Raw genomic sequence first — 113,143 nt, 5'->3', positions numbered from 1 at the left:
GGCGCGGCGCCCGCGTGGAGCCGCGCGGCTTGCCCGGTGGCGCGACGTCGTGTCAGGCTACCTGACATTAGTGTTGCAGGGCGACCCCAGGAGACCGCATGACCATCGAGTTCGCCACCCGCTACCGCAGCGCCTCACGCATCCCCGCGGAACCCGGCAAGCCCTACTTCGTAGAGAAGGGCGAGGGCGACCGCGCCCACCTGTTCGGCGACCTCGTCACCGTCTACGCGGGCGGCGAGCAGACCGAGAACACCTTCAACTTCTTCACCGTCGAAGGCCCCAAGGGCGACCTCATCCCGGCCCACCTGCACTCCGACACCCACGAGGTCTTCTACGTCACCCAGGGCGCGGTCCGGCTGTTCGTCGAGGACACCGAAGGCAACCAGCAGGAGAAGCTGCTGACCCCCGGCGACTTCGGCTTCGTACCCAAGAACTGCCCGCACTCCTACCGCATGGAACGCCACCACAGCCAGGTCGTCGGCGTCGCGGCCGGACCCGGTGGCACCTTCGAGCGGTTCTTCGAGAACCTCGGCGCGCCCACCGGGGAACTCGGCCTGCCGCGCGAGCCCGTCGTCCCGGAAGCGGGGAAGTTCGAGACCGTCCCGCAGCAGTACGACGTGCGCTTCCTGCCCGGTCACCGGTGGCGTACGCGGTGACGGGTCCGCCTGGATGCGGGCCCCTGGTGGCATGAGAGGTCCGTGTTCGCAGGGGTGGGCGGGGGAAAGGCGGGTACTCGCGGGACATGCCTGAAAAGCGCGTGGTGTCCACCATTCTGCGGCCCTTGACCAGGCGCGGCCGGCACCGGCGTCCGGGACGGCGCAAGGGCCGCTGGCACCGGCGGCTGATGGCCTACCGCGACGTGGAACTGGTCCACTCGCCCGCACCGTCCCCGGCCGGAGCCGAGTGCCTGCTGCTGGTACACATCCGGCGCGTGGTCGGGCAGGTCACCTATCAGGTGTGCGGCCGCTGCGAGTGCGGGGTGATACTCCAGGCGGAGGTCTGCGGACCGCTCCACGGCAGCGGCCTGCGCACCCGGGCCCTCTCCCACCTGCGTTCCAGCTACCCGGACCTGGCGTGGCGCAGCGCACTGCCCCGGCGCCAGGCCCGGGACCTGACGCACCGGCTGAGCATCCCCGACGCCACGCGCCGCACGCCCTGCCCGCACCTGGACACCACCTCGGCCGCTTCCTGAGGCCCCGTCACCGGCCCGCGCCTTGTCGCCACAGCCCTCCGTCCCGTAGGGCGGCTGTTCGAACAGGGTTACGCTGACCAGGTACAGCGGGCGACCGAAGAAGGAGGGCCGGTGGGCGCGCAGGAGTCGTTGTCACGGATGCCGCAGCTGCGACTGGACGAGTTGCTGGAGGAACTGCAGGCACGCATCGACGCGGCTCGCGGCACCCGGGACCGGGTGCACAGCCTCCTGGAGGCCGTGGTCTCGGTGGGGCGGGAGCTGGATCTGCCGCAGGTGCTCCGGCGCATCGTCGAAGCGGCCGCGCTGCTGGTGGACGCGGAGTACGGGGCGCTGGGCGTGATCGGCCCGGACGGCCGGCGGCTGTCGCAGTTCCTGACGGTGGGCCTGACGCCGCAGGAGATCGCCGCGATCGGGCCGCTGCCGGCCGGCCACGGCCTGCTGGGCGAACTGATCCGCAACCCCGAGCCGTTGCGGCTCACCGACCTCGGCACCCACCCGTCCTCGTACGGTTTTCCCGCCCACCACCCGCCGATGCGCACGTTCCTGGGCGTGCCGATCCGGGTGCGCGACGAGGTCTTCGGCAATCTCTACCTGACCGACAAGCGGGGCGGGCACGACTTCGACGCGGAGGACGAGTCGGTGATCGCCACGCTGTCCGTCGCGGCCGGCGTGGCGATCGACAACGCCCGGCTCTACGAGGGGTCGCAGCGCCAGCAGCGCTGGCTCAAGGCGGGCGCGGAGATCACCAACAGCCTGTTCTCCGGCAGCCCGCGCCTGGAGGTGCTGGAACTGATCGCCCGCCGGGCACAGGAGATCACCCGGGCGCGGCTCGCGGACGTCTCCGTGCCCGAGCGGGACACCGGCGGCCTGGTCGTCGAGCTGGCGCTCGGCGAGGGCGGCGGCAAGCGCCGCGGCCTGGTGGAGCCGGTCGACGGCACACTGGCGGGCGCCGCCCAGCGGACGGGGGCGCCCGTCACCACGTCCGATGTGGCGCACGACGACCGGTACGCCGCCGGGGCGCGGGGGTTCGAGGGCCTCGGGCCCGCCGTGGCGGTCCCGCTGGGCAGTGAGGGCGGCAGTACCCGGGGCGTGCTCCTCCTGGCGCGTGCCGAGGGGGAGGCGGTGTTCACCGAAGAGGAGCTGGAACCGCTGCGCGCCTACGCGGGGCAGGCGGCCGTGGCCCTGGAACTGGCCGAACGGCGGCGCGACGCCGAACAGCTCGCCCTGCTGGAGGACCGGGACCGGATCGCCCGTGACCTGCACGACCTGGCCATTCAACGGCTGTTCGCCACCGGTATGACGCTGCAGAGCGCCGCCAAGCTGGTGGAGCACGCCGGTGCCGCCGAGCGGGTCACCCGGGCCGTCGGCGACCTGGACGAGACCATCAAGATCATCCGGTCGACGATCTTCGGTCTGCGGGTCAGGGAAGAGGACGCGGGACCGAGCCTGCGGGCCCGCGTGGCGCGCGCCGTCGGCGAAGCCGGCACGGCGCTGGGCTTCCCGCCGCGGCTGAGCATGGAAGGGCTGCTGGACACGGACGTACCGCCGCAGGTGGCCGACCACGTCATGGCGGCCCTCACCGAACTGCTCAGCAACGCGGCCCGGCACGCGCACGCGACCCGGGTGGAAGTGGCCCTCCGGGCCACCGGCGACGAGGTGGTGCTGAGCGTGACGGACAACGGCAGGGGCATCCCGGAGACCGGGCGCCGCAGCGGGCTGGGCAACCTGGCCGAACGGGCGGCGAACGTGGACGGGACGATGGAGATCCACATCCCCGCCGGCGGCGGCAGCCGCATCGTGTGGCGCGCCCCGCTGCCAGCGGGCGGCTGACCGGGCACCCGGCCCGGCGGCTCAGCGGCCCTCCGGCCCCGCGGCGCACACCGCGTGCACCGGCTGGGGGACCAGCCGGAACCCGGTGACCAGGTCAGGGTGGATGCGCAGGGCGGCGCTCATGGTCCGGGCCACCCACGGGCGCAACAGCTCCTGGTAGCGGGCCTCTTGGGCCGGGTCGGCCACCAGGCGGGCGTATCCGGTGACGACGACGCTCCAGCCCAGGTGGGTCAGCGGGTCGATGGCGTCCGCTTCGTAGGCGACCACGAGGCCCGCTTCGCCGGCGGGCGGCGCGATCGACGTGAGCGTCGCCCCGTCGTTGAGCCGGACGATGATGTCCTCGCCGTCCAGCAGGTGGTTGACGGGCCGGATGGCGGGCAGGGCGTTCTGCGTGAACACGAGCCGCCCGAGCGAGACGCTGCCGAGCAGCCGCAGTGACTGGCCGCGGCTGAGCTGCTTCATGTTCCGGGGTTCCACCGCCTCGTGAGGACCCTTCGGTTGCCGTGTGTCCGCGTGGTTCATCATGCACACCCTTTGCTCCGGCCGCGTTCGCCCGGGCATCTCGTTGCCTGACCTGCCAGCCTTCCCGGGGCGGGCCGTCGGCGACAGGGCCGAACGGTCCTCTTGGGGGGCCGTGCCGGTGCCCGCCGGCGGGTCTGCCTCGTCGGCGCGGACCCGCGCCGGACGCGTGCGCAGCCGTCTCCCCTCCCGTTTCGTGCTCTGGAAATACCTTGTCAAGTGCCCTCTGTCCAGGGCCTTTCGTACCATCAACGGTCATTGGACGATGTCCCGCCGATGAGATCAACAAGCCTATGACTTCGGCATTTGTCGGGGTAGTGTGACCGCGCGTCGTGCACTTCGCCGCCTGGCCGGACATTTTTCGGCCGAAGCGCGTATGCACAGGAGATGACCCCCACATCCTCCGGAGGTACAGGAATGACTGCTGCATCCGGCTTACCTGCCCGGTCTGTCGTACCGGCGGTCACCGCCCGCCCCGGGCGTCCCGCCGTCCAGCCGCTCGGGCCGGACGCGGTGGCCTGGCGGATCGGTGGCGACCGCCGACTGCTTCTGCTCTCCGGTTACCTGCTGCTCCTCCAAGGGGCGCACCCCGGCATCGGGGCCGCGACCCGGGAGCACCCCAACCCCGTGGGCGCCGGGCCGTGGCAGCGGCTGGACCAGCGGATGACGTCGGTGTTCACGCTGATCTTCGGCGGCCCCCAGGCCTTCGGCGAGGCGGACCGGCTGCGGGAGAGCCACAAGACGATCAAGGGGGTCGACGCCCAGGGCAAGCGGTACCACGCGCTCAACCCCGAGGCGTACTGGTGGGTGCACGCCACCCTCTACCGGGCCCTCGTCCTGTCGCAGCAGTGGTTCGGGCGCCCCCTGAGCCCCGCCGCCCAGCAGCGCCTGTACCAGGAGTGGCGTCAACTCGGCCTGATCCTGGGGCTGCGCGAGCACCACATGCCGCCCACGCTGGACGGCTTCGACGCGTACGTCGCCACCATGGTCGACGAACGCCTCGGCGACAACGAGACGGTGCGCGACCTGCTGGGCATCGTGAACGTGTCCGCGCTGCCGCCGCCGGGCTGGTGGCGCCTGCCCCGGCGGGACTGGCAGCGTCTGTGCCGGACCGCGGAGCCGCTGGCGTACGCGCTGGTCGTCGGCTTCATGCCCGCGCCGCTGCGCGACCGCCTCGGCCTGCGCTGGACGCGGGCCGACGAACGGCGGCTGCGCCGGTTCGCGGCCGTCGTCCGTACGGCGGCGCCCCTGGTGCCGCAGCGTTGGCGGCTCCACCCGGTCGCGTACCGGTTCAAGCGCTCGAAGCGGCCGTAGCGCCTCCGAGCGGTATCCAGTAGGTCTTCCGAACAGCCCTGGAGCTGTCGGGCCTTCGGCGGCGCCGGCCGTGCAGCGGCGATCCCCCCGGCCGCCGGGAACCCAGCAAGAAGTCGGAAAGGAACACAGTCATGCGCGAAGTGCTGTCCTCCACCGCAGGCGAGAGTCCGCAATCACCCGACCTGTCCCGAAACGAGCCCGGCGGTGGCCTGGTCGGCCTGTTGCTTGACGCTGCCGGGTCCCACCCCGCCTCGGGCGTGCTGAGCCTGTCCGGTGACGGTGCGAGCGCGTTACCCCTGACGACGTATCCGGAGCTGCTCCAGGCGGCGAGCCGCACGCTGGGCGGGCTGCGGACCGCGGGCCTGCGGCCCGGCGACAGGGTCGCGCTCCTCCTGGAACACTCCCAGGACTTCATACCGGCGTTCTGGGCCTGTGTGCTGGGCGGTTACGTCCCCTGCCCGCTCGTGCCGCTGAGATCGGACGCCGAACGGTGGGCCGCGCAGCTGACGCATGTGAACACCCTGCTCGACGGGCCGTTGCTGGTCACGACCGAGGCGTTGAAGGGCGAACTGCCCGACGTCGCGGGCCTGGCCGTGGCCTGTACGGAGGACCTGGCGACGGCGGCTCCCGCGGCGGACTTCCACCGCGCGGACCCGGACGACCTCGCGCTGCTGGTGCTCACCTCCGGCTCCACGGGCGCCGCCAAGGCCGTGATGCTGTCCCACGGCAACCTGCTGGCGTCCATGCGCGGCAAGAACGGGCACCACCGGCTGCGCTCCGGCGACACCACGCTGAACTGGATATCGTTCGACCACGTGGCGGCCCTGCTGGAGTGCCACCTGCTGCCGCTGTCCGTGGGCGCCACCCAGATCCACGTCGGACCGGAGGCGGTCCTGGAGGACCCGCTGCGGTTCGTGCGGCTGATCGATACCCACCGCGTCACCGTCACCTTCACCCCCAACTTCCTGCTCGGCCAGATCAACCAGGCACTGGAGCGGCCGCCGGCGGACTTCGCCCCCGACCTGACGTGCCTGCGCCACATCGTCAGCGGCGGCGAGGCCGTCGTACGCACCACGGGCCTCACCTTCCTCGACCGGCTCGCGCCCTACGGACTGACCCAGGAGGCGGTGTGGCCCGCCTTCGGCATGACGGAGACCTGCGCCGGCAGCATCTACTCGCGGGAGTTCCCCGAGGCCGACGCCGGGCAGGAGTTCGCCTCGCTGGGCACCGCGGTCACCGGCCTGGAGATGCGGGCCGTCGACGACGAGGACGTGCCGCTCGGCGACGGCACGGCCGGCGAGCTCCAGCTGCGCGGCCCGATGGTCTTCACCGGCTACTACAACAACGAGGCGGCGACCCGGCAGGCGTTCACGGAGGACGGCTGGTTCCGCACCGGCGACCGGGGCAGGATCGCCGGCGGCCGGCTCACGCTGGTGGGGCGGAGCAAGGACAGCGTCATCGTCAACGGCGTCAACTACTTCAGCCACGACCTGGAGACGGTGCTGGAGCAGCTCGACGGCGTGGAGCCGTCGTACGTCGCCGCCTTCCCCCTCCGCAAGCCGGGCAGCGACACCGAGCAGCTCGTCGTCGCGTTCGCCCCGTCGGCCCCGCTCGACGCCGCGGGCCCCGGAGGAGAGGCGGAACTGCACCGTCTGCTCGTGGCGATCCGCGGCAGCGTGGTGCTGCACTGGGGATTCCGACCCGCGCTGGTGCTGCCGCTGCCGGCCGAGGAGTTCCCCAAGACCAGCCTCGGCAAGATCCAGCGTGCGCTGCTGCGCAAGCGCCTGGAGTCCGGCGGGCTGGCCGTGTACGAGCGCCGCGCCGCCGAGGTGACGGAACGTCAGCTCGGTGACCACGCGGCGCCGGAAGGCGCCACCGAAACGGCGCTGGCCAAGATCTACGCCGAGCTGTTCGAAGCCGACCCCGCAGCGGTCGGCGCCACCGTCAGCTTCTTCGAACTCGGCGGCACCTCCCTGGACATCCTGCGCCTGAAGAGCCAGGTCGAGCGCACCTTCGGCATCGCCGACCTGCCGGTGCTGGACATCCTGCGCGCCTCGTCCGTACGCGACCTGGCCCGCCGGCTGGACGCGGGCAAGCCGGCCGTCCCCGGCGCCTACGACCCCCTGGTCCCGCTCCAGACCACCGGCGACAAGACCCCGCTGTTCTGCGTGCACCCCGGCGTCGGCGAGGTGCTGGTCTTCGTCAACCTCGCCGCGTACTTCACGCGCGAGCGCCCGTTCTACGCGCTGCGGGCCCGCGGCTTCAACGCGGGGGAGAACTACTTCACCGAGTTCGACGAGATGGTCCAGTGCTATGTGCGGGCCATCCGGGAGCAGCAGCCGCACGGCCCTTACGCGGTCGCCGGGTACTCCTACGGCGGCGCGGTGGCCTTCGAGATCGCGAAGGTGCTGGAGTCGCAGGGCGAGCGGGTCGACTTCGTCGGCATCTTCAACCTCCCGCCGCACATCAAGCCGCGCATGGAGGAACTCGACTTCATCGAGGGCGCCGTCAACCTGGCGTTCTTCCTGGACCTGATCAGCAAGGAACAGTCCGAACTGCTGCCGGGGCAGCTGCGGAACCTCCCGCCGGGACAGGACCCCATCAAGGCCCTGCTCTCCCACGCGCCCGCCGGGCGGATGGCCGAACTCGACCTGGACCAGCCCGCGTTCACCGCCTGGGCGGAACTCGCCCAGTCGCTGCTGGCCATGGGGCGCACGTACGAACCGAGCGGCAGCGTGGAGCGGCTCAGTGTGTTCTACGCGATCCCCATCCGCGGCACCAAGGAGGACTGGCTGAACCTCCAGCTCAAGAAGTGGGACGGCTTCAGCCGCAGCCCGGTGAAGTACATCGACGTACCCGGCGAGCACTACACGCTGATGGGACACCGGCACGTCGCCGCCTTCCAGGACATCCTGCGCCGGGAACTGGACCAGGCGCTGGACGGCAACTGACCCGCCCACCCAAGCACTCGTGCCAAGCGACGACAGCGAAGGAGAACCCGTGCTGGCGGGAAAGAAAATCCTGATCACCGGAGCCACCGGCCAGGTGGCCAGGCCGGTGGCCGAGGCCCTGGCCAAGGACAACGAGGTGTGGTGCCTGGGCCGGTTCGGCGACGCCACGGCCGAACGCGAGCTGAGCGCACAAGGCATGCACACCAGGCGCTGGGACATGGCAACGGACGGCCTCGGCGGCCTGCCGGACGACTTCACCCACGTCCTGCACTCGGCCGTACACCGCGGCGACGGCACCGACTTCGAGGACGCGGTGGCCGTCAACTCCGTCGCCACCGGCCGCCTGATGACACACTGCCGCCGCGCCGAGTCCTTCCTCTTCGTCTCCACCGGCGCGGTCTACGCCTCCCAGGGCCTCGGCCACCACTACACCGAGACCGACCCGCTGGGCGGCCGGGCGCCCTGGCTGCCCACCTACCCCGTGGGCAAACTCGCCACCGAGGGCACGGTGCGGGCCTTCGCGGCGACGCTGGGCCTGCCCACGACCATCGCCCGCCTCAACGTGGCCTACGGCCCGTACGGCCACGGCGGCGTACCGGTGCTCTTCTACCGGCAGATGCTGGCCGGCCGCCCCATCGAGGTGCCCCGCGGCGGACAGCACCTGTGCAGCCCGATCCACACCGACGACATCACCCGCCAGGTGCCGCTGCTGTGGGGCGCGGCAGGCGTGCCCGCGCAGGTGGTGAACTGGGGCGGCGACGAGGCCGTGGGCATCAAGGACCTGATGGCGTACGTCTCGGAAGTGACCGGGACACCGGTCGGCTTCACCGAGGCCGAGGTGACCCGCGAGACGTACGCCTACGACAACACCCGGCGCCGGGCCCTCATCGGCGACTGCCGCGTCGACTGGCGCACCGGTGTCCGCCGCGCCCTCGCGGCCCACTTCCCGCAGCTCGACACCGGCACCCCGCTGTCGTGACCACGGCCCCTGGAGGAAACGCAGACATGCCCACGAGCACCGACCTGATCCGCTCCGCCTACGCCGCGTTCCACCGCCGCGACCTCGACGGCGTCCTCGCGTTCTTCGCACCCGACATCCTGTGGACCCACCCCGACGGCATGGACGCCTACGGGCTCGGCGGGACCAAGAAGGGCCACCGCGAGGTCCGGGAGTTCATGGCCCGTGTACCGGGGGTGTTCAGCGAGATGCGCCCCGAGCCCGAGGAGTTCGTCGGGTCGGGCGACCGGATCGCGGTCTTCGGCACCCACCACATGCGCGGCGCACGCAGCGGCGTCAGCGGCACCGTGAAGTTCGTGCACTCCTGGCGCATAGCCGACGGCAAGGCCACGCACTTCGAGGACCACTTCGACTCGGCCCAGGTACGCAACCTGCTGGAACCGCCCGCCGACGCCGACCCGGTGGGCCGTATCCTCCAGACCGGCCTGGGCTTCTGGCACTCCAAGGTGCTCATGTCGGCCTGCGAACTTGGCGTCTTCACCGAGCTGGCCCGCGCGGACCGCCCCCTGGACGCCGAGGAACTGCGTACCCGCATCGGCATCCACCCGCGCGGCGCCCTCGACTTCTTCGACGCCCTGGTCTCGATGGACCTCCTCGACCGCGAGGCGGGCCGCTACCGCAACACCGCGGCCGCCGGCGCCGTCCTCGACCGGGGAAAGCCGGAGCACTACGCCGGCGCCATCCTGGAGTTCGTCAGCGAGCACGACTACGAACCCTGGGGCCGGCTGACCGAGGCGCTGCGCACCGGCGAGCCGCAGACCAACGTGCCCGAGGACGGCACCGACCCGTTCGCGGAGCTGTACGCCGACCCGGAGCGGCTGCGCCGGTTCCAGCGGGCGATGACGAGCGGTTCGCTGCCGACCATCACGGCGCTGGCCGAAGCGTTCGACTGGGGCCGGTACCGCACCGTGGCCGACATCGGCTGCTCCGAAGGCGCCCTGCTCTCGCACGTCCTGCGCGCCCACCCCCACCTCACCGGGACCGGCTTCGACCTGCCGCCGGTCGGCCCCACCGTGGACGAGACGGTGGCCGCCGCCGGGCTCGGCGACCGGATGGCCTTCCGCCCCGGCAGCTTCCTCACCGACGAACTGCCCCGCGCCGACGTGCTCGTCTTCAGCCAGATCCTGCACGACTGGGACCTGGAGACCAAGCGGATGCTGCTGCGCAAGGCGTACGACGCGCTGCCCGAGGGCGGCGCCGTGGTGATCGCCGACGCGCTGATCGACGACGAGCGCCGGCACAACACCTTCGGCCTGCTGATGAGCCTGCACATGCTCGTCCAGAGCCCGGGCGGCTTCGACTACACGGGCGCCGACGGCATCGGCTGGCTGACGGAGGCCGGCTTCCGCGACTGCCGGGTCCAGCCGCTGCCGGGCCCCCGCTCGCTGGTCGTGGGCGTCAAGTGACCGGCGGTCCGCACCGCACCCGCGGGCAGCACGAAGGAGCGACAGCATGACCACAGCCCTGATCATCGGCGGCGGCATCGCGGGTCCGGCCACCGCGATGGCCCTGCACAAGGCGGGCATCCGGTCCGTCGTCCACGAGGCGTACGACGCCGCCGCCGACGAGGCCGGTGCCTTCGTCACCCTCATGGAGAACGGCCTGGACGCGCTGCGGGCGATCGACGCCCTGGAGCCCGTGCTCGACCGTTCCTTCGCCGCCGCCGGCGTGGACTTCACGAGCAGTTCGGGCCGCGAGCTCGGCCACGTCCCCATGGGCGACGGGCGGCCCGGCGGAGCGACCCCGCGCACGCTGCGCCGCGCGAGCCTGTACCGGGTGCTGTACGAGGAGGCGGCCAGGCGCGGCATCGACGTCGTACACGGCAAGCGGTTCACCGGAGCCACGACCACCGCCGGCGGCCGGGTCGTGGCCTCGTTCGCCGACGGCAGCACCGCCGAAGGCGACCTCCTCATCGGGGCCGACGGGCTGCGCTCCACCACCCGCCGGGTCATCGACCCCGATGCGCCGGAACCCCGCTACACCGGCCTGAACACCGTCTTCGGGTACACCCGCGACAGCACCGCCCCGGCCTCGCCCGACGGCTACCGCATGATCTACGGCAAGCGGTCCTTCGTCGGCTACACCACCGCCCCGGACGGCGAGACCTGGTGGTTCGTCAACATGCCGGGCCCCGAACTGTCCAGGGCCGAGATCACCGGCACCACGTCCGACCAGTGGCGGGAGCGGCTGCTCGCCCTCTTCGCCCAGGACCGGACCCCCGCCGCCGACCTCGTCGCCGCCACCGGCAACACCATGATCAGCAGCAACACCTACGACCTGCCCGCCCTCCCCGTCTGGCACAACGGGTCGATGGTCGTCATCGGGGACGCCGCACACGCGGCCGCACACGCCGGCCAGGGCGGCTCCATGGCCCTGGAGGACAGCGTGGTCCTCGCCAAGTGCCTGCGCGACATCCCCGGCATTCCCCGGGCACTGACGGCGTACGAAGGGCTGCGCAGGGAACGCGTCGAGCGCGTCGTGGCGATGAGCGCCCGCATGGGCGACGACAAGATGCCCTCCCGCCTCAAGGGGGCCCTGCGGGACGCCATGATGCCCCGCCTGCTGGCCCGCGGCCGCCCGGGAACCCCCGGCTGGCTGGCCGGTCACCGCATCGAATGGCAGGAACCGGTGACGGTCTCCTAGGAAAAATGCCTCTCGCGGGCAGGAACACCTCTGCTACGGTCCCCGGCATGAAGCGCGCCGGAATGACGACGACGCCGGAGAGAGTCCCGGCGCGCTGACCGATGTCCTAGTCGAAGCCCCGGGGCGAGTGCCCCGGGGCTTCGCCATGGGAGTCACTCGCCCGATGTCCGCGAGGAGACCACCATGTACGACCACCGCAAGCTCGGCCGGGAACTGGGCCTGTTCGGCACCGACCCGCTGATCGGCTCCGGGCTGCCGTACTGGCTGCCCGACGGCGCGACCGTGCGGCACACCCTGGAGGAGTACGTCCGCGACGCCGAGCGCCGGGCGGGATACCGGCACGTGTACTCCCCGGTGCTCGGCAAACGGGAGCTGTACGAGATCTCCGGGCACTGGTCGCACTACGGCGCGGACATGTTCCCGCCGATGGACCTCGGCGGCGAGCAGGTCGTGCTGCGCCCGAGCCTGTGCCCCCACCACGCGGTGATCTACCGCTCCCGCTCCCACAGCCACCGCGAGCTGCCCCTGCGCATGGCCGAGCTGGGCGGCATGTACCGTGCCGAACTCTCGGGCGTGCTCGGCGGCCTGGGCCGCGTCCGGGCCATCCAGCTCAACGACGCACACATCTTCTGCACCCCCGGCCAGGTCGCCGAGGAGGCACAGGCCGCCCTGGACATGATCCGCCAGGCGTACGAGGCGCTCGGCATCCGCCCGTCCCGCTACCGGCTCTCCCTCCCGGGCCCCGGCGGGAAGTACGTCGCGGCGCCCGGCCTGTGGGAACGGTCCACCGCCGTGCTGAGCGAGGTCCTCGACCGCGCCGGACTGCCCTACGAGGCGGCCGAAGGCGAGGCGGCGTTCTACGGCCCCAAGATCGACGTCCAGGTCACCGACAGCGCGGGCCGGGAGTCCACCCTCTCCACCGTCCAGGTCGACTTCCACCAGCCCGAGCGGTTCGACCTGCACTACATCGGCCCGGACGGCGCCAGGCACCGCCCCGTCATGCTGCACCGCAGCATCATCGGCAGCGTCGAACGGGCCGTCGCCCACCTGGTCGAACAGCACGGCGGCGCCTTCCCTGCCTGGCTCGCCCCCACCCAGCTGGCGGTCCTCCCGGTCTCCGACGCACAGGTGCCGGCCGCCGAGGCGTTCGCCGAAAGCTGCGCGGAACGCGGGCTGCGCGCCCGGCTCGACGGGCCGGAACGCGGCAGCCTGGGCGCCCGCGTCCGGGAGGCCCGCCTCGTGCCGTACCAAGCGGTCGTCGGCGCCAGGGAAGCAGCCGCCGGGCAGGTGGCACTGCGCCTGCGCGACGGCCGCCGGCTCGGCCCGCGGCCCGCCGACGCCGTCCTGGATCGCGTCGGCGCCCTGGTCGGAGCGTGCCGTACCGAGCTGTGGGACTCCGAAGACGCGTCGTAGCGGGTGAAGGGGCCACGGCGGGGTACGTGAGCGGAATCCAAGAGGCAAAGAAAGGGCGGACGGCGTGCGCAGTGTGGGTGTGGAGGAGGAATTGCTGCTGGTGGACGCCCGGACAGGGGACCCCCGTGCCCTGTCGGCCGCGGTCCTCGCGGCGGCCTCGCGGGACCCGTGGGGCAACGAGGAGATGTTCGAGAGCGAGCTGCACCGGCAGCAGCTGGAGTTCGCCACCCGGCCGCAGACCGACATGGGCGATCTGGACCAGGAGATCCGGCGGTGGCGGGCGGAGGCGGCCCGCCACGCCGAGGGCCTGGGCGCGTCGGTCGCCGCCCTGGCCACCTCGCCGCTGGCCGCCGACCCGGCCATCGGCACCGGCGAGCGCCACCGGTGGCTCGCCGAGCACTACGGCCTCACGGTCCAGGAGCAGCTGACGTGCGGCTGCCACATCCACGTGTCGGTGGAGTCGGACGAAGAGGGCGTGGCGGTGCTCGACCGGATGCGGCCGTGGATGTCCGTGCTGCTGGCGATGAGCGCGAACTCGCCGTACTGGCAGGGCGCGGACAGCGAGTACGGCAGCTACCGCAACCGGGTGTGGGGGCGGTGGCCCTCGGCCGGCCCCGTCGAGGTGTTCGGCTCGGCCGACCGGTACCACGAGCAGGTGGGCGAGATGACGGCCAGCGGCGTGCTCAAGGACGAGGGCATGGTCTACTTCGACGCCCGGCTGTCCTACAACTACCCCACCGTCGAGATCCGGGTCGCCGACGTCTGCCTGGACGCCTCCACCACGGTCCTGCTGGCGGCCTTGGCCCGGGGCCTGGTGGAGACGGCGGTACGGCAGTGGCGCGACGGCGAGCCGCCCGCGCGCCACAGCGTGGCGATGCTGCGCCTGGCGACGTGGCGGGCGGCCAGGTCGGGGCTGGAGGGGCAGCTGATCCACCCTGCCACGATGCGCCCGGCGCCGGCCGAGGCCGTGGTGCGGGCCCTGTTCGACCACGTACGCGACGCCTTGGAGGACACCGGAGACGTCCTGCCCACACAGGAGGCGCTGACCGCCCTGCTGAAAACGGGCAACGGCGCCCGGGTCCAGCGGGACCTGCTGCGCAGCACCGGCAGCCTGCGGGGTGTGGTCACCGAGTGTGTGCGCCGCACGCTTGTCTGAGACGGGGAAGCGCCCGCCCGACACCCTTGCGTCGGAAGAGCCGCGTGTAGTGCGCTACTTCCCATGGTGAAAAAGAGAGTAGCCACACTGATCGCCGCTCTGGTCACGGGGACCCTCGTCACGGGCACCGCCCCTCCGCACGCGGAAGCCGGCCGGTCCGGCGCCGGCAGTCCACCGCCGGCGGCCGGGCCGTCCCCGCTGCCGGGAGTCGATCTCGACACCGTGACGATTCCGCAGCTCCAGGCCCGCATGGCGGGCGGCTCGCTGACCTCCGCCGCGCTGACCCGCGCCTATCTGAGCCGCATCGAGACGGTCAACCCCAAGATCAACGCGGTGCTGCGCACCGACCCGACGGCCCTGCGCCAGGCGGCCGCCAGCGACGCCCGGCACCGGCGCGGCGACACCCTGGGCCCGCTCGACGGGATACCCGTCCTGCTCAAGGACAACGTGGACACCCGCGGCCTGCCCACGACGGCCGGGTCGCTGGCCCTGGCCGGCAGCCCGCCGGACACCGACGCCGCCCTGGTGACCCGGCTGCGGGAGGCGGGCGCGGTGATCCTCGGCAAGACCAACCTGTCGGAGTGGGCGAACTTCCGCTCGACGAAGCCGACGTCGGGCTGGTCGGCGGTGGGCGGCCAGACCCACAACCCGTACGTACTGGACCACAACCCGTGCGGGTCGTCCGCCGGGTCGGCCGCCGCGCTCGCCGCGTCGTTGTCGCAGGTGGCGATCGGTACCGAGACGGACGGCTCGATCGTGTGCCCCGCCGGGATGAACGGCGTGGCCGGCCACAAACCGAGCCTTGGACTCGTCAGCGGAGCCGGCGTCGTGCCGATCTCCGCCGAGCAGGACACCGCGGGCCCCATGGCGCGCAACGTCACCGATGTCGCGCTCACCCTCTCGGTGCTCAGCGGCGGGAAAACCACCTGGCCCGGCGCCTCCGGGCCCACGGACGGGCCGCGGAACCCCCACGGCCTGCGCGGCAAACGGATCGGCCTGTGGCGGCTGCCCTCGCTCGGCGCCGAGGTGGACGCCCTGATGACCCGTACGGCGGCGCGGCTGCGCAAGGCGGGAGCCGAGGTCGTCGAGGTGACGCCCCCGTACCAGGAGCGGCTCGCGGAACTCGAATTCCCGGCGCTGCTCAGCGAGTTCCACCGGGACATCGACGCCTACCTCGCCACCCGCAAGGGTCCCAAAGACCTCGCCGGACTGATCGAGTTCAACCGCACCCACCCGGCCGAGCAGACCTGTTTCGCCGGTCAGGAACTGTTCGAGCAGGCCCTCGCCGCGCCTCCCACGACCGACCCCAAGTACCTGGCCATGCGCGCCGAACTCAAGGACCTCTCCCGGCGGTCCATCGACGAGACCCTGGCCGCCCACCACCTGGACGCCATCGCCGCGCCGACGAACCCGCCCGCCTGGACGACGGACTGCGCCCGGGGCGACAACGACGTGATCCCGTCCTCCACCCCCGCGGCGGTGGCCGGCTACCCGTCACTGTCGGTGCCCGCAGGATTTGTGGGCGAACTGCCTGTGGGCCTCCTCTTGATGGCCGGAAACCACCAGGACGGCAAGCTGCTGTCGCTGGGAGCCGCGGTGGAACGCCGGCTGGACGCCTGGCGGGCGCCGCGCTACCTGCCGTCGGTGGGGAGCGGCGCCTCCCGGTGAACCACCGCTCCCCGTACGGTCCTAGCCGCCCTGCTTGACGCAGGTCTCGTCGCCCGCCGGCAGTTCGCCGGTGGCCAGGTACCGGTTGACCTTGGCGTCCACGCAGGAGTTGCCGTATTGGCCGTAGAGGGCGTGGCGGTTGGCGCCCTTGAGGGTGAGCAGCTTGGAGCTCGGCAGGAGGCCGTGCAGGTCGAGGCTGCTGCGGTACGTGGTGCACGGGTCGCCGGTGGCGGCCACGATCAGCGCGGGGGCGTCGTGCCGTACCCGGGTGGGTTCCTCACGCGGCCGGTCCCAGAAGGCGCACGGCCCGATGTTGTTGACCAGCGGGCCGAGCAGCGGGTGCTTCGCGCGGCTCCGCTGGAAGTCCCGCCAGTAGCTCTCGGGGTCGCGCGGGGCCGGCTTGTCGCCGCAGAGGAACGCGCTCTGCGCCTCACCGGAGTGCTCGCCGGTCAGCATGAGCCGCAGCAGGGCGGCGAACTGCGGCGACAGGCGGGTCGGCTGACCGGCCGCGGCCTTGCGGAGCACGACGAGCTGCTCGCCGAGCTGCGCACGTGCCGGGTCGGTGTCGTCGGCGATCGCGACGAAGAGCAGCAATGGCACCTGCGTGTCGTCGAGCCGGAAACTCTCCTGGCCGGTGCCGACGGTCAGCGGGTGGCGCGCGGACGCCGTGACGATCCGGCCGATGGTGGCGAGCACCTCGGCACGGGTGCGGCCGAGCCCGTAGGTGCCGTCACGGCGCGCCGCCCAGTCGGCCCAGGCGGACAGCGCCTGCTCGTTCTCCCGTAGTGCGTTTCGCAGCGGCCGAGGGGTGTAGTCGTCCGGGGCGAGGGCGCCGTCGAGCACCACCCGGTCGTAGCGACCGGGGAACAGCTGCGTGTAGACGGTGCCCAGGTAGCTGCCGTACGAGTAGCCCAGGTAGGAGATCTTCCGCTCGCCCAGCGCGCCCCTGATGACGTCCATGTCGCGGGCCGTGTTGCGGGTGGTGACGTGCGGCAGCACCGACGCGTTGGTGGTGCGGCACTTGTCGGCCAGGTTCTTCTGGAAGGCGACCTGGCGCTCGAAGCTCGCACGGCTGAGGCCGGCCGACAGGATGTTGGTGCCGACGGGCCAGCCGCAGTCCAGCGGGGTGCTGCGGCCGGTGAAGCGCGGGTCGAAGCCGACGATGTCGTAGCGCGGTCCGACGTTCTTCATCGCCTGGCGTATCGCGGGAGGGCTGTCGATGGCCGTGCCGCCGGGGCCGCCGTTGTTGAGCAGGATCGCGCCGATGCGGTGGCGGGTGTCGGTGGCCTTGAGGCGGGAGATCGCGACGGTGATGGTACGGCCGCCCGGAGCGGCGTAGTCGAGCGGCACGGTCACGTCCGCGCACTGGACGCCGGCCTTCTCCAGGTCACGGCCCATAGTGTCGTCGGGGCCCTTGACGCAGGTGCCCCAGGCGAGGTGCTGCCGGTAGTAGCGGTCGAGTCCGGTGGCGTTCCGGTCCGTCGCCGCCGAGGCCACGGCGGGGGAGACGGTGAGACAGGCGGCGAGGGCGAGGCCGGCGGCCGCGGCACGGCGCACGGCCGGGCGGGGGGCTATCACGTGGTCTCCTTGGTCCGGTGCTTGCGGTCGGTGGTGCACAAGGCGGTGTCCACGGCCGCGCGGAAGTCTTTCGCGGCCTCCTCGCCGGACGGCACCGCGGTGAGGGCGAGGGAGACGCCGCGGCCGTCCGGGCCGACGGCGCCCAGCGCACGGTGCCCGCCGGGGACCGTGCCGGCGTGCCCCCACCACCGGCCGCCGCACTCCAGGGGCGTGGCGATCAGGCCGAGTCCGTACCGGGCGCCGGGCCACAGCCGCTCCGGGTCGGCGGCGACGGTGCGCTTCATCTCGGCGAGCCAGCGTGCGGGCACCAGTTTCCCGCCCAGCAGGGCCTGGTAGAAGCGGTTCACGTCGGCGGGCGTGGAGATCAGCGCGCCGCCCGCGCCGCCGAAGGTCATGTTCCAGGCGGTGCCGTCGACCAGCGGCGAGCCGCCGGTTCCGCCCTGGTCGGAGTCGGTGAAGTAGCTGTGCGAGTGCGGCCCTTCGATGCCCGTGTCGTCACCGGGCCAGTAGGTGTCGCGCAGGCCGAGCGGCTTGACGATCCGGCGGTTCACCTCTGCCTCGATGCCGTGCCCGGTGATCTTCTCGACGATGAGCCCGGCGATGAGGTAGTTGGTGGTCGCGTAGTGCCACGGCTTGTCCGGCCGGGGCATCGCGAGCGCGGTGGCGATCAGCTCGCGGGGCTCGGCGTGCTTGAACCTCCACTTTTCCAGGGGGAGTTGGACGAGAGCTTCGGTGTAGTCGGGCAGGCCGCTGGTGTGCTGGAGCAGCTGTCGTACAGTGATCGTGCGGCCGTCGTGGCCGTTGCCCCGGATCAGCCCGGGCAGGTAGCGCTCGACCGGGGCGTCCAGCCCGATGCGGCCCTCGGCGGCGAGCTGCACGACGACCGTCGCGGTGAAGGTCTTGGTCACACTGCCGATCCGCAGCCGGTCGGCGGCGCGCATCGGGCGCCCGGTGCGCAGGTCGGCGACGCCGCGGGCGGTGGTCAGCCGGCCGCAGCGCGGGTCGGCCGTCTCCGCGGCCGCGCCCGGTATCCCGTGGCGGGTGACGAGCGTGTCCAGGGACGCGGTGAGCGCGTCGCGCACCGCGTCACAGCCGGCCGGCGCGGCCGGGCGGGCCGCCGCGTCGGCCGCGGGGGCGGCGACGGCCAACACCGCGGAGGCCACGGCGAGGGCCGTCGCGCGCCACGCCGACCGGTGCTTTCCGGCGGGAAGTCTCTGTGCTCTCTTCGGTATGTGTTCCACACCGTCAGACGCTAGAGGCACAGGCATCCGCACTTCACTAGGGGTTTCCCCCCGAACACGAGTGGTGTCAGCACCACTTGGCCGCACCGCTTGGCTGCACCGCGGGGCCCGCCGGCGGTCAGTCTGCCGGTGCCATGGCGGCGAGCGCGTCCCGCAGCGCGGCGTTGAACACGGCCGGGCGCTCCTGGTGCGGCAGGTGGCCGGCGCCGGCGAGGGTGGTGACCCGGGCGCCGGGCGTGAGCGCGGCACACGTCCGCGCGACGTCGAGCGGGATTTCGGTGTCCAGCTCACCGTGCAGGTAGTGGACCGGAACCGTCAGGCCGGGCAGCAACGGACGCGGGTCGTACGCGGCCAGCGGCGGGAAGTGGTCGTCGATGAAGACGCCCGAGTCGAGCACCTGACGGACGGTCCAGTCCACCAGCGCGGGGGAGGCGCCGGGCGCGAACCAGGCGGGCACCCACCGTGCCAGGCAACCGGCCCGGTCCTCGCGCAGCCCCTCGCACAGCTCCCGGATCGGCACCGCACCCTGGGACGGCCAGTACGCGGGCCCGCTCACCGAGACCACGCCGGCGGTGCGGCCGGGGTGGCGCGCGGCCAGCTCGGTCGCGAAGGCGGCGCCTATCGACGAGCCGACGACGACCGGCCGGCGCAGGTCCAGCGCCTCGACGAGCGCGGCGAGGTCGGCGACGACGCCGGCGACGGTGTTGCCTTGCGCGGGCCTGGCCGACCGGCCGCAGCCGCGCCAGTCGACGGTGACGACCCGGTGGTCCCGGGCGAACTCCGGCAGCTGGCCGCCCCAGACCCGGCCGCTGGTGCCCCACCCGTGCAGGAACAGCAGGGGCGGCCCGCCGTGCCGCCCTTCGCCCTCCCGGTGGTCTTCGTAGTACAGGGTGGTGCCGTTGACCTTCAGGTACGGATGCGACATCACGGTTCCTCGCTCGCTCTGCGCTCTGCGGTGCGGTACGCGACCACCCCATCGCGGTCGCGGGCACCGGCCAACGGCCGATCCGCGCACACACTCATCACGAAAAGTGATCAGTTGCGAACGAAAAGGCCCGGCCGGTGTCCGCCGGCCGGGCCCAGAAAGAGTGCCGCCGCCGCGGCACGGTCCCTCAGTTCTCGGAGTAGCTGAAGTCGCCCACGGTCCAGCCGCTGACGTCCTCGATCGAGACGCGGTACATCCCGCCCGTCTCCGGGATCCCGATGGAGCCCTGCAGGATCCGGGCGACGTGGAAGTGCAGGTGTGTGGGCGGCCCCTCCTTGCGCTCGGAGGACGTGAAGACACCGGCGAACTCGCGCAGGCGCTCCGAGTCCGTCAGGATTTCCGATACGCGCTGCCGCCACACGGCTTCGGGGGCCAGCCGCCCGGTGATCACAGAGCCTCCGGTGATCACGGTCAGGGACATCTGATTGCTGTGCCCGGACTCCACCATGGCGGCGAGGTCAACGAGCAACTCGTCAGGCTTCGACATGAGAGCAGATTCTATGCAGCCGGCGCGCCCGGGGCCGCTCCGGCGGTCCGGTTTCGATACCGGCGTCGTCGCGGGGCGGCGCCGGGACGGGCGGCCGTACCGGTGTCAGCCGGCGTGCGGCTGTCCGGCCGGGTACGACAGGTGGCCGGCCGCGAGCTTCCACTCCCGGTGCAGGGCGCCCAGGGGAACGCGCTTCTGGAACAGCGGCGTGCCGAAGACCGTCAGCTGGGCCTGGAGCGCACCCGACAGGTCCAGCCCGCCGAAGACCTTCCAGTCGGCCGAGGCCGAGCCCTTCCCGTCGGACGAACCGGTGGCCACGGCGCTGCCCTCGCCACGCAGGTACGGCGCGATGTCGGCGCTCACGCCGGCCATCCCGTACAGCCCGACGCTCGCCTCGGCGCCGAGTGCCGCCTTTACCCGGCCGGCCGCCGTGACGCCGGCCCGGACCGGGGTGGAGGTCAGCCCCGACTCGCTGACCGGCTGCCAGCCCTTGGCCCACGAGTAGCTGCCGCCGACCCGGAAGCCGCCCTTGAGGTCCTGCTTGACGTCCACGCTGATCCGGCCGTCGGCCGCCACCGTGAGGTAGCAGGTGAGATCGAGGTTGACGACGACCGGCACCGGGCCGACCTGGACGACCGGGTCGGCGTGGAGCTTGGCGAACGGCGTCCGCAGCGGCTTGTCCCCGGTCGAGGCCGCGGCCTGCCCCTTGAACTGCCACTGGGAGGACCAGTCGCCGGACAGCCCGATGAACGCGCCGCCGGGGGCCGTGCCGGTGCCCGCCCCGGTGCCGGACTTCGCGTGCGGCCGGCTGCCGTCGTAGGCGAACTCCACCGTGGGGGAGAGCTGGACGAAGCCGGCGACCGAGGCGGCGGCGCTCGCCGGGGCGCCTTCGGCGGTGGCGACCGACGCGCCGACGTCGAGGCGCAGGCTGCCCAGCGGCAGCGCAGCGCCATGGGGCCCAAAACGGCGCCCGCCGTTCTTCGCCCAGGAGACCTTTACGCCCTTGACCAGCGGTTCCACGGAAACCCCCGCCGGGTCGACGGGCACCTTCCCGTCGGCCTTGCCCTTGCCCAGCAGCGCGTCGAGCGTGGCCGGGGCGGTGTTGACCTCGGTCCCCTCGCGCGTCGTGCCCAGCACCTTGGTGACCTTGGCCAGCACGCCGCTGGGGGCGCCGGGAGCGGGCGCGCTCGCGATGACGTCGCCGACGGCCACGGCCGAGTTCTTCCCGGGGGAGGAGGGGGAGGGCGCGGGGGTGGCGGAGGGCGCGGGGGTGGCCGGCGGGTTCTTCGGGGGGTCCGCCGGGCCGGCGATGACCGCGTGCCCGCTGTGCTGGTCGTACGACGCGATGCGCAGCGAGGACTTGTGGGCAGGGCGCCCGTCGCGCGACGGGCGCGCCACGGCGGTCGCGCCGGCCGGGCCGGACGGGGCCTGGGCCGCGGGGGCGGGGCGCCCCCGCCCCGCCGGGGGGGGGGGGGCCGCCGGGGGGCCCCCCGGCGGGGGCCCGGCCCCCCGCGGGGGGGGGGGGGGGGGGGGGGGGGGGGGGGGGGGGGCCGCGGCCGCGGGGGGGGGGCCCGGGCGGGGGGGGGGGGGGGGCCGGGGCGGGGCCCGGCGGGGTGTGGGGGGCGGGGCGCCGGCCGCGCCCGGGGCGCGCCACGGCGGTCGCGCCGGCCGGGCCGGACGGGGCCTGGGCCGCGCCGACGGGCAGCCGCTGCCCGTCGGCGGTGGTGCTGCCGACGGGGGTACCGTCGGCGGAGTCCAGTTCGGCGGCCGGTGCGGCGGGTTGTCCGCCACCGGGTCCGGCGGGCTCGGCGGTGGCGCCGGGGCCGGCTGCCGAACAGCCGGCGGCGAGCAGGGAGATGGCGGTCAAGGCAGGTATGAGTGCCTGCTTGGTGAGCTTGTGCACAGGGGGCCCTTGGGGACGTGGGGTGGGGTGCGCGGCATGGAGTCGCCTCCTGCCGCGCCGCACGGCAACGGGACCGTCGCGATGACTCGCGGAACGGATCTGCGTGATCATGCCATGATCGGCGGGCCCGGGTGTACGGATGTCCACGGCCGAGGGGGCGATGCTCCTTCTCAGCTGCCGCAAGCAAGTTGAGGGATAAACAGCATGGTGACGCGCCGCGAGCACAACAGCCGCCGGAGGCTCCTGGCGACGGGAGTGGCGGCGGCGATGACGGCGATGACGGCGGCGGTCGCGACGGGAACGGTCCTCGCCTCAGGGCCGGCCTTCGGCGTCCTCGCCCACCTCCACGCCGTGCGGGAGGCCGGCGTGCTCAAGCCGTGACGGCCTCCCCGGCGCCCGCTCGCGTACGTCAGCCGTCCAGGCACGTGCGCACGGCGGCGACCAGGCGGTCGGCGCGGGCGTCGCCATGGCCGATCATGCGGTTGGCGAGGTACGCGAACCCCACCCCGAACTCGTCGTCGCCGAAGGCGAACTGGCCGCCCGCGCCGTCGTTGCCGAAGCTGCGCTCGCCCAGCATCGGCCGGAAGGCGGGGGAGCCGAGCAGGAAGCCCGAGCCCCAGCGCGCCCCGGCGTCGAAGCCCAGCCACCCCGCGCCGGAGGACACCTCGCGGACCGCGTCCGTCACGGTGTCCCGGGTGAGCAGCCGCTCTTGGCCCCCGATGCCCGTGGCGGCCGCCGCGTACAGACCGGCGAGGCCGCCGGCCGACGCCGTGGCGCCCGCTCCCGGCAGCTCCATGCCCAGCAGCGCCGGATCGTTCCAGCCGTGCGGCACGTCGAGGCCGGGGAAGACCAGCGCCCCGTTCATCGTCACGATGCGGGTGAGCAGGTGCTCGGGTCCCGGCATCGCGGGCCGCCCCGCGGCCTCGACGAGCCGGGCACGCCCCGCCATCTCCTCCTCGGGCAGGCCGAGCCAGGCCCGCAGGCCCAGCCGGTCGCCCACGGCGCGGCGGAAGTACGCGCCCGGGGTGAGCCCGGTGACGCGCCGGACGACCTCGCCCACGAGAAAGCCGAAGACGTGGCCGTGGTATTCGTAGGAAGTACCGGGCTCCCACAGCGGTTCCTGCTCCTCGATGGCGCGGATCACCGGAGTCCAGGCGGCTATCTCGTCGAAGCCGAGCACCGGGTCGAGGGCGGGAATTCCCGCCCGGTGCCCGAGGGCCATGCGGCAGGTGACGGCCTCCTTGCCGTGCCGCGCGAATTCGGGCCAGTACCGGCCGACCGGGGCGTCGAGGTCGAGACGCCCCTCCTGCGCGAGGAGATGGGCGCACAGGCTCACGATGCCCTTGGCACAGGAGAAGGCCGGTACGACGGTGTCCTGTTTCCAGGGCCTGCCGGTTTTCTCGTCGGCGGCCCCGCCCCACAGGTCCGCCACCTTGCGCCCGCCGACGTACACCGTGACCGCCGCCCCGAGTTCGGGAAAATCGGTGAAGTTCCGCGAGAACGCGTCGGCGACGGCCCCGAATCCCTCGTCGGCCCAACCCTGATACTGCTCCACTGCTCCGCTCCCTACCGTGGTCAACCGGGTCACAGTACGGTGAGGTGCGTTTCGGCACGACCGAATTCCCGGCGCGGCCGCCGCGGAGCGGTTCGCTCAGGTGATCAGCAGGCAGCGGACGTACACGATTCCGGGCGCGTCCGCCGTGACGTGCCAGCCACGGGCACCGGCCGGGCGCGACTCGAAAGCCCGGCCGCCGTCCTGTAGGTCGAACCCGCCACCGGTGGCACGGGCCCGCCGGTCGGGGCAGACGGCATCGCCCTCGAAGGAGCCGTCGGTGTCGAATTCGAGTGTTGCCCGGTGCGTGTTCACCGAGACGGCCCGCGGGGCGGGCCCCTTCGTGCGGGCGGGGATTTCCGGCGGGCCGGCCTGCGCGGAGCCCGCGCACACGGCCATTACCATGGCACTCGCCAGAGCAGCCGTAGCAATGTGTTGAAGACGGGCACGGCGCATATACGCGCTCCTCGGGTTGTCCGCTGCGTTATTGCCGGAGAAAGCATCGGCCGGGGAAGCCGCGTTCAACCCGGGTGCACATCCCCTTCCCTCAACATGGGGAACGGGTGAACAGAGTTGTCGGCGGACCGGAACGCGAACGGCGGTTCCGGAATCGCGTCGAGAAGAAGGAGCACCGTGAAGCGGAACCTGCGCGGCAAGGCACGCGCGCCCTGGTACGTACAGTGACCGCCGACATCCTCAAGGGCCTGGACGCCCTGCGCCGGTCCGCCGGCGAGACGGCCCCGCACGGCGTCGTAAGGGAGCTGTCCTCCGACGGCTCCGAATGCCGGATCGTCCATTCGCGGTGTACGGACGGTGAGTTGGACGCGGTAATCGCCGAGGAGGCCGCGCGCGCCAAGGAGGCCGGCTACACCCTGGAGTGGAAGGTCTACGAGTACGACACCCCGGCAGACCTGGGGGACCGCCTGCTCGCGGCGGGCTTCGCGGCCGACGACACCGAGAGCGTGCTCGTACTGCCCGTGGACGAGGAGCGGTTGGCGGCCTTCGGCACCTCCGCGTACGAGATCAGGCGGGTGGACGACGAGAAGGGGCTGGGGGACTACGCCGAGATCTCCCGCGAGATCGGCCGCGAGAACGCCGAGGAGGAGGCACACCGGCTGCTCCTGACGCTGCGCGAGGCGCCCGGCGGGACGAGTGTGTACGTCGCCTACGTGGACGGCGAGCCGGCGGCCTGCGGGCGCATCCACTTCCCCGACGGCAGCGGGTTCGCCGAGCTGGCCGGCGGCCGCACCAGGACGACGCATCGCAAGCGCGGGCTGTTCACCGCCCTCGTGGCCGCCCGCCTGCGGGAGGCCCGGGCGCGGGGCCGCACGCACGTGCTGGTGGACGCGCTCCCCACCTCGGAGCCCATTCTCAAGAAGAGGGGCTTCCGGTTCGTCACCCGCACCCGGCCCTTCGTCCTCGAACCGGGGGACTGAGCCGCGCGGGCCCGGTCGGTGCGGGTGCCGGGGCCCGCCGCGCACCGTCGCCCGAATGGCCGAGCGAGCGAGCCCGTGACGTGTCAGGAATGCGACCCTGGGCACCCGGAGGGGACTGTTCCAGCCGCGTGCTCAGGGAGTCACCGTGACCTGTTTCGACCGACGAGATCTGGGCCTGCTGCTGCTCCGTGTGGGCACCGGCGGGGTGCTGGCCGCGCACGGTGCGCAGAAGCTGTTCGGCTGGTTCGGCGGCGGCGGGGTCGAGGGCACCGGTCAGTTCATGGAGTCCGTGGGCTACGTACCGGGCAAGGCCAACGCGGCGGTCGCGGGGCTCACGGAGGCCGGCAGCGGTGTGCTGCTGGCGCTGGGCCTGGCCACCCCCGCCGCCGGAGCGGGCGCCGCGGGAGCGATGGCGGGCGCCGCCGCCGTGCACACGCCCAACGGGTTCTTCGCGCAGAGCGGCGGCTACGAGCACCCGGCCTTCCTGGGCCTGACGGCCGCCGCCCTCGGCGTCACGGGCCCCGGCCGGATCTCCCTGGACCACGCTCTCGGCCACTTCGCCAACCGCGACTGGATGGTCCCGGCGGCGTTGGCGGTGACGGGGGCGGCCACGGCGCTGGTCGTGGGCGCGCGCAACAAGAGGGTGCGGCAGGTGGCCGAGGAGGACTAGCCGAGGACGCTTGGAAGCCCGGCCCCGGCGGGTCGGTTCCTCCGGCATCGCGTCCCGGACGGACTTGGCAGAGTCGTGCTCAATGGCGACTCGGTACCTGGTCGGCGCATGAGCTGCGATACCGCACTCTTTGCTGTGAAACGTCGGGTTTTGCGCCCTCCTTCCGGTGTATCTCCTCCGGTGGGAGCCGTGGGGCAAGGGGGATTTACGGCGTCGCTTGTGAATCCTTTGTGAGAAAGTTGCGGGAACCTGTGGTGCGGTCCAGACCAATCGCACCAACCAGTGACCTGTTCAGGGGGATTCACATGACTTTCGCCAAGCGTGGTCGCGCGTTCAAGCGCGCGCTCGCCGCCACCGCGTTCGTTGCCGCGGTGGCCGCCACGGCCGGTACCGCCACCGCCGCCGGCAACCCGGCCGGAGCCGAAAAGGCCCGCGCCAAGGCCGAGGCGGAGCACCGGGCCCACGCCCCCAAGGGTGCGGTGGCCGCTCCCCGCGTCGCCGCGCCCGGCCAGGTGCAGACGCCCAGCTTCTCGATGACGGCCGTCGACAAGCAGACCGGGAACCTGAGCCTGTACTTCCCGGACTACAACGGTGGCTTCAAGTCCGCTTACGACGTCGGCGTCAACTACGACTTCGCCGCCGCCGTCGCCGAGGTCGACAACGACAAGGACGGCTACAGCGACGGCACGTGGAACTTCCAGAAGGACGGCCTGCTGACCTACACCTGGTCCGAGGACATGGAGGCGCACACCAAGGACATCGGCTGGGGCTGGCAGATCTACAACAAGGTCCTGTCCCCCGGGAACCTCGGCGGCGCCCCTGAGGCCGACCTCATGGCCGTCGACAAGTCCGGCGTGATGTGGGTGTACCTCGGCTACCCGGACGGCCGGGTGTCCGACCGGGTGCGCATCGGCGCCAACTGGGACCAGTACACCGAGATCGCCGGCCAGGGCGACCTGACCGGTGACGGCAAGCCCGACGTCGTCGCCCGCGACAAGGCGGGGACGCTGTGGCTCTACAAGGGCACGGGCGACTACAAGGCGCCCTTCGAGCCCCGCACCAAGATCGGCGGCGGCTGGAACATGTACGACCGCCTGCTGTCCGTCGGCGACCTCGACTCCGACGGCAGGAGCGACCTGGTCGCCCGCACGCCCGGCGGCGACCTGTACCGGTACTCCGGCACCGGTGACGCGAGCGCTCCGTACAGCACGCCGGTCAAGATCGGCTGGGGCTACGACATCTTCAACCTGCTGTAAGCCGGTCGCCTGACCCATAGGGGCGGGCCCGGGACCACCAGCGGCGGAGGAAACTCCGCACGGAGGTTCCCGGGCCCGCCCTTTTGTCGTTGTTCAGGCCGTGCTGTGCCAGTTCGTCGTCAGGCCGTGCTGTGTCGGCGTTGGTCGCCGAGGACCGTGCTGCGGTCGGCTTCGTCCTGGACGAGCAGGGAGAGCAACGCGGCCACGGTCAGGCCCGCTTCGGCCGGGTGGCGCAGCACCTTCCCGGGGTCGATCCGGTACGTGTTGCTGCGGCCCTCCCGTGTGTGGGAGAGGTAACCGTCCCGCTCCAGGTCGGAAATGATCTTCTGGACCGCGCGTTCGGTCAGTCGGCAGTGAGCGGCGATGTCACGGATGCGGGCGCTGTGGTTGTCGGCGATGGCCGCCAGCACCCGGGCGTGGTTGGTCACGAACGTCCATCCGGTATGCGGCTCAGGCACTCCGTTTTGCGACTCGGGCACTCCGTTCATGCTCCAAGTCTACTGATCGGGTATTCGCGCACCAGAAAACACGTACTATGTTTCATGTATTTGTTAGCGTGTAGTGGTGGTGGGCGAGCCTGGGAGCCGAAGCGGGCGAGCCGAGAACGGGAGAGGAAGGCCATGCCCGAGCCTGCGCCAGGCGTGCCGCGGACCGATGTCCTCGCGCACGGCGACCGGATGCGCGTGGCGGTGCGGGGAGAGCTCGATCTGGACGCCTGCCGGCGGATCGAACGCGATCTGTACGACGTCCTCAGCCGCTCGGCACGGGGCGTCGAACTCCACCTCGACGGGGTGCCGTTCTGCGACTGCTCCGGCCTCAACATGCTGCTGCGCTTGCGCCTGCGGGCTCTCGTGCAGAACAAGACCGTCGTCATCAGGACGGGCAGCCGTGCCGTCGAGCGGCTCCTGGACCTGACCGGAGCACGGGAGTTGCTCATGTACCCGACCCCGGACGGCCCGGACGCGCCGAGCGCCGCCGCCCCCAGCCGGAGTTCACACGAGGACACCCACCAGGAAGACGGCCGAGACCACGACCGGAACCATCATCGGGACCTCCCTGCCGAAGTGGCCCAGCTGCGGCGCGCCATGCAGACCCGGCCGGCCATCGACCTGGCCCGCGGCATATTGATGGCCACCTTCGGCCTGAACCCGGAGGAGGCCTGGTCCGTGCTGGTCACCGCGTCCCAGAACACCAACACCAAGCTGCATCTTCTGGCTCAGGACCTGGTGGACGGCGTTCAGGGCACCGTGCTGCCGGAGCCCGTCAAGAAGCAGTTGGCGGCCGCGGTCGCCAAGGCGAAGGCGGCTCCCGCGGCCACGCGGCAGGCGGACGGCTGACGGCGTGCTGCCGCGCGCGGCGCAGGCGGCCGAGCCGCCCGTGGTCAGACCATCGGCAGGGGAGCGGCGGCGTGCAGGTGCCGCGAGGCGGCCAGGGCGCGCGCGAGCGCGGCGAGCGCCAGGAAAACTGCGAGACCAGTCACCGCAAAGGCCGGGAGAGGCGGCAGGAAAGTGTTGTGCAGCAGGTGCGGGAAGGGCGAGCGGGCGAACAGGCCGCTTTCCAGCAGGTGCTGCGCGAGTACGGCCGCGGACAGCACGACGGCGGCAGCCAGGCGCGGAATCGTGTTCTTGATGAACAGCAGGGTGGCCAGCAGGGCGCACACCGCCGGCAGGCCGATGGCCGCGGTCTCCGCGGACACCGAAGAACCGCTGCGGATTCCCATCGGGAAATGGGCCGCGCCGCACAACAGCACTCCCGCGCCCGCCAGCCACGGGAGCCACTTGTCCGCGACCGCAAGGGAACCAAGGCCACGCGCCGCCCCGTGCGACGCGGGCTCGTCATCGCCGTCGACCGGGGCCGCGGCATGGGCGGAAGGCGAGTGAGCGGTGGCTTTCGCGCGCTCTTCCGCGAGCGTGTCGATGAGTTCCGCGAGTTCCTCCACCGGCCGGCGGCCCGCCACCGTGCGCGTCGTCTCCGAGCCGGAGCGCGCGGCGTGCGGAGGCTGGTGCAGCAGCGTCATGAGGTGGCTCACCTCCGCGACGGGCCGTTGTTCCGCCGCGGTGCGCAGCACCTGGTCGGCGCCGTCGTACGGCCGTGGCGGTTGCGACAGCAGGTGCACCAGCTGCGCCACCTCGTGCACCGGCAGTTCCGTCGCGGCCGTGCGCAGCGCCTCGTCGACGGCGCACCTGCCGTGGGGTGAGCGCTCCAGCAGATCGACAAGGCGCGCGACTGCGTCCAACGGCTGACACACGACAGCCGTATGCACCAATTCACTCACTGGGTCCGCGTAGCCTGCGGGGGGCATGCCCTCCGCCCCGGCGTCTGGCCTCATTGACTTCCTCTCTGATCCCGAGAAGACCGGTCATGTGATGGCTCGCTCGGTGGACGTGCGAAAACCGGACAAAACACAGTTCTAGTTCATGATCAGGTGGTCTGCGACTTTTGCTGGCCCTGGGTGCCTGATCGCACTCGCCGGCACGGTCCGGGCGCCCGGGGCGGAGGGGGCGGGGGTGCGGAAGATCGTGGCGGCGCGCCGTGCGACGGCACGCCGCTCGACGAGCAGCGCTCCGCACCCACTCGCTCAACCGGTCCAGCGCCCGGTCAGGAAGGTCAGGGCGAACACGATGCTCAGCGGCGCGACCAGGCAGAGGTACGCGCTTTTTACGCGCGGGCGGCGCAGGCTCCAGGCGGCCAGGCCGACCCACAGCGGCCACCACAGGAGGACGGCGCGGGGAATGGACGTGTACCAGTAGGAGGTGCCCAGCGCGCACAGGCTGAGTGCGACGTAGACGAGCTCGGGCCAGCGGCGTTTGCGCGCCAGCACGACGAGCAGGACCAGGCCGGTGAGCATGGCCGCCAGTTCGGCCTGGAACATGAAGCCGTAGCCCGTGCTCTGGGCTTGGCCGAAGGCGTTGTGCCAGGTGTTGGCCCAGGCTTCCCACGGCGTGTGGAATTCGCGGTACCAGCCGCGTTCTTGCGCGCTCTTCCAGGCCATCCAGTCGCCGGTGTGGGCGTGGAGGTACCAGCTGAACAGGGCGAGGGGCAGCGCGGGCAGGGCCAGCCAGGGCAGCGGGCGCAGGTTCCGGGTGCTGCGGAGGGTGAGGAGGAAGTGGGTGGCGAGGGCGGCGGCGAGGAAGAGCCCGCTGACCCGTACGGCGGTGGCCGCGGTCGCCAGGACCGCGGCCAGGGGCCAGTTGCGGCGCTGCGCCGCGAGCCACGCGGGCAGGGCCAGGGCCAGGAAGAGCGCCTCGGTGTAGCCGACGCTCAGGAAGACGGCGCACGGGGAGAGCAGGAGGAACAGCACGGCGCGCTTGCCCGCTCCGGCGTCGGGCAGGTGGAGCCGGGTGATGCGGGCCAGGGCCAGCACGGCGACGGCGCCGGAGACGAAGGAGACCAGCAGCCCGGCCAGGGCCCAGTGCGGCACGACGAAGTGGACCGCGCGCAGCACGAGGGGGAAGCCGGGGAAGAAGGCTTCCCGGTTGTCCCAGCCGGACTGCCACGGCCCGGCCTGGTCCGGGAAGTAGCCCTCGCGCGCGATGTGCAGGAAGTGGTCCCAGTCCCAGTGCTGGAACGGCGCGAGGGTGGGGCCGGGGTCGTGGGTCGCGGGATCGCCGGGGAACAGCCACCGCGCGCAGTAGGCCGTGATCCAGATCGATATTCGGGTCAGCAGGTACAGCCAGAGGACGTCTCTGTCGGCCGGGCTCGGACGCCAGGCCATGCGCTTGCCCCAGCTCGCCCGGCCTTTCCGCGGGGCGGACGGCAGGCGCCGGGGCGCTGCCGGGGAGCGGGGCGCGTCTCCGGGGTGTTCGCGTACGTCGAAGGGCATAGCAGGCATGACGGACTCCATGAGGGGGTTGCGGCGCGCTGGATCACCCGGTGGCGTTTCGCCGGGTCACTGCGGAGCGGGCCGGATCAGGGAGGTTCCGTCGCCGTGGGGTGCGTGGTGCCCGAGGCGGGGGCGCTGATCGAGGACTCCGGGGTGGCAGGGGGCGTCGGGTCGAGCCGGGGCGCCGTGGCCGTGGCGGTGGCCGCGGGGGAGGGCAGCCCCTTCGGGGCCGGCCGGCCGGGAGGGGGAGTGCCGGCCGGGCCCACGGGCGCCGGTTCGCCGGGCAGGAGCGCGGCGACGGCAACGGCGCCGCCGCCGAAGACCAGGCATGCGATCACGGTCAGCGCGCCGAAGCGCCGCCGGCGTGCCCGGCGCCCGCGCGCGGCGATCAGGGCGACCGGCGCGGTCACGGCGCTGTCCTGCCCGGCGCCGGCCGCTTGCTGGAACAGGGACCGCAGCGGGTCCTGGGTTTCAGGCACCGGGCGCCTCCTCAATACGCGGGTCGTGCAGGCGGTGAGCGAGTGCCTTGCGGCCGCGGCTCAGGTGCGTCTTGACCGTGCTCGCCGACAGCCCCGTCTCACTGGTGATCTGTTCGACGGTGAGATCGCACAGGTAGTGCAGGGTCAGCGTGCGGCGCTGCTGGGCGGGCAGTTCGCGCAGCGCCTCGACCAGCGCGACCTGCGCCGGTCCTGGCCCTTCGACGTGGGGTGGCGCACCGCTGCGCTGCCACGCGTCGGCGCTGCGGCGCAGGTACCGCCACCGGCTCACCGCCAGCCGCCAGGCGACCGTGCGGATCCACGCCTCCGGCTGTCCGCCCCGGTCCAGTTGGCGGCGCCGGCTCCAGCCCCTGACGAACGCCTCCTGCACCACGTCCTGCGCCTCGTGCAGGTCGCCGAGCATCACGTACAGCTGTCCCGTGAGCCGCGCGACCGTCTGGGCGTAGAACTCCTCGAACTCCTCGACGGTCAACAGCCACTCCCGGATCTCTCGCTTCACCTGCCATACGCCTCGCGGGAGGCGTTCGGTCGACATGCAGGGCGAGGAAACATCGTGAGCGTTGTCACGGAACCGAACCGGCCCGGTGCGCATCGCCCTTCGGGCGGCGCTGGTTCCGAGTCGTTCCTTGTCATGCAGCCATCCCGACAAGGTTCGCAGGTGGAGTGCGGTGCGGTGCGGCCGGGGGTTCGTGTCCCGGGCGCGGGGATCACGAAGACGCGGCGGACAGGAGGCCGGCCCAGTCCTGGGTGGCGGCCCAGTCGGCGAAGCCGTGCCAGCCGACCTCGGGGTGGTCGCGGCGCAGCCCGGCCACGTCGACGTCGAGCCCTGTGGTGTCGAAGTACGCGAACATGGCCGCCAGGTCGGCCGACCTGGCCCTGACGTGGGTCAGCGGCACTTCGTGGTGGGTGATCGTCCGGCCGGTGGCCACCGTCAGGACCTGCGCGATCCGGCGCGGCGTGCACGTGTCGGAGGCGATGTCGACGCGCCGGCCGGCGAACGCGTCGCGGCGCCGGAGGACCAGCGCGGCGAACGCGCCGATGTCGGCGGCCGGGATGAGCGCCAGTGGCCGGTCGGCGGGCATGGGCCAGGCGAACGAGCCCTCGCGCAGCCCGTCGAGGGTCCAGCCGCTGGTGTAGTTGTCCATGAACGCCGCCGGAGCGATCACGGTCCAGGGCACGCCGGCCGCGCGCAGATGGCGTTCGACCAGGTGTTTGCTCTCGTAGTGCGGAATGCCGGTGCCGCGGTCGGCGTGTGCGGCGGAGGTGAGGACGACGTGCCCGAGGCGCGCGGCCGCCGCTGCGTCGACCAGGGCCCTGCCCTGTCGGGACTCGGCCGCGGTGTCGGTGCCGAACGGGGTGGTGACGGCGAAGAGGGAGTCGGCGCCGGTCAGGGCGGCGTCCAGGGACGCACGGTCGTCGAAGTCGGCGTGCCGGACCTCCGCGCCGAGGCGGCGCAGGGCGTCGGCGGCGGGTGCGCCGGTGTGGCGGGTGAGGGCGCGTACGCGGTGTCCGGCGGCCAGCAGGGCACGGGCGGTGGCTCCGCCCTGGACTCCGGTTGCTCCGGTGACGGCGACGGTAAGCATGGCGGGTACTCCCTGACGTAATATCGCTGCGTGGCGCAGTTATTGCGCCGCACAGCAGACTAGGGGATATCGCTGCGCCGCGCAGTGATTTGGAGTGTGATCCACGTGACGGACTCGCGCCGGGCGCGGCTGTGCCGGGAGCTGTCGGCGGAATCCCGCCGCTACATGGCGGCGTACGTGCTGTTCAACCAGGCCGTCGCCGACCACCTCGGGCTGCACCCCACGGACGTCCAGTGCCTGAACCTGCTGACGGCCGGGCCCGAGCCGCTCACCGTCCGGCAGATCGCCGACCTGACGGGTCTGACCACGGGCTCGGCCACCCGGCTGGTGGACCGGCTCGAACGCGGGGGGTACGTGGCCCGCACCCCCGACCGGCAGGACCGCCGCCGGGTGCTGGTCACTCCGGTACCGGACCGCGTCGCCCGCGTCACCGAGGTGTGGGACGACCTCGGCCAGGGCTGGCAGGCCCTCCTCGACGGCCAACCGAAGACGAGCTGGAGGCCATCACCCGGCACATGCGCCAGGTCGGCGACCTCAGTCACACCCAGATGCGGCGCCTGCGGTCGCGGCCGAAGCCGGACTGAGCGCGGACCGTGAACTCGGCGGCGCACGCCTGCTCTTCGCGCGGCGGCGCCCGGAGCCGGCGCAGTGGAGGCGGGCCGATGTTTCCGTGTGATCACGGTCTTGCCGCCTGCCCGAAATACCGTGATGCACAGGTAAAACGACTGGTAATGTCAACGACTTGTCTCTTTCGGACTATTTCAAGGACTGTGCATGACCGTGTCCACTCCGCCTGGCGACCAGAAGCCCGAGGACCAGGCGCCGGACGACCGCAACCCGTGGAGCCCGCCGCCCGCCGGAGCGGCTCCCGCCGACCCGGCGGCGTACCCGGCGGCGCCGGTTTGGGCGCCGCAGCCCCAGCCCCGTAACGGCCTGGGCATCTCGGCCCTGGTGCTCGGCATCGTCGGCATCCTGCTCGGCATGTTCATCATCCTGTTCTGGCTGTCCTGGCTGCCGGCCGTGCTGGCGCTGGTCTTCGGCTTCATCGGGCTGAGCCGCGCACGCAAGGACCAGGTCAGCAACAGGGGCCTGGCGCTGGCCGGCGTGATCCTGGGCGGGATCGGGCTGCTGGCCGCGATCGGCGGCGGCATCTTCACCGTCGTGGCGGTGAAGAAGGCGGCCGACGACGTGCGCGCGGGGGTCGAAGAGGTGAAGTCCTCGGCGGCGGCCGAGGCGGAGAAGGAGAAGAAGGAGAAGGCCGCTGAGGCGGCCGAGGAAAACGCCCGGCACATCACGTTCGGCCGGACCTACACGTTCGAGAAGGGCCTCAAGGTCACGGTCGCCAAGCCGGAGACGTTCATCCCGGACAGCATGGTCTTCGGCCACGCGAAGGGCAACAAGGCGATCCAGGTGACGGTCACGGTGGTCAACACCAGTTCCGAGCGCATCAAGACCGAGCCGGGACTGCCGACCGTCAAGGACGCCAAGGGCACCTCGGCGGAGCTGGTGATCGACGGAAGCGGCCGGCAGAAGCTCATCAGCGGCTCCGTCGAGCCCGGCAAGACCGTCGTCGGCAAGTACGCCTTCTCGCTGCCGCCGGACGCCGCCGACAGCGCCGAGGTCGAGTTCAACCCCAACGTCGGTGACTTCGACTTCGACGACGTCTACTGGAGCGGCCCCCTCAACCTGTCGTAGGGCTGAGGCACTTCACCATCGCAGCCGGCAGGCCGGTCACAACACGCCTGCCGGCTCACGCGTATTCGGTGTACGCGAGGTGGGTACCGCAGACGCGGCACCGGAAGAGGTAGGCGGTCGGCTGCCGGTCCTTGTGCAGGACGTTGAGGTAGTGCTCGACGTCCACAGGGGACCAGCCCCAGCCGCCGGCCTCCTGCCGCAGGGTCTCGACGGCGTCCGGATAGGGCGCCAGTTCCTCCGTGCCCACCGCGCCCATGAACGCGGCGCCGTCGCCGCAGTGGGCCAGCCAGTAGCCCCTGTGCCGGGCGGGATAGCCCGGCGTCCTGGTGGCGATCGCCTCCCACGCCCCGTCCGGCACGTCGCTGTCGCCGGTGAACTCGGCGCCGAACCGCGCGGCGGCGGACCCGTCGGCGATGCACCAGGGGCACAGCGTGCCGATGGCGGCCTCTTCCTTCCGGACGTAGACGGGGCCGGGATAGACGTAGCCGCGGGCCCGGCCGCAGCAGGCACAGGGGAAGTCGGACCGCACGACGGACCCCGTGGCCACGGGGTCGGGGTGGTACGGGAATGCGGGCAGCGCTTCGGTCACGGTCAGCGACCGTAACAGGCAGCACCGACATCCCGGCGGTCATCGCCGTCGGCTAGATCACAGAGAAACCTGCCGTAAGGCGAGCAACTGTGAGCCTATGTCCGTAATTGCCTACCGGCGTCGCAGATGAGGGCGCTCACCGCGGACGCAATTCACTACCACGAGCCCTTATTCCGGTCATACGATCACAGGTGCCCGCCCCGTGTGCACCGCCGATGCGGCCAGGGAGCGGGGCCCCTTTCTCTCTGACCAGGAAAAGGCCTCAGTGAACCTTCGTCGTGTTCTCGCGACCGCTGCCGTCGCCGCCGTGACCACCCCCGCTGTCCTGCTCTCCGCGGGTTCCGCGGCTCTGGCCGATGCCAACCCCTCGGCACAGACACAGCTGAAGCCGACCTTCGCGGAGCTGAAGAAGGCGGCCGACGACGCGGACGAGGCGTACAAGCGCGCGGTCGCGGCCAAGGAAGCCGAGGACAAGAAGATCGAGGAGACGCTCAAGGCCATGGACAAGGGCGGGTCCCACCCGCTCAGGTTGGCCGCGCTCGCCGCGGACAAGGAGGCCGAGGCCGCCAAGTCCGGCAAGGCGGCCGCCGACAAGGCCGTCACGGACGCCAAGGCCAAGCTGGCCGAGGCCGTGGACGAGGCCGCAAAGGCCGCGGCGCAGAAGGAGTTGGCGGCTGCCGAGACGGCGGCCGGCAAGGCCGCCCAGGCCGTGACGGAGGCGGACGCCAAAAGCAAGGCGGCCTGGGACGCGCTGACCGACGCCCGGGTCGAGGCGTTCCGGGAGCTCGGCAAGGCGCAGCGCGCCCTGGACGAGGCCCGCAAGGCGAAGAAGACGGCCAACGACGCGTTCGCCGCCGCCAAGGAATGCATCCGCGTCCCGGGCCTGACCGTCCTCGCCGACAACCTGCCCTCGAAGGTCGTGGCCGGAACCACGGTCGACTTCTCCTTCACGGTGGCCAACAACACCGACCGCACCCTGGACGTGGACCCGCTGGTCTTCTTCAACCTGCGGGCCAAGAACGACCAGCAGCACTTCATGAAGGTGCAGTGGTCCGACGGCTCCGGCTGGAAGGAACTGGACTCCAAGGGCCACTCCTACACCGAGCCCGTCAAGGGCATGAAGCCCGGCTCCCGTGCCGACGTGAAGATGCGCATGACGATCGAGGCCGGTGTGCCGGCCAAGGAGGCCCTGGCCCTGTTCGCGGGCGACGCCTCCGACCAGTACAACCCGTGCGTGCTCGGCCCCATGAAGCGTTACGACTTCGAGGTGCTCCCCGCCGGCAGCAAGCCCGGCAAGGTGGACGACGCCAAGCCCGGCAAGGTCGACGACAAGGACCGCAAGGAGCCCGGCAAGTCGGCGCAGGGCGGCAACTCCGCCAAGCCGGTGCCCGGCGCGGGTGACGACACCTCCGCCAAGCCCACCCCGGCCGGCGGCAGCCTCGCCAGCACCGGTGCCTCCTCCGCCGTGCCGCAGCTCGCCCTCGCGGGCGGCGCCGCCGTACTGCTGGGCGCCGGGGCGGTCTTCGCCGCGCGCCGCCGCGGAGCCAAGACCGGCAACTGACCCGGCCGCTTCGCCGCACGAGCCCGTATCCGCCCGCCGGATGCGGGCTCGTGCCGCGCCGGCCGCCAGGGGGCCGCTCCCGCGCCCGGCACCCGGCGCCGGGGAGAGCGCCGGCGGCGGCTCATGACATCCTGTGATCTCGCAACGCGCCGGGCAGGCCCGGCGGATTACAAGGATGATCGATGAGGCTCTGCTTCCTGGTGGAGGAACAATACCGGCACGACGGCATGCCGAACGAGGTGATCCGTCAACTGACCAGCTGGGGACACCAGGTGGACGTGCTGCGGCCGGGCGGTTCCCTGCTGCGCATGACCGAGGCGGTGCGGGCGGGGACCCACGACGCGTGGGTGCTCAAGACGGTGTCCGGCGGCCCTGGGCTCACCTTGCTCGAAGCGGCGGCCTCGGCCGGGATGACGACGGTCAACGACGCCCGCTCCATCCGGCGCGTACGGGACAAGGCGCTGGCCGCGGCGATCGGCCGTGGCCGCGGGCTGCCGATCCCGCCGACGTACGCCGTGGCGCGGCCGGAGCTGCTGGCGGAGATACCGGCCGCCGAGTACCCGTTGGTGGTCAAGCCCGCCGACGGCAGCTCGGGGCGGGCCGTGCACCTGGTGGCGTCGCCGGACCGACTTGCCAGGGTGGTACCCGAACTGGCCCGTGAGGGCCTGCTCATCGCCCAGCCGTACGTGCCCAATTCGGGCATCGACGTCAAGGTGTACTGCGTCGGCGGCGAGCTCTACGCCACCGAACGCTGCTCCCCGCTGCACCCGGAGCGCTCCGTGCGGGAACGCCGCGTGCCGCTGCCGGCCGAGGTGGCCGCGATCGTCGACCAGGTCGGTGCGGTCTACGGCCTCGACCTGTACGGCGTGGACGTACTGCTGGGGCCCGACGGCCCCGTGGTCGTCGACGTGAACGACTTCCCCAGCTTCCGCCAGGTGCCCGACGCGGTGGCCCGGGTGGCGCGCGCCGTGCTCGGGCTGGCCCGCGCGGACCGGCCGTTCACGGCGGCCGCGCTGCCGGCCGCCGCCGGCCCGCTGCCGCAGCACGGCGCTGCCGCGCAGCTCTCCGCAGCGGGAGAGGGCACGTGAGAATCGGCCTGATCACGAGCGATCCAGGCCATCCGCTGCTGGCCGCCGCGACCGCCCTGCTCACTCCCGAACACCACGTGGAGACGCTGGACCCGGAAAGCACCGCGGCCGTCCCCGGCCCGGGCGCGGACGTCTACCTGCTGAAAGCCCGTACGCCACGGGCCCTGGCCCTCGCCCGCGACCTGGAACGGCGCGGCTCCCGGGTGGTGAACTCGGCCGCGGCGACCACGCTGTGCCAGGACCGTACGGTGATGGCGCAACGCGCCCTGGACGCGGGCCTGCCGTTCGCGGCCACCCGCACCTTCGCCACGCTCGCCCGATTGGCCCGCGGGCCGCGGCTCCCCGGCCCGGTGGTGGTCAAGAGCCGGCACAGCCGCAAACACGACCTGGTGGCCCGCGTCGACAACGGCACGCAGCTGGGGGAGCTCGCCGCCACGCACCCGCAGGAGCCGGTCGTGGTCCAGGAGTTCGCCCCGAACAGCGGCTGGGACCACAAGCTGTGGGCGATCGGCGACCGGGTCTTCGCCGCCCTGCGCCGTTCCGAACTCTCCCCCGAAGGGCGGGGCCCCACCGTGTCGCTGGCCCTGGACGACCTGCCGCCCGGCTGGCCCGCCCTGGTGCGCCGGGTCGGCGAGGTCTTCGCGCTGGACGTCTACGGGGTGGACGTCATCGACACGGGTGGCGGCGCCCCGCTCATCGTGGATGTCAACGCCTTCCCCGGCGTCCGGGGGCAGGCCGGCGCCCCTGAGGCCCTGGCGGCCCTGGCGCTGTCCCGTACCTGAACCGTCACCCGCTGACAGCCCCCTGACAGTCTCCTGTTGTCGCCTACAGCCCCGTACGGCCCCCTACAGCCACATATGGCCCCATACGGTCCCCTAAAAGTCATACCCACTTGCCTAAATCCTTTAGGCAAGTGCACACTAGGTTATGGCTAACGGAGGGAAGGTTATGGCACGCGTAGGGCTGACCACGGAACGTCTCACCCGGGCGGGTGCGGAGATGGCCGACGAGACCGGCTTCGAGCAGGTGACCGTCTCGGCGCTCGCCAGGCGGTTCGACGTCAAGGTCGCGAGTCTGTACTCGCACGTGAAGAACTCCCAGGACCTCAAGACCAAGATCGCCCTGCTCGCCCTGGAGGAGATGGCCGACCGGTGCGCCGCCGCCCTCGCCGGGCGGGCCGGCAAGGACGCCCTGGCCGCCTTCGCGAACGTCTACCGCGACTACGCCCGCGAGCACCCCGGCCGCTTCGCCGCGGCCCAGCTGCGACTCGACCCGGCGACGGCCGCCGCGAGCGCCGGTGTCAGACACGCACAGATGACGCGGGCGATCCTGCGCGGCTACGACCTGACCGAGCCGGACCAGACGCACGCCGTCCGGCTGCTGGGCAGCGTCTTCCACGGCTACGTCAGCCTGGAGCTGGCGGGCGGGTTCAGCCACAGCGCCCCCGACAGCCAGGAGAGCTGGTCGCGGACCCTGGACGCCCTGGACGCCCTGCTCCGCAACTGGCCCGCGGCGTGACACCCCACTCACTTACACCGACAGGTTGACGCAATGCACACCGAACACGACTGGATCACCACCCCCGTCACCGAGGACCTCTTCCGCGGCGCCCTCGAAGTGGAGCACACCGGGCGCGGCGTACTGCCGCACCGGCTGCCCGCCTGGGCCCGCTCCCAGAACGCCGACGGGCAGCTGGCCATGGCCGAGTCGCAGCCCTCCGGCGTACGGCTGGCCTTCCGCACCCGGGCCACCGCGATCGAACTGGAAGCGGTGCGCACCAAGCGGGTCTACGTGGGCGCCCCGCCGCGCCCGGACGGCGTGTACGAGCTGCTCGTCGACGGCAGCCCGGCCGGCCGGGCCAGTGTGCCCGGCGGCAACACCCTGACCATCGACATGACCGCGGGCACCGCCGAGCACCGGCCAGGCCCGCCCGGCACCGTGAGCTTCACCGGCCTGGCCGACGGCAGCAAGGACGTCGAAATCTGGCTGCCGCACAACGAGACCACCGAACTGCTCTCCCTGCGCACGGACGCCCCCGTCGAGCGCGCGGCGGACCCGGGGCGCCGCGTGTGGCTGCACCACGGCAGCTCGATCAGCCACGGCTCCGACGCCGCGAGCCCCACCACCACCTGGCCCGCCCTCGCCGCCTCCCTCGGCGGCGTGGAACTGATCAACCTGGGCTTCGGCGGCGGCGCCCTGCTCGACCCGTTCACCGCCCGCACCCTCCGGGACACGCCCGCCGACCTGGTCAGCATCAAGCTGGGCATCAACCTGGTCAACTCCGACCTGATGCGCCTGCGCGCCTTCACCCCCGCGGTGCACGGCTTCCTCGACACCGTCAGGGAAGGCCACCCCACGACACCGCTGCTGGTCGTCTCGTCCGTCCTGTGCCCCATCCACGAGGACACGCCCGGCCCCGCCGTCCCGGACTTCTCCGGCATGAGCGACGGGCAGCTGCGCTTCCGCGCAGTGGGCGACCCGGCCGAGCGGGCGAGCGGGAAACTCACCCTGAACGTCATCCGGGACGAACTGGCCAGGATCGTCGCACAGCGGGCGGCCGAGGACCCGAACATCCACTACCTGGACGGCCGCGAACTCTACGGCGAGGCGGACGCCGCCGAGTTGCCGCTGCCCGACGGGATCCACCCGGACGCCGCCACCCACCGCCGCTTGGGCGAACGCTTCGCCAAGCTGGCCTTCGCCGCCGACGGCGTCTTCGGGGACGGCGGAGCCTGACGGGCGCCGTCGAACGGCTCGGCGCCCATGCGCCGGCCACGCTGAATGCGACTTGCTCCTCACGTAACGGGAGGTCCTACGGTCTCGAACCATGAAGATAGTTGTTCACGACACAGCGTCCGCCATGCTCGACATCCTCCAGCGACCGTTGGCGGAACGGCCCGACGCCCTACGGGACATGCTCGGCCCCGTCCAGCGGGTGATGTCCGCTGTGGGCATCACGGACCTGACCGAAATGCACCGCGGCCAGGGCAGCGGCTTCCGGCTGGACCGCGAGGACCCGCGGTACGTGCCCGCCCTTCGCCGGATGCGGGACGCGGCGGTGTGGAACCGGATCGAGGACACCCTCGGCGCCGCGTGGGAGCGGATCAGCGGCGCGGTCCCCGGCATCCGGCACGCCGACACGGTGCACGTCGTCCTGGTGCTCGGTGACCCCGACGACGACCACCTGACGGTGCGGAGCGCCGGTTACTTCGGCCTGGGCGGTATTCCCGGCGCGATCCACCTGACGATGTGGCCCACCGAGACCAGCCTGGCAAAGATCGGCTATGCCGCCGCGCACGAGCTCCACCACAACGTGCGCTACGCCAACGTCACCTGGGACCCCACGACCGTCACGGTCGGGGAGCACGTCGTCGCCGAAGGGCTGGCCGAGGCGTTCGTGCGGGAGTTGGGCGGTGAGCAGGCCATGGGGCCGTGGTCGCAGGCGCTGACCGGTGCCGCGCTGGACGGCGCGTACGAGAAGATCGCCGCCGACGTCGACGTGGCCGGGATGCAGCATTTGACGGCCTACGTGCTGGGCGACGCCACCGCGCGGCGCATGGGGCAACCGGCCGTGGGGCTGCCGGACTTCGCGGGGTACGGGGCCGGTTTGCGCATCGTGGACGCGCACTTGGCCGCCTCCGGCCTGACCGCCGCCCAGAGCACCGCCCTGACGGCACGCGAGATCCTCGTCAACGCGGGCGTACCGACCGGCGCGTGAGCGGTCGGGCCGCCCGGCCGGGTCAGCCCTCGGCAGGTGCGGAAGCGATCCTGCCGAGGAGGGCGGCCAGTTCGGCGGGGGCGGACAGGAAGGGGGAGTGGCCGGTGCCGAGCCGTTCGACGTGTGAGGCGCGCGCGGACATCTTCTCCTGCAGCGCGGGCGGCAGCGCCCGGTCACCTTCGCAGATCACGTAGGTCGAAGGCACGGTCCGCCACGCCGCACGCGTCACCTGCTGCTGGAACGACCGCCGGCTCTGGTCGACGAGTTCGCCGAGGGCGTGCTCGGCCTGGTCGTCCGGCAGGTCCCCATACAGCGACGTACGGGGGTCGTCGAAGACGATGGGCGCGATGCCACTGAGGTCCTCGTCCTCGGGCTTGACGCTCCGGCCGCCGTGGACGGTGGCGAGGGACTGCCCCTCCTCCGGCATGTAGGCCGCGAGGTAGACGATGCGGGTGACGCCGAGCCGGTCGTCGGCTGCCTGGGTGGCCGGGATGCCGCCGTAGGAGTGGGCGACGACGATCACGGGGCCTTCGGTCTGCCGCAGGTGTGCGGTTATTTCCTCGGCGTCGTCGTGGACACCGGCGGTGGGCGTGCTCTGCGGGCCGGCACTGGGCAGGTCGGCCGTACGGGACTGCCAGCCGTCGGCGGCAAGGGCGTCCTGCAGAGCGCTCCAGCACGTGGGGCGGTGCCAGGCGCCGTGAACGAGGAGGAAGGTCGGGCGGGTTGCGGGAGAAGACATGACGTGCTCCTAGCGGGGGCTGTCGGTGGCGAGGAAGGCCGTACCGGCGGTGGGGGCCGGTGCGGACACGGCCCGGTTCTTTCGCAGGGTGCCCGGTACGACGCGGATATCGTACGGCGTTGCCACGCGCGGCCTCTTCCGGATATTGCCGTGACTTTCTGCCGGTTGGGTCGTTCGGCAGACGGGGCGGCGAGGAGGGGTGGCCCGTATGCGTAATGCTTTCTTCACGTATTCCGCTGTGGCGTTGGCGGGTGCGGTGCTATGGGCCGGGGGACCGGCCCTCGCCGCACCACCACCGAGGGACGAGGCCCGGCGCCTTGCCTGCGAGGGGCCGGTGGCCGGCTGCGTCCGGCAAGCCCGCCGCGCCCTGACCGAGGTGCGCGACGCGCTGGGCTGCGATCACCGGGCGCCTTTTCCCGTCATCTACGTGCAATTGGAACGCGCGTTGGAAGCGGCCGCCGCGAAACCGGGCTCCTTCGACGAACCGGAATGGCTGGCCGGGGACCTCAACACCGGATTCGTCAATCTGTACCTGGACGCCTATCGCGCGGACCAAGGGGCAGGAGCGGTCCCGCAGGCGTGGAAAGCGGCCTTCGACGCGGCGCGTACGGGGGACGTGAACGCCGGCCAGGACGTTCTGCTCGGCGCCAACGCCCATATCCAGCGGGATATGCCCTACGTGCTGGCCTCACTGGGGCTCGCCCGCCCCGGAGGCGCCTCGCGCAAAGCCGACTACGACCGGTTCCAGAAAGTCCTGGACCGGGCCTACGCGTCCGCCGTCCAAGAGATCGCACGGAACTACGACCCCGTGGTCGCCCTGGCCGACTCGCGCTGGAATCCCATTGCCGGCTACACCGCGAGCCAGTTGTTCCGCATGTGGCGGGAACAGGCGTGGACGCACGCACGGCAGCTCGCCGAGGCCGACGGCCCGTCCGCCCGCAAGGAAGTCGTGCGACGGATCGAAACCAATGCGGCCCGCTGGGCGTCATTGCTGAACACCGTCCATGTCCCCGGCTATCGGCAGGTGCGCGACGCCTATTGCCAGGCGCACCACCGCGGCGGCGCGGACAGGAAGCCTGCGAACCGGCGCGCAGCGCGGCCGGCTCACAGGCTCACGGGTGTCACCACCGTCCCTCACCGTAACGACGGTGCAGTTCGTTGATTTCCTGTTCGTCGCGAGCGGTCATGGACCGCGCGCGGCGCAGTCCGGCTTCTACGATGAACACCACCAGCCCGCCGACAAGTACCGAGGCGAGCAACAACACCACTGCGAACTCCACGCTTTCCTTCTACCCGCCCAGCGGTTGTTCAACAGAGTGCCGCAGATTTGCGACGGGTGGTTTCGGAAGCCCGGCCGGCCCGGCCGCAGCCCTGGGCCGATCCCCGCTTATCGTCACGGTGGTGGGTGGAACGAGTAGGCGTGGCCGCAGGCGTCGCAGGCGAAACGGCCGTTGAGCCCGTCGTTGGCCGTCTGGCACCGCGGGCACGGGGCGGTCGTGAAATACGTCGGCCCCCGCCCGACCGCGTCGCCGGTGCCCGCGCTACCCGGGCTTGATTCGGGTTCTGTCATCCGGACGCTCCGCAGTTGCACGACCAACCGCCGTCCGGGCCTTGGATAACCTGAGCACCACACCGGTTGCAATACATGACGACTCCCTCGGCCCGCATCACCCCGCGCTCAGACCGAGTACACCCATCACAACATCAGCACGCCGTTTCTCGGAAAACGTCCGGAAAAGGCGCGCCATTTCACCGGTGAAGCGCCACACGCTGCCCTGGCGCACGACGCGGTGCCGCCTGCCACAGCGGCGCGGTGCCGCCGGCGGGTCTGGCGGGCGGCTTCCGGCCAGCGGACGTTCCCGGGCGGCGTTGTCAGTGGTCGGAAGTATGTTCAGTCGTGCCTCGCCGATGTGGCGCGGCTGGCTTCTTGGTGCAGAGGAGATGGTGCGTTGTCGGACTGGGAGAGGTCGAGTACGGCGCGGGTGGTGCCGCCCGCGCGACCGCGCAAGCTGGCCAAGGTTCCGTTCGTAGAGCTGGCCGACGGGCGTCTGCAGGGGGTGGTGTCCAGCGGCTCGGACATCGAGCGGGTCTACGTTTCGTCGGTTGCCGCCGGTACGTACGCGTACGCCTGTAGCACCAACAACAACCGGCCCTGCGGCGGCGCGCGGGGCTCGTTCTGCAACCACATCCGCGCCCTGATCAAGGAGGCGGTGCTGCAGTACGGCGTCGATCGGGTCGCCCGCTACCTGAGGGTCGAGACCGCCGGCGAAGAGCCGACCGCGCAGTCCCTCACCGACGGCATGGTCGGCACACGGCCCTCGCCGGGGGACGCCAAGGCTGCCGCGCCCGCCGTATTCAGCCGGTTCCTGCGCCACCTGGCCTACCTTGAACTGGCGCCGGTCACCGCGCCATTGCCGGAGATGCAGTGGTTCCCGCCGACCAGGGCGGCGACGCCGGGAGTGCCGTCGAGCGAGCCCGGCCCGAGCGTGGAAGAGCCCGCCGGCCTGCTTGCCGACGCCATCGACGGGCTCGGCGAAGCGCTGGCCGCCGTCGACGCCTTCGACCAGGCCCTCGTCGCGGGTCTGCGCCGTCCCCAGCCCGCCGGGCTGGCCGACCTCGCCCACGCCGTCGCGGGCACGCCGCTGGCCGCCAGGGCCGCCGAGGCGGCCGGGAAGGCGGCGGCCGGAGCGGCGGGCGAGGACCACTTCGTCGCGCTCGCCGCTGCCCGCACCGCACTGCTCGGCTCCGTCCACGACGCGCTGCTGGTCAGGGCCGAGGAGGTGACCGGCCGGGCGCGCGGCGAGGAGGCTGGTGCGTCCCCCCGCGGGCAAGAGGCGGTCAACCTGCTGGCCGCCGCCCGCTCCTGGCTGTCCGACGTGGCGCGTTCCGGCTGGCAGGGCATCGACCACGACCTCGTCTCCGGGGCGGCGCACGTTGTCTCCGCGCTGCTCAAGGACCCGGACCTGCGCCGCCTGGCGACGCTTCTCGACGGCTTCGCCGCCGAACTGGCCGCATCCTGTCCGGGCACGGCCTTGGAACGTGTTCCGGCACGCCGCTGGGCCGACCTCTGGTCCCGCGCGATGCTGCTGACGGTGCCCGGCGCGGCCGAGGCGTCCGCGAGTGGTGAGGCCACCGGCCGCCTCCTGCCCCTCGGCGTCGACCTTCAGGAACACGCGACCGCCGTGCAGGCCCAGGTCCACGCCGTGTTCGAACCGGCGGACGGCGGGGTGCCGCGTCTGGTGCGCGCGAGTGTGTCGGCGCCGAAACCCGACACGGTCGTCGGTGCCGGTCTGTGGCAGCTGCTCCGCCCGCACATGTCGCTCCTGCAAGCCGTCAGCGAGGGCCGTTCGATGGACCTCGACGGTATGCCGGTCACCGCCGGGGGCGACCTGATCTGGAGCGACGAGCACGCCCGGCAGGGCGAGCCGGCCGACGCCTTCGCCGTCGCCCGCGTAGCGCTGCCCACTGCCACCGACGCGGTCACCGCCCCGCTCGACCGGCACCCCGCGCGTATCGCCGTGCCCGTCTTCATGGAGGGCTACGCCGCGCGGAAGGACGGCGACGCGGTCACCTTCGCCGTCGCCGGGCGGCCGCTCGCCGTGGACACGGACCGCATTCCGGCCGCGGGCCCGCTCACTCCTCAGGCCGTCGCGGCGTCCGGCGCGTGCATAGGGCTGCTCCGCTGGGACGCGGGGGCGTTCAGCGTCCAGCCCCTGGCCGTCGAGACGACCGTACGGAAGAAGGCCGTCGCGGTGCACGCCGGGCAGTGGGCCGGCGGCACGGCCGACAAGGCCGGCGTCAAGGCCGAGAAGGCCGCCACCGACGCCGTCCACGTGCTGCGGGAGCGTGCCGGAAGGTTGCTGCGGAAATGACGGAGCACATGAGCGTGAGCACGACAGGGCCCGGCGTGGACCCTGACGAGAACCGCCGGCAGGTTCTCTACTGGCGGCTGCTGGCCCGCCTCTTCGACCAGGAGGAGCAGGCCACGCTGGAGTCGGCGAGCCTCGCCGTCGTCAAGGACATCGGTCTGCCGTCCGCGCTGCTGGACCCGCAGGCATCCGTCGACTCGGTCGTGCAGCGCCACCCGGAGCTGGCCGCCGAGTTCGACGGCCTGATGACGCCCGAGCCCGACGACGAGGGCACCCGCGACCGGGCCGCCGAGGTACGGCGCGCGGCGCTGGCGTCGAAGGTGCTGCTCAACGTCTTCGCCTCCGGTTCCGGCACGGTCAGCGCCGGGCAGCTGGCGCGGTGGCAGTCCGATGCGGGCTGGCTGGAGCGCGCGTTCGGCTGCCGGCCCGGTGAGCTGCGCGGCGGCCGCGCCGGGCAGGGAGCCGGGCAAGGGGCCGGGGCGGGAGCCGCCGGACAGGGCGTCAGCCCGACCGGCACCGGAGGCCGGGGCGTGACGCCCGATCTCGGCCGGCTGATTCCGGAGATCGGTCCGGAGCTGGGTGCCATCGAAGCCGACCTGGTCAAGCGGATGCATCTGCGCGAGGTGCTGGCCGACTCCCGGCTGGCCGCCCGGCTCACCCCGAGCATGTCCCTGATCGAGCAGCTGCTGCGGGACAAGAACAACCTTTCGGGCGTGGCCCTGGCCAACGCCAAGGCCCTGATCCGCCGTTTCGTCGACGAGGTCGCCGAAGTCCTGCGTACCCAGGTCGAGAAGACGACGGTGGGCGCCCTGGACCGTTCGGTTCCGCCGAAGCGGGTGTTCCGCAACCTCGACCTCGACCGCACGATCTGGAAGAACCTCACCAACTGGAGCCCGGAGGAGGAGCGGTTGTACGTGGACCGCCTCTACTACCGGCACACCGCACGCAAGACGACGCCCCAGCGGCTGATCGTCGTGGTGGACCAGTCGGGATCGATGGTCGACTCCATGGTGAACTGCACCATCCTGGCGTCGATCTTCGCCGGACTGCCGAAGGTGGACGTCCACCTGATCGCGTACGACACGCAGGCGCTCGACCTCACCCCGTGGGTGCAGGACCCCATCGAGACCCTGCTGCGCACCAACCTCGGGGGCGGCACCGACGGCACGGTCGCCATGGCACTGGCCCAGCCGAAGATCGCCGAGCCCCGCAACACCGTCGTCGTGTGGATCTCCGACTTCTACGAATGGCAGACCGAGCCGCTGTTCGAGAGCATGGCCGCCATCCACCGCTCGGGAGCCAAGTTCATCCCCGTCGGCTCGGTGACCAGCTCCGGCCGCGGCAGCGTCAACCCGTGGTTCCGGGACCGCTTCAAGGACCTCGGTACGCCGGTGCTCTCCGGTCACATACGCAAGCTCGTCCGCGAGCTCAAGACGTTCCTCGCCTGACCTGCCGGCGATTCACGACCGATCGCGACCGATCGCGACTGGTTGCGACTGGTCACGACCGATCAATGCCCTGTTCGACGTGCTGAACCCTGCCCGCATTCTCTCTGAAAGGCCCGATATGTCCGATCTGCTGCGCGCTCCCGCCGAAATCAAGTACGCCGAAGAGCTGGACTGGCTCGAATCCGTCGACGACCACCCCAAGCCCTTCTCCTGGCGGCTGTCCCCCAAGATGGTCCGCCTGTTCATCCTGGGCTCCGAGCGCTCCGACGGCCTGGACCGCGAGATCCCGCAGAAGTGGTTCGGCGACCGCAGCTTCGTCGAGCGCTCCATCGTCACGCTGGCCTCCGACCGCGGCCTGCTGCTCATCGGCGACCCCGGCACCGGCAAGAGCTGGCTGGCCGAGCTGCTGTCCGCCGCGATCTCCCGCAACTCCACCCTGGTCGTGCAGGGCACGGCGGGCACCACCGAGGACCACATCAAGTACTCGTGGAACGTGTCCATGGTCATCGCCAAGGGCCAGTCGCGGGAGTCGATGATCCCCTCGCCGATCATGACCGCGATGGAGGGCGGCGCGATCGGCCGCTTCGAGGAACTGACCCGCTCCACCAGTGACGTGCAGGACGCGCTGATCTCGATCCTGTCCGAGAAGTACATCTCCGTTCCGGAACTGGACAGCGACAACATCGTCTTCGCCAAGCCCGGCTTCTCCGTCATCGCCACGGCCAACAGCCGCGACCGGGGCGTCAACGACCTCTCCTCGGCCCTCAAGCGCCGCTTCAACTTCGTGCGCATCCCGGTGGTGACGAACAAGAAGAGCGAGGCGGAGATCGTCCGCTTCCGCACCGAGGAACTGCTCCGCCGCCACCAGATCGAACTGGACGTCCCACCGACCCTGCTCGACGTACTGCTCCAGAGCTTCGCCGACCTGCGCGCCTCGGCGGCCGCCGCCGGCAGCGACGACGAGAAGCTGGAGTCGGCGCTGTCCACCGCCGAGCAGATCGGCGTACTGGAGGACGCGATCCTGCACGGCAACTTCTTCGGCGAGCGCGCCCTGACCGCCCGCACGCTGGCCTCCTCGCTCGTCGGATCTCTGGCCCGGCGCGAGCCCGAGGACCTGGCCATACTCAACAAGTACCTGCACGGCGTCGTCGAGCCGCGCAGCAAGGAGGAGGGCGGCTCCTGGCCGGAGTTCCTGGAGGGCGGCCGCGACGCGATCGCCACCCTGTCATGAGCGGCACGTACGAGGGCGTCCGCGAGGAGACGTTCACCGCGCTGCGCACGCAGCTGCAGGAGGCCGCCGCGGCCTTCTCCGACGGGCCCGGCGCCCTGGAAGGCATCCTCCTCGGCCTCGTCGACGACGTCGACCGCGCGGTGCGCGAGCCGCTGGAGATCTTTCCCGTCTGCCACCACTCGCCCGCCTCCGCCGTCGCCATGGCACGCCGCCTGCGGGAGAAGCAGCCGAAGGTCGTGTACCTGGAGCTGTGCGAGGACATGGCGCCGCTGCTGACCGAGCTGCGCAACTGCAGGCTCCCGGTCGCCGTCCAGGCGTTCGCGAGCGAGGTCGACGGCTTCCCGCCCGAATGGTCGCCGCTGTCGGTGGTCGCCCCGATCACCGAGGCATCGGCCGAGTACCAGGCGATCGCCTACGCACTGGACACGCCGGGCGTCGAGCTGGTCCTCGTGGACCGTTCCTCCGACCACGTCTTCCAGTGGGACGCGCGCGGGAGGCCCGCCGCCCCACCGGCGGACCCCGGCGCGCCACCCGCGGAGGAAGAGGCCGCGCTGCACGGCGAGGCGGTCGGCCTGGAGATCGGCGACCTGCGGCCGCGCTTCGCCGAGCTGGAGGAACATCTGCTGCGCCACGGGCGGGTGCGCCACTGGTCGGAATGGTGGCACCAGTACGTCGAACTGCCCCTCGGCGACAGCGACCACGACACCTACCGCCAGGTCATGCTCCTGATCGGCAGCCTCTTCAGGCGTCTCGCGCCCGGCGACCCCCACCGGGTGCGCGTGGACGAGGACCGCGAGCGCTACATGTGGACCAGGATGCGCGAGCACCTGGCAGCGACCGGCGCCGACCCAGCCGACTGCCTGTACGTGTGCGGCGCCTTCCACGCGGCCAGCCGCGTCGCGGAGTTCGGCGTCCACGGCACCGACACCTTCGAGATCGGCCCGCGCACCGCCACCACCTGGCAGCACGGTCTGATCCCGTCCAGCCACGCGGCGATCGAGGCGCAGTTCGGCCTCGCCGCCGGCTCGGTGTCGATAGCCGCGACGCTCTGGGCGAAGAACGTCAAACGCACACGCGTGGAGCCGTACCGCTTGGCGGGGCAGGCGGGCACGAAGAAGACGAGGGTCAAGAAGACCGTGGCCGTGCCGGCTCCCGCACCGGCGGCCCCGGCCTCGGACCAGCTGACCGGCTTCCTCCAGCGGCCACCCGCCCTGGACCGGCTCGACGAGGCCGAGCTGCTCGGCTGGTCGGTGGACATCGTGCGCGCCGCGCGGCGCAACGGGTACCTCGCCTCCACCGCCGACGCCATCGCGGTGTTCGAAACGTCGATCCTGCTCGCCGGGATGCGCGACCGGGCCAAGCCGACGCCGTACGACTTCCGGGACGCGGCCGTCACCTGCATCGAGAAGGACACCGTGCCCGGCCGGCGGGACGTGCGCCGCCTCGTGGACATCATGATGGGCGGCGACCGGATCGGCCAGGTCGGCTACGACGCGCTGCCTCCCCTGGCCCGCGACGTGCACGACCGGCTCGCGCCCCTGGGCCTCAAGCTCCAGCAGCGCGGCGTGCAGCGGGCCCTGCTGGACGTGGCCGGCCGGCCGGAGCTGGAGCGGTGTTCCGACGTCCTGTGGATGCTGCGCCACCTGCTGCCGCACGGTGCCGCCCGCCCGATCATGGGCGAGCGCAGGCTCGGCGAGCGGTCGCTCCAGGAGTCGTGGGACCTGGCACTGGGCACGCACCAACGGGCGCTCATCGAACTCGGCTACGAGGGCGTCAGCATCGAACAGGTCCTGGAGCAGCGCCTCCGCCGCACGGCGTACTCCCCGCAGGCCACCGCCGCGACCGTCCTCCGGTGCGTCGAGGAAGCGACGCTGTACCTGCGCAGCCGCCGCCTCGCCGACGAACTGGGCACCCGCGCCCTGGAGGTCCTGTCGGCCGAACGCAACGTCGACGGCGCCCCGGAGGTGCTGCGCCGCGTACGCGCGCTGCTGGCGTACTACCGCACCAGCGAGCCGGTGCTGCCGCCGTGGATCGAGACCTTCGCCACCACCGGGTACGCGCACTACTGCACCCTGCTGCCGACGGCGTTCACCGACGACGACGCCACCGTCCGCCACGTGGCCGCCATGCTGGGCTTCCTGTTCAGCATGGAGAGCCTGGCTCTGTCGCTGGGCTGCGACCGCACCCAACTGGAGCTGGCGGTTGCCCAGTCGCATCCGGAGGACCCGTCCAAGACGGCACTGCTGTGGGCGGCCAAGACGCACCTCGGTGTCCTCTCCCGCGCGGACCTCGGGGCGAAGTGCGACGAACTGCTGGGCAACCCCCTGGTGGTGCCCTCGTATCCGCGGTACCTGAGCGGTTTCGTGCACGCCTTGGAACCCGTCCCTGGCCTCACCGATTTCGTCGTGGAAGCGGTGTCGAACGCCTTCGCGCGCCTGCCTGACCCGGTGCTCCTGCCCTGGTTGCCGACCTTGATCACCACCCTGCGGTCGGGCGGCGCCGAACTGGCCCCGCTGCTGATCCGCGAGGCCGGGCGGATCTTCCCAGGCAGGCTGGCGGCGCTGGACGAGTGGGTCCCGCCCTGGCGGGACCGGCCGGAGCCGGAATCCCCGTACGCGGCACCGCGTACGGATGGCGCCGGCGGGTGCGCGCTGCTCGCGGCGCACCCCGGGGCGTGCGACGCGGTGGCACAGCTGCTGGGCTGCGACGGGACGTGGGAACCGGCGGGTCCCGGGCCTTCGGGCGCGGTATTGATCAGTGCCTATCCGGCTACGGCTGCGGCGCTGGGAGCGTTGATGGCCGTCCCGTAACGAACAGCCGGGCTCTCGGGGGATCACTCCGAGAGCCCGGTTCCGCTTGATCCCGGCCGCGCGGCGGCGCGGGACCGGTAGACGATGTACGGGCGGCCCAGGTAGCCGACCGGTGCGGTGAAGGCGTGGACGAGGCGGCTGAACGGCCAAAGCGCGAACAGTGCCATGCCGAGCAGGGCGTGCAGCTGCTAGACGAAGGGCGCGTTGGCCATGGCGGGTACGTCAGGGGCGAACGTGAACAGGGAACGGAACCACACCGAGACCCCCTGGCGGTAGCCGTAGGGGTGGGAGCTGGTGGTGGTTGCGGTGGCTGCGATTCCGGCGAGCAGGACGCAGAGGAGGACGGGGTACATGATCCGGTCGCTGCGCCGGGTGGCGTGGCGTACGGCCCGGACCGTCAGGCGGCGGTGGATCAGAACGGCGAGGCCCGCGGTGGTGGCCAGACCGGCCACGCCGCCGATGGCGAGGGCGTTGGCGTGGTAGAGCCACTCGTGGATGTGCACGTATTCGGTGAAGGATGCCGGAATGAGCAGGCCGGAGATGTGCCCGGCGATGACGAAGAGCAGGCCGTAGTGGAACAGCGGCGAACCGATGCGCAGGAGCGCGCTCTCGTGCAGCTGGCTGGAGCGGGTCGTGAAGCCGAAGCGGTCGTAGCGGTAGCGCCAGGCGGTGCCCGCGACGAGCAGGGTCGTGACGAGGTAGGGCAGGATGTCGCTGTAGGGGCTGCGGTGTTCCTCCAGCGCCATACGGAGGAGTTCCAGGGCGGCCCGGTGCTCGGCCAGCAGCCGGCATCCGGTTTTTGGTGTGCGGGCCGCGAATTCCAGCAGCAGCGGGAGATGGTCGGGCAGTTCGTCAGGGGGTGGCTGCCAACCGGCGGCGCGATAGCGGCTTTTGAGATGGGCGAGGGTGGAGCCACGGCGGCGGGTGTCACCGTCGGTGTAGTACGTCACGTGCAAGGTGCGGCGGGGGCTGCGGTCGAAGGTGTCGACGTATAGGGCGGCGAGGGCGAGCGGTGGTACGTCCTGTACGCGGGTGCAGAAGCGCAGCAGGAGCGCGGCTTGCTCGCCGGGCATGGGGCGCAGCGCTTCGTGTACGGCCCGGTGCCGGGCGGGCCAGCCGGTACCGGGGTAGCTCAGTAGTAGGGATGCGGCCTGGTGGATCAGCGGTGTGTTCATGAACGGTCCTGCCGACGGGGAGAAGGATCGTCTGAACGGCGAGGGAAGAGGCCGTTGGGGCGTCCGTTGCCGTTCCAGTTGAGGAGGTTGAACCGGCCGCGCGAAGAGGTGCCGGTTCCGGATGCCGGTACGGCGGCCGGCGGGGCGTGGAAGCCTTCCGCGTCGTACGTTCCGCCGTACATGCCGGGGCCGCCGTCGCCGTCGAGACTGCACCCCTCGTCGGTGTGCGGGGCCCCGGAGCCGGTGTAGCCGGTCGGAATGACGTAACACTCTTCGTACTTGGCGATGGCCAGCAGCCGGTACATGGCTTCGACGGCCTCGGTGGACATGCCCACCGACGTGGCGATGGCCGGGTCCGGGTCCTCGCCGTCGTGCCCGGTGGCGGTCAGGGATTCCACCACGGGCGACAGCGGGGGCACGTACCAGACCATGGGCATGGTGCGGTACTCGGGATGCAGGGGCAGCGCGACGCGGTAGTCGGTGATCAGCGCGCGGACGGGGGAGCGGCGGGCGGCGGTGACCCAGTCGTGCGGGATGCCGGAGGCTTCGGCGGCGCGGGCGACCCCGGGGTCGCGGGGGTCGAGGAAACAGGAGAGCTGCGCTTCGTACAGGTCCTGCTCGTCGGCGGTGGCGGCGCCGACGCGGTCCGCGTCGTACAGGACGACGCCGAGGTAGCGCAGCCTGCCGACGCAGGTTTCGGAGCAGATGGTGGGCTCGCCCGCTTCGATGCGCGGATAGCAGAAGGTGCACTTCTCGGCCTTGCCGGTCTGGTGGTTGAAGTAGACCTTCTTGTACGGGCAGCCGGTCACGCACAAGCGCCAGCCGCGGCAGCGGTCCCGTCCACGGCTGGTAGCACTCGTCCAGCGCGGGCAGCCGGGGGTTGGCGAACAGCCGGGCCAGGCGCCGGGCGCGGCCGCCGCTGCGCGGGACCAGCCGGCCGTGTTTGAGCTGCCAGCCGTCCTGCCAGCGCTCCTGGTCCTCGTAGCCGCGGGGGTAGCCCTGTCCCGGTCTGGTCTCGACGTTGTTGAACCACGCGTACTCGGTGCCGGAGCGGTTGGTCCACGTCTGTTTGCAGGTGACCGAGCAGGTGTGGCAGCCGATGCACTTGTCGAGGTTCATGACCATCGCGACCTGTGCCATCACGCGCATCAGTAGCTGACCTTCTGGGAGCGGCGGCGGATGGTGGTGACCGCGTCGCGCTGATTGCCGGTGAGGCCCCCACCGACGGGTAATCCGTCGCCTGCGTCTCCCAGGTGATCAACCCGTCCTTGACGTACACGTTCCACGAGCACGAGCCCGTGCAATTCACCCCGTGGGTGGAACGCACCACCTTGTCGTGCGCCCACCGCTCCCGGTGCGGCGCGTCATTGACGCGCTGGTCCCCCCGGAAAACGGCCCGCCCGTCCGCCGTCACCGGCGCCCGGTGCAGCAGCCGTCCGGCCGCCAGCAGCCGTTCGGCCGCGTCCGCCGCGGCACGCTCCGCCTTCGTTTTGCCACGCCACATACGAGCGGCTCCTTATAGGGCCACGGCCACGTCTTACGACGCACGCACTCCAGATTCCTCTTGCCGCGGGCGGGTACAGGGATGCTTTTTCGCCAGTTGGGCAGCTTTGGACTACATTTTTGCCGCGCTTTGCGTTGTTACTCAGAGGTCACCCGGACGGCACGCCGTGGCCGGCGGCTGCCGGTGTCCGGCGCGCACCCCCGGGAAGGGGTGCCAGGCGGCAGCCTCTTCCTTAACCTGTCTCCCTGACGCGGGCCCGGCGCGATGCGGAGGGGAAATGGAAAACCTGGAGGACAAAGTTGCCGTCGTTACCGGTGCGGCGAGTGGTATCGGAAAAGGAATGGCGGAGACGTTCGCCGACGCGGGAATGCGCGTGGTGCTGAGCGACGTGGAGGAGGCCGCGCTGCACGCCATGGCGGCCGGGCTGCGCGACGCCGGCGCCGACGTGCACGCCGTCGTGACCGACGTGGCGTCGGCCGGGGAGGTCGCCGCGCTCGCCGAGTCCGCGCTCGGGACGTACGGCGCCGTACACGTACTGTGCAACAACGCGGGCGTCTACACCGGCAGCCGGCCGAGCTGGGAGAGCACGCTCGACGACTGGGAGTGGATCCTCGGCGTGAACCTGATGGGGGTCGTGCACGGCATCCGCACCTTCCTGCCCGTCATGATCGAGCAGAACGAGGACGCCCATATCGTCAACACCGCCTCGCTGGCCGGCCTGCTGACCGGCGGATCGCTGTACGGCGCGACGAAAACGGCCGTCGTCGCCCTGTCGGAAACGGTCCACCTCGAACTCGTCCGGGACGGTCTCAAGCCGCGGATATCCGTACTGTGCCCCGGCCTCGTCGACACGAACATCTACCATTCCCAGCGCAACCGGCCGGCCCGCCTCTCCGACGCGGGCCCGGTTCCGGGCGACTGGTCCGTCGAGGCCGCCAAGAAGGCGTTCAAAACCGGCCTCAGTCCGCGGGCGGTCGGCGAGCGGGTGGTGGAGGCGATACGCGAACAGCGCTTCTGGATTCTGACGCATCCGGAATACGGAAAACACATCGAGCACCGGATGACGCAGCTCCTCAACGGCGACAACCCCACACTGCTGCCCATGCCGGGGCAGTGACCCGAGGGACGTGACGGGGGACGAGCGGCGGCCCGGTGGCGGGCGCGGCCGGAACTCCCCGTCTGCCGTCACTAACGGTCGGTGACCGGAACCGTACCGTGGGCCGGATAATGCGGGGCCGGGGTGCGGCGGTTATGCGTGCCACGATATTTTTGTCGCCGCTCTACCGCTCACCGCGTCAGCTTCCGGCCCGTCCCCGGCGGCTGCCGGCGGTGCGTCTACCCTGCGATCGGATGAGTATTCCGTATGTGTGCGGTGTATTGCGCTCCGTGACGCCGCCGGTACCCCATTACCGGAGTCCGGGGCCCCGGTTGGGAAGAATTCGGTGCCCGGTGTGCGAAGGGGTGATTACGGGATAGCGGGGCGGGAATGCTGCCCGACTGTACGTCTTATCGCCGAACGGGAAACGAGGTGAGCCCGATGAGCAGCACCACGGCAGCGCGGAACGTCACCGCGCCGGCGCCACTGGTGGTGAGCCTGGAGAGCTGCCCCCAGGCGGCGGCCACCGCACGCGATGTGACCGCCAGTCATCTACGGAGCCTGCGGCCCCCGGTCGATCCGGACAGCCGCGACGCGGTGGTACTGATCGTCTCCGAACTCGTCACCAACGCCGTCCGGCACGCCGAGGGCCGCGTCTGCACCCTGCGCCTGGCGGCCGACGCCCGCTCGGTCACGGTGTCCGTGGCCGATTCCAGCCCCCGCGTACCGCACGAGCGGGACCCGGACGTGCGCGGCGAGGGCGGCGGCTTCGGCTGGCCGATGGTCCGCCGCCTCGCGGCGTCCACCTCCGTGCGGCCCACGCCCCGCGGCAAGACCGTCGAAGCCGTCGTGGCGCGGGTGCCAGAGGCGTCAGGACGGGCGTGACGCCAGCCGGATGGCCAGGGCCAGCGTGTCGTCGGAGTGCAGGATGACGGTGTGCATGTCGGCGGCGATCGCCCCGGGCACGTCCGCTATGGGCCGGTGCCGGTGGCGCCGGGCGCTCTCCGCCAGGCGCTGTTCGCCCTCCCTGGGATCCCGGCGGCTCTCGGTGAGGCCGTCGGTGTAGAGGACCAGCAGGTCGCCCTCCGCCAGCTCGGCCCGCAGGAGCCGGTCGCTGCCGGGCAGCGGGTAGCCCACGCCGCGGCCGCGGACCTCCAGATACTCCTCCTGGCCCGACGCGCGGACCACCAGGGCCGGCGGGTGGCTGCCGTTGGCCAGCTGCACCTCGCCGGTGCGCGGATCGATCCTGACCAGCAGGACCGTGGCCATCAGCTCGGGGTCGAAGGGCGAGAGGATCTCGTCCGTGCGCGCCACGATGGACGTCAGCGGATGGCCTTCGAGGGCCAGGGTGCGCACGGCGTGCGTGACGTTCAGAGCGCTGCGGGTACTGCGTACCCCGTGACCCAGCGCGTCGACGACGGTGATGTGCACCGTACCGTCCGGCAGGACGAACCAGTCGTAGAAATCTCCGCCGGTGGGGGCGTCGGTGCCGGCCGGAGCGTAGTGGACCGCCAGTTCCAGCCCGTCCACCGAGAGCGGCGGAGGCCGCAGCGCGTCCTCCAGTTCGCGCAGGATGTGCCCGTGCGCCGTGCGCAGCTGCTCGTCGCGCTCCTCCAGCTGGACGTACAGGGCCAGAACCCCGCTGTTGGTCTCGGCGAGTTCGTGCGTCAGCCGGCGCTGGTCGGCGGCGAGCGCGTCGACGCGGGCCAGCGCCGCGCGCAGCTCCTCCTCCAGCAGCTCCGTCTCGGCCCGAGAGGCCGGCGAGCCGCCGTGCGCTCCCGAGCAGCCGTCCGGGCCGGCTCCGTCCGTTCCGTATTCCGGGCCGGGCAGCGGTACGTGCCAGGTTGTGACCCCGTTGCCCGACCGCTGGGCCGGCAGCGGCACGGCCTCGTCGGGAGCGGGGACGGGGGAGCGGAGGGTGACGGCCAGGGACAGTGTGGAGGAATGGTCCCCCGCATCGGCCTGGGCCGGCCTGGGGGACGGCTCCAGGGCAGCTTCCAGGGTGACGCCCTGGCCGGCACGGAACGCCGCGCCGGCCAGCGCGCCGACCGACAGCACGAGCCGCGCCCGGGTCTCGGCGGGCAGGGAGTGCGACGTGCCGAGCAGGCGCACGGCGCGGCGCAGTGCCTGCGGGGAGTGGAAGACGTGAGGTGTCACGGAAGTCTCTGGTGGAGGTTGGCGGTCAGTACGGTCGCGTCGTCCCGGACGTGGCGGTGGCCGTGGACGAGGGCGGTGGCCAGCAGCGGCGCGGGCAGGCGCAGCAGGAACGGAGCCGGGTGGCGGGACCAGCGGTGGTCGACGCCGTCGGTGTGCAGCACGGCGGTGGCGCCGGGCTCCCACGGGATCTCGCGGACGCGCGGCCGCGGTATCTCCAGCCCGGCGACACCGGGCTGGCCGGTCAGCCGGTGGCCTGCCTCATGGTGGGTGACGGCCAGGAAACGCACATTGCCGATGCCGCAGTACTGCGCGCGCCCGGCGTCCAGCCGCAGCAGCCCGACCGCCGCGCCGCGGCTGCGCCGCAGGGCCCGGTGCACCCGGACGAGCAACTCGGGCAGCGGCTCGTCCGGCACCTTGGCGAACGCGCGGAGCGCGGTCTGCGCGGCCTCCGACGCCAACGGCCCGTGCCCGAGCCCGTCGACGACGATCGCGGTGAGCGCGCCCCCGCCGGTCTCGGCCATGGCGCAGGCGTCCCCGCTGACCTCCTCGCCCTCGATGGGCAGGCAGACGCTGCCGACCGCCCGGCGGGCCGTCTGCGCGTCCGCCGGCGGCGTGAGCCGCGCGCAGGCCAGGGTCCCTTCGGGCTCCTGGGTACGGATGGCGAACGTGGTCGCTATCCGGCTGACCCCGCCCAGCCCGGCACCGAGGGTCTCCGTCGTCGTGTAGCCGTCGGCCAGGCACCGCTGGAGCTCGGCCATCCCCGGCCCCCGGTCCGCGGCGAGGATCTCCACGCCGGCGCCCAGCGGCACCTTCTGGAGGAACAGCGCCCCGTCGGTCGCGTGCTTGGCCAGGTTGCTGCCCAGCTCCGAGGCGACGACCGCGGCCCGGTCGGGCAGCGCGCCCGTCAGCCCGCACTCCCGGGCCAGCGCCCTGGCCGCCTCGGCGGCCAGGTGCACCGCGCTGTAGTGGTCGATACGGATGTACGCCGTCGGCGGGACGGAGGGCAGAGCGGTCAACGGTCGGCCCATCGCGTGGCGGTCACGGTCGTACCGCCGCCCTTGCCGGTACGGATCTCGAACTCGTCCATCAGGCGCTGCGCACCGCCCAGCCCGTGGCCGAGTCCGGCACCCGTGGTGTAGCCGTCGGCGAGCGCCGCGTCCACGTCGGCGATGCCGGGGCCGCTGTCGCTCACCGTCAGCCGCAGGCCCACCGCGCCGGGCCGGGTCGGGTACTCGATCGTGACGGTGCCGCCCCCGCCGTGCACATAGGCGTTACGGGCCAGCTCGCTGGCGGCCGTGACCACCCGGGTCTGGTCCACGATGCTGAAGCCCACCCGCAGGGTGGCGGCGCGCACGGCGTGCCGGATGGCCATCAGGTCCGGCTCGCTGCGCACGGTGAGCACCGTGGCACCGGCCGGGTCGCCGCCGTGGCTCCGGCCCTCGCCGTTGAGCACCGCGGTACCGGCGGTGCCCGTACCGCGGACTTCACCGGCGTCCGTCATGCAATACCTCTCCGGAGGATCGGGAACTGCGGTGCCAGCCCAGCGCGACCATGCCGTGTTCCGCGTTCAGCGCGGTCTCCACGCCGGTCAGGCTCAGCCCCAGCTCGGCCAGGGTCAGCGCGACCGGCGGGCGCATCCCGGCGACGATCACGCGGGCCCCGAGCAGCCTCGCCATGGTGGTCAGTTCCATCAGGGTGCGGGCCACGAAGGAATCGATGATCTCCAGGCGGGAGATGTCGATGAGCACGCCCCGTGCCCGGTCGGTGGTGATGCGGGTGGTCAGCTCCTCGGTGAACGCCACCACCGTGGCGTCGTCGAGCTCGTTGAGCAGCCCCGTGACCAGGACGTCGCCGAGGCGCAGGATGGGGATGCCGACCGGGCCCGCGGCGCTCACCGGTTCTCCTCGGCCGCGGCCGTGGCGGGCCGGGCGGCGCTGTCCTTGGTGATCTCGACGGCGGCCGCCAGCGCGTCGGCGAGGGTGGCGCGGGTCAGGATCGTGGACAGGTCGATGCCCAGCTGGGCGATGGTCTGCGCGATCGACGGGCGGATGCCGCTGATCACACAGTCGGCGCCCATCAGCCGTACCGCGTTCACGGTCTGCATCAGGTGCTGGGCGACGGCGGTGTCCACCGTGGGCACGCCGGTGATGTCGATGATCGCCACCAGCGCCTCGTGCTCCTGGATGGCCTCCAGCAGGTTCTCCATCACCACCTGCGTACGGGTGGTGTCGAGGGTGCCGATCAGGGGGACGGCCAGCACCTGGCGCCACAGCCGTACCACCGGCGTGGACACTTCCAGAAGCTGCCGGCTCTGCCTGCGGATGATCTCCTCGCGGCCTTCGACGTACGTCTCGAAGGACAGGGCGCCGGCGCTGTCCAGCAGCCGGTTGATCAGTACCGCGGCGGTGAACAGTTCCTCGGTGTCCCCGGTCTGCCGCTGTACGGCCTCCAGCAGGGCTTCCTTGAGCGCCAGCACGGCCAGCGAGGTGATCGTCGGCTTCGCGCCCGCGCGGGCCCGGCGCATCGACAGCTCGGTGACCGCGGCGTGCAGCTCCTGGTGCGTGGCCACCAGCCGGTTCACCGGCACGGTGCTCTCCAGTGCCTGCACGAGTGCGTTGAGCAAACTGTCGGCCTCTTCGCGCAGTTCGCTCTCGCTCACGCCGTTGCCCAGCTCTTCCTGGGCCAACTGGAGCTGTACCCAGCGGTCGGCGACGGTGTCGGCCTCCGCGCGGAGCGCGTCGGTCACACGCTCACGTGCCGCAGCCTCGATGGAACTCAACCCGCGGTCCTTTCCTGTTGGTTGACGCGCATCAGCGCGTAGGGCGTGTCGCTGGTGCGGTGCGTACTCAACCACACGCGATCTTCGATTGCCGTCCGGCAAATGCTACCGAGCCCCGACGGAGGCAGGAAGACAGGTCCGTCCCTGCGCCGCCGGCGTGACGACGGCCACGCCCGGTCACCGGTTCCTCACCGGCCCCTCCCAACAAATACTTCCCGCGGACAAGAGTTGAACACCCGAGTACCGGGAATACGCTTTCGCACACCTGTGCAGACGAATCCGAGGCGTGAGAAAGATCTCGATTCGATTTCCCGCGCGAGGCGTTTGAAATGCGCGGCCCGCGAAAGAAGCGGCCCGCGCTCGTCCGCCGACCGCCACCGGCCGCCGCGGTCAGCCCGTGAAGCCCCGCTCGGCGAGAATCTTCTCGACCCGACTGCGGTGGGCCGCTTCCCACATGTCGAGGGTCTCGTCGGCCTCCTTGGCCAGTTTGGCCTCGGCGTCGCGGAGGACCTCCTCGCCGCGGGCCCCGGGCGTGACCACGACGCCCCCTTCGTCGGCCACCACGATGTCGCCTGCGTGTACGGTCACGCCCCCGCACCGGACCGGGCCGTTGAGGGGCTCGACGGCCGCCTTGGCGCCGGGGACGGGTATGACGCCCCGGGCGAAGACGGGGAAGGCGTTCTCGCGGACCTCGGTGAGGTCACGGATCAGGCCGTCGGCCACGAAGCCCGCGATGCCGCGGCGCTGAGCGATGGCACAAACGTTTCCGCCCGCCAGTGCGTAATCCAGGTCACCCGACTCGACGACGATGACCGAGCCGGGCTCCGCCCGGTAGATCGCCGCGTGCAGCATGAGGTTGTCGCCCTTGGGGCACCGCACGGTGAACGCCGGCCCCGCGATGCGCGGGACCGGGGACCACAGGGGGCGGATGCCGGCGTCCATCACCTGCTTGCGGCCCAGAAGCTCGGCGAGGGTGGTCGAAGGGATGCGGCCGAAGCCGGAGTTGTCGTCCATGATCTCCTTCTACCGGGACCGGTCGAACCCTGCCAAGCCCCCCCGGGCGGCGTCCCCCCGGTCGACGCCCCAGACCGTAATCACGGAGATGACCGACATGCGACTGCGCTGCGCCGTGCTCGACGACTACCAGAACGTCGCCACCACCCTCGCCGACTGGAGCCCCGTCCAGGACCGGGTGGCGGTCACCGCCTTCACCCGGCACTTCGCCACCGAGGACGAACTGGCCGAAGCGCTGGCCCCCTACGACATCGCGGTCACCCTGCGCGAGCGGGTGCCGTTCCCGGCCGCGCTGTTCGCCCGGCTGCCCCGGCTCAAGCTGCTCGTCGCCTCCGGCATGCGCAACTCAGTGATCGACTACGCCGCCGCGGCCGCACACGGCGTGACCGTATGCGGTACGGCCAGCTCCCCGACCCCGCCCGTCGAGCTGACCTGGGCCCTCCTCCTCGGCCTCGCCCGCGGCGTGGCGCACGAGAGCAACGCGCTGCGCGCCGGCGGCCCGTGGCGGTCCACGGTCGGCACCGACCTGCACGGCCGCCGCCTCGGCCTGCTCGGCCTGGGCAAGATCGGCGGCCGGGTGGCCCGTATCGGTACGGCGTTCGGGATGGACGTGGTGGCCTGGAGCCGGCACCTCACCAAGGAGCGGACCGACGAAGTCGGCGCCCAACTCGCCGCGAGCAAGGAAGAACTGCTGCGCACCAGCGACTTCGTCTCGGTCCACCTGGCACTCGGCGACCGCACCCGCGGCCTCCTCGGCGCCCCCGAACTCGCCCTGCTCAAGCCGACCGCGTACCTGGTGAACACCTCCAGGGCGGCCATCGTCGACCAGGAGGCGCTGCTCGCCGCGCTGCACGAGGGCCGGATCGCCGGCGCCGGCATCGACGTCTTCGACACCGAGCCGCTGCCCGCCGGCCACCCGATGCGCACCGCACCCCGCCTCCTGGCCACGCCCCACCTCGGCTACGTCTCCGAGGACAACTACCGCACCTACTACGGCCAGGCCGTCGAAAACATCGACTCCTTCCTCAAGAACCAGCCGATACGCCGCCTCGGCTGATTCCCGTACGCGCCTCGGACACCGTCAACGCGCCCGCGCGAGCAGCGCGTCCACGGCATCGAGCACTGCGTCGGCCCTCTCCTCGTGCAGCCACCCGTGCCCCGCGTCGTCGAGGACCCGCTGCTCTCCGCGCGGGGATTCGGCGGCGACCTCGGCGTGCAGGACCCGCTTGGTCTCGTTGATCTCGCGGAGCAGGTCGGCGGACCACAGGGCGGCCTGGGTGGCGTCGTGCCCCATGGCTGTGAGCACGATCAGCGGCACGTCGGGGGTGGCCGGGGCGTGGCGGAACTCGTCGGCGACCTTGCCGTACAGGTTCTGGTTCTCGCGCCCGGCGGCTTGCCACGTGGCGAGGTGCCGGTCGGCCAATGCCTCGCGCAGCGGTCCCGGCCAGGCGGCGAAGTGGTGGAGCAACTGGGCGCGAGCCTGTTCCAGTTGTTCCGGCGTGGGCTCGGCCGACTCCTGGCCCGCCATCTGCTCCAGCATCTCGTCGAGCTTCTCCCGTGTACGCCGGGAAGCGCGGACCACCAGGTCCTCGTGGAAGGGGTCGAGCAGGAGCAGCCCGGCCACCTCGCCGGGGAAGAGTCTGGCGTAGTGACGCGCGTAAGCGCCGCCCAGGGAATGGCCTGCCAGCAGGTACGGGCCGGGGGTGCCGGAGGCGTGGAGCAGTTCCCGCAATTCGCCGGTGACGTCGGCTGCGGTGCGGGGCAGTTCGGCGGGATAGCTCCAGCCGTTGCCGCCGCGGTCGTAGAGGACGCTCGTGGTCCGTTCGGCGACGCGGTCGTGGACGTTCAGGTAGTCCAGGCTCATCAGCCCTGTTCCCGCCAGGAACACCACGGCCGGGCCGCCGGTACCGGAGCGGTGCAGCATCAGGCGGCGACCACCGCCCAGGTCGTGCAGATTCCCTAAGGGCGGTGCTGTGTCGGTCATGGTCCGCTCCCGTGCGGTGTCGGTGGCCAGGTGGCGGACCGGTGCCCGCCCCTACCCGTTCTCAAGTTTGAGAAAGGTATCACCTGTGAGATCGTACGGCCATGGACACGGTCGATCTGCTCCTGCACCCCGTACGACTGCGCATCGTGCACGCCATGTCCGGAGACCGGACGCTGACCACCTCGCAGCTGTGCGCGCTGCTGCCCGACGTGTCGAAGGCCACCGTGTACCGGCAGGTCGGCCTGCTGGCCGACGGCGGGCTGCTGGAGGTCGGGAACGAGCAGCGGGTGCGGGGTGCCGTGGAGCGGCACTACCGGCTGCGGCGTGAGCGGGCGGTGGTGGACGCCAGTGCCGCAGCTTCGGTACCGCCCGAGGAGCACCGGCGGGTGTTCGCCGTGGCGATGGCGGCGCTGCTGGCCGAGTTCAATGCCTACCTCGACCGGCCCGGCGCCGATCCGGCCGCCGACCTGGTGGGCTACCGCCAGCACGCGATGTGGCTCAGCCCGGACGAACTCGCCGCGCTGATCGGCGAGCTGCGCGACGTCCTGGTACGCCGGATCACCAACGAGCCCTCACCCGGGCGGGCCCGCTACCTGGTCAGCCCCATTCTCTTTCCCGCGGAGCAGTGACGGCGGCCGTCACGGCCGCCGCCGGTGCTCCGCCGGAATCAGCGGTCTCGTGGTGCCCGGCCCGGTAGGAAGTGCAGGAGGGCCGAGGTGGTGAGGGAGAGGGTGAGGGTGAAGATCAGGGCGGCGGTCAGGGCGTGGGCGTAGGTGCCGGTGTCATGGTGGGGGGCGTCGCCCAGTGTGCCGTAGAAGATGACGCCGACGGCGGCGACGCCGACCGAGCCGCCCACCTGCTGCCCGGTGGACAGCACGCCGGAGGCCATGCCGATCTCCGCGGGGCGCACGCGTGAGAGCACGGCGTTGAGCAGGGGTGTGACCAGCACGCCGGTGCCCGCGCCGATCACCAGCAGCGGTGTGACGAGAGTCCAGCCTGTTCGCGCTGGCGGGGCAGCCGCTGCCGGAAGCGGCGGCCGGGCGCGCCGGGAGCCGGCCGTTGCAGCGGCTGGTGGACGCGCTCGACCCGCACCCGTCCTACGTGGTCGCGCCCAACTGGGACCTGCTGGCGTGGGACCGTCCCGAGGCGGGTCTCATCGGCGACCCGGCGTTCGAGCGGCTGACCGCCGAACTGTGCGGCCGCAGCGAGGAGTTCCGTACGTGGTGGGACACTCACGACGTCGCCGAGTTCCGGCCCACCCGCAGGGTCTTCGACCATCCGCGCCTGGGCCGGCTCACCTTCGACTACGTGACCGTTGTTATCCGTCGTCATCCGACTCAGGATGTTTGCGCGTCCGTGTCCTCGGAGGCCCACTTCGTGCCGATGCGGGACCATTCGGGGGTGCCGGCCGTGGGGGAGGCGACGACGTAGCGTTCGAAGTTGCCGATCGCCGAGACGCCGTGCACCGCTTCGACGGTGTTGGCCGCCAGGTGGCAGAGCAGGCCGCGGTCGACCGGTTTGAGGCCGAGGCGGTTGAGGTGGATGTAGAGGTAGTTCACCACCAGCCGGAAGGACGCGAACCAGTGGTCGTCGCGGAGGAAGTCCGCGTGGCCGTGGTCGGTCTGGAGGAGGCGGTGGAAGTCGCTGAGCTGCCGGGTGGGCAGGCGCGGGGCGCGGCCGGCACCGCTCAGCGTCAGCTCGCCGGACTCCAGCAGCGGAAGCGCGGCGCGCTGGCAGCGGCGTACGGCCTCGGCCCAGTCACGGACGAACGGCGGTTCGTCGCCGCGGTCACCGGACAGTACGGATTCCACCGCGCGCAGGCGGCCGGCCAGCGCGTCGGCCTGCCGCCGGTGGCGCTCGTCGAAGGCCGCCCGGTACCCGTCCGGGTCGTGGGTACGGGACAGGAACGCGTCGGCATGGGACCGCAGCGACATGAAGCCGCGCTCGATGGCCGCGCCGTCCTCGTCGAAGGGGACGGCCGCGACCGACACGGTGGTCCACATCAGGTCCAGTGCCAGTACGGGCAGCGCGCCGCCGGAGCGCAGGTGCTCGTACATCGCGAATGCCAGGTCGTTGGTGTCGCTGAGGAAGTCGGCCAGCACCTCGCTGCCCCGCAGCGACCCGAGCACCGGCAGCCGGTGGTCGTAGGGCTGTTCGAGCACGGTGTTGTCGGGCACCCAGGGATGCCGCGGGCCCGTCTCCATCTCCAGTTCCGCCAGCCGCTCGTGCACCGGGGCCAGCGCGGCTTCGTCCAGCCGGGCCGTGGACGGGTGGTCGCGGAGGTAGGCGTCGAGCGCCGAGACGACCCGCGGCCGGACGTGGGTGGCCCAGGTCTCGTCCGGCGTACGGAAGTTCAGGCGCAGGTGCGGGCCGCGCAGCCAGTGCCGGCCGAACCAGGCGCCGCTGACCGACGCGCGTACCGCCTCGAACGCCGGGCGGACCGCGTCCAGGACGAGTGCGGGCTCGGCGGCCTCGTCGTGGTGGTGGACGTGGATGCTGTGCCACTGGGCGGACGGCTGGTTCACGGGGCGGTCAGCGCCTCGGGCAGCTCGGCGAGGACCCGGCCGACGAGGAAGCGCACCTGGCTCTCCTGCCAGAGGGTCAGCCCGAGCCGGTTGTTGATCAGGTGTCCGCTGCGCAGCAGGACGAGGCTGGTGGCCGGGTGGGCGGTGGCGGCCAGTTCGAGCGGGGCGGCCAGCGGGGAGGCGGGCCACTCGTTGGCGAAGGCGCCCGCGTCCTCCAGGGCGTGCAGCTCGTGCCGGAGCCGGCGCAGCGACGCCAGCCAGTACGCGCGGTGGTCCGGGCCCTCGGGACGGGTCGCCAGGCGCCAGGTGCGCCGGGCCCGCTCCTGGAGCTGTGCGCGCTGGGCGCGGTACCGCGGCTCGACGTCGGCGGCCTCGGGCCCGCTGCCGAACGGCAGCGGCGGGCCGCCGTGCAGCGCCCACCGTTCGCGTACCTCGTCGCAGAGCGCGAAGACGCCCACGACCAGGTCGAACGCCAGCATCGCGCGCTGTTCCACGGTCGCGCCGGTGTCGACGACGGACAGGGCCAGCTCGCTGGACTCCTGGAAGTGCCGTTCGACGGCGGCGATGGCCGGGCCGTACCCGAAGTCGGAATGCTCGCGCTCGTAGGGCGGGAAGTCGAGCGTGTTGTTGGGCCGCACCTCTTCCTGCCGCTCGTCGTCTGGGCGGCCCTCCAGGCTGGCCAGGCCCTCGGAGACCTCGGCGAAGCGCGACCGGTCCACGACGTCGGGGGACGGTGTGCGCGTCAGGAACGAGCGGACCTGCTCGGCCACCAGCCGTTCGACCTCGGCGCGGTCCGCGGTACGGGCAGGCAGAAGCCGCAGCCTGACGTGCGGCCCGCCTTCCCAGTACCGCAGGAAGAAGTGCCGCTGCACCAGGCCGTCGGCGGTCAGCTTGGCGACCAGCGGCCGGACGCAGCCGGTCAGCAGCGCGTCCTGGTCGGTGTCGTAGAAGACGTGCGCGCTCACCCAGTCCGAGCCCTCTACGGTGCCGGGGTCCAGCCGGTCGCTACCGGTCAACATCTCGCCCTCCGTTGATCTCGACGGTCGCCGGTTCCGGAGCGCCGGTCCCGGCACCGGCCGGATCCGGCCCACCCCGATCCTCGTGCGGCGGCGCGGGCGGGGTCTTCACGGTGCGACCGAAGGGCGCACCGTAGTTTCGGGGCGCGCCGACCGCAGGTCACGGTGCCGTACGCCGTATGCACTCCTCGACGACCGAGCGCAGGTCGCCCGTGCGGCGCAGCTGTTCCCGCTGGACGCGGGCCCCGTTGCCGCGGTCCATCAGGGTGTCCAGGCGCTCCTTGGCGAGCACCAGGTCGCCGGTGTCCTCCAGGGCCTCGGTGACGTGGTCGAGCAGGGCGCGCACCACCGCTTCGGCGGGTGCGGGCGTCCAGGTGAGCGGGTGGACGAGGCGGCCGGACAGCCCCGAACGGCCGGCGCGCCAGGACGCCAGCCGCAGCAGGCCGACCCCGGCGGGGTCCGGCGGCTCGCCGGCGCGCCACGCGCGGGCCGCCGTCTCCACCAGCCCGCGCGTCAGGGCGGCGAGCAGCACCGTGTCGTCGGGCTGGAGGCACACGTCGGCCACCCTGATCTCGACGGTCGGATAGCGGCGCGACAGCCGGGCGTCGAAGTAGATCATGCCCTCGTCGAGCAGGGTCTCCGTCGCGAGCAGCGCCCCCACCTGGCGGTGGTAGTTCGCCGCGCAGCCGAACGGTTCGACAGGGCCGGCCGAGGGCCAGCGGTTCCACACCCGGCTGCGGTAGCTGCTGTAACAGCTGTCCTTGCCTTGCCAGAAGGGTGAGTTGGCGCTCAGCGCCAGCAGTGCCGGCAGCCACGCGCGTATCCGGTCGAGCACCGCCACGCCCTCGTCGTCCGACTCGACCGAGACGTGGATGTGGCAGCCGCAGGTGAGCTGCTCCTGCGCGGTCAGGCCGAACTCCTCCTGCAGCCGCTCGTAGCGCTCGTCCACGCTGAGGGACGGCGTGACGGGCAGCGGCGAGGTCGCCAGGGCCACCAGTTCCGTCCCGGCCACGCGCGCCCGGTGCGCCGCCTCGCCGCGCCAGCGGGCGACCTCGGCGGCCAGGTCCTCCATGAGCGTCGTGGGGCGGGTGGCGATCTCCAGTTGCTCGCGGTGCAGTTCCTTCTCCAAGGCGGAGTCGTCCGGGGCCATGGCCAGCACGGTCCCGGAGACGGCACGCGGCTCCCCCGAATGCGGATCCACCAGGAGGAGCTCTTCTTCCACACCCACGCTCCGCATACGACAGCCTCTCTCGACCGGCGACGGCCAGCAGGACGGCGTTCTCGGGCCTGCTGACATAGGAAACGCTCGCGCGGCACGGCACAAGGGGGCGGACGGCCAGAGAGTGGCCTGACGGGGGCGGGGGAGCGCGGGTGGGGGAGAAGGGGAGCGGGCGGCCGCGGGGCCGGCTGACGGTACGTCAGTGTGGGGTGCCCCGGCCGACGCGGGGCGGGCGGCCGGGGCCGCCCGGCACCGGTCAAGCGCCCAGCGTCGCGCGTATGCGCTTCTTGTCGGGCTTGCCCACCGGGGTCAGCGGGATCTCCGCGACCAGGTGGAGGCCGGTGGGCGCGTACATCTCGCCCTTGTGCCGGGCGACGAACTCCCGCAGCCCGCCGAGGTCGGGCGAGCCGTCCGCCGCGGGGACGACCGCGACGTGCACCTCTTCGACGGCGTCCGGGCGGCGCACGCCGAACGCCGCGCAGTGGGCGACGGCCGGGTGGGTGAGCAGCAGCTCCTCCAGCTCGCTGGTGTACACGTGGCCGCCCACCACGATGATCATGTCCTTGAGCCGGTCGACGATGTAGAGGTAGCCCTGGGTGTCCAGGTAGCCCATGTCCCCGGTGTGCACCCAGCCGTCGCGCAGCACCTCGGCGGTGAGTTCCGGCTGCTTCCAGTAGCCGGACATGGCCTGCCCCGAGCGCACCCGGATCTCGCCGACCGTCCCGGCGGGCACGGGGGCGCCGAGCTCGTCGTGGATGGCGACCTCGACGCCGGGGATCACACGGCCGACCGTGGCCTGCCCCTCGCCCGGCAGGTTCGCGTGCTCGTCCGGGCCGATGACGGTGACGTGCCCCGCCTCGGACTGGCCGTACCCACCGAACAGGACCGCCCCGAAGGTGTCGTACGCCTGCCGCAGCCGCGTCGGCGAGGCGGCGCACCCGCCGTAGGAGATCCGGCGGACGCTGCTCAGGTCGGTGGCGGCGAGCGCGGGGTGGTCCAGCAGGCGGTAGATCAGCGGCGGCAGCAGCCACAGGTGGGTGATCCGCTCGCGTTCGACCGCGGCCAGTACCTCGCCGGGGTCGAAGGACTGCCGGAGCACCACGGAGCCGCCGGCCAGCAGCGTGGCGTCGGCGATGTTGCCCGCCACGTGCGCGAGGGTGGTGCAGGCCAGGAAGCGGGGCGGCTCGCCGGCGCCGACGGAGCCGAACGCCAGCATGTCCCGGTACGGGCCGTGGGGCATCCGCACGCCCTTGGGGACGCCGGTGGTCCCGCCGGTGTGGCGGATGCACCAGTCGTCCTCGGGGCGTGCCGCGCCGCGCACGGGGAGCGGTTCGTGCCGGGCGGCGCGCGCCAGCAGGTCCTGGCCGTGCGGTCCTGGGCCGAGGGAGAGGACGTACGGCGGCCGCGCGTGGGCCAGCAGGCCTTCGGCGGCGTCCGGCAGCCCGGGGTCGACGAGCAGCAGTTCGGTGTCGACGCTGTGCGCGATGTGCGCGAGCGTTTCGGGGGCCATGCCCTGGTAGAGGAAGACGGCCCGGGCGCCGAGCAGGTTGGCGGCGTACCGGGCTGTGAGGACCTCGGGCCGGTTGCCCGAGAGCAGGGACACGGTACTGCCGCGCCCGATTCCCCAGCCCGCGAGTTCTCTCGCGATGCGGTGGACGTCGTCCCGGAATTCTCCCGCGGTGACCTGGCGGCCGTCTGCCGTGGTGATCACCGGGCGGTCGGGGGTGGCCGACAGGACGTCGAGGACGGATTCGACATAGGTGCGGAATTCGCTCGAAGGTGAATTCACCTCTACGGCCGTCGTCTGAGCGGTCATGAAGTATGTCTCCCTACTTATGTAGGCGATTACTACTTCTCGGTAAGCTAACAATTGGTTTCAGTGTGAAGGTGTATTTTCGATGAACACCGTGTGATGTCTGGAAAGCGGCTGGCGCGCCCCCGCCGGCGGGTCTTCGCCGGGCCCGCCCGGCAGGGGACCAGGCGGTCCGGCGGGTCAGAGCCGACCGAGCACCTGCTTGAGCTTCGCCACCTCCGCCGACTGGTTCGAGGCGATCGCGTCGGCGAGCCGCTTCGCGTCCGCGTTGCGGCCCTCCTTCAGTTCCTTTTCGGCCATCTCGACCGCGCCCTCGTGATGCTCGATCATCATCTCGGTGAATTTCTTGTCGAAGGCACCGCCCCGCGCGGACCTCAGGCCGGCCATGTCCTCGTCGGACATCATGCCCGCCATGCCCGGGCTGCCCGAGCCGGCCATACCCGGGTCCATGCCGTGCCGGCTGTGTTCGGGCGAGACGGAAGGCTGCTCGCCCTGGTCGGCCCGGGGGGATTCCGGCTTGTGCCAGGACGAGAGCCAGGACCGCATGGTGGCGATCTCCGCGTTCTGGGCCTTCACGATGGAGGCGGCCAGCTGCTTCACCTCCGTGTCCGAGGCGCGTTCGGCGGCGGGCTCCGACATTTCCACCGCCTGCCGGTGGTGCGGAATCATCCGCTGCGCGAACGTCACGTCCGCGTCGTTGAAGGCGCCGTCCGCCGGTGCCTGCGAACCGCCTCGGGAAGCCGCAGCGGAAGCACCGCTTCCCGTACCCGCTTCCTTTTCCTGCTTTCCGTCGCCGTGGCCGCAGGCGGCAAGCGCCAGCGCTCCGGCGGCGACAACGCCGGCCAGCGCGATACGGCGGCGCAAAAGTCGTACGGCAGCATGCATGATTCGCCCACCTCGGTCTCCGTGCACTACGGGCTTTACGCCCGCGTGCGTGTCGGTCTACGTCCGCATTACCGACGCCGGCCCGCATTTCGGAGCGCATCGCGCGGAATTCGGCCGCGAATTGATGAGGTGTCCGCCCGCCCGGTTGACCGGCCGGGGCAAGGGGCGGGCGGCCGGGTGCCGCCCGCCCCTCCGGGCCGGTGCGCCGGTCAGGCGGTGACCGGCTGTGCCGCGGGCGCGGCCGGCGCCAGGTGGCCGTACCTGCGCAGCGCGTACAGCGACGCCGCGCAGGCCAGACCCAGGGCGCTCAGCACGAGCCACGGCAAGGCCGGCACCCCCGCCGTCCGGGCGGCGTCAAGTGCCGCGCCGGTCAGCAGGTTTCCCAGCGTGATGCCGATGCCGCAGACGGTGTTGTAGAGGCCGTAGTGCGTGGCGACGAGCCGGTCCCCGGACAGCCGCACGATGGTGTCCATCTCGTACGGATAGGCGATCATGGTGCCGAGCGCCAGGAGGAAGGCGGCCAGCGCGGGCGGCACGGTGGCCACCGCCCACCGCCCCGGACCGCCGTCCGCCACCGGCAGCGCGGTCGCGGCCAGCAGCGGTACGAAGGCGGCAGCCATGACCAGCAGCCCCAGCACGAGCGCCCGCGCCGGGTCCTTCCGGCGCGCGCACCAGGCCGTCACCCTGGTCTGGCCCAGGATCGTGCTCAGCCCGGACACCGCGAAGAGCAGCGCGACGGCGACCGTGCCGGACTCCCCTTCGCCGGCCACCCGCCGGACCTCCAGCGGCAGCGCCAGGTAGACCTGGAAGGAGAGCACATACGAGCCGATCATGGCCGCGGAGAAGAGCAGGAACGGCCGGTTGGCGAGCACGCCCCGCCACTGGGCCAGCACGTTCCCGCGCCGCTCCGCCGCACCGCGGCGCGCCGGGAGCGACCGGAGCTGCACGGCGCTCAGCAGCGCGAAGACCGCGGCCGCCACGAGACAGGTGATACGGAAGTCCACGCCGGTCAGCACCATGCCCACCAGCGGGCCGAGCAGAATGCCCGCCTGATAGAAGACGTTGAACAGGGCGAACGCCTCGACCCTGCGCTCGCCCGCGTCCGCGGCCAGGTAGGCCCGTACGGCGGGGTTGAACAGCGCCCCCGCGAAGCCCGTCGCCGCGGAGGCGGCGAGCAGTGCGGGGAGCGAGTCGACCAGGGCCAGGGTCGCGAAGCCCAGGGTGCGCAGGACGCACCCGGCGACGATCATCGGCTTGTACCCGAGGCGGTCGGCCAGCGTGCCGCCGATCAGGAACATGCCCTGCTGGCTGAAGTTCCGTACGCCCATGACGAGTCCGACGACCCAGCCGGCCAGGCCGAGCGTGCCCGACAGGTGCGCGGCCAGGTACGGCATCAGCATGTAGAAGCCGAGGTTGATGGTGAACTGGTTCACCATGAGCAGCTGCACGCTGCGGTCGTACGAGCGCACCCGCGCCAGGGTGCCCTTCACCTGGCCCCCTCCACGGCCGCCGGGCCCTGGGCCGCCGCGGCGAGCGGATCGGTCACCTGGGTGCAACGCGTCCAGCGCAGGGCTTCCTTCTCGTCGGGCCGCTCCAGCACGTCGGGTTCGGGGGCCGGTACGACGCCCAGCAGGCCGTGTTCCTCGCCGTACGCGTCGTCGTACACGGTCTCCAGGTAGCGCTGCGGACCGTCCGGGAAGACCGCAGCGATCCGGGTGTGCGCCGGGAGCGTACGGGCCGCCCAGCCGGCCACGAGGGCGACCGCGCCGACGCTCCAGCCGCCGGTGGCGTAGTGCGAGGCCGCCAGGCGGCGGCAGGCCCACACCGCCTCGGCCGGCGCCACCCAGTGCACCTCGCCGAAGTGCTCGTAGGCGACGTTGCGCGGATGGATGCTGGAGCCCAGGCCCCGCATCAGCCGGGCGCGGGCCGGCTGGCCGAAGATGGTCGAACCGACGGTGTCCACCCCGATCAGCCGCAGTCCGGGGAAGAGCTGGCGCAGCACCCGGGAGACGCCGGCCGAGTGCCCGCCGGTGCCGACGCTGCACACCAGCACGTCGATGTGGCCGAGCTGGGCGGCCAGTTCGAGGGCGAGCGGGGTGTAGGCGGCGACGTTGTCGGGGTTGCCGTACTGGTCGGGGCACCAGGAGCCGGGGCGCTCGGCCAGCAACTGGCGCACCCGGTCGCGGCGGGCCTGCTGCCAGGCGCCGGTCGGGTGCGGCTCGGTGACGATGTCGACCTGGGCGCCGTAGACGGTGAGCAGCCGGGTCATGGACGGTTCCAGGCCCGGGTCGGTGACGAGGGTGACGGGGTGGCCGTACGCCATGCCGGCCAGGGCGAGCCCCAGGCCCAGCGTGCCGCTGGTCGACTCGACGACGGTGCCGCCCGGCCGCAGGTCGCCGCGGGCCCGGGCCCGTTCGACCATGTGGAGGCCGGGGCGGTCCTTGATGCCGCCCGGGTTGAAGCCTTCCAGCTTGGCCCAGAAACCCCGTCCGTCCGGGGCGAAGGGCTCGGAGATGTGCAGGACGGGGGTGTTGCCGACGAGTCGGGAGAGGGAGGCGTGCGCGGGCGCGTGGACGCTGGTGGTCGGAGAGTGCATCGTTTCGCTCTCGGTCGAAGGTGGCGAGGGGACGCTCGTCTCGCACGCCGTCTGTCCGGGAGAAGGCCGCCCGGGGACAGCGCGCGGCAGCCGGGGACCGCCGGCTGCGGAGGCCGCTTCTAGACCCGCCACCGGCAGATCGAGGTGAGCGTGTCCCGGCCGGCCCGGAACAGCGGTGCCCCCGGCGGGCCGCCGCTCCGGGGCGTGGGGGAGCCGGCCGTGTCAAGACCGGTGTCCGCGACGGGCTCGACGGCCGTACGGGGCGGCGGTTCGGGCGCCCGCTGGGGCAGCCGGCCCAGACCGGCCGCGGAACAGATGTCGGCGGCGTGCAGCTCGCCGGCCGGTGCCCTCGCAGTCGTACCGGCCGTTTGCGCGGACACGGCGGAAGGCGGGCTGTGGGACTGCTCCGCCAAGTGGAACAGGGCGCCGCAGTCGAAGGCGGCGAACAGCAGCACGGCCAGCAGGAACACGGCCGGACGGCGTGCGCGGCGCGTCAGGGGAAGGGGAGTGGGCCTGCCAGGGGAGAACGGCACGAAGCCTCCGCGCGTGGGGGACCGGACGCTGACGACTGGACACACCGGTCCCCGGAACGGAGAAAGCACCACGGAGCCGGCGGGCGTCACGAAGACGCAGTCCAGGGGAGAACCGCCGGGCCGCTAAATGCGCAGGACCGCCGCCTGCTCGGCGTTCCCTGGTGAAAAGGCCCCGGACGCGGGCAAGGCCCGTCCCGCCCCGTTCCCGGTCAAGGCCGAGGCGGTCGGCGCCCGGTCGAGCGGCGCCGGGCACGGCGCCGCCACCGCGGGCCCCTGCTGCGGCTGACCGGACACACACTCACCGGCCGGATGCGGCAGCTCCCGGTCGTGGTGCCGCTCGGCCGGCCGTACCGTGTCCACGCGCGCATCGGCGGCCGGTACGGACATCTCCCCGCCGCCGGAAGGGAAATGGGCGACGGCCATGGCCGTCGCCGCGTTCGCGGGGCCGTGCCCCACCACACTCCACGCGCTCAGCGCGTGCGTGTACATCAGACCGAGCAGCAGAACGGCCAGCCACAGCGCGCAGAACGGGCTCGCCGAAGGGCGGGACCGCTGCACACCGAAGGGCGACCGGGCCGTGACCATGCCGGGATCTTAACCGCATTCCCGCCGCGCGCCACGGTTGCTCACGCAATTCCCGTGCGGTTCATGCGCATTTCACGGCCTCTCAGGTGCCGCCCCTGAGCTGCATGTCGACATCGACGACGCCCTCGACCGCGCGCGTCAGACGGGCCGCGACCGGGATGAGCGAGGTGTCGCCGATGATGCCGGCGAGCGTGACGATGCCCTGCGCCACCCGCACGGTCGGCTCCGGCGACCGGCCGCCGAAGAGCTGCCCGACGACCGTACGGCGCACCTCCTCGGCGATGTCGTCGTCCTCCCTGAGGAACACCTTGAGCAGGTCGCTGCGGCTGACGACGCCTTCCAGCCGGCCGTAGTCGTCCACCACCGGCATCCGCTTGATCCGGTACCAGGCCATGGTGCGGGCGGCCTGGGCGAGCGTGGCGTTCGCGTGCACGGTGACGGCGGGCGCCGTCATCAGCTCGTCGGCCGTGACGCCACCGGACTTGATCAGGGCGTCCAGGACGCGCATCTGCTCGATGCGCGAGGGCGTGTGGTCGCGGAACTCCTCCTTCGGCAGCAGATCCGCCTCGGACACCACGCCGACCACCCGCCCCTCGCCCTCGACCACGGGCAGCGCGCTGATCTTCCACTGCTCCATGGTCCGCACGATCTCCTTGAACGGGGCGGCGCGGCCGATGCTGATCACGGTGCGGGTCATCACGTCCCCGACGGTGCGGGGGCTGGTCTCCTGCGTCACGGGCTCCTGCATCACGGACTCCTTCAGCGCGGGCTCCTGCCCCCAGAGTTGTCCATCGCGGGCCCGTGCACCACACATGCGTCGTGCCGGAGCCGGGGCCGGCGGTGTGAGGGACCGGCGGCCCCGGCAGTCGCAACCCGTGTCCGGACCCCGGGCGCCCACCAGGGTCCGGACACGGGTGGTCAGCGCCCCCCGCTCCCGTACGGCCCGAACAGGTCGAGCAGCCGGGTACGCGCGCACCGCAGCCGCTCGCCGATCACCTCGGCGTACATCAGCACCAGCGCGTGCCCCAGCACGGGGTCCTCCTGGCACAGCGCGTGCACGTCCCGCGCGTCGAACTCCCAGGCCCGCACCGGGCTCAGGGTCTCCGCGCCGAGCTGCCAGGCGTACGGCGGGAAGAGCCAGGACCAGCCCAGCAGGTCTCCGGGGTGCAGCGTCTCGACCACCGCGGCCCGGCGGCCCGGCACCCGGATGTCGAGCTGCACGGCGCCGGTACGGATGATCCAGAAGCGGTCGGCCTTCCGTTCCTCCTCGAAGATCCGCTGTCCGGCCGGGAAAGAGACCTCCCGGGCCAGCGTCATCAGCCGTTCGCGGTGCTCCGCCGACAGCGCGCCGAGCCGTCCGGTCATCGTCCTCACCGCTCCACCTCCGCTTCCTGCGCACCTCCGGCGCCTCCCCGACGCCGGGGTTCCCCCCATGCCCTCAGTTTCCGCCGACAGGGAGCGCCCGGGGACGGGCCGAAGGGGCCCTTCGCCCCGCCGTTCGGCCCTGAAAGGCGGGCTTTCAAGGGGAGGCGGCGCCCTCGCGGTCTGCCTCCTGCCGGACGACGCGCCCGGCTTGCAGGAGGTGGACCGTGTCCGTGTAGGTGGTGACCAGGGCGAGTTCGTGGCTGACGAGGACGAGCGTGAGCCGGCGTTCTTCGCGCAGGCGGGTGAGGAGGTCCAGGACCGCGGTGGCGGTCGCCGGGTCGAGGGCGGAGGTGACCTCGTCGCACAGGAGGAGGTCCGGTTCGGTGGCCAGGGCGCGGGCGATGGAGGCGCGCTGGCGCTGGCCGCCGGAGAGTTCGTGGGGGTAGCGGTGGGCGAAGCCGGCGGGCAGGCCGACGTCGTCGAGCAGGCCGCGGACCCGGGCGGGCATCTCCGGTGTGCCGACGACGCGGTGCAGCCGGAGGGGGCGGGTGAGGGTGGCGCCGATGGTGCGGGAGGGGTTGAGGGCGCCGAGGGGGTTCTGCGGGACGAGTTGGATACGCCGTTGCTGGTCGCGGCTGCGCTTGCGGACCTGCGCGGGCAGCGGGCGGCCGTTCCAGGTCAGGGTGCCGGCCTGGGGGACCTGGAGCCCGGCGAGCGTCCGCAGGAGGGTGGTCTTGCCGGACCCGGAGGGGCCGATGATGCCGGTGGCGGAGCCGGTGGGCGCGTGGAAGTCCGCCGCTTCCAGGGCCTGGTGGGTGTGCCCGCGGTGCGTGAAGGCGACGTGCAGGTTCTCGGCCCGCAGCCCTTCGGGGGCGGTGGCCTGGCGGGGCGGCCGGGTCTGGGTGGCGCGCGGGGTGTGCTTGGTTCCGCTTGCGGGCGCGGCGAGCGTGACGACCGAGTCCGCACACGTCTCGACGACCTGCGGGTCGTGGCAGGCCAGGACGACGGCGATGCCGTTCTCGGCCGCGAGGTGGCGCAGGAGCGCGGTGATGTCGTCCCGCAGGGCGGAGTCGAGCCCGGCGGTGGGCTCGTCCAGCAACAGCACCTCGGGGCGGCGGGCCAGGGCGCGGGCCAGCGCGAGCCGGCGCTGCTGTCCGCCGGACAGCGCCCCCGGGCGGTGGTGGGCGAGGGCGCCGGGCAGGTGGCATTCGGCCATCACCCGCTCGACGGCCTCCGGCGAGGGATCGGCGGCCAGTTCGGCGATCAGGCGCCGGGCCGTCATCCGGGGGTTGAGGGCGGAGCCCGGGTCCTGGCCGACGTAGGCGACATGCCGGCGGCGCAGCGTGCGCAGTGCGGCGGGGGCCAGGGCGAGCACGTCGTGGCCGAGGACGTCGATGCTGCCGGAGGTGACCTGCGCCCCCTGGGGGAGGTCTCCGACGAGGGCGCGCAGGAGCGTCGTCTTGCCGGCGCCGGACGGTCCCGTGAGGGCGGTGATCCGGCCGCGCCGCAGGCCGAGGCTGGTACGGCGCAGGAGTACGGGCCCGGTGCCGAGGCCGATTTCGAGGTCGGTGACCGTGACGGGCGGCGCGGATTCGGTCATGGCCAAGGGAAGGTCCTGGAGGGGCGGGCGCGCGGGCGCGGGGCGGCCGGGGACGGTCATCGCAGGGCGGCCCTGCGGGCGTTGGCGGGGGCGAGCGCGTTGGCGGCGAGGTTGACGCCGATGGCGAGCAGGCCGATGGCGAGGCCGGGCGCGACGACCGACCACGGGTTGAGGAGGATGCCGGGCCCGTTCTCGCGGATCATCAGGGCCCAGTCGGCTTCGGGCGGCCGGGGGCCGAGCTGGAGGAAGCCGGCCATGGAGATGACGTACACCGCGTCGACGAAGCGCAGGCCGAACAGGGCGAGGACGGTGGCGCGCAGGTTGGGCAGGATCTCGCGCAGCGCCAGGTGCTCCAGGCGTTCGCCGCTCGCGGCGGCCGCTTCGACGAACCCGGTGGCGGCGATCGGGGCCGCGGCGCCGGCGACGATCCGCACGGCGTACGGGATCCCCAGGGCGACGGCTGCCGCGCTGACCGCGAGACGGCCGCCGTCCGGCCAGGCCAGGGCGACGAGCATGATGCCCAGCACCGGGGGCAGCAGGATCGCGGTGTCCGCGGCCCGTTCGACCAGGCGTCCCAGCCGCGGGCTGAGGACGGCGAAGCAGCCGAGCAGGGCCGCCAGGAAGGTGACCACGAGGGCCACCACGAGCGCGCTGCCGATCAGCGCGGACCCGCCGTGCAGCAGGCGGCTGAGGACGTCCCGGCCGAGCTGGTCCCCGCCCAGCACGGTGTCCGTGCCGGCCGCTCCGTACGGGGCGGTGACCGGCTTGTCGACCGGGTGCGGGGCGAGCAGCGGGCCTGCCAGCGCCACCAGGACCAGCAGGGCGGCGGGCGCGGCGGGGGCCAGGACGCGGGGCCGTGGGCGGCGCGGGCGCGGCCGTACGGTTTCCGCTGCGGTGCTCATGGGCGGGCTCCCAGGGTGCGGGCGCGGACCAGGTCGGCCAGCAGGAGGACGACGGTGATCAGGGCGGCCGAGCAGGCGACGACGGCGGCGATGACCGGGGTGTCGCGGTCGGCGACGGCCCCGGCCAGCACGGTGCCGATACCCGGGTAGTTGAACAGGGTCTCCACCACGACGGTGCCGCCGAGCAGCATGCCGGTGGAGGTGGCGACGCCGGTGGCGATGGCGGGCCAGGCGCCGGGCAGGGCGTGCCGGAGCAGGACCTGCCGGGTGGGCAGGCCGTCCAGGCGGGCCGCCGCCACGTGCGGGGTCGCGGCCTGGTCGGCGAGGGCGGCGCGGACGATCCGGGTGTTCCAGCCGGTCTGCGGAACGGTCAGGGCCAGCACCGGCATCACCAGCATCGTCCAGTCGGCGGGGGTGCCGCCGGCGCTGGTGACGGTGGCGGCGGGCAGCCAGCCCGTCCACAGGGACAGTGCCAGCAACAGGCCCACGGACACCACGAATTCGGGCAGCGCGAAGGCGGCGGTGGAGGTCAGGTCCACCACCCGGTCCACGAGGCCCTTCGGGCGCGCGGCGGCCCAGGTGCCGAGGGCGAGCGAGGCGAGCACGGTCAGGACGAACGCGGTGCTGCCCAGCAGGACGGTGTTGGGCAGCGGGGCGGCGAGCAGGTCGGTGACGCGCTCGCCGCGGGCCGAGGTGCCCAGGTCGCCGGTGGGCAACGCGGTGATCCAGTCCCGGAAGCGCTCCCACACCGGCCGGTCCAGGCCGAGCAGGTGCCGCCGGGCGGCGACACCGGCGGCTCCCTCGCCGCGTTCGGAGGTGGCGGTGGCCGCGTCGCCCGGCAGCAGCTCGATCGCGGCGAACACCACCGCGAGGAGCACCACCAGCAGCAGCGCGCGTTTGGCCAGTACGGCCGCGGTCCGCGCGGCGAGCGAGCCGGCGCGGCGCGCGGCCGAGGCGGGCCGGGTGGCGGCCTCGGCGGGCCGTATACCGGTCTCCGTCACGGGGCGAGCCAGACGTGTTCGAGCTGGACGCGCCCGTAGCCGGGCAGCTTCGGCAGGCCGTGCACCTTGGGCGCGGCCAGGTCGATGCCGTCCGCCATGCCCCACAGCAGGTAGCCGGACCGTTCGTGCTCGATGCGCTGGAGTTCGCGCAGGGCCGTGGCGCGGGCCGCGCGGTCGGCGGTGGCCATGACCTTGCGGTACGCGGCGTCGAATGCCTGGTCCGACCAGCCGGCCTCGTTCTGCCCGGCCCCGGTGGTCAGGGTCTTGGACGCGAAGAAGACCACGGAGTCGTTGGTGCCCCAGTAGTTGGTGTAGAAATCGCCCTTGAGCCAGGTCTTCTGGTAGAAGGCGCCGGACTCCTGCTTGACGACCTCGATCTTGACGCCCGCCTCGCGCGCCTGGGAGGCGAACAGGGTGGCGGACTCGGCGAGCCCGGCCACGTCCTCGGTGGTGACCAGCTGGTACGTCTTGGAGAAGTCGAACCGCGCCTCGGTGAGCAGCTGTTTGGCCCGCGGCAGGTCGCGCGTGCGCTGCGGGATGTCCGTGGCGTACGCGGGGTCGCCGGTGCCCAGGATGTCGTTGGCGACGCTCCCGTACCCGGACAGGACCTGCTTGACCATCGCCTCGCGGTCGACGACCAGCTTCATCGCCTCGCGGACCCTCGGGTCGGCGAACGGGCCGCCGGAGGTGCGCATCACCAGGGGCATGGCCATGTCGTCGGGGCGCCGGACGACCTGGATGTCCTTGCGCGTCGCGGCGGTGCGCGCGGCGACCGCGCCGACGTTGGAGGCCACGTCGAGCTGCCCGGACAGCATCGCGTTGGCCATCGCCTGCGGGCTCTGGAACATGGTGACTTCGACGGCGTCGAGGTGGACGGTGCCGCCGTGCCAGTGCTCGTTGCGCAGGAGCCGGGCGTTGCCGCCGCGGTACCAGTCCAGCTTGAAGGGGCCCGTTCCAGGGGCCTTGGGTATGTCCTTGGCGGCGGTGTCCTTCTTGAGGACGAAGGTCGACAGCCGCGTCAGCATGGGCAGTTCGGCGTTGGCGTAGTCGGAGACCAGGACGACGGTCTTCTTGCCGTCGGCGGTGATGTGGTCCGCCGTGACGCCGGGCAGGCGGGCCGCTCCGGACGGGGTGCCGCGCAGCCGGCGCAGCGACCAGACCACGTCGTCGGCGGTGACGGGGGTGCCGTCGTGGAAGGCGGCGTGGTCGGCGAGGGTGAAGCGCCAGGTCTTGAGGTCCTTCGAGGGGGTGAAGGCGGAGGCGAGGCGGCCGACGGTGTTCACCTTGCCGCCCGGCGCGGTCAGCGTGTCGTAGACCAGGGCGATGACGAGGTAGTCGCTCTCGTTGCCCTGGGTGCCGTGCGGGTCGCGGGTGATCGCGGAGGTGCGTCCCAAGGCGCCGATGCGCAGGGTGCCGCCCTGCCGCGGGGAGCCGCCGCCGGCGGGCGTCGTGCCGTTGCCGCCGCCGCACGCGGCGAGCAGGGCGGCCGCGCCCAAACCGCCGCCGGCCCACAGCATTTGGCGCCTGTTGAAGTCCACGCTGCCTCGCTTGGTTCGTTCGGTCACTTAGGGTTGCCTACCCTAACGACGAGCGCCTACGCAAGGGCGCTCGCCTTCGAGTGCGCCTATTGGTGGGTGTCAACTGGGCGTTAGTGGACCGGAGTTGGGTGAAAGCGGGCAGGCGCGACAAAGAAAAGTGAGGTTTGCCTAACCTAAGTTGGATGGGTAGCGTCGTTACCGTCCGCTGGACTCCGGAAACGGTACGGAACCAACTCCGCCCCGTGGCCGCGCCGTCGAGCGCCCCGCGCCCAGCCCGCGCGGCGGCGCACCGGACCCGATTCCTCACCCCTCAACGGAAACGGACTGCCTCGACATGACCACGGGAGCCGCACCCGTCCGCCGACTCGACCCCGCAGACGCCGCCGAACTGCGCCGGACCGCCGAGCGGATCCTCGGCGCCGCCGGCACCCCGGCGGCCGCGCCACACCTTCTCGGCCGGGTCGCGGAGTCCGCCGCCGGACTGGGCGCGGCCGTCCGCCACCGGCTCCGCCCCGTCGACACCGACGACGGCCTGTTCGTCCTGCGCGGCCTGGACGTCGACGACACCGAACTGGGCCCCACCCCCGCAGGCTGGGCCACCGCCGGCGACAGCGGCGCCGTCCACGACATCGTCCTGCTGCTGCTCGCCACCGTCATGGGCACCCCCATCGCCTGGAAAGGCCAGCAGGACGGCCGCTTCGTGCACAACATCGTCCCGGCCCCCGGCCACGAGGCCGAACAGACCGGCGCCAGCAGCGCGGTGCTGCTCAGCCCGCACACCGAGGACGCCTTCCACCCCGGCCGCGCCCACCTGCTCATGCTCAGCTGCATGCGCAACCACGACCGCATCGCCACCACCGCGGCCGGCATCCGCAACGTACGGCTCGACGACGCCGACATCGCCCTGCTGAGCCGCCCGCTGCTGCCGATCCTGCCCGACGACGCGTACACCGAGGCCCGGCACTTCGACGGCGGACGCCCGCCCGCGGTCCCCACCCTCTTCCGCTCCGAGGACGGCCTGACGCTCCGCTTCGACCCCGCCTACACCCCGCTCGGCGACGCCACGCCCGCCCACCGGGCCGCCTACCGGCGCCTGGAGGACGAACTCGCCCGCGTCTCCGTCGCCGTCAGCCTCGATCCGGGCGAAGTCCTCGTCATCGACAACGACCTCGTCGTACACGGCAGGGTCCCCTTCCGCGCCCGCTACGACGGCACCGACCGCTGGCTCAAGCGTGCTTCCGTCCGTGTCCCCGCGCGCCGTACACGCCCCCTGGCCGAGGCATCCGAGCACGGTTACGGTCAGGCCGCCATCGAAGCACACGCCGTCTGACCACCCGCATCTCCCCGAGGACGGACATGACCGACAGCACCGTGGCCGACAACACCCGCTCCATACCCGCCGACGACAAGAGCCTGCGCATCCTGTCCACCAGCGACCTCGCCGGCCTCCGCGTCGGCCTCGCCGACGTGGTCGCCACCGTGGAGGGCGCCTACCGCACCCTGGCCGCGGGCCGCTCCGACAACCCGCGCAAACTCACCGTCAAACCCGCCGACGGGCACTCCGTCGCGTACGCGATGCTCGGCCGGGACGGCTCCCGCGACGTCGTCGCCGTCAAGACGTCGTACAAGCACGGCCTGGACAAGGACCGCGGGGAGCAGCACTACTACACGACGCTGACGCTCTACGACGACGTCACCGGCCTGCCGGTCGCCATGATGGACTGCGGCCGCATCGGCTCACTGCGCACCCCCGCAGTCTCCGCCCTGCTGGCCCGCGAATGCGCCCCGCCCGGTGCCCGCAGCGCCCTGGTCATCGGCACCGGCACCCAAGGCCGCCTGGCCCTGCCGTTCCTGCTGACGACCCTGCCGGACCTGGACCGCCTGATGCTGTCCGGCACGCACCCCGACGGCATCGCGGCGGTACGGCGAGAGCTGCGCACCCACTTCCCCGACCGGGACGTGGAGCTCGTCACCGACCTGCGGGCCGCGGCGGGCGACGCCGACATCCTCCTCGCGACCGCGGGCGGCCACACCCCGGCGGCCGTCGAAGCCGACTGGCTCGGGTCCGGCGCGCTGTCCGTGCTCGTCGGCCACGGGCTGGCGCCCTCCACCCTGCACCGCGCCGACCGCGTCGTGGCCACCAGCGAAGCGCAGATGCGGGTCACCGGCACCGACATGGCCGACGAACAGGGCCGCCTGCCCGGCGTGGACGCGGAGCTGCCCGCCGTGATCGCCGGTACCGCGACCGGCCGCGGCACCGGGCAGGAACGAATCTTCGCGTACAACAGCGGACTGGTCGTCACCGACATCGCCCTCGGTCACCGCTTCGCGCAGCTCGCGCTCGCCGAAGGACGGGGAACGCGGGTGCAGCTGTGGCAGTGACCGGCCCGCACCCCGCCAACGTGCCGACGCTGCCCGCCCACACCGACCCGGACACCGACCGGGTCATGGACAGCGGCCTGCTGCACGAACTGTCCTACGCCTTCGGCGGCCCCTTCCACTTCCTGCTGCCGCACCGATTCGACACCAACCTCACCGCGTTCCGCGCCGTGCTCGACGACGCCGGAGTGACCGGGCAGGTGTACTACGCCAAGAAGGCCAACAAGGCCGCGGTCTGGATGGAACGCTGCGCCGCGCACCACGCGGGCGTGGACACCGCCAGCGCCCCGGAGCTGCGCGCGGCCCTCGGACACGGCGTACGCGGTGCGGACATCGTCGTCACAGGACCGGCCAAGAGCACCGAACTGCTACGGCTGGCCGCCCACCAAGGCTGCCTGGTCGCCGTCGACTCCCTCGACGAACTCGACCTGCTCGTCACGCTCGCCCTGACAGGCACCGCACGCCCGGCCCGCCTGCTGCTGCGCCGCCTGCCGCCCGCACAGCCGCACAGCCGCTTCGGGCTGACCGCAGCCGAGGTGGCGACCGCCCTGGACCGGTGCGTACGCGCCGGGGACGCGGTACGGATGGAGGGCTTCAGCTTCCACCTGTCCGGCTACGCCACCCGGCCGCGCGCCGACCTCGCGGGGGAACTCGTCGCCCACTGCCTGCGGGCACGTGAACTGGGCCTGCGCGCCGACCGGATCAGCATCGGCGGCGGCTTCGCCGTCGACTACAGCAGCGCCGGCCACTGGCACACGTTCCTCGACGGGCAGCGCCCCGAGCACTACCACGCGCACAAGACGTTCGAGCCGGACGGCTTCTACCCGTACCACTCGCCCGTCGCCGGCGCCGACGCCCTGCGCGCCATCCTTGACACCGTCCCCGAGGGCGCCCGTACCAGCCTGGCCGGCCTGCTCAAAGAGACCGGAACGATGCTGATGACGGAGCCGGGGCGGGCGCTGCTGGACGGCGCCGGCGCGTCCGTCTTCTGCGTCCAGGGCGTCAAGGAACGCGACGGCTACCGCATCCTCACGGTCGACGGCACCAGCCTCAGCCTGTCCGAGCAGTGGTTCAACAGCGAATACCTGCCGGACCCGTACCTGGTCACCGCGGCGGGGCGGGCCAGGGGCGGCGCGGAGGCCCACCCGGCGTGCGTGGGCGGCGCGTCCTGCCTGGAGCCGGACCTGCTCACCTGGCGCAAGGTCCCGTTCCCCGCCCGGCCGCGCATCGGCGACCTGCTGGTCTACCCGAACACCGCCGGGTACCAGATGGACTCCAACGAGTCCTCGTTCCACGACCTGCCGCTGCCGCCCAAGGTCGTCGTGGACCGGCTGGGCGACCGCCCGCGCTGGCGGCTCGACCGGCATCCCGCCTGCTGAGCCCCTGCGGCGCGGCCGCCCCGCACGGCCAGCCTTTGCGACCAACCCCTCCGACCAACCCCTCCGACCAACCCCTCCGATCTGCCCAGGAGCACTCCCGTGAACGAGGCTCTCGCGCGCCCCGCCGTGGTTTCCCGGATATCCGAACTCATCGGGTACACCCCGCTGTTCGAGCTGGGCCGCACCGAAACCGGCAGCCGCCTGCTGCTCAAGCTGGAGATGTACAACCCCACCGGCACCGCGAAGATCCGCATGGCCCGGCAGATGGTCCTGGACGCCGAAGCACGCGGCGCACTGCGGCCCGGCGGCCGCATCGTCGAGTCCACCTCAGGCAACACCGGCCTGGGCCTCGCCGTCATCGCCGCGGAACGCGGCTACACCTTCACCGCCGTCGTCGACCACCACGCCTGCGCCGACAAGCTGCGCGCCATGCGGGCCCTCGGCGCCGAACTCGTCTACGCCGCCGACGACGGCACCGGGGAACTGGCCACCGCGGCGCGCGAGGAACTGGCCGCGGAACTGGCCCGCGGCCGGGACAACACCGTCTTCACCGAGCAGCACAACAACCCCAGCAACGGCGTCGGCTACTTCCCCGTGGCCCACGAACTCCACCAGGCCCTCGACGGGAAGATCGACGTGCTGATCGGCGCGGTGGGCACCGGCGGCGCCCTCTGCGGCACCACCCGCGAACTGCGCACCCTCGCCCCCGGCTGCACCACGGTCGGCGTCGAACCCAAGGGCTCCATCGCCTTCGGCGGCCCCGCCCACGACTACTACCAGTCCGGCACCGGCACCCCCGAGGGCGCCGCGATCGGCGCCCTCGTCGACTTCGGCCTGATCGACCACGGCGTAAAGGTCGGCGACGTCGAAGCCTTCGCCACCGCCCGCGCCGTCGCCCGCGCCACCGGACTCCTCATCGGCGGCTCCGCCGGCGGTGTCGTCCACGAGGCGCTGGCCCGGCTGCCCGGCCTGCCACCCGGCAGCACCATGGTGGCGCTGGTCAACGACGGCGGGGAGAAGTACCTGGACACCGTCTTCAACGACGACTGGATGCACGCCCGCGACCTCGTCGACCGCGCACGGGAACGCGAGATCGACGAGACGCTCACCAAACTCCGCAGGATGTGAGCCCCGCCATGCAGGTGACCACCCTCCTCCGCGACAGCCGTGCCCTGGCCGCCCTCGCCGTCCCCCTCGTCCTCACCCAGCTCGCGCAGGTGGCCCTGACGACCACTGACACCGTCATGATGGGCATGCTCGGCACGGCCGACCTCGCGGCGGGCGGGCTGGCCATCGTCATCTTCAACCAGCTGCGCACCATGGGCGTCGGCCTCGTCACCTCCGTCGGCAACCAGGTGGCCGCCGCCGCGGCGCGCGCGGAAGACGCCGCGCGGCGGCCGGACGCCGACGGCGGGGACGGCGGCAGCGGGGACGGCGGCGCGGAGGTCCGTACGATCGTCCGCGCCGCGCTGGCCGTCGCCACCCTCTCCGGCCTGCTGGGCGCCGCCCTCATGCTCCTGATCGGCCAGGTTCTCGGCCGGCTCGGCCAGGACGCGGACGTCGTCGGCCGTGCGCAGACGATGCTCCTCGCCCTCGCGCCGGGGCTGCTGCCTTGCCTGTGGTTCCAGGTCGTCCGCCAGTTCACGGTGGGTATGCGGCGGCCGCAGGCACTGCTGCGGATCACCATCGCCTCCGTCGCCGTCAACGCGTGCCTCAACTGGGCGCTGATACACGGTACTTGGGGAATGCCTGAACTGGGTCTGCCCGGTGTCGGCGTGGCCACCACCCTCGTCTACTGCCTCTCGTTCCTGGCCCTGTACGCCTCCGCCAAACGGGACCGCGTGCTCGGCCCCCTGCTCAGCCTCAACATCGCCAAGGCCGACCGCGCCACGGCCCGCCGCCTCGCCGGGCTCGGCATACCCATAGCCGCCACCTACGGCTCCGAGGCCGGCTTCTTCTCCGTCACCGCCCTGATGGCCGGCTCGTTCGGCAGCGCCGCGCTGGCCGCGCACACCGCCGTCAACCAACTCGTCTACATCGTCTTCCAGGTAGCCGTCGGCCTCTCGCACGCCGCGTCCATCAACGTCAGCCGCGAACTCGCCCTGGGCCGCACCGACACGGCCCTGCGCATCAAGAACACCGCCCTGGCCTGCGCCGGCGCCGTCATGGCCGTCGTCGCCACCGGCTACGCGACACTGCCGCGGCTGGTCCTCAGCCCCTTCTTCGACACCAGCGGCCCCCGGGACGCCGAAGCCGTGTCGATCGCCACCCACCTGCTCCTGGTCGTCATGGTGTTGCAGTTCTTCGACTGCGCCCAGAACATCGGCATCGGCCTCCTGCGCGGACTCGACGACACCAAAAGCGGCTTCCGCATCACCCTCGTCGGCTACTGGGCCGTGGGCCTGCCCGCCGCCTGGCTCCTGGGCTACGCCGCCGGGCTCCACACCCTCGGCATCTGGCTCGGCCTCCTCACCGGCCTCGCCACCACCGCCGTCCTGCTCCTGCGCCGCTACGGCACAAGCCTGCGCGCCAGGACGGGCACACCGCGGACCGTACCGGCAGCATAACGATCCGATTCCGGGGCGCCTTCTTCACGTGCCGCATTCCTTTGTGGACCTGGCTCCTGGTCATCGCCCGCACCCAGTTGCGGCTCGTCCGGCCCCTGGCCGTCGACCCGCGCCGCCCCTAAGAGAAGCCGGCCGAGCCGGAGCGAATGACTCCCGCCCGGCACCCCGCTACGACGTGGGCAAGGCCGTCAAGGCGTTGGATGGCGGCTCCGACTGGATCGCCAGGGCAGGGTAGTCGTTGTAGCCGGCGGCCCCGCCCACGTACATGAAGTACCGGTCCCGGACCGGGTTGAGCGGCGCCTCAAAGCGCAGTCGGGCAACCAGGTCCGGGTTGGCGAGGAAGGGCCGGCCGAGCGCCACCAGGTCGGCGCCGGCGGTCAGCATGTCCCGCGTGGCCCGGGCGACGGCCTGCGTGGACAGGTCGGTCAGGTCTGGGTTGCCGATCAGGACGCCGGGCCAGTCGGCACGAATCCGCCGGTACCAGCCGGTCACCGGGTCGGAACGCACCAGGTGCAGATAGGCGAGGTCCAGCCCCTTCAGGCGGTCCAGGACGTGGGCGTAAAGGCCGTCGGTGTCCTCCTCCAGGACTCCGTTGACCGTGCTCGCGGGGGAGATGCGGACGCCCACCCGGTCCGCGCCGATCGCGTCGGCCACCGCCTCGGTCACCTCCGCCATGAACCGCACCCGCCGCCCGACCGAGCCGCCGTAGCCGTCGGTGCGGCGGTTGGTGTTGTCCGCGAGGAACTGATGTAGCAGCATCCCGTTGGCCGAGTGCACCTCCACGCCCTCGAAGCCCGCGTCGACGGCGCGGTGTGCGGCGGCGGCGAAGTCGGCGATCGTGGCTCGGATGTCGTCCATCGTCATCGCGCGCGGGACGGCGGCCTGCCGGTGGCCCTGTGATGTGAAGATCGTCTCCGGCAGCGGGACGGGGGAGGGGGCGAGGGGGGTGAGGCCGGTGGTCGCCGGGTGGCTGACCCGGCCCCCGTGCTGGAGCTGCAGGAACATTCGTCCGCCGGCCGCCCGCACCGCGTCGGTGACCCGCCGCCAGCCGGCTGCGTGCCGGTCGGTGTGGATCGCGGTGATGTCCGGGTATGTCTGTCCGACCGGGTTGGGCGTCGAGCCCTCGGCGATGATCAATCCGGCCGAGGCACGCTGTGCGTAGTGGGTGACCATCAGGTCCGTCGGGGTGCCGTCGGCCTCCGCGCGGTTCCGGGTCAGCGGGGCCATCACCAGGTGGTTGGGGAGGGTGAGCCGGCCGAGCCGGGCGGGGGAGAGGAAGTCTGTTGTCCGCGTCATGCCGGTACGGTAAAACTTGACACTGGTGTGAAGTTCAAGCTCTCTTACTGGCGGAGGCGGACATGCGGATCGGCGAACTGGCCCGGCGCACCGGCGTGAGCGAGCGGTCGCTGCGCTACTACGAGGACCAGGCGCTGCTCACCGCCGAGCGCACCCCCGGCGGCCACCGCGACTACCCGCAGGCGGCCGTCGACCGGGTCATCCGCATTCAGGAGCTGTACGCGGCCGGGCTGCACAGCGAGAAGATCCGACAGCTGCTGCCCTGCATGCGCGACCGGGATGGCGGACCCGCCGCGATCGCCACCCCGCGCCTGGTGCAGGACCTGACCGCCGAACGCGACCGGATCGACCGCATGATCGCCGATCTGCACCGCTCCCGAGAGACCTTGAACGAGGTCATCCGCACAGCCCGGGACGCCTGAGGCGGCCACCCTTTTCTGCTACGAAGCTGCGCTGGAGCGCACCGAAGCTGATCATGGTGGCCAACGAGCGGGCGCAGGGTGCGAGCGTGCGCGTCGTTCGCGTCCTGGCGCCCGCACCCGCCAAAGCCGGCAGCCCCCCGGCCACCCCGGGTGGAGCCGGTTCGTTTCGAGTGACTGGGTGACCTGGGTGTGTGTCTGATTCGCGGAAACGCAGTGTCGAATCCGATGCCACTAGACCCTGCGCACGGGACGCGAGGTGTGCCGCGTGCGCAGGGCTGCAGCTTGCACGTCACCGCCCTGCCCGATCTGCACCACACGCTGCTCGCCGCAGCGGCGACACTCGGCGCCAACGGCGCGTCCCTGGCCGAGCGCAAGGCGTACCGGATCTACGCGGACCGGCTAAACAACGCCGTGGTGTCCGCAGTGCCGTGGCAGAAGACATCCAATCAATGAGGTCGATTTCAAAGATTCCTTTCCGTGAGTACGGATCGCCGGACCCATGAGCGATCCACTGGGTTTTGCTCCCGGGTCTCAGTCAGGGGCAGCGGTGGTTTAGCGGCTGCCGAGCTCTCCCTTGGTGAACCCGTATTTGTGTGCCGCGAGCACAGTGGCGAGTGCAGGGACGAGCAGTGCGAGCGTGACCCAACTCAGCCAGGATGCATCCAATCCGCTGAGGACGAGGCCTCCGATGATGCCACCACCGGCGATTCCGACGTTCCATCCGGTGGTGAGGAGTGCTTGGGCGACATCGCCGGCGTCGCCTGCTGCTTCGGCGACTGCGGTCTGCAACAGGGTAGAGGTGCCGCCGAACGCGAGCCCCCAGAGCGCTGCGCTGGCGTAGACGAGCGAAGGCACGCCGGAGAAGATGCCGAGCAGCAGCGCGCATGTCGCGAAGAGCACACACGCGAGGATCATGAGGAGGCGCAGGTGCCGATGGACGAGCGCTCCGGCGATCCAGATGCTCACCAGCGACACCAGACCGAAGGTGAGCAGCACGGCGTCGACTTGACCTGCCATGCCGAGCGGCTGGAGGAACGGGGCGATGTAGGTGTAGAGGATGCTGTGGGCGAGCACGAACGTGAGGGTCACGAAGAGCACGGGCGCTACGCCGGGAATGCGGAAGGTACGGGTGAGCGGGAGCCGTGAGCCCTTGGGCTGTCCGGGGAAGTTCGGCACCGCCGCGACGACCCACACGATCAACGCGAGCGTGAGGACGGTCATGATCCCGAACGCGTATCGCCACTCGACGAGCTTGGCCAGAAACGCCGCAGCAGGAACTCCGACGGACAGGGCAACGATTGCGCCCCCCATCGCGATCGCCATTGCCTTGCCGCGCTGATGTGAGGGAACCATCCGTACCGCGTACCCGGCCAACAGCGCCCAGAGCAACCCGCCGACGATGCCACCGAGGCACCGGGCGGCCAGCGTAAGTGCGAAGCTCTCGGAGAGCGCGGTGACGGTGTTGGCGATCGCGAATCCTGCGATCGCCACCAGCAGTAAGTGTCGGCGCGGCCAGCCGATCGTCGCCTTGGTGAGCGGGATCGCGGCGAGGATCGCCCCGATCGCGAAGACGGTGACGCTCTGCCCGGCAGCGCTCTCGCTCACACCCAGGTCTCGGCTCATCCCGGGAAGCAGTCCGGCGGGCATCGTCTCGGTCAGGAGCGTAATGAACCCGGTGGCGGCCAAGGCCAGAAGCCCCGCCAGTGGGAGCCGGGCGTTCGTTATCGAGGGAGATGGCACAGCCTGTGTTTGTGTCATGGCCTCATGATCGAAGGGTGACATTAGTGTGAGGGTCAAATCGGTGTCCGCTGAGTCACACGACGCCAGCCACAGAGGGCGAGGAGAGGGATATGCGGATCGGTGAGTTGTCGGCGCACACGCGGACTCCGGTGAGGTTGCTGCGCTACTACGAGGAGCAGGGACTGATCGCGTCAGATCGACTGCCCAACGGATACCGGGACTATGAGGAGTACGTCGTTGACCGGGTTCTCCAGGTACGAGGCCTGCTCGACGCAGGGCTGCCCACACGGATCATCAAGCAGATCCTGCCCTGCCTGAACACCCCCCGCACGATCCACATGCCCTACGTCACGCCAGACATGGTCGCAACGCTCGAACGCGAACGCGATCGCATGGCCGAAAAAATCGAATGTCTCACCAAGAACCACCAAGCCATCACCGACTACCTCGACGCCGTACGCCGCGATATCCGAGCCTCCTAGGCACTGTTTCTCGGATCTCCTGACGGGAGTGAGGTGTTGGGGCCAGGCTGTATGCATGGGACGCGGAGACCTGACGAACGCGGAGTGGGGCCGGTTGGAATCGTTCCTGCCTCGTGGCGGTGCGCGCGGGGGCCGGTGGAGTGATCACCGGCGGGTGGTCAACGGGGTGCTGTACCGGGTGCGGACGGGGGTGTAGTGGCGGGACCTGCCGGAGCGGTTCGGGCCGTGGGAGACGGTCTACAAGCGTCATCGCCGCTGGTCGGCGGACGGGACGTGGAAGATGCTGCTGTCGAAGGTCCAGGCCGCCGAGGACGCGGCCGGCCGGGTCGACTGGGACGTATCGGTGGACTCCACCGCGGTGCGAGCGCACCAGCACGCCGCCGGCGCGAGGAAGGCTCCGCCCGCCGTGGATGGCCAAAAGGCGGACGGGTGGGGGGCGAACCAGGTCGATCCGGTCCTGTCGAAGCTGGCCGTCCGGCTGGTGGAGGTGGTCAGCTCGGCGAGTGTTTGGGACGCTCCCGAGGTGGCTTCACCACCACAATCCACCTCGCCGCCGACGGACGATGCCGGCCGCTCGCCCTCGTCCTGACCCCCGGACACCACGGTGACGGTCCCCAGCTCGAGCGGGTACCGGAGCAGGTGTCCGTGCCCCGCACCACAGTGGGGCACCCCCGAACCCGGCCTGACCACGTCCTGGCCGACAGGCCTACACCTCTCGAAGAAACCGCCGCTACCTGCGACGACGTGGCATCCGGCACACCATTCCCGAACGGGTCGACCAGCGCAGACACCGCCTCAACCGAGGCTCCCGAGGCGGCCGGCCCACCGGCTTCGACGCAGAGCGCTACAAGAAACACAACACCGTCGAACGCGCCATCAACCGCCTGAAAGGCTTCCGCGGTGTCGCCACCCGCTACGAGAAACGCGCCTACATCTGCCTCGGCACCGTCACCCTCGCAGCCCTCATCATCTGGCTCCGCACATGATCCGAGAAACAGTGCCTAGCTGTGCTAAATCCCCTGCCTCGTGTTGCTCGGTAGGCGTGAGCATGTGATCTCACACCCCTGGACCACATGCCTCTCACTGAGCGTTTCGGACAGGAGGCGGGCCCCGAGGGGGGTGGTGACGTGCCGGACGGTGTTGCGTTGGCGGTAGCTGTTGATCAGTCGTGCCTGCCGGAGAGTGGTGGTGTGTTCCGACACCGAGGCCATGGACAGGTGGAGCCGGTTGGCCAGTTGGGCGGTGGTCGTGTGGGCGTTGTCCGCCACCGCGCTCAGTACGTGCGCGCGGGTGCGTCCCAGTACGGCGGAGAGCGCGACCAATGAAGTGGTGGGATCCACGGGCGCGCCCGGGATGTGCTGGCGGGCGAGGTCGACCGAGGCGGGGCAGACCAGCACCGGGGTGTCGTAGTCGTTGAGCAGGGCCCGCGGCTGCGTACCACAGAAGAAGTGGCTGCTGATCAGGATGCCCCGGCCTTGCAACTCGAAATCCGTGTCGCGGGGGTAGGGGAGCGTCAGGACCGGTGCGTCCCAGTGCAGGGACGGATGCAGCTGGCCGAGCAGTGCCTCCGTTCCCTTAGAGGTCATGATGTCCGCCAGCCTGGAGCGGTCGGCCGACAGTATGGATCCGATGGCGGCCGCGTGCGGGGCTATGGCGTGGTCGTAGTAGGACTGCAATTCGTCGACCAGAGCGTTCATGATGCCGGCATCGCCCCGCGCCAGTCCGGTCAGCCTGGCGGGGATGCGCTGCTGTTGGTCCAGGCGCCGTAGCTCGGACGCGATGCGACGCGGGGATGTCGTCTTGATGGTCTCGAAGACGCCGCTCGCCGGTGAGTGCCTGTCCACGGGGGTGAGGAAGTCCGGGACCCAGCCGCTTGCCGGTATCAGTGCGGAGAGCATGGTCGTGGAGAGGCGGAATGAGGCCTCGGCCTCTTGCCGCCAGGCACGGAAATGGACGCTGTTGTCCCGTCTGCGCAGGACCTGCAGGCTCATGACGGCCTCGCTGACCGGCAGTTCCAGGGTGCGGCTGATGGTGATGCGTGCCAGGTCCTGTGAGGTGAAGTGGATTCTCAGGGGCACCGGTCGGCCTCCTTCATCGTCATGGCCCACCCTGCGCACGATGCCTGGTTACTGAGCGGTTTCGGGTAGGGGCGAACGTCGTTGTCTCAATCGCCTCCCCTCTCTATCTTCGGGAAGGGCAGCGGTCACGGGGGCCGCCGCACCGACGCACAGCGAACGGGGCCGGCCGTGCCCCGGTCGGTTCTTGCCGCCGGCCCTGCCCGGCAGTCCACGCGGAATCGGTCATCCACCATCCCCGGCGGAAACGATCTGGAGGCAACTCCGCCGCGCCGCACGGCAGTGCGGCGCGGCGCGGGTGCCGGCGTCCCGATGCTCGCGCCGGTCGGCGGGCGAAAGGCGGTCGGTGACCGGGTGGTTCGTACGAAAGGCCGGCTCAGGGCTTGTACGGTCCGGGCTTTGTTCGGGGTCTGACTGTTCGGACCGCTCGGCCCGACGCCGAACACCGAAGACGGCTATATCTCCGAAGGCGGCTATATCTCTTGGCTGTTGGGCACCGAGCGTGCCCGGGCCGAGGAGGAGGTGGGGTGATCGTGACAAGGCGGAGGGTGAGACAGGGGGTGCTCCTCGCGGTGGCCGTCGGATGTGTGGCCGCGGGTGTCGGGGTCGTCGTGGCGGAGCAACGACCGCCGCAGACCGGCCGGGCCGCCGGCGCCGTGGTACGGGACCTCACGGCTCAGGAGAAGAGCCGGCTGTACCGGGCGGAACAGCTCCTGTTGCGTGCTTGCATGCGCGAACAGGGTTTCGAGTACCGCCCCGTTCCGCAGAATCCCGTTCCGCAGGCCCGGGAGTTCCCCTACGTTCTGGACGATGTCGCCTGGGCGCGGAAACACGGTTACGGCAGTGACATCCAGCGCGAGCTGACCCGGGTCCGCGAGGAGGACGTCAACCAGCGGTACTTCCGCTCCCTGCCCGCGGACCGCAGGGCTCAGGCGTTGCGGGCGGCCAACGGGCGGGACCCGAACGGCGTCACCGCTCACGCCCCGGACGGGACGGTGCTGCAGCGCAGCGCCGAAGGCTGCCAGTCACATGCCGAGCGGGTCCTCTACGGTGATCTGGCCGCCTGGTTCCAGGCCAGGGTGACCCTGGATTCGCTTCCCGGGATACGGCAGGGACAGGTCATGGGCGATCCGGCCTTCGGGCGGGCCGTCGAGCCGTGGGCACGCTGCATGCGCGCCGCCGGCCATCCCTATGCCAGCCCCGCGCAGCTGCGGGAGGACGCGCTGCCGGGCGCGGGTGAACCCGCACTCGCAAAGCGCAAGGAGATCCGCCTCGCCGTCGCCGAGGCTCGTTGTGCCGCTGACAGCGGCCTGGCCCGCACGGCACACGCGCTGGACCGGACGTACACGGTCCGGCTCAACCACCAGTACCGCTCCGCGCTGGACACCGCACGGCGGCTTCAGCGGGGAGCCCTGCCCCGTGCCGACGAGGTCATCGACGACACGCGCTGACACGTCGGGATACGGCAGCAGAAGACGCACCATCCGCACAGAGAACCGGAAGCGGCCGTTCACCACCGGCCGGTCACCTCACTACGAAAGGTATTGGCATGCGCATGTCACGCTCACTGGTCCTGGGGGCGACCCTCGCCACCCTGGGTACCGGGCTCCTCCCGGTCGCCGCCCAGGCGGCCCCCGGCACCAGCCGGACCACGTCCGCGTCAGCCACCCTCGCCGCCCCCACGGGCGCCCAGGCCGACGGCAAGCTCCACCTGTACCGCGACACCGACTACAGAAACTTCTGCGCCGCCTACGTCGGTAACTCCACGAACTGGGGTGCCTGCCGCAACCAGATCTCCTCCCTGTGGAACAACGGCTATCCCGGCAACCTGGACGATGTCTGGCTGTACTACGGCCCGAACTACTCGGGAGCGCGCCGGGGCGTCTACAACGGTGTCAGTATCCCCGACCTCACGCCCTATCCGTTCGACGCGGGAACGGGCACCGGCGCCGGTCAGTCGATCAACGACAACGTCGCCTCGCACAAGTGGACGAACCTGTAACCAGCCCGGTGGTGACGAGCTTTGCGGGCCGCGTGCGAGGAGCGGCCCGCAGAGCTTCATCCGTCCTGCTCCCCATCTCCTCTCCCGCGGCCAGGAGTTCCCTGTCCTAGGGAGGCCAACTCCTGCCCCGCACCTGGGTCTCTTCCCGGCACGGCGGCCGGTAGGGCGTCTCAGGGAGGTGCTGGTGCCACTGGCTGCGGGCGAGGCGAGGCCGGGCGGTCCGGCACACACGGTCGGCGACCCGTCCGGGGCCGGGGAACCGCAGCCGTACGGTGTGGTCGTTGGAGGCGGTGGCCACGGTGCAGGCGGGCTCTCGTGAGCCACGAGATGGCCCGCTCCGCCCGCCACCGTTCTAAGGCCACACGACCTTGCGGAAGGCGTACGAGCCGTCCGGCCGCAGTTCGACCAGCGCGAGCGGCTTGCCCTCCGGGTCGCCGCGGTCGTCGAAGCGGACCGGCCCGCTCACTCCGTACACCGGCTTGCTGCCGCTGATCTGCAACAGCATCTGGCGGGTGCTGCCGGTGGTGACCGGGCCGCTGCCCTGCCGGCCGGCGCCGTCGCGGATGGCCACGCCCAGGGTGAGCAGCGCGTCGTGGCCCATCATGGCCTGTCCGTCGGCCAGTTCGGCGTCCGTGCGGCGGATGTCTTGCCGGTAGGCGTCGCGGAACTGCGGCAGCGGGTTGTCGGCGCCGGGGTAGGCGTTCGTCCACTGGTCGGGGTGGGCCAGCACGGTGTGGTGCACGGTGAGGCGGCTGCGTTCCCACACCTTGCGGAACGCCTGGCGGGCCTCGTCGCTCTCGGGCACGTCGAAGACGCCGATCACGTCGTCGCCGGTGACCACCGTGGTCGGGCAGCGCCGCCCGGCGGCGGCCATCGCCTCGATGAAGACGCGCAGCGCCCGGCCCCGCCCCGCGAAGTACACGGCGTCCGGCGGGTCGGCGCACACCCGGTCGGCGAGCGAGGAGAACGCGTTGGCGGTGGCGGGGTCGGTCGAGCTGTAGGCCAGTCCGAGGTCGGTGACCTGGAGGCCGTGGCGCTTGGCGGCCTCGGTGAAGCTGCGGTACAGGGAGGTGCTGTAGGTGTCCTGTTCGCTGCGGTCCCTGATGGTCGTCACGCGGTACGGGTGCTGCTGCCCGGGGCGCTTCTGCAAGGCCCGCAGGTGGCGCACCGCGGCCGACGCCTGGTCCGAGTTGGTCGCCGCCACCCGCCAGAAGCCGGTCTGGCCCGGCCGGTTGATGGCGTCCGCGGTCACGGTGGAGCCCATCATGGGAATCCGCGCCTCCCGCAGGGCGTCGATCGCCTGCTGCGTGGTCCGGCGGCTCTGCCCGAGTCCCGCCACGGCGACCAGGTGCCGGTCCCCGTCCTTCATCTCCTTGAGCTGGTCCACCAGCGGCCGCCACTGCCGGGAGCCCGCCCCGCTGTTCGCCAGCAGCAGCTTGATCTGCGGCGAGTCGCCGCGCCCGCCGCGCCGCGGGTCGTTCAGCTCGCGCTGGGCCAGGTAGGCGCCCTCCAGCTCCCGGCGTATGCTGTCGCGGCCCCGGTCGCCGGCGCCCGTCGTCATCGGCTGGAGGTAGGCCACCGAGACCCAGGGCTTGCCGGACTTCGCCACCCGCCGGTTCTCGGCGAGGATCTGCCCCGAGATGTCCCGCAGCGAGGCGTCGAACACGTACGAGCCGTCGGTGACGCCCACGCACTCGTCGAGCGGCCCCTGTTCGCGCACCCCGTCGGCGCACCGGACGAACACCGCGTCGTACGCCCGGTACCCGCCCACGCCCAGGGCGGCAGCGGCGGTCACGGCGACGGCGGCCCGCAGCCAGGTGCGGGGGCGCGGCCGCGGCGGTACGAGCTGGTCGTCGTCACTCATCCGGCGGTCACCACGGCTTCCTCTCGTAGGCGGCCGCCCGCTGCCACAGGACGTCGTGGTCCGTCTCGTCGCTCAGCCGGCCGCTCAGGGTCTGCAGTGCATCGGCGATCTTGGGGTACAGCTCGGCCGCCGGGTCGCCCAGCGGGTCGGACCACAGCGACGCGTAGGGGTCGGACGCCGGGTGGGTGGTGATCCAGCCCGCGACCAGCAGCCGGGTGACCATCAGCCGGTCGGGCGGGCTCGGCGCCAGGGCGATCCGGTGCCGGAACTCGGCGCCCGCCGTGCGTTCCAGCGCGTCCGCCTCCCAGCGGCGCGGCGCGCGCTGGATCCAGGACAGCTCCTCGCACCACGCCTGCGCCGACCCGTCGCCCGTGCACACTTCGAGGAAGCGGTCGTGCAGGTAGGCCGCGGCGCCGGCGACGTCGCCGCCCGCCAACCGGTGGTAGGCGGCCGCGCGTCCCCCCTCCGCCGCGCCGGCCAGGGTTTCGTGCGCGGCGTCCCACGGCGGGGCGGCGCCGGCTTCCTCCGGAGCCACTGCCAGCCGGTCCAGCAGCAGCCTTCGGACGATGTCCGGCAGCGCGCTGTGCCGGTGCCCGTCGACGGTGATGCGTACGGCATGCCGGTCGTCGTGGGCGAGCCCGCGCAGCAGCCGGGGCGGGGCGTCGGACTGCCGCCACAGGCCGGCGGCGTTCGCGGCCTGCCCGAGGGTGACGGCGGCGGCCGCGCGCGGCATCGCCCCCTCCAGCTCCGGCGGCAGGTCCTGGAGCAGCAGCTCCAGCAGTACGCCCGCGACGGAGTGCGGCCCCTCGGGGGCCATCGCCAGGCGCAGCCGCCGCCCGCAGGGCACCTCGGGCGCGAAGTCCTCCAGCGCCTCCAGCACCGCAGTGGTCGCCGCCGGGTGACCGCGCGTCAGCTCGTGGACCGTACGGCCGAGCCACGCCACCGGGTGCGTGAGGCCCGCCGTCGCCGCCTGCGGCATCCGCCGCGCGTACGGTCCTGCCTGCTCCTGCACCTCGGCGCGGTCCAGCGGGCGCAGCTGCGCGACCTCCAGCCGGGCGCCGCCGCCGGGGCGGCTCACCACGCGCGGCACGAAGAGTTCCGGCTTGCCGTCGCGCTCCGGCGGCTGCCAGCACGACAGGTAGCTGCCGAGCTGCCGGGGCCCCTGTTCCAGCTGCCGCAGCACCTCCGGCGTCCGGCCGGCGCAGGCGACGACCACCAGCGGGTCGGGGCGCTCCGGTCCGCGCGCCTCGGCCAGGGCCTGGAGGAACGCGTCGCCCAGCTCGCTGTCGGCGTTGTCGAGGACCACCAGGCAGCGGAGCGTGCGGGCGCGGTCGCCGCCGTGCCGGGTGTACGCGCCTTGGAGGTCGGCGAGGAAGGCTTGCAGCAGCACCGACTCGGCGCGTTCCCGCTGGGCGGCCGTGCCGTGCCGGAAGTGCTGGTTGAGCTCGACGAGGACGTCCGCCGGCACCTGGGGCCGTGCCCCTCCCCGCGGCACCCGGCCCAGCCGCCGGTGCACGCCCCACCACACCCGGGCCCGCTGCCACCCCTGTATCAGCGGCACGACCGCGGCGGACCAGCCGGGCAGTCCCATCGGCACGCCGACCGTCGAGACCAGTTCCCGCAGCACCGCCAGGGAGTGGTCCTCCGCGCGGCCGGTCCGCAGGGCCTCGCGCATCTGGCCCAGGGCGGCGTCCCGGCTCTCCGGGTCGGCCTCGGCGGAGAGTGCCATCAGCAGGACGGCGAAGGACGGCAGGGCCAGCGGCGGGAAGTCGCGCCGCCGGGCGTTGAGCTGGAAGGCGATCCTGGCCAGTACGTCGACGGGGTGGTGGGCCCCGTCGTCGAGCGCCGCGAGGTCGAGGGCGGCCAGCGGCGCCCGGCGGCCCCAGGTCTCCAGGCGGCCCGACAGCGCGGTCTTGCCGCTGCCGCGCGGCCCCAGCAGGAGCAGGACGGGGTGGCCGGCGTGCTCGCCACCGGTGCGGACGAGCCGCTGCCCGACGTACTCCCGGATCAGCAGGTCACGTCGGGACCTCACCGGCGCCCCCTCGTCGTCACCGTCGCGAGTGACCAGGATGCAGTAATTCCCCTGCTGTGCAAGGAGGTTCGGCGGCAGTCGTGACTGGCGTGAAGCACGGGAACTCTGAGGTGGGACGGGAGCGGCTGGGTGTGCGGGGTACGTGTGGCGGCAGTGCTCAGTAGCGGCTCCCCGGAATGCCGGCGTCACGCGGGCCGTACGGCGCCGAGTCCAGCCAGCGGCCGGCGCGCCGGGAGCGGGGCGCAGCGGCGGCGGCCAGGCGCTGGGCGGCGCGGTGCCACGGGCCGGTGGCGGTGAGGTGGGCCAGCGCCCGCCCGGCCGCCCGGCGGTTGAGGACGGCGGCCCGGTGGCGGGCCGCCGCGTAACCGGACACGTCACCGGTGGCCGCCGCCGCCGCGGCCGCCGCGGCGTCGGCGATCCCCGAGTTCAGGCCGCGCGCCCCGAAGGGCGCGAAGAGGTGCCCCGCCTCGCCGGCCAGCAGCACGCGGCCGTGCGCGTCGGTGAGGGCGTCGGCGACGACCTGCTGGAAGCGGTAGTGCGAGGACCAGGTGACGGTGCGGGCGTGCCCGGCGGGCAGCAGGCCGGGGAGCCAGTCGTCCGCCGCCGCGCCGAGCGCGTCGGGGTCGTCGTCCGGACGGCACTGCACGTCGACGCGGAGCCCGCCGCGGAACGGCACCGTGAGCACGTTGCGGGCGTCCATGCGCGGGTCGCGGTAGTGGAAGGCCCGATCCAGGGGCAGCGGATGCGCGGGGTCGTCCGCGACGTCGAGGACGAGGAACGCGTACGGGGAGCGGGGCCCGCGCAGCCCGACGCCGACGGCCCGGCGCACGGCCGACCGCGCCCCGTCGCAGCCGACGGCGTACGCGGCGCGGTATACGGCGTCCGGGGTGCGCACCAGCACGCCGTCGGGCGCCGGTTCCACGCCGGTGACCGGGGCGTTCCAGCGGATGCCGGCTCCCGCGCGGCGGCAGGCGGCCCGCAGAAGTTCTTCCATGACCGGTTGCGGCAGGCTGGAGAAGGGCGCGCGGTCGGCCGGGGCCGGGGTGTACGTACGGCGGTGGACCTCGCGGCCCGCGAAGTACGTGCATCTCGCGCCCCAGACCAGTCCGTTGCGTACGAGTTCCGCTCCCAGCGCGGGGTCGGCCGCGGCGAGGGTGGCCAGTGACTGCCGGTGCAGGAAGATCGCCCGGCTGCCGGGCCGCGGCGCCCGCTCCGCCGCCGCTTCCAGGACGGTCACGGGCAGGCCGCGGGCCCGCAGCAGCAGGGCGGTGGCGAGCCCGACCGGCCCGGCGCCGGCGACCAGGACGTTCGTTGGGGTGGTGGACATGGCGGGTCTCCTAGCGGGGCAGCCGGCCGCGGGCGACCTTGCCGCCCGCGGTGGTGGGGAGTTCGGGCAGGAACGTCGTACGGCGGGGGATCTTGTACGGGGCCAGGTGCGCCCGGCAGTGGGTGAGGATCGCGGCCTCGTCGGCGGTCGCGCCGGGGACGGTGGCGATCCAGGCGCGGGGGGACTCGCCGCGTACCGCGTCCGGCATGGCGGTGACGGCGACCGCGGCCACGGACGGGTGATCGGCGATCACCCGCTCCACCTCGGCCGGGTAGACCGTGTAACCCCCGCACAGGATCACGTCCTTGACGCGGTCCAGGACGGTGACACCGCCGTCGGCCGATACCCGTCCGACGTCCCCGGTGCGCAGCTCGCCGCCGGGCGTCAGGGCCCGCGCGGTCGCCTCCGGCGCGTGCAGGTAGCCGGGGGTGACGAGGGGGCCGCGCACCAGCAGTTCACCGCCCTCGCCGGTGCGGACGCCGGTGTCCGCCACGGGCGGCCCCGAGGTGCCGGGGTGGCCGGGGTCGTCGGCGGGGGTGAGGGCGGCCAGGCCGGCCAGTTCGGTCATGCCCCAGCCCTCGGCGAAGACGGCGCCGGAGCGCTCCTGCCAGTCGGCGGCGAGCCGTTCCCCGGCGGGCTGGCCCGCGGACAGGGAGCAGCGGACCGACTCCAGCGGCAGGTCGGCGCAGGCCAGCAGCCTGCGGTACATCGTGGGCACCCCGGCCAGTACGGTCGGGCGGTACCGGCGCAGCGCCTCGGCGACGGCCTCTTCGGTGAACCGGGTCAGGACGACGATGGCGGCTCCGGCGGACCGTGCGGCGTTCAGGACGTTGGTGCCGTACGTGTGGGCGAGCGGCAGGGGGCTGAGCACCGTGTCGGCGGGCCCGAGCGCCAGGCGCCGCGCGATGTTCTCGCCGCCGAGCCGGACGGCGCGCCGCGTCTGGAGCGCTCCTTTGGGCCGTCCCGTGGTCCCGGAGGTGTAGGCGACGGTCGCGATGCCGGAGAAGCCGGTGGCGGGGGAGCGGTCCGGGGGCCCGGGCGGCGGAGGCCCCGGCCCCTCCGCGCCGAGGACGAGTGCGGCGGCGCTGTCGCGGGCCGCGTGGCGGATCTCGTCCGGCGCCGAGGCGGCGTTCAGCGGGACGCTCACGGCGCCCAGCTCCGCCAGCGCGAGGTAGTCGAGGACCCAGTGGCGGCCGTTCGGGCGGCAGAGCACGGCGCGGTCGCCGGGGCGCAGTCCGGCGGCGGCCAGCCGGGCGGCGCGGGCGGCGGTCGCGGCGCGCAGTTCGCGGTGGGTGAGGGGGCCCTGTTCGTCGATCAGGGCGATGCCGGTGTGGGGCGTGCGGTACATGAGATGCTCGCTTTCCTTGCGTGCGGTGGTGGTTGGGAGGCGTACGGGTCCGGTCAGGGCACCGGGCGCCAGGCGCTCGCGGCGGCGTGCACCGTCCGCAGCACCTCGGCGGGGGTGCGCCCGGTCTCGTCGAGCAGCAGGCCGCCCGGGCGGCTGCCCACCGAGTAGTGGGTGTCGAAGAACGTCTCGGCCTCGGCCGCCGCCGTGCTCCCGCCGGGCCGGGGCGCGCACACCCACGTCACGGGGGTGCCGGTGGAGGCGACCGCCTCGATCAGGGCGGGCAGTTCGGCCAGGATCCGGTCGGGGGCGAGCCGTACGGCCAGGACGAGCCGTCCCGGCACCCGCGCGGGGTTGAGCGCCGTACACCGGGCGGCGACCTCGCGCGGGTGGTGGCCCGGCCGGGGGCGGAACCCCACCACGGCGCCGGGCCGCGGCACGCGGTCGCCTTCCGCCGTCCAGTGGACCTGGCCCGCGATGGCGGGCGGGCAGGCGTCGAGGAAGGTCATCAGCTGCGGGAAGTCGTCCAGCCAGGCGGGGGAGCGGGCCGCGGCCCGGTACTCCTCGGCGACCCACCGCGCCTCGCGCGGCAGGATGCCCGGCGGAGGGTGCCCGCCGGTGACGACGGTGACGGGGGTGCCGGCCGCGTAGTGCACCAGTCCGGCGGCCACCGTCGTGAGCGCTCCCGTGGCGTGCCGGCCGAGCTGTAGCAGGAACGTTTCCCCGCCCACCGTCGGCGCCAGCGCCGCATGCGGGTCCGGCACCGCTGAGCCGGCGTGGCCGGCCGTACCGATCTCCTCCGTGAGCGGACGCGGACGGCCCAGCAGGCGCTGCTTCGGCGGCGCCGGGACGACGACCGGCTGCGGCCGGGCCGCCCCCGGCACCCGGCCCCCGCCGTCGTGCACGCCGCCGTCGCCCACGCCGTCTTCGGGACCGGCCTGCCCGGCGGGAACCAGCCGCGGGTTGAACAGCTCCCGGATGAACAGCCAGGGCTGCTCGCCGTCGAGCACCACATAGGACTTGAACACCGCGGGACGCACCCGGCCCCCGTGTTCCCACCCGGCCACGCCCACCTCCACCAGCCGCCGGGTGCGCATGGCACCCGCGGCCCGCAGGCCGTAACCGATCGGGGTGCGCGGGCTGGTGACGCACGCGGCCAGCGCCGGGTCGTCCGGGACCAGCCCGACGACGGTGTTGAGCGAGACGGGCGTCAGCGCGTCGTCGGCCAGTGCGGAGCGGCGCACCAGGACGCGTTCGTCCCGGCCCAGGCTCAGGCAGCGGCGGGTCAGCGCGTCCTGCTCGGCGGCGGGCGCCGTGCCCTGGTGCAGGACGCGCAGCCGCAGGGGCGTGGACAGTGCGGACTCCAGCAGGGTGGTGGTCAGGCCGTCGCTGGCGAGCAGCATGCGGGTCAGCGGGCTGGCGAACCGGGCGACGTCACCGAGGTCGAAGGGGCGTGGCGCGGGCCGGTCGGTGGACCGGTCGCCGGTGGCGGCCCAGCCGTCCGGCGTGTGGCGGTCGGTACTCGGATACCGCAGGGGGGTGAACACGGTTCAGGTCCTCTCCGTGAAGGGGGTGGCGCCGAGGGCGGCGGAATCCCGTTCCGCCGCCTCCCGGCGGGGGCCGGGGCAGGAGGCGCGGCGGCGGGCGCGTGCCGCCCCCGCCAGCTCCCGCAGCAGCTGGGCGGTTTCGCCCCAGCCGATGCACGCGTCGGTGACGCTCTGCCCGAAGACCAGCGGGCGGCCGCCGGGTTCCTGCCGCCCCGGCGCGAGGAAGCTCTCCAGGAGCACACCGCGCACCGTGGTGTCGCCGTCGGCGACCCGTACCGCGAGGTCGTCGGCCACCGCGTGCTGCCGCTCGTGCTGCTTGCCGCTGTTGCCGTGGCTGGCGTCCACGACGACCCTGGCCGGCAGCCCGGCGCCGGCGAGCAGCCGTGCGGCCCGGCGGACGTGCGCCGCGCCGTAGTTGGGGCCTTCGGCGCCGCCGCGCAGGACGACGTGGCAGTGCGGGTTGCCGCTGGTGCGCAGCAGCGCCACCGGTCCGGCGCCGGAAGCGCCGAGGAAGCTGTGCGGCGCGGCGGCGGCCCGTACGGCGTCGACGGCGGCCTGGACCGAACCGTCGGTGCCGTTCTTGACGCCGACGGGCATCGGCAGGCCGCTGGCCAGGTCCCGGTGCACCTGGCTCGCCGCCGTGCGGGCCCCGATGGAGCCCCAGGCGACGGTGTCCGACAGGTACGCCGTGGTGACCGGGTTGACCCATTCGCAGCCCACCGGGAGGCCGGACTCGGAGATGTCGAGCATCAGGGACCTGGCCTCGGCCAGGCCGCGCCCGACGTCCGCGCCACCGTCCAGGCCGGGGTCGCCGACCAGGCCGGGCCAGCCGAGGCAGGAGCGCGGCTTCTCCACGTAGACGCGCATCACCACGAGCAGGTCGTCGGCCAGCCCGGCCGCCGCTTCCCGGAGCCGGGACGCGTAGTCGAGGGCGGCCGCCCTGTCGTGTACGGAGCACGGCCCGACGATGGCCAGCAGCCGGTCGTCCCGGCCGTCCAGGACCCGCACGATGTCGTGCCGGGCGGTCATCACGGTGTGCGCCGCGTGGTAGGTGAGGGGCAGCCGCTCGGCCAGTTCGGCCGGGCTCTCCACGGGCAGGACGCGGGTCTGGCCGCCGGTGGCGCGTACCCGGCGTCCGTCGCGGTGCCGGAGCTGCGGGGTGTCGGTCGGTGTGTTCATGGTGGTTCGCTCCTTCGGGGTGGGGCGCGGGCCGTACGGGCGGTCGGGGGAGGTCGTCACTGGTGTCCTCCGTGGCCGGTGCCGTGGCCGCCGCCGTGCATGCCGGGCTGCATGTCCATCACCACGCCGGGCATGACGGTGAACGGGCGCATCATCGACTCGTCCTCGTGTTCGAGGATGTGGCAGTGGTACATGTAGCGGCCGGACCCGCCGTCGAACTGCCCCAGCACGGAGACCAGTTGTCCCGACCCGGCGGGCGCGGGCCGGGTGTCGCCGACCCGTACGGTGTCCTTCCAGCCGAGGTCGGCGCCGGTGACGGGCAGCTCCCCCGTGAAGGTGACGGGCGTGACGGTGCCGTAGCCGCGCACCGTGCCGTCGCCGTTGGACAGCCGCTGGAAACCGCGGGCGTCGTAGTTCTGCCGCCGGGTCTCCTGGAAGCGGATCAGGTGGATGTGGAAGGGGTGCACGGGCCCGCCCAGGTTCAGCACGTTCCACTGCTCCCAGCCGCCCTCGCGGACCATGAAGTTCGTGGTGTCGTTGAACATCGCGGCGACCCTCCGCAGGGTCAGCAGGGGCCGCCCGGGGCGCTGCACCTGCACGATGCCGTCGCTGGGGATCTGCACCGAGGAGGCGTCCTCGACGGTCTCCATCTCCCACATCATCGGCATCCCGGTCGCGGCGGGCGGGGTCAGCACGACCCAGCGGTGCTCGTGGTCGGGTGCGGTGGCGTGGCTCAGCCGTACGTAGGACGGGCTCAGGCGGCCGGGCAGCGTGAACGGGTCGTCCGCCGCCTCGTCCGCGACGCGGAACTGCATCACCTCGGGCGAGGGCGCGGGCCCCGGCGGGTTGGTGGCGGCGTCGGCCCAGTGGACGCGCATGCCCTTGAGGACGGAGAAGTCGGCCAGGACGTCGGCGCGTTCGCCGGGCGCCAGGGTCAGGCCCTGCTCCGGCAGCGCCTGCGGCTCGGGCAGCAGTCCGCTGTCCGTGCCGATCTGGTGGAAGGCCCGGTCGACCAGCTCCCGGTCCACCGGCGTGCCGTCCTCGTGGCACAGCCGCAGCGTGTAGAAGCGGGCGTTGGAGCCGTTGACCATCCGGAAGCGGTACCAGCGCGCGGCCACCTCCAGGTGCGGCTGGACGACGCCGTTGACGACGTTGTACGGGCCGAAGAACGGCCGGGGCACGTCCTCGTCGTCCCGCAGGACCTTGTGCATCAGCACACCGGTCGGCCGTCCCTTCCAGTCGGTGTCCACGTTGCGGTCGCACAGGATGACCGGGATCTCGCGGGCGCCGTCCGGCAGCCCGAGCGCCTCTTCCTCGTCGTCCCTGATCCAGTACATGCCGGCCAGCCCGGTCATCACGTTGAGCGCGGTGATGTTCATGGCGTGGTCGTGGTACCAGAGGGTGCAGGCCGCCTGGTCGTTGAGGTACTCGGACAGCTGGGTCTCGCCGGGCGGTACGGCGTTGTCGGTCCAGCCGTCGTTGACGCCGCTGGTCCGCGCGCCGTGCAGGTGCACCACCGTCCAGGGCGGCAGCCCCGGCACCCGGCGGTCGAAGGTGTCGGCCTCCGGGTCGTAGCCGGGGCGCATGATGTTCGCCGGAACCCGCGTCTCCACCTTGATCAGGGGGTACGGGCCGCTCAGCCCGTTGGCCCAGGACACCCGCAGCCGGGTGCCGCGCCGCACCTCGACGGTGGGGCCGGGGACCTGGCCCTCGTACGCCCACATCAGCGACGGGGGAAGTTGCGAGTGCAAGGGGACGCGGACGGGCCGCGTCCGTACGGTCAGCTCGGCGCGGCCGCTCTCCGGGTCGGTCTCGGGCCGCAGGACCGGCGGGACGCGCAACGGGTCCAGGAACGGTTCGAGGGCCGGGACCGCCGGGTCCTGCGGGGCGGTGACCGCCGGGGCGGCGGCCGGGGGTGCGGTTTCGGTCAGGAGAGCCGGCTCGGCCGGTGCGGCGGCCGGTTCGGTGCCGGTTTCGATGAGCTCGGGCATGTCGGGGGCTCTTTTCCGGGCGGTGCTTGGATTGACTCCTTCACCGTGCGCCTCGGCGGACCCCCGCCACATCGGGGAAAACACCTGCCCCACTACTGAACCGGTACGGAGCCGGCGGCCCCCGCTACCGAGCCCCGGCGGCCCACCGGCCTCAGGCCCCCGGCCCCCCGGCGTCCGCCAGCCGCCCCGCCACCGCCGCCCGCGACGACACCCCCAGCTTCGCGAAGACGTGCGCCACGTGCGTCTCGACCGTCCGCGGGCTCAGAAACAGCCGCTCCGCGATCGCCTGATTGCTGAACCCCTGCCGGACCAGCTCGGCGACCTCCGCCTCGCGCCGCGACAGCCGCCCCTCCGACCGCGCCGCCGGCCGCCTGGTCCGCACGCCCAGCCGCCGCTGCTCCCGCACGGTCCGCGCGTGCAGCCCCAGCGCCCCGCACGTGCCGAACACCTCCGCAGCCCGCGCCAGCTCCGTACGCGCCGCCGGCTGCTGCCCGCAGCGGGCGTGCGCGGTACCGGCCCGCAGCCACGCCCGCGCGGCGAACAGCCGCTCGCCCGCCGCCTCGAACAGCTCCGCCGCCCGGACGGCGCCGCGCGCCGCAGCGGCCGGGTCGCCCTCCTGCTCCGCGTGGGCACGCGCCAGCGCCCCGTGCCCCGAGTCCGCGCCGCCGCCCGGGACCGCCGCGGCCCGGTCCGCCCAGCGCGCCGCCGCCTCGGGGCGCCCGCGCTCGGCCTCCGCGTCGGCCATGGCCTCGCAGCACACCAGCAGGCAGCTGCGCTCCAGCAGCGGCGAGACGAACTCGTCGCACGCGGCCAGCACCTCCGTACCGCCCGCGTCCACCTCCCGCAGCCCCACCAGGGCCAGCCCGCGGCCGACGACGCCCAGCCGCGCCCACCACTCCCGGCGGCCGTCCGCGTGCCGGATCGCCTCGTCGGCCAGGGCCAGCGCCGCACCGTTCTCGCCCGTCCAGCGGACCATCAGGGACTTCACGGCGAGCGCCAGGGCCACGCACTCGTCCGAGCCGAGCAGCCGCGCGGCGTCCACCGCGTCCTCGGCCCGGTCCACGGCGTCCGCGAGCCGGCCCGTACGGCCGTACGTGAACGCCTGCGCGGTCAGGATCCAGGGCGACAGATAGCTCTGGCCGGTGGCGTTGGCGATGGCCAGGCTCCGCTCGACCATGCGGGCGGCCTGCGGCAGCCGGCCCATCATCGCGTCGATCCAGCACAGGAAGGACAGCGACTCCAGCCACGGGGCCAGTTCGGCGTCGGTGGCCTCCCCGGTCAGCCGTTCGGCCCGCGCCGCCAGGTCGTACGCGGCCGCCAGCTCGCCGGCGCCGTACGCGCAGCCGAGCCGGAGCGTCACGAGCGGCACCCAGTCGTCGGGCGCGCCGCCGGCCGCCCCGGCACCGCCGCCCGCCCGCGACAGGACGGCGGTCAGCCGGTCCAGCTGTACGGCCGCGGCGCGGAAGTCGGCACGGATCAGGCTGTCGCCGATCAGCTGGAGGTGCAGCGGCACCGCGTCCGCCGCGTGCTCAGGCGGCACCCGGCCCAGCTCGGCGCGGAGCAGGGCCCGCCCCTCCTCCTGCCGGTTCAGCAGCCGCTCCAGGATCGCGCAGAACCGGGCGGCGCGGGCCCGCTGCGCCCAGGCGTCCGGCGGGAGCAGCCGCAGCACTTCCAGTGCGGTGTCCCGGCCCTGTACGAGCCGGCCGCCCACGCCTTGGAGGCGGGCGAGCTCCACGAGCAGGGACAGCCGGTCGGCGCCGGGCCCGCCCGCGGTCGCGCCGGGCTTCTCGGGGAGCAGGTCCAGTGCCGTCCGCAGCCACTGCGCGGCGGTGGCGGGGGACTGGTACGCGGTCGCGCGGGCGGCCTCGACGAGCACGCCGACGGCCAGCCGGTCGCCGAACCGGGCGGAGCGGGCGATGTGGCGGGCGCGGGTGACGGTGGGCGCGTCGCGCTCGTCCAGGGCGGCGGCCACCCGGGCGTGCGCGGCGACCCGCCAGCCCGCGCCGGACGACGCGTACGCGAGGTGCCGGACGACCGGGTGGCGGAAGCGGAACCGCCCCGGTGCCGGGGCGCACCGCACCACGTCGCGCACCACCAGCTCGTCGAGGGCCGCCAGCGCTTCGGCCTCGGTCGTCAGGGCGGCCACCGCCACCATGCCGGGCTCGAACTCGTCCCCGAGCGTGGCGGCGGCCTGGGCGGTCAGCCGCGCGTCCTCCGGGAGCGCGGCCAGCTCGGCGGCCAGGGCCTCGCGCACCGCGCCCGGCAGCAGGGTGCCGTCCCCGTCGGCCGGCGCGGCGGCCTCCACGGGGGACGTGAGGGCGGCCGGCGCGGACCGGGCCAGCGCCTCCAGGTAGAGCGGGTTGCCGCCGCTGGCCTCGTACAGGGCGCGGCGGCGCCGGGCGCCGACGGACGGCCCGAGGAACTCCCCGGCCTCTTGGAGGGTGAGCGGCGCGACCTGGATGCGGGTCCGCAGGCCGGGCGCGGCGTCGGCGAGGGCCGCGGTGAGCCGGGGGCCCGCCTGCCGGGTGCGGTAGGTGACGGCGAGCAGGAAGGGGCCGCGCGGCGCGTGCCGCGCGAGGTGGGAGAGCAGCTCCACCGAGCCTTCGTCCGCCCAGTGGACGTCGTCCAGGAGGACCGCCAGGCCGCCGGGCTCGGCCAGGGTTTCCAGGAGGAGGCGTACGGCGCGGTGCACGCGGTAGCGGTTGAGGCCGGTGCTGGGGGCCGCCGCCGGGTCCGGCGCCATCTTGCCCGCCGACAGCGCGGGGAAGACGTCGGCGAGCAGCCGCGCGCTTTCCGGATCCAGCGCCTTGCGCACCTGTTCCGACCGGCTCTCGACCTCGTCGTCCAGGGCGTCGACGGCGAGGGATAGGGGGACGTCGTTCTCGTACTCGGTGCCCCGGCCGCGCAGCACGGTCAGCCCGTGCGCGAGCGCGGCGGCGGCCGTCTCGCCGAGCAGCCTGGTCTTGCCTGCGCCCGGGTCTCCGGTCAGTTCCACGAGCCGGAACTCGCCCTTGGCGGCCCGCCCGGCCTCCGTGCCGAGGAGCCTGACGACCTCGTCCCGGCCGACGAGCGCGCGGTTGCCGTTGGGCGGTGCGGAGCTGTCGGGCATCGGGCGGGCCGGTTTCGGTCGAGTGGGCGGGCGGGTGAACGGCGGAGGGCGCCCCAATAGAATATTTTGGTCTATACGGACTATACGGGCAATTCACCGAGCAGCGGGGGCCGAGGAGGCTGGTGCCGATGCAGCGCCGCATCCCCCTGTTCACCAGCGAAGGCGTCCACGACGCCGAGGTCACCGTGCATCCCTTCGCGACCGGCGACGGACTGGGCCTGACCCTGACCCGCTACCGCCGCGCACCGGCCGGCGGCGCGGCGCCCGCGGACGCGGTGCTGCTCGTGCACGGCCTCACCACGTCGAGCGACATGTTCGTCATGCCCGAGCACGACAACCTCACCGCCCACCTGCTCGACCACGGCTTCACCGACGTCTGGGCCCTCGACCACCGGATGAGCAACCGCTTCCCGTACGACCTGGCCTGCCACCGCTTCACCCTCGACGACGTCGCCCTGTACGACTTCCCCGCCGCGTTCGCCGAGGTCAGGGCGCACCTCGGCGCGGCGCCCCGGCTGCACGTGATCGCGCACTGCCTGGGCGCGGTGACCTTCGCGATGAGCCTGGCCGCCGGCCTCGTCACGGACGTCGCCAGCGCGGTGGTCAACAGCTCCGCGCTGGTCCTGCGGCCGCCCCTGTGGTCCCGCTGCAAGCTGCGGGTCGTGCCCGGCCTGACCGAGTACGTGCTCGGCCTGCCCTACCTCAACCCCGCCTGGCCGCAGGACGCCCCGTTCACCCGCGGCCGCATGATCGCCCGTCTGGTCTCGCTGTTCCACCCCGAGTGCCGCGCCCCGTCCTGCCACATGGTGAGCGCCATGTGGGGCTCCGGGCGGCCCGCCCTGTACGACCACGCGCGGATGTCGCCGGTGACGCACGACCGCATCCCGGACCTGTTCGGCGCGACCGGCGTGCACTACTACCGGCACATCCGGGCGATGGTGCGGGCCGGCCGGGCCGTCAAGTACCGGCCCGGCGACCCGGCCTACCGCGACCTCCCGGACGACTACCTGGAGGCGGCGTCCGGCATCACCACTCCACTGCTGCTGACCACCGGCGACCGCAACCGCGTCATGGCCGCCTCCAACCCCGCCTGCCAGCGTGAACTGGCGGCCCGCGCCCCCGGCCTGTCCCGGCTGCGCCTCTTCCCCGGCTACGGCCACCAGGACGTCTTCATGGGCAAGGACAGCGCGCGGGACGTCTTCCCCCACCTGACGGACTTCCTCGCGGAGCACACGGGGTGAGCGGCCGCGCCCCGCGGTTCAGCGGAGCCGGTCGATGTCGCCCAGCGATTCCAGCAGGGTGCGCAGGTCCCTGGCCACGCGGTCGCGCTGGGCGCGGGTGAGCCCGGCGAGCAGCCGGTCCTGGGTCGCCACGTTGTCGAGCAGCGCCCGGTCGACGAGGGCGAGGCCCTCCTCGGTGAGGGTGACGTCGAAGCTGCGCGCGTCGTGGGCCCTGCGGGCCCGGGTGATCAGGCCGCGCTCCTCAAGGCGGTCCAGGCGCTGGGAGACGGCGCCCGAGGTGACCATCGACGCGTGCATCAGCTCGGCGGGGGTCAGGCGGTGCGGCGGGGGGCTGCGGCGGAGGGTGGCGAGGACGTCGAAGGCCGCGGCGTCGAGGTCGTGCTTCTTGTAGGCGGCGCGCAGCTCCGTCTCGATGATGTGCGCGAGCCGTTTGACGCGGCCGACGACGGCCATGGGGGACGCGTCGAGTCCTGGGGCCTGTTCGGCCCACTGCGCCAGCACGCGGTCTACGTGGTCGGTCATGCCGACACCCTACCGATTGCCTTAGCGGTGAGATAGCTATTGCCTTAGCGCTAAGATAATGCTTAGGTTGATCTCATGATCGAGGAAACCGCTCACCTCTCCGTGCCGCAGGCCATACGCGCCCGCCGCAGCATCCGCCACTACCTGCCCGACCCCCTCCCCGCCGAGCAGCTGACCGAGCTGCTCGCCCTGACGCTGGAGGCCCCCTCCAGCTGGAACGTCCAGGCGCGTTCCGTCGTGGTCGTCTCCGACCCGGAGGGCAGGGACGGCCTCACCCGTGCCACCGGCGGCCAGCCGCACCCGCGGGAAGCACCGGTGACCCTGGTCTTCGTGGCCTCCGCCGGGGCCTGGCGCGAGGACCTGGGCGACATCTACGAGCAGGCACGCGGCAACGGCGCCTGGAACGCGGCGTACGCCGCCGGGTTCGCGCAGGCGAGCCTCGACTTCCACCGGGACCTGGAAGCGCGGGGCCTGCTGCGCGAGTACGCGGTCAAGGACGCCATGATCGCCGCCACCCACGCGATGCTCGCCGCCGCCTCCATGGGACTGGCCACCTCGCCGATGAACGGCTGGGACGAAACCGAGGTCAAGAAGGTCATCGGCATCGCGGACCGCGACGACCTGCACATCGCGTTGCTGCTGCCGGTGGGCAGACCGGCGGAGGAACGCCGCCACCCCGGCCGGAGACCGCTCGCGCGCCAGGTCTTCGACGGCCGGTACGGACGCGGCTACGGCCCCACCGCCGCGGGAAACCACGGTGCCGCCGTGCCGGCCGGTGCGGACGCGGTCCGGTGAAGGCGAACCGGGTCGCCCTCGACTCCGCCCTCACCGCCCTCGCCCCCGCGGTCTGGGGGTCCACCTACCTCGTCACCACCGAACTCCTGCCCCCTGGCAGGCCGCTGCTCGCGGCGACCGTCCGCGCCCTGCCCGCCGGACTGATCCTCCTGGCGATCGGCCGCGCACTGCCCCGCGGGGTGTGGTGGTGGCGGGCCCTGGCCCTCGGCGTGCTGAACATCGGCGCGTTCTTCTTCCTGCTGTTCGTCGCCGCCTACCACCTGCCCGGTGGCGTCGCGGCTCTGGTGATGGCCGTACAGCCGATGGTGGTGCTGGTCCTGTCGGCGCTGGTCCTCAAGGAATCGGTCGGGCCGCTCCACATGGCCGCTTGCGTGCTGGGCGTCACCGGCGTCGGCCTGCTGGTCCTGCGGCCGCACGCCGGGCTGGACGCGGTGGGCGTCGCCGCGGGACTCCTGGGCGCGGTGAGCATGGCGGCCGGCATCGTCCTCACCAAGCGCTGGGGACGGCCCGCCGGCACCGGGCTGCTGACCTTCACCGGCTGGCAGCTGACGGTCGGCGGCCTCGTCCTCGCGCCGGTCACGCTGCTCGGCGAAGGTCTGCCCGGCACCGTCACGGGCGCCAACCTCGCGGGCTTCGCCTACCTCGGCCTGATCGGCGCGCTCCTCGCCTACGCGGTCTGGTTCCGGGGCGTGGAGCGGCTGCCCGCACTCGCCGTCTCGTTCCTGGGATTCGCCTCTCCACTGGCGGCGACCGCCCTCGGCTACCTCGTCCTGGACCAGGCGCTGACACCCCTCCAGCTCGCCGGCGCGTCGGCCGTGGTCGCCTCGGTCGTCCTGGCCCAGTACGGCGGCCGCCGCGCGCCGGGCCGCCGCGGAACGGCCACCGGCCGCCCGGCCGCTACCGCCCCGGCCCGTACACGTCCCACAGCTCCCCCGCGAAGAAGCGGCCGAACCGGGACAGGGCGGTGAACGGCGCGGGGCCCGTCGCGTGCATCGAGGCGAGCTGCCGGACGAAGTCCAGGCGGCCCACCCGCACCACGCCGGAGCACAGCGGCGCCTGTACGGGCTCCTCGCCGGGGCCGAGCCGGCCGTGCCGGATC

General features: G+C 72.6%; 98 protein-coding genes and 8 pseudogenes (1 of these 106 only partly in view). 49 read left to right on the top strand and 57 right to left on the bottom strand.

Going from position 1 to position 113,143, the window contains the following annotated elements:
- The first annotated feature begins 98 nt into the window (after positions 1-98).
- The 3 genes from ACH4OW_RS11530 to ACH4OW_RS11520 all read left to right on the top strand — a co-directional run bounded on the left by ACH4OW_RS11530 (position 99) and on the right by ACH4OW_RS11520 (position 3,022).
- Positions 99-656: a quercetin 2,3-dioxygenase gene (locus tag ACH4OW_RS11530; RefSeq protein ID WP_398026902.1), complete on the top strand. Its 558-nt coding sequence runs from the start codon at positions 99-101 to the stop codon at positions 654-656.
- Between the two features lie 86 nt (positions 657-742).
- Positions 743-1,192 (top strand): hypothetical protein, encoded by a 450-nt coding sequence (locus ACH4OW_RS11525; protein ID WP_398026900.1) that lies wholly within the window; start codon positions 743-745, stop codon positions 1,190-1,192.
- Positions 1,193-1,330: 138 nt separating this feature from the next.
- Positions 1,331-3,022, top strand: a complete 1,692-nt coding sequence (locus tag ACH4OW_RS11520) for a GAF domain-containing sensor histidine kinase (RefSeq protein WP_360128710.1) — start codon at positions 1,331-1,333, stop codon at positions 3,020-3,022.
- Between the two features lie 21 nt (positions 3,023-3,043).
- Here ACH4OW_RS11520 and ACH4OW_RS11515 read toward each other — a convergent pair whose 3' ends face one another.
- Positions 3,044-3,484: a pyridoxamine 5'-phosphate oxidase family protein gene (locus ACH4OW_RS11515; protein WP_360128713.1), complete on the bottom strand. Its 441-nt coding sequence runs from the start codon at positions 3,482-3,484 to the stop codon at positions 3,044-3,046.
- 474 nt (positions 3,485-3,958) lie between these two features.
- On the opposite strand from ACH4OW_RS11515, the gene ACH4OW_RS11510 reads away from it, so the two are divergent.
- The 8 genes and pseudogenes from ACH4OW_RS11510 (at position 3,959) to ACH4OW_RS11475 (ending at position 15,704) form a co-directional block, all read left to right on the top strand.
- Entirely contained in the window at positions 3,959-4,855 is an 897-nt protein-coding gene (locus ACH4OW_RS11510) for an oxygenase MpaB family protein (RefSeq protein ID WP_398026897.1), read from the top strand.
- Positions 4,856-4,986: 131 nt separating this feature from the next.
- Positions 4,987-7,806 (top strand): AMP-binding protein, encoded by a 2,820-nt coding sequence (locus ACH4OW_RS11505; RefSeq protein ID WP_398026895.1) that lies wholly within the window; start codon positions 4,987-4,989, stop codon positions 7,804-7,806.
- Positions 7,807-7,858: 52 nt separating this feature from the next.
- Positions 7,859-8,785, top strand: a complete 927-nt coding sequence (locus ACH4OW_RS11500) for an NAD(P)-dependent oxidoreductase (protein ID WP_360128848.1) — start codon at positions 7,859-7,861, stop codon at positions 8,783-8,785.
- A gap of 26 nt (positions 8,786-8,811) precedes the next feature.
- The gene (locus ACH4OW_RS11495; RefSeq protein WP_398026893.1) at positions 8,812-10,230 is read left to right on the top strand and encodes a methyltransferase; all 1,419 of its coding nucleotides are present in this window, start codon (positions 8,812-8,814) and stop codon (positions 10,228-10,230) included.
- Between the two features lie 46 nt (positions 10,231-10,276).
- Positions 10,277-11,467 (top strand): FAD-dependent monooxygenase, encoded by a 1,191-nt coding sequence (locus ACH4OW_RS11490; RefSeq protein WP_398026891.1) that lies wholly within the window; start codon positions 10,277-10,279, stop codon positions 11,465-11,467.
- A gap of 177 nt (positions 11,468-11,644) precedes the next feature.
- Positions 11,645-12,880 (top strand): annotated as a pseudogene (gene thrS / locus ACH4OW_RS11485) (threonine--tRNA ligase); the annotation flags it as partial.
- A gap of 64 nt (positions 12,881-12,944) precedes the next feature.
- Positions 12,945-14,036 carry a glutamate--cysteine ligase gene (locus ACH4OW_RS11480; RefSeq protein WP_360128728.1) on the top strand — a complete coding sequence of 364 codons (1,092 nt, stop codon included), beginning with the start codon at positions 12,945-12,947 and terminating at the stop codon, positions 14,034-14,036.
- Positions 14,037-14,099: 63 nt separating this feature from the next.
- Complete coding sequence (locus ACH4OW_RS11475) at positions 14,100-15,704, top strand: amidase family protein (protein ID WP_398026889.1); 1,605 nt, start codon at positions 14,100-14,102, stop codon at positions 15,702-15,704.
- Between the two features lie 21 nt (positions 15,705-15,725).
- On the opposite strand, the gene ACH4OW_RS11470 is transcribed toward ACH4OW_RS11475, so the two are convergent.
- The 5 genes from ACH4OW_RS11470 to ACH4OW_RS11450 form a co-directional block, all read right to left on the bottom strand.
- Positions 15,726-17,282, bottom strand: a complete 1,557-nt coding sequence (locus tag ACH4OW_RS11470) for an alpha/beta hydrolase (RefSeq protein ID WP_398026887.1) — start codon at positions 17,280-17,282, stop codon at positions 15,726-15,728.
- Positions 17,279-18,523: a serine hydrolase domain-containing protein gene (locus ACH4OW_RS11465; protein WP_398026885.1), complete on the bottom strand. Its 1,245-nt coding sequence runs from the start codon at positions 18,521-18,523 to the stop codon at positions 17,279-17,281. Before ACH4OW_RS11465 ends, ACH4OW_RS11470 begins: the two co-directional genes overlap by 4 nt.
- 118 nt (positions 18,524-18,641) lie before the next feature.
- Entirely contained in the window at positions 18,642-19,448 is an 807-nt protein-coding gene (locus ACH4OW_RS11460) for an alpha/beta fold hydrolase (RefSeq protein WP_398026883.1), read from the bottom strand.
- A 187-nt stretch (positions 19,449-19,635) separates the two neighbouring features.
- Positions 19,636-19,995 (bottom strand): hypothetical protein, encoded by a 360-nt coding sequence (locus ACH4OW_RS11455; RefSeq protein ID WP_360128743.1) that lies wholly within the window; start codon positions 19,993-19,995, stop codon positions 19,636-19,638.
- Positions 19,996-20,100: 105 nt separating this feature from the next.
- Complete coding sequence (locus ACH4OW_RS11450) at positions 20,101-21,393, bottom strand: hypothetical protein (protein ID WP_398026881.1); 1,293 nt, start codon at positions 21,391-21,393, stop codon at positions 20,101-20,103.
- A gap of 709 nt (positions 21,394-22,102) precedes the next feature.
- Here ACH4OW_RS11450 and ACH4OW_RS11445 point away from each other — a divergent pair.
- Positions 22,103-22,279, top strand: coding sequence for a hypothetical protein (locus tag ACH4OW_RS11445; RefSeq protein WP_398026879.1), 177 nt, complete (start codon positions 22,103-22,105; stop codon positions 22,277-22,279).
- 28 nt (positions 22,280-22,307) lie between these two features.
- Here the strand turns inward: ACH4OW_RS11445 and ACH4OW_RS11440 are convergent, their stop codons facing one another.
- Positions 22,308-23,453 carry a serine hydrolase domain-containing protein gene (locus tag ACH4OW_RS11440; protein ID WP_398026877.1) on the bottom strand — a complete coding sequence of 382 codons (1,146 nt, stop codon included), beginning with the start codon at positions 23,451-23,453 and terminating at the stop codon, positions 22,308-22,310.
- 96 nt (positions 23,454-23,549) lie between these two features.
- The gene (locus ACH4OW_RS11435; RefSeq protein ID WP_398026875.1) at positions 23,550-23,843 is read right to left on the bottom strand and encodes a hypothetical protein; all 294 of its coding nucleotides are present in this window, start codon (positions 23,841-23,843) and stop codon (positions 23,550-23,552) included.
- 287 nt (positions 23,844-24,130) lie between these two features.
- Between ACH4OW_RS11435 and ACH4OW_RS11430 the strand changes: the two genes are divergently transcribed.
- The 3 genes from ACH4OW_RS11430 (at position 24,131) to ACH4OW_RS11420 (ending at position 26,812) form a co-directional block, all read left to right on the top strand.
- Positions 24,131-24,886, top strand: a complete 756-nt coding sequence (locus tag ACH4OW_RS11430) for a GNAT family N-acetyltransferase (RefSeq protein WP_398026873.1) — start codon at positions 24,131-24,133, stop codon at positions 24,884-24,886.
- Positions 24,887-25,031: 145 nt separating this feature from the next.
- A complete protein-coding gene (locus tag ACH4OW_RS11425; protein ID WP_398026872.1) occupies positions 25,032-25,556 on the top strand; it encodes a DoxX family protein in 525 nt (174 codons plus the stop codon).
- Positions 25,557-25,861: 305 nt separating this feature from the next.
- Entirely contained in the window at positions 25,862-26,812 is a 951-nt protein-coding gene (locus tag ACH4OW_RS11420; RefSeq protein WP_398026870.1) for an FG-GAP repeat domain-containing protein, read from the top strand.
- A gap of 119 nt (positions 26,813-26,931) precedes the next feature.
- On the opposite strand, the gene ACH4OW_RS11415 is transcribed toward ACH4OW_RS11420, so the two are convergent.
- A complete protein-coding gene (locus ACH4OW_RS11415) occupies positions 26,932-27,300 on the bottom strand; it encodes a helix-turn-helix domain-containing protein (RefSeq protein ID WP_360128767.1) in 369 nt (122 codons plus the stop codon).
- A gap of 132 nt (positions 27,301-27,432) precedes the next feature.
- Here ACH4OW_RS11415 and ACH4OW_RS11410 point away from each other — a divergent pair, with 132 nt between their 5' ends.
- On the top strand, positions 27,433-28,149 hold the full coding sequence (locus ACH4OW_RS11410) for an ANTAR domain-containing protein (RefSeq protein ID WP_360128770.1): 717 nt from the start codon (positions 27,433-27,435) through the stop codon (positions 28,147-28,149).
- A 44-nt stretch (positions 28,150-28,193) separates the two neighbouring features.
- Here the strand turns inward: ACH4OW_RS11410 and ACH4OW_RS11405 are convergent, their stop codons facing one another.
- The 5 genes from ACH4OW_RS11405 to ACH4OW_RS11385 all read right to left on the bottom strand — a co-directional run bounded on the left by ACH4OW_RS11405 (position 28,194) and on the right by ACH4OW_RS11385 (position 32,715).
- Positions 28,194-29,114 (bottom strand): hypothetical protein, encoded by a 921-nt coding sequence (locus tag ACH4OW_RS11405; RefSeq protein ID WP_398026867.1) that lies wholly within the window; start codon positions 29,112-29,114, stop codon positions 28,194-28,196.
- Positions 29,115-29,390: 276 nt separating this feature from the next.
- Positions 29,391-30,644, bottom strand: a complete 1,254-nt coding sequence (locus ACH4OW_RS11400; RefSeq protein WP_398026865.1) for a mannosyltransferase family protein — start codon at positions 30,642-30,644, stop codon at positions 29,391-29,393.
- A gap of 77 nt (positions 30,645-30,721) precedes the next feature.
- Entirely contained in the window at positions 30,722-31,114 is a 393-nt protein-coding gene (locus ACH4OW_RS11395) for a hypothetical protein (RefSeq protein WP_398026863.1), read from the bottom strand.
- Entirely contained in the window at positions 31,107-31,604 is a 498-nt protein-coding gene (locus tag ACH4OW_RS11390) for a SigE family RNA polymerase sigma factor (protein WP_360128854.1), read from the bottom strand. Before ACH4OW_RS11390 ends, ACH4OW_RS11395 begins: the two co-directional genes overlap by 8 nt.
- 235 nt (positions 31,605-31,839) lie before the next feature.
- Positions 31,840-32,715, bottom strand: coding sequence for an NmrA/HSCARG family protein (locus ACH4OW_RS11385; RefSeq protein WP_398026861.1), 876 nt, complete (start codon positions 32,713-32,715; stop codon positions 31,840-31,842).
- 96 nt (positions 32,716-32,811) lie between these two features.
- Between ACH4OW_RS11385 and ACH4OW_RS11380 the strand changes: the two are divergent.
- A pseudogene (locus ACH4OW_RS11380) lies at positions 32,812-33,299 on the top strand (MarR family winged helix-turn-helix transcriptional regulator).
- A gap of 190 nt (positions 33,300-33,489) precedes the next feature.
- Complete coding sequence (locus tag ACH4OW_RS11375) at positions 33,490-34,410, top strand: DUF4190 domain-containing protein (RefSeq protein WP_398026859.1); 921 nt, start codon at positions 33,490-33,492, stop codon at positions 34,408-34,410.
- Positions 34,411-34,465: 55 nt separating this feature from the next.
- Here ACH4OW_RS11375 and ACH4OW_RS11370 read toward each other — a convergent pair whose 3' ends face one another.
- Positions 34,466-34,999, bottom strand: coding sequence for a CbrC family protein (locus ACH4OW_RS11370; protein ID WP_398026857.1), 534 nt, complete (start codon positions 34,997-34,999; stop codon positions 34,466-34,468).
- Between the two features lie 307 nt (positions 35,000-35,306).
- On the opposite strand from ACH4OW_RS11370, the gene ACH4OW_RS11365 reads away from it, so the two are divergent.
- The 6 genes from ACH4OW_RS11365 (at position 35,307) to ACH4OW_RS11340 (ending at position 41,366) form a co-directional block, all read left to right on the top strand.
- Positions 35,307-36,560, top strand: coding sequence for a hypothetical protein (locus ACH4OW_RS11365; protein WP_398026855.1), 1,254 nt, complete (start codon positions 35,307-35,309; stop codon positions 36,558-36,560).
- 182 nt (positions 36,561-36,742) lie between these two features.
- Positions 36,743-37,648, top strand: a complete 906-nt coding sequence (locus ACH4OW_RS11360; protein WP_398026853.1) for a RimK family alpha-L-glutamate ligase — start codon at positions 36,743-36,745, stop codon at positions 37,646-37,648.
- Positions 37,645-38,430: a RimK family alpha-L-glutamate ligase gene (locus tag ACH4OW_RS11355; protein WP_398026851.1), complete on the top strand. Its 786-nt coding sequence runs from the start codon at positions 37,645-37,647 to the stop codon at positions 38,428-38,430. Before ACH4OW_RS11360 ends, ACH4OW_RS11355 begins: the two co-directional genes overlap by 4 nt.
- A gap of 166 nt (positions 38,431-38,596) precedes the next feature.
- On the top strand, positions 38,597-39,166 hold the full coding sequence (locus ACH4OW_RS11350) for a WHG domain-containing protein (protein WP_360128799.1): 570 nt from the start codon (positions 38,597-38,599) through the stop codon (positions 39,164-39,166).
- 33 nt (positions 39,167-39,199) lie between these two features.
- Positions 39,200-40,384, top strand: a complete 1,185-nt coding sequence (locus ACH4OW_RS11345) for a GDSL-type esterase/lipase family protein (protein WP_398026849.1) — start codon at positions 39,200-39,202, stop codon at positions 40,382-40,384.
- A gap of 91 nt (positions 40,385-40,475) precedes the next feature.
- A complete protein-coding gene (locus ACH4OW_RS11340) occupies positions 40,476-41,366 on the top strand; it encodes a DUF2268 domain-containing protein (RefSeq protein ID WP_398026847.1) in 891 nt (296 codons plus the stop codon).
- A 22-nt stretch (positions 41,367-41,388) separates the two neighbouring features.
- On the opposite strand, the gene ACH4OW_RS11335 is transcribed toward ACH4OW_RS11340, so the two are convergent.
- Positions 41,389-42,105, bottom strand: a complete 717-nt coding sequence (locus ACH4OW_RS11335) for an alpha/beta hydrolase (protein WP_398026845.1) — start codon at positions 42,103-42,105, stop codon at positions 41,389-41,391.
- Positions 42,106-42,313: 208 nt separating this feature from the next.
- Here ACH4OW_RS11335 and ACH4OW_RS11330 point away from each other — a divergent pair, with 208 nt between their 5' ends.
- Entirely contained in the window at positions 42,314-43,267 is a 954-nt protein-coding gene (locus ACH4OW_RS11330) for a DUF5995 family protein (protein ID WP_398026843.1), read from the top strand.
- Here the strand turns inward: ACH4OW_RS11330 and ACH4OW_RS11325 are convergent.
- Entirely contained in the window at positions 43,227-43,385 is a 159-nt protein-coding gene (locus ACH4OW_RS11325) for a hypothetical protein (RefSeq protein WP_360128813.1), read from the bottom strand. The two genes, ACH4OW_RS11330 and ACH4OW_RS11325, sit on opposite strands and share 41 nt — an antisense overlap.
- A gap of 702 nt (positions 43,386-44,087) precedes the next feature.
- Between ACH4OW_RS11325 and ACH4OW_RS11320 the strand changes: the two are divergent.
- From ACH4OW_RS11320 to ACH4OW_RS11300, 5 genes and pseudogenes are all read left to right on the top strand, one after another.
- A pseudogene (locus ACH4OW_RS11320) lies at positions 44,088-44,558 on the top strand (hypothetical protein); the annotation flags it as partial.
- A 6-nt stretch (positions 44,559-44,564) separates the two neighbouring features.
- Complete coding sequence (locus tag ACH4OW_RS11315; RefSeq protein WP_398027218.1) at positions 44,565-45,977, top strand: hypothetical protein; 1,413 nt, start codon at positions 44,565-44,567, stop codon at positions 45,975-45,977.
- An 8-nt stretch (positions 45,978-45,985) separates the two neighbouring features.
- Entirely contained in the window at positions 45,986-47,422 is a 1,437-nt protein-coding gene (locus ACH4OW_RS11310) for a VWA domain-containing protein (RefSeq protein ID WP_398027216.1), read from the top strand.
- Positions 47,423-47,540: 118 nt separating this feature from the next.
- Entirely contained in the window at positions 47,541-48,653 is a 1,113-nt protein-coding gene (locus tag ACH4OW_RS11305) for an AAA family ATPase (protein ID WP_360128819.1), read from the top strand.
- Positions 48,650-51,463 carry a hypothetical protein gene (locus tag ACH4OW_RS11300; RefSeq protein ID WP_398026841.1) on the top strand — a complete coding sequence of 938 codons (2,814 nt, stop codon included), beginning with the start codon at positions 48,650-48,652 and terminating at the stop codon, positions 51,461-51,463. The genes ACH4OW_RS11305 and ACH4OW_RS11300 overlap by 4 nt, the downstream gene beginning before the upstream one ends.
- A gap of 23 nt (positions 51,464-51,486) precedes the next feature.
- Here the strand turns inward: ACH4OW_RS11300 and narI are convergent.
- From narI to ACH4OW_RS11280, 4 pseudogenes are all read right to left on the bottom strand, one after another.
- Positions 51,487-52,209, bottom strand: a pseudogene (gene narI / locus ACH4OW_RS11295) (respiratory nitrate reductase subunit gamma).
- Positions 52,210-52,230: 21 nt separating this feature from the next.
- Positions 52,231-52,638, bottom strand: a pseudogene (gene narJ, locus ACH4OW_RS11290) (nitrate reductase molybdenum cofactor assembly chaperone); the annotation flags it as partial.
- Positions 52,635-53,787, bottom strand: a pseudogene (locus tag ACH4OW_RS11285) (4Fe-4S dicluster domain-containing protein). The pseudogenes narJ and ACH4OW_RS11285, both read right to left, overlap by 4 nt.
- Before the next feature lie 19 nt (positions 53,788-53,806).
- A pseudogene (locus tag ACH4OW_RS11280) lies at positions 53,807-54,142 on the bottom strand (respiratory nitrate reductase subunit gamma); the annotation flags it as partial.
- Positions 54,143-54,419: 277 nt separating this feature from the next.
- On the opposite strand from ACH4OW_RS11280, the gene ACH4OW_RS11275 reads away from it, so the two are divergent.
- Positions 54,420-55,259 (top strand): SDR family NAD(P)-dependent oxidoreductase, encoded by an 840-nt coding sequence (locus ACH4OW_RS11275; RefSeq protein WP_398026839.1) that lies wholly within the window; start codon positions 54,420-54,422, stop codon positions 55,257-55,259.
- A 420-nt stretch (positions 55,260-55,679) separates the two neighbouring features.
- Complete coding sequence (locus ACH4OW_RS11270; RefSeq protein ID WP_398026837.1) at positions 55,680-56,123, top strand: ATP-binding protein; 444 nt, start codon at positions 55,680-55,682, stop codon at positions 56,121-56,123.
- Here ACH4OW_RS11270 and ACH4OW_RS11265 read toward each other — a convergent pair.
- The 6 genes from ACH4OW_RS11265 to ACH4OW_RS11240 form a co-directional block, all read right to left on the bottom strand.
- Positions 56,109-57,395, bottom strand: coding sequence for a PP2C family protein-serine/threonine phosphatase (locus ACH4OW_RS11265; protein ID WP_398026835.1), 1,287 nt, complete (start codon positions 57,393-57,395; stop codon positions 56,109-56,111). The genes ACH4OW_RS11270 and ACH4OW_RS11265 overlap by 15 nt on opposite strands.
- Positions 57,392-58,411: a SpoIIE family protein phosphatase gene (locus ACH4OW_RS11260; protein WP_398026833.1), complete on the bottom strand. Its 1,020-nt coding sequence runs from the start codon at positions 58,409-58,411 to the stop codon at positions 57,392-57,394. Before ACH4OW_RS11260 ends, ACH4OW_RS11265 begins: the two co-directional genes overlap by 4 nt.
- Entirely contained in the window at positions 58,408-58,896 is a 489-nt protein-coding gene (locus ACH4OW_RS11255; protein ID WP_360132344.1) for an ATP-binding protein, read from the bottom strand. Before ACH4OW_RS11255 ends, ACH4OW_RS11260 begins: the two co-directional genes overlap by 4 nt.
- A complete protein-coding gene (locus tag ACH4OW_RS11250; RefSeq protein ID WP_398026831.1) occupies positions 58,880-59,290 on the bottom strand; it encodes an STAS domain-containing protein in 411 nt (136 codons plus the stop codon). The genes ACH4OW_RS11255 and ACH4OW_RS11250 overlap by 17 nt, the downstream gene beginning before the upstream one ends.
- Positions 59,287-60,174, bottom strand: a complete 888-nt coding sequence (locus ACH4OW_RS11245) for an STAS domain-containing protein (protein WP_398026829.1) — start codon at positions 60,172-60,174, stop codon at positions 59,287-59,289. The genes ACH4OW_RS11250 and ACH4OW_RS11245 overlap by 4 nt, the downstream gene beginning before the upstream one ends.
- Before the next feature lie 390 nt (positions 60,175-60,564).
- Positions 60,565-61,188 carry an RraA family protein gene (locus ACH4OW_RS11240; protein WP_398026827.1) on the bottom strand — a complete coding sequence of 208 codons (624 nt, stop codon included), beginning with the start codon at positions 61,186-61,188 and terminating at the stop codon, positions 60,565-60,567.
- Between the two features lie 97 nt (positions 61,189-61,285).
- Here ACH4OW_RS11240 and ACH4OW_RS11235 point away from each other — a divergent pair, with 97 nt between their 5' ends.
- Positions 61,286-62,245 (top strand): D-2-hydroxyacid dehydrogenase family protein, encoded by a 960-nt coding sequence (locus ACH4OW_RS11235; RefSeq protein ID WP_398027214.1) that lies wholly within the window; start codon positions 61,286-61,288, stop codon positions 62,243-62,245.
- A gap of 24 nt (positions 62,246-62,269) precedes the next feature.
- On the opposite strand, the gene ACH4OW_RS11230 is transcribed toward ACH4OW_RS11235, so the two are convergent.
- Positions 62,270-63,172 (bottom strand): alpha/beta fold hydrolase, encoded by a 903-nt coding sequence (locus ACH4OW_RS11230; protein ID WP_398026825.1) that lies wholly within the window; start codon positions 63,170-63,172, stop codon positions 62,270-62,272.
- A gap of 101 nt (positions 63,173-63,273) precedes the next feature.
- Between ACH4OW_RS11230 and ACH4OW_RS11225 the strand changes: the two genes are divergently transcribed.
- Complete coding sequence (locus tag ACH4OW_RS11225; RefSeq protein ID WP_398026823.1) at positions 63,274-63,801, top strand: helix-turn-helix domain-containing protein; 528 nt, start codon at positions 63,274-63,276, stop codon at positions 63,799-63,801.
- 38 nt (positions 63,802-63,839) lie between these two features.
- Here the strand turns inward: ACH4OW_RS11225 and ACH4OW_RS11220 are convergent, their stop codons facing one another.
- The gene (locus ACH4OW_RS11220) at positions 63,840-64,142 is read right to left on the bottom strand and encodes a hypothetical protein (protein ID WP_398026821.1); all 303 of its coding nucleotides are present in this window, start codon (positions 64,140-64,142) and stop codon (positions 63,840-63,842) included.
- 89 nt (positions 64,143-64,231) lie between these two features.
- On the opposite strand from ACH4OW_RS11220, the gene ACH4OW_RS11215 reads away from it, so the two are divergent.
- Complete coding sequence (locus ACH4OW_RS11215) at positions 64,232-64,603, top strand: hypothetical protein (RefSeq protein WP_398026819.1); 372 nt, start codon at positions 64,232-64,234, stop codon at positions 64,601-64,603.
- On the opposite strand, the gene ACH4OW_RS11210 is transcribed toward ACH4OW_RS11215, so the two are convergent.
- From ACH4OW_RS11210 to ACH4OW_RS11140, 15 genes are all read right to left on the bottom strand, one after another.
- Positions 64,510-65,697: a thiopeptide maturation pyridine synthase gene (locus tag ACH4OW_RS11210; protein WP_398026817.1), complete on the bottom strand. Its 1,188-nt coding sequence runs from the start codon at positions 65,695-65,697 to the stop codon at positions 64,510-64,512. The two genes, ACH4OW_RS11215 and ACH4OW_RS11210, sit on opposite strands and share 94 nt — an antisense overlap.
- On the bottom strand, positions 65,694-66,716 hold the full coding sequence (locus ACH4OW_RS11205; RefSeq protein WP_398026815.1) for a lantibiotic dehydratase C-terminal domain-containing protein: 1,023 nt from the start codon (positions 66,714-66,716) through the stop codon (positions 65,694-65,696). Before ACH4OW_RS11205 ends, ACH4OW_RS11210 begins: the two co-directional genes overlap by 4 nt.
- A gap of 157 nt (positions 66,717-66,873) precedes the next feature.
- The gene (locus ACH4OW_RS11200) at positions 66,874-67,950 is read right to left on the bottom strand and encodes a glutamate--cysteine ligase (RefSeq protein ID WP_398026813.1); all 1,077 of its coding nucleotides are present in this window, start codon (positions 67,948-67,950) and stop codon (positions 66,874-66,876) included.
- A gap of 238 nt (positions 67,951-68,188) precedes the next feature.
- Positions 68,189-69,748 carry an AMP-binding protein gene (locus ACH4OW_RS11195; protein WP_398026811.1) on the bottom strand — a complete coding sequence of 520 codons (1,560 nt, stop codon included), beginning with the start codon at positions 69,746-69,748 and terminating at the stop codon, positions 68,189-68,191.
- 177 nt (positions 69,749-69,925) lie between these two features.
- Positions 69,926-70,630 (bottom strand): DUF305 domain-containing protein, encoded by a 705-nt coding sequence (locus ACH4OW_RS11190; RefSeq protein WP_398026809.1) that lies wholly within the window; start codon positions 70,628-70,630, stop codon positions 69,926-69,928.
- A gap of 209 nt (positions 70,631-70,839) precedes the next feature.
- Positions 70,840-72,120 carry an MDR family MFS transporter gene (locus tag ACH4OW_RS11185; RefSeq protein ID WP_398026807.1) on the bottom strand — a complete coding sequence of 427 codons (1,281 nt, stop codon included), beginning with the start codon at positions 72,118-72,120 and terminating at the stop codon, positions 70,840-70,842.
- Positions 72,117-73,226: a PLP-dependent cysteine synthase family protein gene (locus ACH4OW_RS11180; RefSeq protein WP_398026805.1), complete on the bottom strand. Its 1,110-nt coding sequence runs from the start codon at positions 73,224-73,226 to the stop codon at positions 72,117-72,119. The genes ACH4OW_RS11185 and ACH4OW_RS11180 overlap by 4 nt, the downstream gene beginning before the upstream one ends.
- Positions 73,227-73,345: 119 nt before the next feature.
- Complete coding sequence (locus ACH4OW_RS11175; RefSeq protein ID WP_398026803.1) at positions 73,346-73,696, bottom strand: hypothetical protein; 351 nt, start codon at positions 73,694-73,696, stop codon at positions 73,346-73,348.
- Between the two features lie 186 nt (positions 73,697-73,882).
- Positions 73,883-74,344, bottom strand: a complete 462-nt coding sequence (locus tag ACH4OW_RS11170; protein ID WP_398026801.1) for a hypothetical protein — start codon at positions 74,342-74,344, stop codon at positions 73,883-73,885.
- Positions 74,345-74,426: 82 nt separating this feature from the next.
- Positions 74,427-75,092: a CBS domain-containing protein gene (locus ACH4OW_RS11165; protein WP_360132394.1), complete on the bottom strand. Its 666-nt coding sequence runs from the start codon at positions 75,090-75,092 to the stop codon at positions 74,427-74,429.
- A gap of 170 nt (positions 75,093-75,262) precedes the next feature.
- Complete coding sequence (locus ACH4OW_RS11160; RefSeq protein ID WP_398027212.1) at positions 75,263-75,709, bottom strand: cyclic nucleotide-binding domain-containing protein; 447 nt, start codon at positions 75,707-75,709, stop codon at positions 75,263-75,265.
- A gap of 154 nt (positions 75,710-75,863) precedes the next feature.
- Positions 75,864-77,309 carry an ABC transporter ATP-binding protein gene (locus ACH4OW_RS11155; RefSeq protein ID WP_398026798.1) on the bottom strand — a complete coding sequence of 482 codons (1,446 nt, stop codon included), beginning with the start codon at positions 77,307-77,309 and terminating at the stop codon, positions 75,864-75,866.
- 56 nt (positions 77,310-77,365) lie between these two features.
- Entirely contained in the window at positions 77,366-78,211 is an 846-nt protein-coding gene (locus ACH4OW_RS11150; RefSeq protein WP_398026796.1) for an ABC transporter permease, read from the bottom strand.
- Positions 78,208-79,212 (bottom strand): ABC transporter permease, encoded by a 1,005-nt coding sequence (locus tag ACH4OW_RS11145; RefSeq protein WP_398026794.1) that lies wholly within the window; start codon positions 79,210-79,212, stop codon positions 78,208-78,210. The genes ACH4OW_RS11150 and ACH4OW_RS11145 overlap by 4 nt, the downstream gene beginning before the upstream one ends.
- Positions 79,209-80,729 (bottom strand): ABC transporter substrate-binding protein, encoded by a 1,521-nt coding sequence (locus ACH4OW_RS11140; protein ID WP_398027210.1) that lies wholly within the window; start codon positions 80,727-80,729, stop codon positions 79,209-79,211. Before ACH4OW_RS11140 ends, ACH4OW_RS11145 begins: the two co-directional genes overlap by 4 nt.
- A gap of 355 nt (positions 80,730-81,084) precedes the next feature.
- Between ACH4OW_RS11140 and ACH4OW_RS11135 the strand changes: the two genes are divergently transcribed.
- The 5 genes from ACH4OW_RS11135 to ACH4OW_RS11115 all read left to right on the top strand — a co-directional run bounded on the left by ACH4OW_RS11135 (position 81,085) and on the right by ACH4OW_RS11115 (position 87,075).
- The gene (locus tag ACH4OW_RS11135; protein ID WP_398026792.1) at positions 81,085-82,080 is read left to right on the top strand and encodes a TauD/TfdA family dioxygenase; all 996 of its coding nucleotides are present in this window, start codon (positions 81,085-81,087) and stop codon (positions 82,078-82,080) included.
- A gap of 26 nt (positions 82,081-82,106) precedes the next feature.
- The gene (locus ACH4OW_RS11130) at positions 82,107-83,132 is read left to right on the top strand and encodes an ornithine cyclodeaminase family protein (RefSeq protein WP_398026790.1); all 1,026 of its coding nucleotides are present in this window, start codon (positions 82,107-82,109) and stop codon (positions 83,130-83,132) included.
- On the top strand, positions 83,123-84,508 hold the full coding sequence (locus ACH4OW_RS11125; RefSeq protein ID WP_398026788.1) for a Y4yA family PLP-dependent enzyme: 1,386 nt from the start codon (positions 83,123-83,125) through the stop codon (positions 84,506-84,508). The genes ACH4OW_RS11130 and ACH4OW_RS11125 overlap by 10 nt, the downstream gene beginning before the upstream one ends.
- Positions 84,509-84,607: 99 nt before the next feature.
- Positions 84,608-85,636: a cysteine synthase family protein gene (locus tag ACH4OW_RS11120; protein WP_398026786.1), complete on the top strand. Its 1,029-nt coding sequence runs from the start codon at positions 84,608-84,610 to the stop codon at positions 85,634-85,636.
- 8 nt (positions 85,637-85,644) lie between these two features.
- Positions 85,645-87,075 (top strand): MATE family efflux transporter, encoded by a 1,431-nt coding sequence (locus ACH4OW_RS11115; RefSeq protein ID WP_398026784.1) that lies wholly within the window; start codon positions 85,645-85,647, stop codon positions 87,073-87,075.
- Between the two features lie 168 nt (positions 87,076-87,243).
- Here ACH4OW_RS11115 and ACH4OW_RS11110 read toward each other — a convergent pair whose 3' ends face one another.
- On the bottom strand, positions 87,244-88,371 hold the full coding sequence (locus ACH4OW_RS11110) for an alkene reductase (protein ID WP_398026782.1): 1,128 nt from the start codon (positions 88,369-88,371) through the stop codon (positions 87,244-87,246).
- 62 nt (positions 88,372-88,433) lie between these two features.
- Between ACH4OW_RS11110 and ACH4OW_RS11105 the strand changes: the two genes are divergently transcribed.
- Both ACH4OW_RS11105 and ACH4OW_RS11100 read left to right on the top strand, forming a co-directional pair.
- Complete coding sequence (locus tag ACH4OW_RS11105; RefSeq protein ID WP_360132419.1) at positions 88,434-88,793, top strand: MerR family transcriptional regulator; 360 nt, start codon at positions 88,434-88,436, stop codon at positions 88,791-88,793.
- 282 nt (positions 88,794-89,075) lie between these two features.
- A complete protein-coding gene (locus tag ACH4OW_RS11100) occupies positions 89,076-89,246 on the top strand; it encodes a hypothetical protein (protein ID WP_398026780.1) in 171 nt (56 codons plus the stop codon).
- A gap of 99 nt (positions 89,247-89,345) precedes the next feature.
- On the opposite strand, the gene ACH4OW_RS11095 is transcribed toward ACH4OW_RS11100, so the two are convergent.
- Complete coding sequence (locus ACH4OW_RS11095) at positions 89,346-90,551, bottom strand: MFS transporter (protein ID WP_398026778.1); 1,206 nt, start codon at positions 90,549-90,551, stop codon at positions 89,346-89,348.
- A 92-nt stretch (positions 90,552-90,643) separates the two neighbouring features.
- Between ACH4OW_RS11095 and ACH4OW_RS11090 the strand changes: the two genes are divergently transcribed.
- Both ACH4OW_RS11090 and ACH4OW_RS11085 read left to right on the top strand, forming a co-directional pair.
- Complete coding sequence (locus ACH4OW_RS11090) at positions 90,644-91,015, top strand: MerR family transcriptional regulator (RefSeq protein WP_398026777.1); 372 nt, start codon at positions 90,644-90,646, stop codon at positions 91,013-91,015.
- A 55-nt stretch (positions 91,016-91,070) separates the two neighbouring features.
- Positions 91,071-92,001, top strand: a pseudogene (locus ACH4OW_RS11085) (IS5 family transposase).
- Between the two features lie 24 nt (positions 92,002-92,025).
- Here the strand turns inward: ACH4OW_RS11085 and ACH4OW_RS11080 are convergent.
- Positions 92,026-93,093, bottom strand: a complete 1,068-nt coding sequence (locus tag ACH4OW_RS11080; RefSeq protein WP_398026775.1) for an ArsR family transcriptional regulator — start codon at positions 93,091-93,093, stop codon at positions 92,026-92,028.
- Between the two features lie 545 nt (positions 93,094-93,638).
- Between ACH4OW_RS11080 and ACH4OW_RS11075 the strand changes: the two genes are divergently transcribed.
- Positions 93,639-94,541, top strand: a complete 903-nt coding sequence (locus ACH4OW_RS11075) for a hypothetical protein (RefSeq protein ID WP_398026773.1) — start codon at positions 93,639-93,641, stop codon at positions 94,539-94,541.
- Positions 94,542-94,645: 104 nt separating this feature from the next.
- On the top strand, positions 94,646-95,092 hold the full coding sequence (locus ACH4OW_RS11070; protein WP_398026771.1) for a hypothetical protein: 447 nt from the start codon (positions 94,646-94,648) through the stop codon (positions 95,090-95,092).
- A gap of 352 nt (positions 95,093-95,444) precedes the next feature.
- On the opposite strand, the gene ACH4OW_RS11065 is transcribed toward ACH4OW_RS11070, so the two are convergent.
- The 8 genes from ACH4OW_RS11065 to ACH4OW_RS11030 all read right to left on the bottom strand — a co-directional run bounded on the left by ACH4OW_RS11065 (position 95,445) and on the right by ACH4OW_RS11030 (position 109,486).
- Positions 95,445-96,956, bottom strand: a complete 1,512-nt coding sequence (locus ACH4OW_RS11065) for an ABC transporter substrate-binding protein (RefSeq protein WP_398026769.1) — start codon at positions 96,954-96,956, stop codon at positions 95,445-95,447.
- 7 nt (positions 96,957-96,963) lie between these two features.
- Entirely contained in the window at positions 96,964-98,988 is a 2,025-nt protein-coding gene (locus tag ACH4OW_RS11060) for an ATP-binding protein (protein ID WP_398026767.1), read from the bottom strand.
- 157 nt (positions 98,989-99,145) lie between these two features.
- Positions 99,146-100,315 carry an FAD-dependent monooxygenase gene (locus ACH4OW_RS11055; RefSeq protein ID WP_398026765.1) on the bottom strand — a complete coding sequence of 390 codons (1,170 nt, stop codon included), beginning with the start codon at positions 100,313-100,315 and terminating at the stop codon, positions 99,146-99,148.
- 10 nt (positions 100,316-100,325) lie between these two features.
- Entirely contained in the window at positions 100,326-101,663 is a 1,338-nt protein-coding gene (locus ACH4OW_RS11050) for a class I adenylate-forming enzyme family protein (RefSeq protein WP_398026763.1), read from the bottom strand.
- Between the two features lie 53 nt (positions 101,664-101,716).
- On the bottom strand, positions 101,717-103,207 hold the full coding sequence (locus tag ACH4OW_RS11045) for a 3-deoxy-7-phosphoheptulonate synthase (RefSeq protein WP_398026761.1): 1,491 nt from the start codon (positions 103,205-103,207) through the stop codon (positions 101,717-101,719).
- A gap of 3 nt (positions 103,208-103,210) precedes the next feature.
- Positions 103,211-104,386, bottom strand: a complete 1,176-nt coding sequence (locus ACH4OW_RS11040) for a 3-deoxy-7-phosphoheptulonate synthase (RefSeq protein WP_398026759.1) — start codon at positions 104,384-104,386, stop codon at positions 103,211-103,213.
- A gap of 56 nt (positions 104,387-104,442) precedes the next feature.
- Positions 104,443-106,377: a multicopper oxidase family protein gene (locus tag ACH4OW_RS11035; RefSeq protein WP_398026757.1), complete on the bottom strand. Its 1,935-nt coding sequence runs from the start codon at positions 106,375-106,377 to the stop codon at positions 104,443-104,445.
- A 151-nt stretch (positions 106,378-106,528) separates the two neighbouring features.
- A complete protein-coding gene (locus ACH4OW_RS11030; protein WP_398026755.1) occupies positions 106,529-109,486 on the bottom strand; it encodes a helix-turn-helix transcriptional regulator in 2,958 nt (985 codons plus the stop codon).
- 128 nt (positions 109,487-109,614) lie between these two features.
- Between ACH4OW_RS11030 and ACH4OW_RS11025 the strand changes: the two genes are divergently transcribed.
- Complete coding sequence (locus tag ACH4OW_RS11025) at positions 109,615-110,727, top strand: alpha/beta hydrolase (protein WP_398026753.1); 1,113 nt, start codon at positions 109,615-109,617, stop codon at positions 110,725-110,727.
- 18 nt (positions 110,728-110,745) lie between these two features.
- Here the strand turns inward: ACH4OW_RS11025 and ACH4OW_RS11020 are convergent, their stop codons facing one another.
- The gene (locus tag ACH4OW_RS11020; RefSeq protein WP_398026751.1) at positions 110,746-111,249 is read right to left on the bottom strand and encodes a MarR family winged helix-turn-helix transcriptional regulator; all 504 of its coding nucleotides are present in this window, start codon (positions 111,247-111,249) and stop codon (positions 110,746-110,748) included.
- A 75-nt stretch (positions 111,250-111,324) separates the two neighbouring features.
- Between ACH4OW_RS11020 and ACH4OW_RS11015 the strand changes: the two genes are divergently transcribed.
- On the top strand, positions 111,325-112,044 hold the full coding sequence (locus ACH4OW_RS11015; protein WP_398026749.1) for a nitroreductase family protein: 720 nt from the start codon (positions 111,325-111,327) through the stop codon (positions 112,042-112,044).
- On the top strand, positions 112,041-113,012 hold the full coding sequence (locus ACH4OW_RS11010) for an EamA family transporter (protein WP_398026747.1): 972 nt from the start codon (positions 112,041-112,043) through the stop codon (positions 113,010-113,012). Before ACH4OW_RS11015 ends, ACH4OW_RS11010 begins: the two co-directional genes overlap by 4 nt.
- Here ACH4OW_RS11010 and ACH4OW_RS11005 read toward each other — a convergent pair.
- Positions 112,942-113,143: the final stretch of a GMC oxidoreductase gene (locus ACH4OW_RS11005; protein ID WP_398026745.1), read on the bottom strand. 2,180 nt of this gene lie beyond the right edge of the window; 202 of the gene's 2,382 nt are visible here — the last part of the coding sequence; the start codon falls outside the window, past its right edge — the gene reads right to left on this strand; its stop codon occupies positions 112,942-112,944. The genes ACH4OW_RS11010 and ACH4OW_RS11005 overlap by 71 nt on opposite strands.

The organism is Streptomyces sp. NPDC017056 (genome assembly GCF_044332485.1).
In the GTDB taxonomy this organism is placed as follows: domain Bacteria; phylum Actinomycetota; class Actinomycetes; order Streptomycetales; family Streptomycetaceae; genus Streptomyces.
This window is presented reverse-complemented; position numbering and strand designations above follow the sequence as displayed.

Excerpts from the sequence above, each read along its gene's own strand:
- ACH4OW_RS11050 (WP_398026763.1), bottom strand. The coding sequence starts at position 101,663 with ATGTACCGCACGCCCCACACCGGCATCGCCCTGATCGACGAACAGGGC.
- ACH4OW_RS11335 (WP_398026845.1), bottom strand. The coding sequence starts at position 42,105 with ATGTCTTCTCCCGCAACCCGCCCGACCTTCCTCCTCGTTCACGGCGCC.
- ACH4OW_RS11160 (WP_398027212.1), bottom strand. The coding sequence starts at position 75,709 with ATGACCGGACGGCTCGGCGCGCTGTCGGCGGAGCACCGCGAACGGCTG.
- ACH4OW_RS11170 (WP_398026801.1), bottom strand. The coding sequence starts at position 74,344 with ATGGTCACGGCCCGGTCGCCCTTCGGTGTGCAGCGGTCCCGCCCTTCG.
- ACH4OW_RS11055 (WP_398026765.1), bottom strand. The coding sequence starts at position 100,315 with ATGTCCACCACCCCAACGAACGTCCTGGTCGCCGGCGCCGGGCCGGTC.
- ACH4OW_RS11130 (WP_398026790.1), top strand. The coding sequence starts at position 82,107 with ATGACCGACAGCACCGTGGCCGACAACACCCGCTCCATACCCGCCGAC.
- ACH4OW_RS11530 (WP_398026902.1), top strand. The coding sequence starts at position 99 with ATGACCATCGAGTTCGCCACCCGCTACCGCAGCGCCTCACGCATCCCC.
- ACH4OW_RS11070 (WP_398026771.1), top strand. The coding sequence starts at position 94,646 with ATGTCACGCTCACTGGTCCTGGGGGCGACCCTCGCCACCCTGGGTACC.
- ACH4OW_RS11300 (WP_398026841.1), top strand. The coding sequence starts at position 48,650 with ATGAGCGGCACGTACGAGGGCGTCCGCGAGGAGACGTTCACCGCGCTG.
- ACH4OW_RS11385 (WP_398026861.1), bottom strand. The coding sequence starts at position 32,715 with ATGCTTACCGTCGCCGTCACCGGAGCAACCGGAGTCCAGGGCGGAGCC.
- ACH4OW_RS11415 (WP_360128767.1), bottom strand. The coding sequence starts at position 27,300 with ATGAACGGAGTGCCCGAGTCGCAAAACGGAGTGCCTGAGCCGCATACC.
- ACH4OW_RS11190 (WP_398026809.1), bottom strand. The coding sequence starts at position 70,630 with ATGCATGCTGCCGTACGACTTTTGCGCCGCCGTATCGCGCTGGCCGGC.
- ACH4OW_RS11135 (WP_398026792.1), top strand. The coding sequence starts at position 81,085 with ATGACCACGGGAGCCGCACCCGTCCGCCGACTCGACCCCGCAGACGCC.
- ACH4OW_RS11255 (WP_360132344.1), bottom strand. The coding sequence starts at position 58,896 with ATGACGGACGCCGGTGAAGTCCGCGGTACGGGCACCGCCGGTACCGCG.
- ACH4OW_RS11040 (WP_398026759.1), bottom strand. The coding sequence starts at position 104,386 with ATGAACACACCGACCGACACCCCGCAGCTCCGGCACCGCGACGGACGC.
- ACH4OW_RS11495 (WP_398026893.1), top strand. The coding sequence starts at position 8,812 with ATGCCCACGAGCACCGACCTGATCCGCTCCGCCTACGCCGCGTTCCAC.
- ACH4OW_RS11330 (WP_398026843.1), top strand. The coding sequence starts at position 42,314 with ATGCGTAATGCTTTCTTCACGTATTCCGCTGTGGCGTTGGCGGGTGCG.
- ACH4OW_RS11165 (WP_360132394.1), bottom strand. The coding sequence starts at position 75,092 with ATGCAGGAGCCCGTGACGCAGGAGACCAGCCCCCGCACCGTCGGGGAC.
- ACH4OW_RS11375 (WP_398026859.1), top strand. The coding sequence starts at position 33,490 with ATGACCGTGTCCACTCCGCCTGGCGACCAGAAGCCCGAGGACCAGGCG.
- ACH4OW_RS11515 (WP_360128713.1), bottom strand. The coding sequence starts at position 3,484 with ATGAAGCAGCTCAGCCGCGGCCAGTCACTGCGGCTGCTCGGCAGCGTC.
- ACH4OW_RS11025 (WP_398026753.1), top strand. The coding sequence starts at position 109,615 with ATGCAGCGCCGCATCCCCCTGTTCACCAGCGAAGGCGTCCACGACGCC.
- ACH4OW_RS11305 (WP_360128819.1), top strand. The coding sequence starts at position 47,541 with ATGTCCGATCTGCTGCGCGCTCCCGCCGAAATCAAGTACGCCGAAGAG.
- ACH4OW_RS11360 (WP_398026853.1), top strand. The coding sequence starts at position 36,743 with ATGAGGCTCTGCTTCCTGGTGGAGGAACAATACCGGCACGACGGCATG.
- ACH4OW_RS11030 (WP_398026755.1), bottom strand. The coding sequence starts at position 109,486 with ATGCCCGACAGCTCCGCACCGCCCAACGGCAACCGCGCGCTCGTCGGC.
- ACH4OW_RS11205 (WP_398026815.1), bottom strand. The coding sequence starts at position 66,716 with ATGTTGACCGGTAGCGACCGGCTGGACCCCGGCACCGTAGAGGGCTCG.
- ACH4OW_RS11195 (WP_398026811.1), bottom strand. The coding sequence starts at position 69,748 with ATGACCGCTCAGACGACGGCCGTAGAGGTGAATTCACCTTCGAGCGAA.
- ACH4OW_RS11460 (WP_398026883.1), bottom strand. The coding sequence starts at position 19,448 with ATGTCGCATCCGTACCTGAAGGTCAACGGCACCACCCTGTACTACGAA.
- ACH4OW_RS11525 (WP_398026900.1), top strand. The coding sequence starts at position 743 with ATGCCTGAAAAGCGCGTGGTGTCCACCATTCTGCGGCCCTTGACCAGG.
- ACH4OW_RS11240 (WP_398026827.1), bottom strand. The coding sequence starts at position 61,188 with ATGGACGACAACTCCGGCTTCGGCCGCATCCCTTCGACCACCCTCGCC.
- ACH4OW_RS11410 (WP_360128770.1), top strand. The coding sequence starts at position 27,433 with ATGCCCGAGCCTGCGCCAGGCGTGCCGCGGACCGATGTCCTCGCGCAC.
- ACH4OW_RS11020 (WP_398026751.1), bottom strand. The coding sequence starts at position 111,249 with ATGACCGACCACGTAGACCGCGTGCTGGCGCAGTGGGCCGAACAGGCC.
- ACH4OW_RS11270 (WP_398026837.1), top strand. The coding sequence starts at position 55,680 with ATGAGCAGCACCACGGCAGCGCGGAACGTCACCGCGCCGGCGCCACTG.
- ACH4OW_RS11275 (WP_398026839.1), top strand. The coding sequence starts at position 54,420 with ATGGAAAACCTGGAGGACAAAGTTGCCGTCGTTACCGGTGCGGCGAGT.
- ACH4OW_RS11400 (WP_398026865.1), bottom strand. The coding sequence starts at position 30,644 with ATGCCTGCTATGCCCTTCGACGTACGCGAACACCCCGGAGACGCGCCC.
- ACH4OW_RS11095 (WP_398026778.1), bottom strand. The coding sequence starts at position 90,551 with ATGACACAAACACAGGCTGTGCCATCTCCCTCGATAACGAACGCCCGG.
- ACH4OW_RS11065 (WP_398026769.1), bottom strand. The coding sequence starts at position 96,956 with ATGAGTGACGACGACCAGCTCGTACCGCCGCGGCCGCGCCCCCGCACC.
- ACH4OW_RS11455 (WP_360128743.1), bottom strand. The coding sequence starts at position 19,995 with ATGTCGAAGCCTGACGAGTTGCTCGTTGACCTCGCCGCCATGGTGGAG.
- ACH4OW_RS11090 (WP_398026777.1), top strand. The coding sequence starts at position 90,644 with ATGCGGATCGGTGAGTTGTCGGCGCACACGCGGACTCCGGTGAGGTTG.
- ACH4OW_RS11200 (WP_398026813.1), bottom strand. The coding sequence starts at position 67,950 with ATGCGGAGCGTGGGTGTGGAAGAAGAGCTCCTCCTGGTGGATCCGCAT.
- ACH4OW_RS11015 (WP_398026749.1), top strand. The coding sequence starts at position 111,325 with ATGATCGAGGAAACCGCTCACCTCTCCGTGCCGCAGGCCATACGCGCC.
- ACH4OW_RS11420 (WP_398026870.1), top strand. The coding sequence starts at position 25,862 with ATGACTTTCGCCAAGCGTGGTCGCGCGTTCAAGCGCGCGCTCGCCGCC.
- ACH4OW_RS11110 (WP_398026782.1), bottom strand. The coding sequence starts at position 88,371 with ATGACGCGGACAACAGACTTCCTCTCCCCCGCCCGGCTCGGCCGGCTC.
- ACH4OW_RS11180 (WP_398026805.1), bottom strand. The coding sequence starts at position 73,226 with ATGCACTCTCCGACCACCAGCGTCCACGCGCCCGCGCACGCCTCCCTC.
- ACH4OW_RS11115 (WP_398026784.1), top strand. The coding sequence starts at position 85,645 with ATGCAGGTGACCACCCTCCTCCGCGACAGCCGTGCCCTGGCCGCCCTC.
- ACH4OW_RS11105 (WP_360132419.1), top strand. The coding sequence starts at position 88,434 with ATGCGGATCGGCGAACTGGCCCGGCGCACCGGCGTGAGCGAGCGGTCG.
- ACH4OW_RS11505 (WP_398026895.1), top strand. The coding sequence starts at position 4,987 with ATGCGCGAAGTGCTGTCCTCCACCGCAGGCGAGAGTCCGCAATCACCC.
- ACH4OW_RS11155 (WP_398026798.1), bottom strand. The coding sequence starts at position 77,309 with ATGACCGAATCCGCGCCGCCCGTCACGGTCACCGACCTCGAAATCGGC.
- ACH4OW_RS11520 (WP_360128710.1), top strand. The coding sequence starts at position 1,331 with ATGCCGCAGCTGCGACTGGACGAGTTGCTGGAGGAACTGCAGGCACGC.
- ACH4OW_RS11405 (WP_398026867.1), bottom strand. The coding sequence starts at position 29,114 with ATGCCCCCCGCAGGCTACGCGGACCCAGTGAGTGAATTGGTGCATACG.
- ACH4OW_RS11445 (WP_398026879.1), top strand. The coding sequence starts at position 22,103 with ATGGTGACGCGCCGCGAGCACAACAGCCGCCGGAGGCTCCTGGCGACG.
- ACH4OW_RS11230 (WP_398026825.1), bottom strand. The coding sequence starts at position 63,172 with ATGACCGACACAGCACCGCCCTTAGGGAATCTGCACGACCTGGGCGGT.
- ACH4OW_RS11140 (WP_398027210.1), bottom strand. The coding sequence starts at position 80,729 with ATGCTGTGGGCCGGCGGCGGTTTGGGCGCGGCCGCCCTGCTCGCCGCG.
- ACH4OW_RS11345 (WP_398026849.1), top strand. The coding sequence starts at position 39,200 with ATGCACACCGAACACGACTGGATCACCACCCCCGTCACCGAGGACCTC.
- ACH4OW_RS11475 (WP_398026889.1), top strand. The coding sequence starts at position 14,100 with ATGGTGAAAAAGAGAGTAGCCACACTGATCGCCGCTCTGGTCACGGGG.
- ACH4OW_RS11150 (WP_398026796.1), bottom strand. The coding sequence starts at position 78,211 with ATGAGCACCGCAGCGGAAACCGTACGGCCGCGCCCGCGCCGCCCACGG.
- ACH4OW_RS11310 (WP_398027216.1), top strand. The coding sequence starts at position 45,986 with ATGAGCGTGAGCACGACAGGGCCCGGCGTGGACCCTGACGAGAACCGC.
- ACH4OW_RS11035 (WP_398026757.1), bottom strand. The coding sequence starts at position 106,377 with ATGCCCGAGCTCATCGAAACCGGCACCGAACCGGCCGCCGCACCGGCC.
- ACH4OW_RS11340 (WP_398026847.1), top strand. The coding sequence starts at position 40,476 with ATGAAGATAGTTGTTCACGACACAGCGTCCGCCATGCTCGACATCCTC.
- ACH4OW_RS11490 (WP_398026891.1), top strand. The coding sequence starts at position 10,277 with ATGACCACAGCCCTGATCATCGGCGGCGGCATCGCGGGTCCGGCCACC.
- ACH4OW_RS11225 (WP_398026823.1), top strand. The coding sequence starts at position 63,274 with ATGGACACGGTCGATCTGCTCCTGCACCCCGTACGACTGCGCATCGTG.
- ACH4OW_RS11235 (WP_398027214.1), top strand. The coding sequence starts at position 61,286 with ATGCGACTGCGCTGCGCCGTGCTCGACGACTACCAGAACGTCGCCACC.
- ACH4OW_RS11350 (WP_360128799.1), top strand. The coding sequence starts at position 38,597 with ATGGCACGCGTAGGGCTGACCACGGAACGTCTCACCCGGGCGGGTGCG.
- ACH4OW_RS11510 (WP_398026897.1), top strand. The coding sequence starts at position 3,959 with ATGACTGCTGCATCCGGCTTACCTGCCCGGTCTGTCGTACCGGCGGTC.